Here is a 111,513-nt window from a genome sequence, read left to right as displayed (position 1 = left end):
GACAGCTATCTGGCCGGCCTGCACCTACGCGGAGCCGTGTTATGGATCCGAAGCCTCCGCCCAGTCTAAAGATCCGAACTTCGTACAGGCTCTAGGACGGTGGCGCTCGCCGCGTCGTCGAGATGCACCCACGAGCTGTAGCCACCGCCGTCGCCGATGACTGGGTATTGCCGCTTGCGTACGAGCTCGACCTGGTCGTCGGTGGCCCCCGGTCCGTAGAAGGCGCCATAGCGCAGCACAGCGCCACCGGCCTTGACGACCACCTCCTCCAGGTGGCTGATCGCCTGCGCGCCCTTGCCGGTGCTGGTGGGATCCAGCGGGTGCTCTTCGGTCTTGATCCAGCCGCCCTCGCGGATGCCGTTCCAGGAGGCGTAGCTCTGCGCGATGAAATGGGGCACGCCGGTCGTCCGGGCGGCGGCCAGCAGGTGGTCGGTCCCTTCGGTACGCAGCCGGTTGGTGGTGGCGAACCAGCGATCGAAGTGCTTGATGTCGGGCTTGCCGGAGATCGCGGTCATCTGGTGCACGATCACTTCTGGCCGGGCTCGGGCCACCGCATCGCCGACCGACCTCCGGTCCAGCCCGTCCATCACGATCGCCTCGGCACCCAGCCGCTCCAGCAGCTCGCGTCTGCCCGCGCGCGTCGTCGTCGCCGTCACCTCGTGACCCCGAGCCACCAGCTGCGGCACCAGCCGCTGTCCCAACACGCCGGCACCACCGGCCACGAACACTCGCACAGCCATCACCTTCCCGTTGTCGGTGTCTGTCTCCGCTCCCGGGACGAGACAGCTCGTCGTTCTGTGACACGGCCGGCCGCGTGCCTGCCGATGTCACAGAACGGCGGGCTGTCTCGTCCCGTTAGGACAGGCCAAGCCCTCCGAACACGAGGAGACGCGCATGAGACGCCGACTGTGCGTCATCGGGGGCCGCCCCGGCCGTCAGGCATGACCGCACTGCCTTCGTACCTGACAGAAAGACACCTGGCCGCGGTCGAGGAGCTGACCGGGCAGGACCTGCGCGACCAGCTGGAGACCAACCTGTTCGGCGCGTTGCGGGTGATCCAGGCCGCGCTGCCCTACCTGCGCGAGCAGGGCTCAGGGCACATCATCCAGATCTCCTCCACCGCCGGCGTCGCCGCCTTCTCCCTCGGCGGCGGATACCGCGCATCGAAATGGGCGCTGGAAGATCTGAGCGAGACCCTAGCCCAGGAGGTCGCCGGCTTCGGCATCAAGGTGACCGTGATCGAGCCGGTGGTTACGCCACCGGCGCGAGTGCTGGGGCGGTCCGGGCCCCGCCCAACCCGCTCTACGACGCCGCCCGCCGGGCTCACGCCGCGTACGCCCAGGCGCGGGACGTCGGAGATCCGGTGGCCGCAGGTCAGGCCATGCTGGAGCTCGCCGACACCGCCGACCCGCCACTGCGCGTGTTCTTCGGCGCGGAGAGCCTCCCCATGCTTCAGCAGGCCTACGCCGACCGGCTCAAGACCTGGACCGGCTGGCACGACCTCTCGATCAAGGCGCAGCGGCTCCGGACGGTATGACCTCTCGGCGAGCAGCAGGGCGCTGAAGTCCCGACCCGAGGAAGCGGAGCCCCGCCCGGTGATGGTGCCGCCTTCCTGGCCGGGCGTGGGGTGTGACTGCGCGCCCGTCCTACCGCGATCGCACCCCGTCCCGACGAGCACCTGCGCGCACCGATCCGCCTGGGCCTGCCGCCATCGGGCGCACAGACGAGGCGAGCTGCCGGGCCCGTGTGGCGGTTATGCGTGGCTCTTCTCTGCGGTCGTGTACGGCGGCGCGGTGGCCAGGCGGTGCCTGCGCTTGGGCAAGCCGTACGTGGGGTGCGAGGTGGCCCACAGCGCCGTCCTGTGAATGGCCGCCTGGACCCGCGAGGGCTGCCGACCGCCCTGGTACTTCGGCTTCGCCTGCCCTTGGTCGTCGACTGTCTGCAGGATCGCGTTCCGCCGTCCGAGGCTGATGTGGTTGTACGTGTGAACCAGCTTGGTGTGCGCGATCCTACGGCCGGTCAGGCGTCCCACGATGGCCTCGATGGCCTGCCGGCCGGTGTAGCCGGCCGACGCGCAGGACATCGGCAGTGGCCGGCCGTTGTCGCCGATGGCGTGGACGCTGTCGCCGATGGCGTAGACGTCCGGGTGCGAGACTGACCGCATGGTGCGGTCGACGACGATCTGTCCCTTCCCGGTGACCTGCAACCCGCCGGCGGCGGCGATGGGGCTGAGCGCGAACCCGGCCGTCCACACGGTCGCGTCGGAGGGCAGGGTGGTGCCGTCAGCGAACCGCACCCGCGTCGCCTCGACCGCTTCCACGCTGGTGTGTTCCACGACGGTGACGCCCAGCCGGTCGCAGGCCCGGCGCAGGTAGCGGCGGGCTCCGGCGGAGAGCCGGGCGCCCAGCTCGTGACGGGCGACGAGCGTCACCGACAGGCCGGGCCGGGCCTCGGTGATCTCGGTGGCGGACTCGATGCCGGTCAGCCCGTCGCCGACGACCACCACGTTCCCGCCTCCTCCTCGCCTGTCCAGGCTGTCCAGGCGCTCGCGCAGGCGTAGCGCCGAGGGGCGGGCGGCGACGTCGAAGGCGTGCTCGGCCGCGCCGGGAACGCTGCCGTCGTCGCCGCGGCTGCCGAGTGCGTAGACGAGCGTGTCGTAGCCGAGCTCCCCGCCACCGCCGGCGACGCTGTCGGCGTCGGCCATGGTGACGATCCGGCGCTCGGGATCGATGGCGGTGACGCGGGCCAGGCGCAGCTCGATCCCCGTTCCCGCGAAGACGCCGGCGAGCGTCGGGGCCTCGATGTCCCCGCCGGCCGCGAGCTGGTGCAGCCGCATGCGCTGGACGAAGTCCGGCACGGCGTTGACCACAGTGATCTTGACGTCCTTGCGGGACAGCCGGCGGGCCAGGTTCCCGGCCACGTAGGCCCCGGCGTAGCCGGCGCCGAGGACGACGATGCGATGCCTCATGTGTTGCTCCTGTCGGTTGGCTCTCGCTGGTGAGCGTGGACTCGGCCTGCGTCAGCGGTCTTCTCGATCGAGGGTGCCGTGCGCCTCGGCCGAGAGGTCCTGCCAGTCGGCCCAGGTCTTGAGCCGGTCGGCGTAGACCTGCTGGAGCATGGGGTAGAAGCCCTGCCCGAAGAGCACCCGCAGGGGCGGGTTGTCGGAGTCGACGAGCTTGAGCAGCGCCTGGGCCGCGGCGGCCGGATCGCCTGCCGGCTGCTTGCCCGCGTACGCGGCGATGCGCTGCCGGAGACCGTCGTAGATCGGGTCGGGCTCGGACAGGTGGCCGTTGGCGAGCGGGTCGGGGTTCTCGCCGGAGCGGGTGGCGAAGCCGCCGGGCTCGATCACGGTCACCTTGATGCCGAAGCCGGCGACCTCCTGGGCGAGGGATTCGTTCAGGGCTTCCAGCGCCCACTTGGAGGCGCTGTAGGCGCCGCTGAGCGGCATCGCCATGAGCCCGGCCGCCGAGGACAGCTGGATGATGTGCCCTGAGCCCTGCTCGCGCAGGTAGGGCAGCGCGGCCTGGATCACCCACAACGCGCCGAACAGGTTGGTCTCCAGCTGGTCGCGCAGGTCCTGCCCGGTCAGCTCCTCGACCGCGCCGACCTGGGCGTAGCCGGCGTTGTTCACGATGACGTCCAGGCGGCCGAAGTGCTCCTTGGCCCGGGTGACGCTCGCGCGGACGGCGGCCGTGTCGGTCACGTCCAGCTTCAGCGGAAGCACCAGGTCGCCGTAGGCGGTGACCAGGTCGTCGAGGCTTTCGGCGGTCCGGGCGGTCGCGGCCACCTTGTCGCCGCGCGACAGGGCGGCCTTGACGAACTCGCGGCCCAGACCGCGGGACGAACCGGTGACGAACCAAACCTTGCTCATGATGTCTTTCCTCTTTCGGCTGGCGGTAGAGCGCTGATCCCCACGTGCTGGGGCGCGCGGCATCCTGACGACCATGTGGCGTCGGTGCCACGAACTTTGTGACAGTGCGGTGCTGTGTCGTACGCCACAACGAACCACAGAGGACGGGGTGTCACACGGCGGTGCGGGCCGGCGTCTTGTGTACGGAACAGGAGGTGCGGGTGACAGGCAGGACCAGTCATGTACGGGCGCAGGGACGCGAGCGGTTCTCTTCCGCACGGACGGCCGGACCGACGGCGTCATGGCGGGTCCGGGCCAGGACGCCCGCGTCACTGACCTCTGCTGCGTCCGCAACTCGCGAAAGCCGGCCCGCATCGCCGCGCAGGCGCCGCACACGCTGAGGTGACTCTTCAGCGGTCGCGACTTGCTCGACACCCCTGTACGGCGCGGGCATTCCAGGCTGAGTCCTCCCTCGCCACAGGCATCACGCAAACGTTGTATATAGGAGTAGACATGGCCTTTCGGGCCGCACCGGCAGCCGACATACCATCGTCACCCTGGGCGGCGGTGGCCAGGACAGTCGTCCTGCTCACGGCGGGCATCGCCGTGCTGCTCACCGCCTTCGCCTGGCCGTCGGTGCGCTCGTCGGTGCACGACGTGCCGATCGCCGTCGCCGGGCCGGCTGCCTTGACCAAGCGGACCAGCGCCGCCCTCGACCAGCGCCTGCCGGGCGGCTTCGAGATCACCGAGGTCGCCGACACCGCGGCCGCCGAACGGTTGATCCGCGACCGGCAGGTGTACGGGGCGATCGACCTCAGCTCCGGTTCCCCGCAGGTCATCATCGCCTCCGCCGCCAGCGCGGCGGTCGCGCAGACCCTGCAGGGCATCGCGACCGCGCTCGGTCAGGCGAAGGACGCCGGCCCCGCGGCCGCCGTCCGCGATCTCGTCGCCCTGCCGGCCGACGACCCGCGCGGCGCCGGCCTGGCTGCCGGAGCGCTGCCCCTGGCCATGGGCGGCCTGCTCGCCGGGCTGCTGCTGACCACGCTCGTCCGCGGCACCGGTCGCCGGGTCGCCGGAGCGCTCGCCTTCGCGGTCACCGGCGGCCTCGCGGTGGCGGCGATCCTTCAGTTCTGGCTCGGCTCGCTCAGCGGCCACTACTGGGCCAGCAGCGGCGCGATCGCCCTGACCGTCGCGGCCACCTCCCTGAGCATCCTCGGCCTGGCGTCCCTGCTCGGGAACGCCGGCTTCGGCCTCGGCGCCGCCACCGTGATGCTCATCGGCAATCCCCTGTCAGGCGCCGCGACCGCACCCGAGATGTTGCCCGGCTGGTCCGGCGCGCTCGGCCAACTGCTGCCGCCGGGGGCGGGGGGCCAGTTGCTGCGCTCCACCGCGTTCTTCGACGGCCGCGGCGCTGCCCACTCCCTCATCGTCCTGGTCGCCTGGCTCGTGCTCGGGCTCACGCTCTGCCTGGCCGGCGGCCTGCGCGCCCGCCGTGCCGCCACACGCGCGGCGGGCGCGCCCTCCGCTCCAGCGCCTCCGGGTTCCGGGAACGGCGGTCATTCCGGAAAGGGCGGTCCCAGCGAACCCAAGACACCGCTCACCCTGCGGTGAACACCAGTGACAAGCAGAGCCCGACTCCGCGGCGGCCCAGGAAGGAACTGCGATTCGATGAGACCACACCTGAAAGGGCTCTCCTGGGAGCGGGACGGCGAGCGGCCTCGTCTGGTCTACGATCCGCGTGACCAGTTCCTGCTCAGCGATCCCGACGGCTCGGTGGAGAAGCTGCTGACGCTGCTCGCCGAGGGCGGCCGGACGATCGGGGAGCTCGCCACGTCCTGTCGGCCGACGTGGCCGAGGTACAGGCCGCCGTGACCGCCCTCGACGCCCACGGCCTGCTGGAGGATGGCGACCGCCTCGACGGTCTCACCGCGCACGAGGCCGAACGCCACTGCAGCAACCTGGCCTTCTTCGAATCGTTCGTCTCATTGGATCGCAGCCGGGTGGACCTGTAGGGGCGGCTTCGCGAGTCGCACGTGCTGGTGCTCGGCACCGGCGGTCTGAACTCCACTGTCATCCAGCATCTTGCCGGTCTGGGCGTGGGCAGACTTCTCCTGCCGCCGGTGCTGGCGCTGCGGGAGCGGCGGCTCCGACGCAGTGGCCGGCTCCTTTAGCCGTGTCCCGGTGAACGACGATCATTTTCACCAGTGCACTGGCACTGGCTGGCCGGCGCTCTCGCCCCAGTACGGCTGTCCTTGGACCGCTGGAGCACGCCCGTCGATATCGAGACGGCCGCGGCCGCGCTGATCAAGGCTGCCGTCTGACCACGGTCTCGCTCTGGCATCGCTCGAGCTCGGCTGGAACGTCGGCCTCATCTTGGCACCGCATCATCACCGACGCCATGCCCGGGCCATCATCGGCGCGACCGTCTGCTGACCGCCGGCAGGACGGACCCCGGTAGAGGTGGCCACCGTGGTGATGAGGCGCAACCTCAGTGCCAGGCCAGGCGTTGCTCCAGCAGCGCGTGCTGGGCCGGGTTGGCGGTCAGCTCCAGCGCCCGCTCATCGGCCCGCCGCGCCTGTTCACGGCGCCCCAGATCACGCAGCAACTCGGCGCGGGTGGCGTGGAAGAGGGGGTAGCGCTCGAGCACGTCGCCAAGATCTTTCAGCTCGTCCAAGGCCGCCTCAGGGCCTTGGACGTGCCGCAGGGCGATCGCCCGGTGCAACCGCGTGACCGGTGAGGGCGCCAGGTGCAGCAGCATGTCGTACAGCACCAGGATCTGCGCCCAGTCGGTGGCGGCGAAGGTCTCGGCCTCGGCGTGGCAGGCCACGATCGCCGCCTGCAACTGGTAGGACCCCGGCCGCCGGTGGGCGCGGGCCGCGCGCGTGAGGAGGGCGGTGGCCTGCTCGATGGCCTGCCGGTCCCATAGGCCTCGGTCCTGATCGGCCAGCAGCACCAAGCGGCCCTGGGGGTCGAAGCGGGCCGCGCCCCGCGCCCGGTGCAGCCGGATCAACGCCAGCAGCCCGGCCACCTCCGGCTCCTTCGGCAGCAGGTTCGCCAAGAGCGCGGCCAGCCACTCGGCGTCATCGACCAGGTCACGTGCCTGGGCCCGCTCGGCCGTGCTGGACAGGTAGCCCTCGTTGAACAGCAGGTAGATGACCGCCAGCACCTCGTTGACGCGCCACGGCAACTCCTCCTGCGGCGGGATGCGGTACGGGATCCCGGCTTCGCCGATCTTCCGTTTGGCGCGGGTGATGCGCTGCGCCACCGTGGACTCGGGCACCAGGAACGCGGCGGCGATCTGTGCGGCCGACAGCCCGCACACCACGCGCAACGTAAGCGCGATCTGCGCGGCACGCGACAGCGCCGGGTGGCAGCAGGTGAAGATCAGCCGCAGCCGGTCATCGGAGGTGGCGGGTGCCGGCCAGGTGAGCTGGGCGAGCTTGGCCCGGTAGTTCGACTCCCGGCGCAGCACGTCCAGGCCGCGCCGCCGGGCCACGGTGAACAACCAGGCGTCTGGGCGCTCGGGGATCCCCTCGACCGGCCAGCGGCGCAGCGCGACCTCCACCGTGTCCTGTACCAGGTCCTCGGCGGCGGCGAAGTCGCCCAGCAGCGACACCAAGGACGCGGCCAGCCGGCCCGCGTGCTCGCGCACCACGCGGGCCAGCACCTCCCGGCTCACCTGCTCGGGCACCGGCTCGCTCATGAGACGGGGCGAATCTCCACGATCGGGCAAGCCGGCCAGGAGCGAGCGATCTTCAGCGCCTCGTCCAAGTCGGCCACCTCGACCTCGGCGAACCCGCTGACCACCTCCTTGCCCTCGACGAACGGCCCATCCGTGACAACGGGCTCGCCCTGATCCAGGCGCACCGTGGTGGCGGTGTGCACCGGCGCCAGATGCGTATGGTGGGTGATCTTGTCGGCGTGGTCGGCGAACCACTGTCCGACGGCCGCGTAGGCGGCCTGCTGCTCCAGCTCGCCCATCGCCTCCAGTCGCTTGGCGAATTGCTCGGTCTCGACGAACATCAGCACGTACTTCACCTTCTGGCCTCCTCGCTATGGTCAGTTTGCCGGGAGCGTCGCATACAGATCCACGCCGTTGCCGTCCGGGTCGGCCACCGTGGCGTAACGCATACCCCAGAACGCGTCGAACGGCTCGGCTATCCCTCGGTAGCCGGCCTCGATGAGCTCGGCGTACTTGGCGTCCACCCCGGCCGGGCCGTCGAACTCGAAGCACAGCAGCGTGCGCGGCCCGCCGGTCGGCGCGCTCCAGCCGGGCAGGAACGGGGTGCGGAACGCCTCCGTGTCCAGCATGATGTGCAGCCCGCCGGGCAGGTCGCAGCCGGCGTGCTCGGGCGTGTTCGGGTCGAGCTTGAACTCCAGCCCGAGGTGGGCGTAGAAGGCGATCGTCGCGTCCATGTCGGAAACCACGATGTCGATCGTGTTGAGCGCCGGATTCATGACCTACTCCATCTTCTCGGCCTGTCCGGAGGGCGCGCGCCGCGCTTCCGCACCGGTCCGTCACCAACAAGACGATTGGCGCAGACCGCGATACGACACCCCACCCCGTCACGATCTCCAGTCGGTCGCCCGCCAACGGCGGTGATCTCACACATCCGACCGCCCGGGTCGTTCCATCCTTCGGCCGGCCGCCCGCGTCATGCGCTGGGGCGTGATCATGACTGCCGTGAGACTGGCACAATGCACCACGTCATCGGTCATGTTGATCATCTGACTGGCCGCTGCTGAAAGCCGAGGGCGCCCATGCCGCGCCGTGCGCGGCATGGGGCCCTGGCATCCCTGGAGGCTTCCTGGACGATCCCGAGGACGTTCCCGCCGCGGTGGTCGACTACGTCGCCGAACAGCTCGGCCTGCAAGCAGCCGACCTGAAGGGGTATGGCGAGAAGGAGGCCCACTGGGATCATCAGGAGCAGATCCGCACCGGCTACGGCTACACCGCCTTCGAGGGCGAGGAGTGGTTCGCGCTGGCCTGCTGGCTCTACAAGCGGGCCTGGGCCACAGGCGAGCGCCCGATCGTGCTGTTCGACCTGGCCATCCGGCGCCTCCGACGAAGCCCAGGCGAACCCCGTCAGGCAGAGCCTGCTCGATGACGCCCTTCAGTCACTCGGTGCTCGGGAAGCGCGGCCCGCTGTAGGCGGGCCTTGCGGTGTTCACTCAGGTTGGTCACGCCGAGCCGGGCCCGCATTTCGGCGGTCAGCCGGCGTCTTTTGAGTGCTCTGTCGTGGACGGACTCCCGCCGGATTCCGAGGATTCTGGCGAGTTCGCCGAAGGAGTAGCCGCCTGGGTTGTCCTGGTTGATGGCGGTGGCGATGTTCATGGCGTTCCGCAGGTGTTGCCGCAAGAGTTCGATGTGTACCGGACCGACCGGGTCGTCCGAGAGCCGTCGAGTGAGCGCGTCGATCATCCGGTGCAGCATCGCGACGTACTCTTCGGTCTCCACGACGCGACGATGGTGCTTGCCGGGGGGTGTGCGGGGAGCCGCTGACGTCTGCTCCGCCGATCCTGTGGGTGGTGTCGGTGGGCGGTGATGGGTGTGAGGTCGCATGTGGCGGGCGGCGGGCCGGTGTGCTTGCGGGTGGACGGGCGGAGCCGTGGGGTGTCGGCGCATGGGTGAAGTCGTCACGGTGTGGACCTCCAGGCAGGACGGTGTCGGGCGAGAAAGGAGGGGAGCGAACAGGAGTGACACGGCCGCTGGGGGAGACCGAGGGGAGACCGGAAGGAACGGACAGGCCCGGTTCCATGCGGGAATCCGGGCACCATCCGTTCTGAAGCGAATCTCCTTTCAGAGTTCTGACCTGCCGAAATGCTGGTTCTCGCCGTCATGGCACGGATACTGCTTGAACTGCACGTCGTTGGCCGTGGACGAGCTCGGCAGGTCCGCGCACTTGCCCGAGTGCCTGGCCACCAGCCGCAGGTAGCCGCCGCCTGCGTCCTGCAAGGTCCACTGCTGGTTGGCGCCCGTGCCGCAGCCGTACTGCTGCAGGGCGGCGCCGTCGGCGGTGCTGACGCCGTTCACGTCGAGGCACCTGGACGAGTTGCGGGCGATGATCTGCACGTGGCCGCCGCTGATCGACTGGATGCGCCACTGCTGGTTGGTGCCGCCGTTGCAGTCGTACTGGATGACGGCCGCCAGGTTCGCGGTGGAGCCGTTGCGCACGTCCACGCACTTGCCCGAGTGCCGCACCGTCAGCCGGTCGTAGCCGGAGCCGGTCGCGGTGATCGTGCCGGCGGCGGCGTCGATGGTGAGCCGCCGCGCGTACGTCAGGCTCATCGTGGTGCTGCTGGGGAACTGGACGGGCAGCCACACGTAGCGCGAGTCGTTGACCGGGCCGCCCCACGCGCCGGCCCACCGGTCGCCCAGGTACAGGTACGAGGTGCCGGACGTGCCCTGCACCGGCAGCACGAACGCCGGCTGCGAGCCGTACGTGAGCGCGTCCCCGGCGTTCTGCCAGGCGCTCCACGTGCCGGTGATGCTGGTGGCGGTGGCGTACTTGGCCTGGTTGGGCTGCCAGCCGGTCGCGCCCGAGGTGAGCAGGAAGTAGACGCCGCCCCGCTTGAACATGGCGGGCGCCTCCCGGTGGTCGCCGTCCCACATGCGCACCAGCGCGGCCACGTCGGTGAAGTCGGCGGTCAGCCGGTAGACGTGCAGGTCGTAGTTCTCGTCGGCGGCCGAGATCATGTAGCCGGTGCCGTCGGTGTCCACGAACGCGGTGATGTCGCGTGACATGTGCCCGAGCGGCCGGAAGCTGCGCAGATAGGTGTAGGCGCCGTCCACGGTGTTCGACACGGCCACGGCCGCGCGGGCCTCGCCGTAGTCGCGGCCGTTCTCCTTGTGCATCCACATGACGAACTGGCCGGTGGCCGGGTTGTAGATCACCTTGGGCCGCTCGATGTTGGCGACCTGCAGCTCGGCGGCGCTCGACTGGGTCAGCACGTGGTTGCGGAACTCCCACGTGCGCAGGTCCGCCGAGCGGTAGGCGGAGACGTAGCGGAAGGTGCCGTCGGCGTTGCGGTTCTCCCCGAACCAGTAGTAGTACGAGCCGACCTTCACCACGCCGCCGCCATGGGCGTGCAGCAGGTTGCCCGAGGTGTCGGTGAACTGGGCCCCGACCGGCACCGTCACCGGCGCCGCCCGGGCGGGCAGCGCCGGTAACAGGGTCAGCAGGAGTGCGGCGAGCAGGGTCAGGACGCGGGACATGAGGGTGCTCCTCTCAGCCTTTGATGCCGGTGAGCAGGACGCCCCTGACGATCCATCGCTGTGCGATGAGGAAGAGGGCGACCAGGGGCAGGATGGCCACGAGCGCGCCGGCGAACAGCGCCGGCATGTTGACCGCCTGCTGGTTGAGGTTGGTCGACAATGCCACCTGCACCGTCCAGAACTCCGGGTCCTGGCCGATGACCAGCGGCCACAGGAACGCGTTCCAGTGCTCGATGAAGGACAGGATGCCGAGCGAGGCGAACAGCGCGCCCGAGTTCGGCAGCGCCAGGCGCCCGTACAGGCCGAGGTAGCCCAGGCCGTCCACCCGGCCCGCGTCCTCCAGCTCGCGCGGGAAGCGCAGGTAGAAGCCGCGGAACAGCAGCACCGCGAACGCGCTGAACAGGCCGGGCACGATCAGCCCCCACATCGTGTTCACCCCGCCCAGCGAGCCGACCACCACGAACGTCGGGATGAACGTGGCCGCGCCCGGCACCATCATCGTGGCGATGACGAAGAAGAAGGTGGGCTTGGAGGCGGCCACGGGGATGCGGGCCAGCGCGTACCCGGCCATGGAGGCCAGCAGCGTGGACAGCGGCGCGGAGATCGCCGAGATCAGCGTCGAGTTCCACAACGCGTGCGCCAGCGGCACCGCCTCGTTGCCGAACGCGTCCGCGAACCCCTGGAAGCTGATCGTCTCCGGCCACCAGTGCCAGTCCAGCGAGCCCAGCTCCCGCTTGCTCATCAGCGCGTTGCGGACGAGCAGGTAGAACGGCAGCAGGAACGGCACCGCGAAGACGATCACCGCCGCGTACGAGCCGAGATGCCGCTTCCTCATCAGCCCTCCTCCTCGGCGGTCCTGCCGAACCCGGCCAGGCGGCCCTGCAGCAGCGTGAACACCACGATCAGCACGGTGACCACGAACGCCCCCGCCGACCCGGCGCCGTAGTTCTGCTCGCCGAGCGCCGTCTGGAACAGGTAGATCAGCGGCGTGCGGCCGTCCGCGCCGCCCAGCCCCGACAGGTTGGAGGCCAGGATGTTGTAGAACTCGTCGAACGCCTGGAACGCGTTGATGATCAGCAGCAGCACCACGGCCACCGAGGTGTTGCGCAGCATCGGCCAGGTGATGTGCCGGAACAGCCGGCCCTCCGACTCCGCCCCGTCCACCCGGGCCGCCTCGTAGAGTTGGGCGGGGATCTGCTGGATGCCGGCCAGGAAGAGGATCATGTAGAAGCCGGTCTGCAGCCACAGCCGCACCGTGACCAGCACGATCCAGTACAGCGGCGGGTCCACGGTCGCCACCCAGCCGATCGAGTCCTCGTAGCCCAGGAGGTAGGCCAGGCTGTTGGCCACGCCCGACGGGGTGCCGCTGAACAGCGACATCTTCCACACCAGCGCGCCCACCACGTACGAGACGGCCGCCGGGATGAAGAACGTGGTGCGGAAGAACGCCCGGCCGCCGCGCAGCCGGTTCACCAGCACCGCCAGGCCCAGCGACAGCGCGAACGTCACCGGCACGATGAACAGCGTGAACAGCAGGATCGTGACCAGCGACCGGGTGAAAGCGGGGTCACCCAGCAGGCGCCGGTAGTTCTCCAGGCCGTTCCAGTCGCCCAGGGCGATCGTGCCACGGGCGTCGTTGAAGCTGAGCAGGAAGCCCCAGCCGATGGCCACGTACTTGAACAGGAACAGCCCGGCCACCATCGGCAGCGTGAGCAGCAGGAACGCGCGCCAGGCCGGCCACCGCGCGGCCCGCCGCCCCGCGGCGCGGTGGGGACGCCCGGTCGCGGGGCGGGGCGGAGCTGCCGTCGTCACAGCACCGGCACCTTGTCGAGGATGTCCTGCGACCGCTTGGCCGCCTCGGCGAGCGTCTTCTCCGCGTCGGCGCCCTTCTTGACGATCGCGGTGACCGCGTCGGTGTACGGCTGGCGAACCTCGGCCGTCCACAGCGCCGGCTGCTTGATGCCGTGGGCGGCCACGGCGTCCATGACGGTCTTGGCCGGGCCGGTGTTCAGCTTGTCGGCCTTGGCCGCGGTGCTGTTGCGGGGCGGGATGTGGAAGCCGTAGGCCAGGCTCCAGTCCGTCTGCGCGGCGGTGTTCTCCACCCACAGCCAGCGCACGTACTTCTTGGCCGCCTCCAGGTTGCGGCTCTTGCCGTTGACGACCTGCACCCAGCCGCCCATGTTGACCACGGCCTGCCCGCCGGGGCCGAACGGGGGCAGCGCGAAGGCGTCGAAGTCGTCGCCCAGCGCCTCGGTCAGGCCCGGCACGGCCCACAGGCCGACCCACTGCATGGCCGCCGCACCGTTGATCAGCGCGCCCGGGTCCCACCAGTCGGTGGAGTAGCCCTGCAGGGTCGCCTTGGCGTCGTACAGCTCCTTGACCGCGGTCAGCGCCTCGACCACCTTCGGGTCGTCGTAGGTGATGTCGCGGTCGTCGATCAGCAGGTTGCCGTTCGACCACGGCACCATCTGGCCCAGCGGGCCGACGCCGTCGTTGCCCACGAACAGGCCCTTCTGCTTGCCCTGCGTGAGCTTCTTCGCCGCCGCCGCGAACTCCGCGAAGCTGGTGGGAACGCTGACACCGGCCTTGGCGAACAGCGACTTGCGGTAGAACACCAGCATCGGGTCCACGATCATGGGCACCGCGTACACCTGGCCTCCCCACGTGTACGGCTGCAGCACCTTGGGGTTGAAGTCGGCCTTCTCCGCCCCCAGCACGTCGTCCAGCGCGGTGACCTGGCCGGCCTTGACCATGTTCGGGCTGACGTCGTTGACCTCGTACACGTCGGGGCCGTCGGGGGTGAGCACGGCGGCCGTCCACTTGGTGGCGTAGTCGCCGGGGATCCAGGAGACCTTGACCGCGATGTCGGGGTTGGCCTTGGTGAAGTCGGCGGCGTACTTCATGGCCGCCTGCTGCGTGCCCTCCTCGCCGTACTCGTGGTACCAGTGCGTCAAGGTGATCTTCGCCGCGCCTCCGGACGGCGCGGCACTGCCCTTGGCCAGCGGGTCTCCGGTGGAGCACGCGGAGACGGCGGCGCCGGCGACGAAGAGCACGGAACCTTTCAGAAGTCCGCGCCGGGTGAGTGGTCTGTCCATCGGGGCCACCTCTCGTGGGGGGAAAGAGTCGGGGCCGATGCCAGGTAACCGGTTACTTCAGACGTCGTGAGCCGGACGCTAGACGCGGATCTCCGGTGGCGTCAATGCGCTGTTAACTTTTCGTTACAAACCCGCTGGGGCTGGGCTTGACGGGTCGGATGGGATCTCTTAGCGTCCTGGGCATTGCTCAAGTAACCGATTACCTGGTTCGAGCGCTCACCTGGGAGATCGCATGACCACACCCCGCCGCGTCACCATCAGGGACGTGGCCAGGAAGGCCGGAGTCTCGGTCGCCACCGTCTCGCGCGTGCTGGGCGGCGACTACCCGGTCCTCGCGGCCACCCGCAACAAGGTCATGCGTGCCGTACGAGAGCTCGACTACGTCCCCAACGCCCACGCCAGAGCCCTGTCCGCGGCCCGGCCCGGCGCCATCGCGATCGTCGTCAACACCATCGCGGTGCCGTACTACGCGCTCATCGCCCAGGGCGTGGAGGACCAGGCCGCCCAGGAGGGCAGGCTGTCGCTCATCTGCACCACCGGCGGCGACAACGGCCGCGAGCTGTCCATCGTGCAGCTCCTGCGCGAGCAGCGCGCCGAGGCCGTCATCCTGGTCGGCAGCGTGATCGTGGACGAGGAGTACCGCAAGCGTATGACCGAGTACGCTCACGCCCTGGCAGCCGCCGGCTCCCGCCTCGTCCTGTGCGGCCGGCCGCCGCTGGGGGAGGGGGCGCCCGCCCTCGTCGTCGGCTTCGACAACACCGGCGGCGCGCACGCCGTCACCGCCCACCTGCTGTCGGCCGGTCACCGCAGGATCCTTTACCTCGGCGTGCGGCCCGGCCACACCACCTCCGACACCCGCGTGGCCGGATACCGCAGCGCCCTGGCCGAGCACGGCGTGGCCCTGGACCCGGGGCTGCAGATCGAGGCCGAGTTCGACCGCGACGCCGGCTACGCCGCGATGAACCGCCGCCTGGCCGAGGGGCCGCCCGACTTCACCGCCATCTTCGCGGGCAACGACCTCGTCGCCGCGGGAGCGATCCAATCGCTGCACGAGCACGGGCTGCGCGTGCCCGACGACATGTCGATCGTCGGCTACGACGACGTGCCGCCCGCCCAGGACCTGCACCTGACCACCGTGCACCTGCCGCACGACGAGCTCGGCAGGGCCGCGGTGCGCCTCGCGCTCGGCCGGCTGACCACCAGCCCGATGACGCTCGGCACCCACATCGTGGTCCGCGACTCGGTCAGGCCCCTCGGCCCCCGATGAATCCCGTCGTGGCGTTCGCGATGCAGCCGCCGCTGCTGCCCGAGCTGTTCCCGCTCGACCTGCGGCGCCGCCTGTCACTGGTCGGCCGGGTGCGCGAGCGGGTGATCGACGCCTTCGACGGGCCGCTCGACGCCGAGATCCTGATCACCGGGTGGGGGTGCCCGCGCATCGACGCCGACGTTCTGGCCGCCGCGCCCCGCCTGCGGGCCGTCGTCCACGCCGCCGGCAGTGTCAAGGGGCACCTGACGGCGGCGGTGTTCGACCGCGGCATCGCGGTGTCGTCGGCGGCGCAGGCCAACGCCGTGCCGGTGGCCGAGTTCACCCTCGCGATGCTGGTGCTGGCGGCCAAGCAGGCGTTCGCCAGGGCGCGGGCGTACTCGGCGGGGGCCTGGTCGGGTGACGCGCTGCCCGGCGTGGCCACCCCGGGCGAGCGCGGCGGGCTGGGCGGGGCGACCGTCGGGGTGATCGGGGCCTCGCGGGTGGGCCGGCTCGTCATCGGCGGGCTGCGCTTGCACGGGGCGCGGGTCCTGCTCAGCGACCCCTACGCCGCCGCGGAGGAGGCGGCGCGGCTGGGAGCGCGGGCCGTTTCGCTGGACGAGTTGTGCCGCTCGGCCGAGCTGGTCACCGTGCACGCGCCCGAGCTGCCGGAGACGCGGGGGCTGCTGGACGGGCGGCGGCTGGCGCTGCTGCGTGACGGGGCCGTGGTGGTCAACACCGCGCGCGGGGCGCTGATCGACACCGACGCCCTCGTACGGCACTGCTCGGGCGGGCGGATCTCCGCCGTGCTCGACGTGACCGATCCCGAGCCGCTGCCGCCGGGGCATCCGCTGCTCGGGCTGCCCAACGTGCTGGTGACGCCGCACATCAGCGGGGCCAGGGGGCGGGAGTTGCGGCGGCTGGGGGAGTTCGCGGTGGGGGAGGTGGAGCGGCTGGCCCGGGGGCGCCCGCTGCGCGGCGCCGTCCGCGTGGCCGACCTCAACCGCATCGCCTGAACCCTGGAGCCCCGCATGCCCATGATCCCGGCCCCCGGCCCGTCCGCGGGTGGCGTGATCACCGAGCGGCTGGTGCGCGAGATTCGCGAGGAGGCGGAGCGGGCCCGCGCCACCCCCGCTCCCGAGCTGACCCTCGCCCTGTGGCGGCGCTTCGCCGACACCGGCGACCGGCTGGCCTATGAGCGCGCCTACTTCGATCGACGCCGTCGCCTGGCCGCCCTCGCCCTCGACGCCCATCTCGACACTCACCTCGACGCCCACCTGAACGCCCGCCTGGACGCCTGCTCTGACGCCCGCCCCGACGCCCGCCTGGACGCCCGCCCCGATCCGGCCCTGGACGGCCTGCTGTGGTCGGTGTGCGACGAGCGCACCTGGGTCCTGCCCGCCCACGAGCCGCACGACCGCCCGCTCGACACGTTCGTGGACCTGTTCGCCGCCGAGACCGCCCACACCGTGGCCGAGATCGTGGCCCTGCTGGCCGATCGCCTCGATCCCCGGGTCCGGGAGCGCGTGCGGGCGGAGGTGGACCGCAGGGTCCTGTACCCGCTGCGGCCAGGCGGGCCCCCGATGTGGTGGGAGTCGGCCCGGCACAACTGGGCGGCCGTCTGCGCGGGCGCCGCAGGGCTGGCCGCGCTCGCGCTGGACTCCTCCGGCCTGCCCGCGCTCGCGCTGGACTCCTCCGGCCTGCCCGCGCGCATCGTGGGCGCGCCCTCTCAGCCCGCATCCGCCCTTGACGCACTCCGCCCGCCCGCACACGCCAGGGACTCGCCCAGACTGACCGCGCGCGCCCTCGACGCGCCCCGCCTGCCCGCACTCCTGCCCCGCCTCAGGCGCGCGCTCGCGGCGTTCCTGTCGGGCGCGGGCGCGGACGGCGCCTGCCTGGAGGGCCCGGACTACTGGTCCTACGGCTTCGGCTACTTCGTCTACTTCGCCGAGGCGCTGCGCGAGCACACCGGCGAGGACCTCCTGGACGACCCGCACGTACGCGAGATGGCCGCCTACCCGGCCAGGATCGACCTCGGCGACGGCGCCAGACCGGCCTTCGCCGACTCGCACGGCCGCGGCGCCTACCCGTCCGGCCTCCTGTCCCGCCTGGCCGCCCGCCTCGGCGTCCCCGTGCCGGAGCCGGCGGTCCCGTCGTTCCACGACGACCCCTGCTACCGCTGGGCCCACCTGACCCGCACCCTGTGGTGGTCACAGGAAGCGTCCAGCACCGCGGCGGAGCCCTGCTCGTACCTGCCGGACGCCGCGATCGTCGTGGCCAGGGCGGCGGGCACGGCGTTCGCCGCCAAGGGCGGGCACAACGACGAGCCCCACAACCACCTCGACCTCGGCCACTTCGTGCTGCACGCGCACGGCCGGACGGTCCTGGACGACCTGGGCGCGCCGGAGTACACCCGTGACTACTTCCGCGAGGGCCGCTACCAGGTGCCCCAGGCCTCGGCAGAATGGCACTCGGTCCCGCTGATCGACGGCGCCGCCCAGCTCCCCGGCCGCGACCGCCGCGCCGAGGTGCTGGCGTACGCGGCGGCCGGTGGTTCCGTGACGTTCGCGCTGGACCTCACCGCCGCGTACGCCACCCCGCACCGCTTCACCCGCACCTTCCACTGGCGCCCCGGCACGCTGGAGGTCGTGGACGACTTCGACCTCGCCACCCCGGACGCGCTGGTGGAGGAGCTGTTCGTCTCGCGGGTCCGCCCGGTGGCGGGCCCCGGCGTGATCACGTGGGGCCCGGTCGCGCTGCGGGTACCGCCCGGCTGGCGGGCGGTGTCCGAGGAACGGCAGGTCCGCGGGCACGACGGCGCCGCGGAGACCGTCCACCGGGTACGGCTGGCGGCACGCGTCCCGCCGGGTGCGCACCGCTTCCTGTTCACGGTGAGGACTTGACCGCCCGCTCCGCGGAAGCCCCGGCGTGCCCGGCCTCCTGGCGGCGGCGGCCCGGCAGCGTCATGGTGACCGCCGCGGCCACCAGCGCGGCGGCGCAGCCGATGAGCATGCCCGTGCGGAAGCCGCCTTCGGACGGCAGCGGGTGCCCGCCGAAGTCGATGGTGAGCTGCGACAGGACGACGCCGATCACGGCGGCGGACACGGTGGTGCCGATGGAGCGCATCAGCGTGTTGAAGCTGTTGGCCGCGCCGGTCTCGGACAGCGGCACGGCGCTCATGATGAGGGCGGGCATCGAGCCGTAGGCGAAGCCGACGCCGATGCTGATGACGCAGGTGATGATCAGCATGCCCCAGGCGGAGCCCAGCAGAGGCATGGACAGGCCGTACCCGAGCGCCATCACGAGGCTGCCGACGATCAGCGTGACCTTGGGGCCGCGGGCGGCCGACAGGCGGGCCCCGACCGGCGAGATGATCATCATCATCAGGCCGGAGGGAGCCATCCACAGGCCCGCGGCCAGCATCGACTGGCCAAGGCCGTAGCCGGTGGCGGCCGGGAGCTGGAGGATCTGGATGACGATCAGCGACTGGGCGTACATCGAGAAGCCGACGACGATCGAGGCCACATTCGTCAGCAGCACCTGGGGCCGGGCGGTGACGCGCAGGTCCACCAGCGGGTCGCGGACCCGCAGCTCCCACCAGCCCCACGCGAGCAGCAGGACCACGGCGGCGCCGAGCAGCCCGAGCGTGATGCCGCCCGACCAGCCCCAGTCGGCCCCCTTGGAGACGCCGAGCAGCAGGCACACCAGGCCCGCGCCGAGGCCGAGCGCGCCGAGCAGGTCGATGCGCCCCCGCGCCCTGGCGGGCGTGACCGGCACCAGCAGCCAGATCAGCACCGCCACGACCAGGCCCAGCGCGGCCGAGCCCCAGAACAGCACCCGCCAGCTCGCGTACTCGGCGACCGCGGCGGACAGCGGCAGGCCGAGCGCGCCGCCGATCCCCATGGATGAGCTCATCAGCGCGATCGCGGGGCCCAGCCGGTGCGGCGGCAGCACGTCGCGCAGGGCGCTGATGCCCAGCGGGATCATGCCCATGCCCATGCCCTGCAGCCCCCGCCCGATGACCATCGGCGCCAGGGACCCGGCGAACGCGCAGACGACGCAGCCCACGACCAGCGGCACCGAGCAGACGAGCATCATGCGGCGCTTGCCGTACAGGTCGCCCAGCCGGCCCATCACCGGCGTCGTGACGGCTCCGGCCAGCAGCGTGACCGTGATCACCCAGGAGGCGTTGGAGGCCGTGGTGCCCAGCAGGGCCGGCAGCACGCCGATCAGGGGCACGACCAGGGTCTGGGACAGCGCGGCCACGATGCCCGCCACGGCCATGACGGTGACGATGCCGTTGGAGCGGGTGCCGGAACCACTCTCTTCCACGCGGATCCCCTCGAAACTCTCGACGTCGGAAGCGATGTGCACTCTACACATAGCGTGTTACATGCACATTTTGCGGGTTCGTGGCAGGTAGGCTGAGCCCGCATCGGATGGATAGAAGGACCTGCATGGACAAGCCCACGCACCTGATCGAGTACGAGACGATGCTGCTCGGCCAGCACCGCCACCTCGACCGCAGCGCGTACATCCTGCTCAGCCGCATCCGGATGGAGGGCATGATGTCCATCGGGCAGCTCAGCGAGGCGTTCGGCCTCGACGTGTCCACCCTCAACCGGCACACGTCCGCGCTGCTGCGCCGGGGCCTGGCCGAGCGCATCCCCGACCCGCAGGGCGGCATCGCCCGCAAGTTCCGCCTCACCGAGGAGGGCGAGCGTTACCTCGACTCCGAGCGCGCCAGGAACATCAACGGCCTGGAGAAGGTGCTGGCCGGCTGGACCGCCGACGAGGTCGCGGCGTTCGCCGCCTACCTCAGGCGTTTCAACACCGACATCGAACGCCTCCGCGGCCGCCCCTGGCCCCACCCGGAGCGCAAGGCCCAGCAGGGCAGCGGGGCGGGCGTGTAGGAGACGGGGCTCCGGGTAGCCGTGGACGGGTGAGTCACGAAGAGGAATTCGGCTTCGCCTTCGAGGAACGTTACCGCCCGCTGCTGGCCGTTCTCGGCGTCCGCCCGTCCACCTGCCGGCTGACGCTCACCGACGAGCTGCTGCGGGTGCGGTTCGGGCCGTGGCAGGTGCTGTCGCCGCGGCGCAACGTCACGGGCGCGGAGCCGTCCGGCCCGTTCTCGCCGCTGAAGGCGATCGGGGTGCACGTGTCGCTGTCCGACGGCGGGCTGACGTTCGGCAGCAGCACGACGCAGGGGGTCTGCATCTGCTTCCGCCGCTCGGTGTCCGGCAGCGAGCCCCTCGGCGTGCTCCGCCACCCCGCCCTGACGGTCACGGTCGAGGACCCCGCCCGCCTGATCGGCCTGCTCACCTCGGAGAGCCGGCCCGCCTATCCATGACGCCGCCAGCCCCTCCGGCCAGGTCTGATATGCGAACGGATATCGGCCGCGCGCCGATACCGCTATTAGACACGCCCTGATCACATCTGCTTGGCTCCTGATCTCCGACGGATCACCGAGCGAAGGACGATGTGACATGCGACACCTGCGCGCCGCCACCGTGCTGCCCGCGACCGCCCTGGCGATCTCCCTCCTGGGAGGCGGCACCCTGACGACGGGCACGGCCTCGGCCTCTGCCGGGGTGCCGGTGGTGGCCGTCTCCAGCGGGGCCCGGGTCAAGAAGGAGCTGCGGGCGCTGGAGGCCGCCTTCAAGGGGCGCATCGGGGCGTACGCCATCGACACCGCCACCGGCAAGACCCTGTCGTACCGGGCGGGGGAGCGCTTCCCCATGCTGTCCACGTTCAAGGCGCCCCTGTGCGCGGCCGTCCTGCACCAGGCGCGCACCCGGCAGCCCGGGCTGATGAGCAGGCACATCAGGTGGACGGCCGCCGACATGAAGCCCAACTCGCCGGTCACCGAGAAGCACGTCAAGGACGGCCTGACCGTCTCGGAGCTGTGCGTGGCGGCCGTCACCCAGAGCGACGGGACCGCGTCCAACCTGCTGATGAAGCTGATCGGCGGGCCCGCGGGGATGACGGCCTTCTTCCGCACGCTGAAGGACCCGCTCTCCCGCATGGACCGCTGGCACCCCGAGCTCAACGACTGGACGCCCAAGGACAAGCGCGACACCACCACGCCGGCGGCCATGGCCGGCAACCTGCGCGCGCTCGCGACCGGCACGGCGCTGCACGCCAAGGACCGGGAGCAGCTCGTCGCCTGGCTGCTCGCCGGCAAGGTCGGCGCGGAGCGCATCCCGGCCGGCCTGCCCAAGACCTGGACGGTCGCCCACAAGACCGGCACCAACTCCGACGGCTTCGGCGGCGGGAACGACATCGCCGTCATCTGGCCGGAGAAGGGCGGCGCCCCGATCATCATGGCCGTCTACACCAACCGGACCCCTGGCCTGCCCACCGACAACCAGACCATCGCCAGGACCGCGACCGTCCTGGCCAAGGGCCTCGGCAGGCTCTGACCACCGCTCCCTGCCCGGGGCCACCGGTTGGAGCGAGCCCGGCCCTCGGCATCGCCGCGTCAGGACGCCGGCACAGGCCGGGCATCCCACCAGTCGAGCACCCGCGTCCCGAACAGGGTCAGCCACTTGGACGGCTCGCCCGCCGGCACGTCCACCTCGAACCACACCTCACCGGGCAGCGTGCGGCCCTGCAGCCAGGTGCCGTCCGGCTGCCGGGCGGCACGGACGCGCTCGATGGCCGCGGCCATGCGCGGGTCGGGCGGCACGCCGTCGAACAGCGCCGCCCGGCGGAAGTAGTCGGCCGCGTTGAGCACGCTGTAGAACCAGCGGAACGGGTAGGCGAAGCGGTCCACCCACGGCGCGACCGGCTCGCCCGTGGACAGGCGGCGGAAGAGCCCGCGCCGCAGCAGGTACTCCTCGCCGCCGCGCCGGGCGGCTCGCGTCGCCTCCGTGCCTCCGGTGGCGACGTCGTAGGAGAGCAGGCCCTTGAGCGAGTTGAGCGTCGAGTGGAACGACGACCGCGTCGAGCCCTCGATCCACTCGCAGTTCCAGCCGCCGTCGGGCAGCCGGTGCTCGACGAGCCAATCGACGACGCCGGTGACGCCGGCGCCGAGCCACAGGCCGTTCTCCACCGTCCAGGCGTTGATGCAGCAGTCGACCTCGCCGCCCCAGTACGGCAGGTCGTCGTACTCCCAGCGGCAGTTCTTGTCGAGCAGTTCGGCCGTGCCGCGCAGGGCGGCGGCGTCGAGGCCCCACTCGCGCAGCGAGTTGAGCGTCCACGTCGTCGCCGTCCAGGGCTGCCTGTTGTCCTGCGCGCCGTCGATGGTCGCGAAGTCGAAGCCGGCGGGGAAGAACGCGCCGCCGGCCCACTGGCCGTCCGGGTCCTGCAGCGCGAGCAGGCGCGCGCCGAATCCCTCGGTCGCGATCCTCGCCCGCGTCGCCTCCCAGACCTCGGGCGGCTCGTGCAGCAGGTCCCGCTCGACCTGCCAGCGCAGCGCCGGATCGGAGTCACGCAACCACGGGATCAGGGCCTCGGTCATCATGCCGCGCAGTCTGGCACGGGACGCGGCCTTCCGGCAGGCCCTGCCCGCGCCGCCGGCTCACGACCGTCGCGCGGGCTCCTCCGGGGTGAGGAGCCTGGTCATGATGCGGTCGAGGGCGGCCAGGTCGCCGGGATCCAGGGCGAGCAGGGAGCGCGGCGGGCGGGCCAGGATGCGCTCGGCCTCCTCGGCGACGGCGGTCCCCGCCGGGGTGAGGGCGACGATCTTGCTGCGGCGGTCGCCGGGGGAGACGCTGCGGGTGACGTAACCGCGCTGCTCCAGGTCGTCCACCATCAGCGTGGTGTACGGCTTGTCGGTCGACAGCTCGGCGGTCAGCTCCCGCATCGTCATCGGCCCGGCCAGCAGGCGGCGCAGCGCCTTGACCCGGAAGAAGCTCATGCCGAGCGTCTCCGCGACCTCCTTGCGACGGTCCTCCTGGCGCAGGACGAGGTCGTACATGGCGGCCCAGACGCGGGCCACCGCCTCCTGGTCAGGGATGTCGCTCATGAGGTGTCGGCCGTTCTGTCGGGAGCGTGGGCGAGCCGTTCGGCGGTACGGGCGGCGCTGCGGCGGGCCCAGCCGGTCGTGGTCAGGATACCGAGCAGCATGATCGCCAGGCCGCAGCCGGTGATGATCCACCAGCCGATGTGGCTGGCCGCCGGGAACCCGGTGGCGAACGGGCCCGCGACCGCCGAGGTGACCAGCGCGCCGATGACCGCGACGCCCAGCGACTGGCCGATCTGGCGGCTGGTGGAGGCCACGGCCGCGGCCACCCCGGCCTGGGCGCGCGGCATGCCGGAGACGGCGGTGTTGGTGATCGGCGCGTTCACCATGCCGAAGCCCAGCCCGAACAGCACGTACGCGGCCATGAGGTGCCAGATCGGGGTGTCCGCGGAGAGTCCCGTCATGATCAGGCCGCTGGCCGTCATCGTGACCCCGGCCACGAGCAGCGGCACGCGGGGCCCGGCGTTGCCGACGATCCGGCCCGACAGGGGAGCGCAGATCACGGTCAGCCCGGCCATGGGCAGCGTGTAGAGCCCGGCGTGCAGGGCGGACAGGCCGAGCACGTCCTGAAGGTAGAGGGTGTTGACGAACAGGAAGCCGCCCAGCGCGGCGAAGGCGCACACGGCGATGACGGTGGCCCCGGTGAACGGCGCGCTGCGGAAGAAGCGCAGGTCGATCAGGGGCTCGGCACGCCGCAGCTCGTACGGCACCAGGCAGGCCAGCGCCAGCGCCGCGACCGCGAAGCAGCCCAGCGTCCGCGGTGACCCCCAGCCGGCCGCCGGCGCCTCGATGATGGCGTACGTCAGGGTGGCCAGCAGCACGATGACCAGCACCTGCCCGACCGGGTCCACCCGGCGCGGGCGCGGCGCGCGCGACTCCGGCACGAACAACGCGCACAGCACGAACGCGGCCACCCCCACCGGGATGTTGATCCAGAAGATCGCCTGCCAGCCGACCGACCCGACCAGCGCCCCGCCGACCAGCGGGCCGAGCGCCATGCTGACGCCGACCACGCCGCCCCACACGCCGATGGCCCGCGCCCGCTCGCGCGGCTCGGTGAAGGTGTTCGTGATGATCGACATGGCGACGGGGTTGAGCATGGAGCCGCCGACGGCCTGCAGCGCCCGCGCCGCGATCAGCCAGGGGAGGGTGGGGGCCAGCGAGCACATGACCGAGCCGAGCGTGAACAGCGTCAGGCCTGTCTGGAACGTGCGGCGGCGGCCGACCCGGTCGCCGGTGGAGCCGGCCAGCATGAGCAGGCTGGCCAGCACCACCGTGTAGGCGTCGATGACCCACTGCAGGCCGGAGACGGAGGCGTTCAGGTCGCGGCGGATGGCGGGCAGCGCGATGTTCACGATCGTGTTGTCCAGGCCGACGATGAACAGGCTCATGCAGCAGATGGCCAGGACGAGCATGCGCCGGCGGGGGCTGAGCGCGGGGGTGGCCGCGGCCGGTTCGGTCGCCCGGCTGGTTATAGGCATATAACGATTATATTCGCATAACTAATGATCTGTCCGACGGCATCCGGATCGGCAGGGCACCGGCGCCTGGTTAGGGTGGGGAACTGTGACAACCTTCGACGAGGCGGCGGCGCTCGGGCGTGCCGAGAGCGGGCTCGCGGTCATCGCCACGCTGCGCGCCGACGCGACGATCCAGACCTCCGTGGTGAATGTCGCCTTCATGCCGCATCCGCTGACAGGAGCGCAGGTCGCGGCGTTCGTGACGTACGGCAAGGTGAAGCTGGCCAACCTGCGGCAGCGCCCCCAGATCACCGTGACCGTACGGTCCGGATGGCAGTGGGCCGCCCTCGAGGGCGCCGCCGAGCTCGTCGGGCCGGACGACCCGCACCCGGCGATGGACGCCGAGCGGCTGCGGGTCATCCTTCGGGAGATCTTCACCGCCGCGGGCGGCACGCACGATGATTGGGACGCCTACGACCGGGTGATGCGCGAACAGCGCCGTACCGCGGTGTTCGTCACACCGGCACGGATTTACAGCAACGGTTAGCCCGGGCCCGGCGATCATGCCCGCGCTCGGGCGTCCCTCGGCGAGCCTCGCAGGGACTCCGGCGGGTTGGCGGCGATTCGGGGGCTACGTCTGGTCATCGTTCTCGATCATGTAGCCCACAGCGGGGTGGGGCCGTCGTCGTGGTGGCGTGCCGCCGCACTCCGGGCGGTACTCGAAGTGCCACCACTCGTTGTCGTACATGCGGTACAGGTGGTAGCGGGCGCCGTGTTCCTCCAGCCAGCGCGCGCCTTCGTGCGGGCGCACGTCCAGCGCGATGCCCTTGACGTGACAGGATTCCGCCGGCGGCAGGACGAGCATGCGGGCCGAGGCCGCGGAGCCGGAGCGGCGCACCTCCTCGTCGAACATCCGTTGCTGGACATGGGGATCGCGGTATCCCGAGGTGAGGCCGATGAGCTGGCCGTGACGCCAGAGCGCCTCGGTGCGCGCCGCGGTGAACGCCGCCATGGCTCCGTCGGTGAGACCGGTCAGATCCTCGGCGGGGAACCGCATCCGTAACGCCCAGCCGCAGGCCAGTTCAAGGGCGCGGCCGGGACGGCGGGCGAACGCCACAGGCAGCAGGAGCACGGCCAGCACCAGCGTGACCACGGCGAACAGCCGGTCCCGGGGCCGGGGTGGGATGGTGCGTGGTTCGTTCATGCCGAATACGATTGGCGCCGAATGTGCGCGCGTTGTCCGCCGCATGTCATGGTTTCTCGACGGCGGCCACCGTCGGCAAGACCGTGACACAACCATGACATGGCGCGGACGAGACGGGGACACGGCAGGCCGACAGTGGTCGGGGTGGAGACGGCGGGCAAGTTACGGAGCGGGCTGTGAAACGCGGCGTGTCGCGGGTGTTGCTGATCGAGGACGACCCGGCTGTGCGGGAGGGCCTGGAGCTGGCCCTGACCCGGCACGGGCACGGGGTGCGCGCGGTGGAGTCCGGCGAGCAGGGGCTGGACCGCATGCGTGCGGACCTTCCCGACGTCGTCGTGCTCGACCTGATGTTGCCCGGCATGGACGGGTTCGAGGTCTGCCGCCGCATCCGCGCCGCCGGTGAGACACCGATCATCATGCTGACCGCGCGCGGCGACGACATGGACGTGGTGGCCGGGCTGGAGGCGGGCGCCGACGACTACGTGGTCAAGCCGGTGCAGCCCAGGGTGCTCGAGGCACGCATCCGCGCGGTGCTCAGGCGGATCGGCCGGGACCAGGCGGAGCTGGAGCGGCACGGGGACCTGACCATCGACCGGGCCGGGCTGGTGGTCGCCAAGAGCGGCGTGCCGGTCAGCCTCGCCCCGACCGAGCTGCGCCTGCTGCTGGAGCTCTCCGGCACGCCGGGCCGGGTGCACAGCCGCCAGCAGCTGCTGGAGTCGGTGTGGGAGCACGGCTACTTCGGCGACTCGCGTCTCGTGGACGCGTGCGTGCAGCGGTTGCGCGCGAAGATCGAGGACGACTCGGCGGCGCCCGTCTACGTGCAGACGGTGCGTGGGTTCGGGTACCGGTTCGGGCCGGTGTGAGCCGCCGGTGACACCTCGGCCGAGCCTGGGGCTGCGTGCCCGGCTGTTGTTCGCGTTCGCACTGCTGTGTGTCGTCACCGCGGCGGCGGTCGCAGGCGGGATGTACGTCCAGGCCCGCAACGAGATCCTGCAGCGGACCCAGGACGCCGCGGTCCAGGCGATGAGAAGCCGCCTGGAGACGGTCTTCCCGTTGCGGAGTCCGGAGCCGGGCCCGGCCGAGCTCGGCGAGATCGCCGGCACGGTGACCGACCGGAACGTCTCCGCCATCGCCCTCTACTACGGGGAGCGCTCGCCGGACGGCTTCGATCCCGGGGCGATCTCACAGGGGCTGCGGCGGGTGGTGGCCGGCGGCGAGATCGCGTGGCAACGCATCACGTGGCAGGGCGTCCCCATCCTGATCATCGGCGCGCCGTTGCTGATCGTGGAGCCGGACCGGACGACGCGGCTGTCCGGCATCGAGGTCTACACCGCGCGCAGCCTGGATCCCGAGCAGCGCAGCATCGATCAGCTGGCCGCATGGGCCTGGCTCATCGGCCTGGCGGCCCTGGGGTTCGCGGTCGTCCTCGCGTCGCTGGCCACCCGTGGCGTGCTGCGCCCCGTGCGCGAGCTCGGCCGGGCGGCACGCCTGCTGGGTGAGGGTGAGATGCGGACCAGGATCGCGGTCCACGGCTCCGACGAGCTGGCCGATGTGGCACGCACGTTCAACGACACCGCCGCGAATCTGGAACGGCACGTCAAGCAGCTGCGCGCGATGGAGGCCGACGCCCGCCGGTTCGTCGCCGACGTCTCCCACGAGCTGCGCACCCCGCTGGCCGCGCTCGCCGCGGTCGCGGACGTCCTCGACGAGGAGGCGGCCGGGCTGCCCGAGCCCGCCGGCAGGGCCGCCAGGCTGGTCAGCCAGGAGACGCTCAACCTCACCGGGCTGGTGAACGACCTCATCGAGATCAGCAGGTTCGACTCCGGCGTGGCGGCCCTCGCGCTGAACGAGATCGACGTGGCCGAGCTGGTGCGCGCCACCCTGCGCGCCCGGGGCTGGTCGGAGTCGGTGCAGGCTGAGCTGCCGGCGGCGGTGACGGCCCGGCTGGATCCGCGCCGGGTGGACGTCATCCTCGCGAACCTGGTCGGCAACGCCCTGCGGCACGGCGAGCCACCGGTGTCGGTCCGGGTGTCCGCCGACCCGCAGTGGATCGCTCTCGAAGTCCGCGACCACGGGCCGGGGCTGGACGAAGCGGTGCTGCCGCACGTGTTCGACCGCTTCTACAAGGCCAGCGCCGCCAGGGCCAGGTCCGAGGGCAGCGGCCTCGGCCTCGCCATCGCGCGGGAGAACGCGCTCCTGCACCGAGGCGACCTCACCGTCACCAACGCCCCGGACGGCGGCGCCGTCTTCACGCTGCGCCTGCCACGCTGGGCACCCGATCCGGACGGGGGCGCCGCGTGAGGGCCTGGCTCGCCCGCCGCGTGCTCGCCGCGGGCCTCGTCCCGCTCGTCGCCGTGGCCGGCTGCGGCGTGCGACCCAGCGACGTCATACCCGCCGGCGACCCGCCGAGCGGAGCCGTCGCACCCACCTGGGCGACCCGCCTCTACCTGGTGCAGAACGGCCGGCTCAGCCAGGTGCAGCGGCCCGGCCCCCCGCTGTCCCCGGCGGACACGCTCACGCTGCTGGCAGCCGGGCCCTCCTCGAGGGAACGCAAACGCGGACTCACCACCGAGGTCCCGCCCGAAGCCGGCCCGTTCTCGGTGACCGTCGAGCCGGCCGGTCACGTGAGGGTGACGCTGTCCACTCCGGTGAGCGCGCTGTCCGCACTGGCCATCGACCAGATCGTGTGCACGGCCGCCGCCACGGCGCCGCAGGGCCCCGAGCAGGTCATCGTCGTCGGCGGCGGGCAGAGCGCCGGCCCCAGGGACTGCCCGCGGGGCGCCCCTGGCGACCCGGATCGCCGCGGTCCCGGTGACATCGGGTGAGGCACGCGGCCCGGCGGCGCTCGCGAAGGTCATGCGCCGCCCGGTCCCGGCGGCTCCACCGCCGGTGCGATCTGCAGCGGTTCATCGGTCCCGGCGGCGAGCTCGCGCCCCTGGCCCAGCGTGTACTCCAGCTGCCTGGCCAGCTGCGGGAGGGTCGCCGGAGGCAGGTACGCCTCGGCGCCGGCGTCGAGCAGCCGGCGGACCGGTCCGTGGTACTGCACTCCGAGCTCGTGGTCCTCGATATCGGTGACGATGACACGCGCCTTCGGGAACATCGATCGCAGCATCCCGATCAGCTGCGGGCTGCCCGGAGGCACCAGCAGCACATCGGCCGTCGCCGGAGCCGCGTGCATGTCGAGCACCACGTAGTCCGCTCCGAGCTGGGTGGACAGCGCCAGCCGGGCCGCGGGCGACAGCTCCATCGCGGTGGCCACGACCGTCATGCTCTCGTAGTCCGTCGGCGCCTGCCCGGGCGTCCCGGCCGGCGTGCCGAGGTCGACGACGGCCCCTTGGAGCACGTCGACGGTGCTGGAGATCGTCGCGATCGGCCCGCCGTCACGCGTGACGACCAGGGTCTCGCCGGGCTCGAGGGCGTCGATGAGCGCCACGAGGTCTTCGGGAAGGCGGGCCACGTCGATTCGCTGCGCAGGGCGTGCGGCGCGCTTGCGGATGATCACATGTGTCCTTCCTGATGCCGTGATCCTGTTGGACGTCGCCACCCGATCAATGGTTCGCGGCTGTGGCGACCACCGTCTCTCCACTGGCGTCGTCGTCGTTCACATGCGGCGGGGAAATCTGGCTGCGGCAGGCACCTTTACATGCGTGACGAACTCGCTGTCATCAAGGACATCACTTGAGTCACGTCTTCCTGATTTTCCATGGAGCCGCCTCAATTCTTTGATCAGGCGCGCGAATTTTGGTCGCTTGACGCCTCTGAATGCCCTCGCTAGGTTTGAGGCGTTCGTTCTCAATCGGGGGGCTGGGGTTTTTCTTCATCGACCGTGCGCCGGCGCTTTTCGGGCGTACTTTTATTCGGCCGCTTGGTTGCGATCTGCGCATTTCCTCGGGAAGGGATCCAAGTGGTCAAGAAATCTCGGCGTGTCATTTTCGCGGTCCTCGCGTCCACGGCGCTCGTCAGCACGGGCCTGACGGGCAGTGCCGGCGCGGACGAAAAGAATCTCGTCCCTTCGAGCTCTGCCGCTGGTCCGTACGTCGACGCGGAGGCTCAGCTTGCCGAGGTACGGGCGGCCCAACTGCATTCGGAAGGCAGATGGGCGGGCTCGGCCGATCCAGGCAAGAAGGGCTTACAACGGGAAACGAGAGAAGATCTCTACCCGAAGTTCACCGACAAAGAGCTGGCCGACCGGGTGGCGGAGGACCAGAAAAGGCGCGCGAACGCGCCTGCTCCGGATCCCGACGCCGGTGAGGTCATGGCGACCGAACTCGTCGCCGAGGGTCTGCGGGTCGACATCTACACGCCCCCGCCCGGGATGAGCCCCGAGCACCTGGCCGACATCCTGCGCAAGCAGGGCAAGAAGGGTGTCGAGGTGGTCAGGCACGGCAAGGCCGCCGCGATGCCCATGGCGCCGGGCGACTGCGCCTACGGCAGTGCCCGGACGTTCACGTGCCCGGTCGCGTTCTGGACCAACAACGGGTTCGAGGATCCGCTGGTCCGGTTCAACGACCACACACCAGCGCAGTGGCCGGTGACGAACGCCGTGTACAAGTGGCACCAGACGCCCAACATCGACAGCGCCTACCGGTTCAACAGCTGCCCGTTCCAGGCCGGAGCGCGTTGTGTCGATGTCGTCAGCGCGAACTACGGCCCGGTGTGGACGGGGCGCTGGAGCGGCTTCTTCCCGACGGCCACCCAGAGCGGCCCGTATCGCGAGAACGGGCAGGTCATCCAGCTCAACGACTACTACACCCCGGCCGGCTGGACCCGGAACAACACCGTCACCCACGAAATGGGCCACGCGCTGGGCCTGGGGCACAACGTGTACAGCAATGACGTGATGTACTTCCAGGCGAACATGCGTGAGGACATCGGCGGTGAGAACCCCGCACTTCTCGCGTCGATCTACTCCGTCTATCGGTAGCCGATCATTGGCAGGGTGGCATCGGCTCCGAAGGTGACGGTGTGAATTCCGCCGATCCGCCCTGCCAGGTGAACCGTGCGAGATCGTCGTTCACCAATTCCATCGTCCCGGCGGTTTCTTCCTTGCCGCCGGGATGCGGCTGTTCCGTGGGCGCCACGGCCTTCCACCAGCGTCCACCGAAATGTGCGGACCGGATCCCGCAATGGGTGTACAGGACGAACGGATACTTCGTGCCGACTGCCGGTGACTCCACGGACCCGCCGCCGGTGGCGGGCGTATTCGTGGCGATCGGTGAAGGATCTCGGCCGGACGGCGACGCGGTCGTACCGCATCCGGCGACGGCGCCTGCAACAAGTACTGCACCGACAATGTGTCGCATATTCCACACACTAGAGCATTTGCTTCCGAGCGTAGAGTAATCGGCCGGATATGCCATTTTGATCTTTCGCCGAAAAGTCATGTCCCCAGGGCGGGCCCGGGCAACTCACGCTGGAGGGTGAGGCGGCTGCTCGGCGAAGGGGCGAGCCGGACGGCATCGAGTCGCGCAGGGGGCAGAAGAAAGTAGACGACCGGTCGTACACTGCTGATATGGGACGAACCAGCGATGCGGGAGAGAGGATCCTCGCCGCCGCGCGCTCGCTCATCGAGATGCGCGGCTACTCCGCCCTCGGCGTGGCGGAGATCTGCAAGGCGGCCGGTGTGCCCAAGGGCAGCTTCTACTACTTCTACGAATCCAAGGAAGCCCTCGTGCTGGCGGTCATCGACGAGCACTGGGCGAACCAGGAGCGGTCCTGGAGGCAGATCCTGTCCGGCGAGGCGGAGCCGCTGCAGCGGCTGCGCCGGCTGTTCGAGGCGACCATGGCCACCCAGAGCGCCGGGCAGCAGAGCTGCGGCACCATCTCGGGCTGCCTGTTCGGCAACCTCACGCTGGAGATGAGCAACCAGACCGAAGTCATCCGCGGACGGCTGCAGGAGATCTTCGACGCCCAGGTCGACCTCATCGAGACGGTCATCGCCGAGGCGCTCGCCCGGGGAGAGGTCACCGTGGCCGACACCCGCGAGGCCGCGCGGTCGGTGGTGGCGCAGTTGGAGGGGCATGTCCTGTTCGCCAAGCTCTACAACGACACGGAGCGGCTCGGCCCCCTCTGGAGCAACTGCCTGGCCCTCCTCGGCGCCCGCACGCCCGCTGGGGTGACCGCCGGCCGCTGAAACCCAGGGCTCACACGCGTCCCGCCTGTCGGCGGACCTGACGTCTTGCCTGTCGGCGGACCTGACGCTCCCGCCGGGCCGCGGGTCTGGCCTTCTCGCCTGCGCCAGTAGCATGACCAGCGTGGAGCTGCGCCAGCTGCGATACTTCGTCGCGGTCGCCGAGGAGCTGAACTTCGGCCGGGCCGCCGAGCGCCTGCTGATCGCCGGCCCCTCCCTGTCCCAGCAGATCAAGGCGCTGGAGCGCGACCTCGGCGTGCGGCTGTTCGACCGCGACCGCCGCTCGGTGTCCCTCACCCCGGCCGGGGCCGCCCTGCTGCCCCATACCCGGGCACTGCTGGAACGCGCCGACGACCTCCGGCACCGTGCCCGCCGCCTGTCCGGGTCGGAACCGGTCCGGCTCGGCTACGTCAACTGGTTGCCGCCCGACCTGGCCGCCCGCACCGCAGCGGTGGCCCAGGTCCACGTGGACGCCTGGGTGGCGCCCTCCCACACGCAGGCCGCCCGGGTCGCCGAGGGCGGCCTGGACCTGGCGGTGTGCTGGGTGCGCGGCGACGACCTGGCGCGGCGCGGCCTGCGTGCCCAGCTCATCGGCGCCGACCGCCTGTACGCGGTCGTCACCGGCCAGGACACCGGCCCGGTTTCCGCCCGGGACACCGTCGTCCTCCTCGACGCCGACGCCACCTCCTGGTCGTCCTGGAACGTCTACGCCGAGGAACTGGCGCACGAGACGGGCGCCCGCGCGGTGCGCATCTCCGACGGCGGCATCACCGGCCCGGCGTTCTTCGACCACGTGCGCCGCAGCCGCCGTCCGATCGTCAACTCGCCCAAGGGGCAGCTCGCCTCGCTGCCGCCGGACCTCGTCCAGCGCCCGGTCGTCGCGCCGGAGGTCTACTGGACGTGGTCCCTGGTGTGGCGGCGCGGGGAGGACCGCGATTCGGTCCTCGCGGTCGTCGAGGCCCTGCGCGAGGACCGCGACTTCGGCATTCACGGGCCGGACGCCTGGCTGCCCCCGAGCGATCCGCACCGGCGCTGACGCGAACTCCGAGAACGGAGCGCAACCGTGCTGACCTGGTGTGGGAGTCTGGGCCTACCAGGTGGGAGGGACCCGGTCCCAGCTCAGGCCCCCTGAGTCTTTGACATCCCCCTACCCGTGTCCTAGCTTCTCTGACAAATAGACGACCGGTTGTCTAGTGCCGATCGTCCAGATTGGAGAAGATCGTCATGAGTATTCAGCAGCAGCAGAAGGTCGCCCTTGTCACGGGTGCCTCGCAAGGCATCGGCGCCGGTGTCGTCGAGGCCTACCGCAGGCTGGGCCACGCCGTCGTCGCCGTCTCGCGCACCATCGCGCCCTCGGACGATCCCGGCGTCCTCACCGTCCAGGGCGACGTGGCCGACCGCGCCACCGCCGAACGTGCGGTCGCCGCGGCCGTCGAGCGGTTCGGCCGGCTCGACACCCTGGTCAACAACGCGGGCATCTTCATCGCCAAGCCGTTCACCGACTACAGCCTCGATGACTACGCCGCCGCCAGGGGCGTCAACCTCGACGGCTTCTTCCACGTCACCCAGCTCGCCATCGAGCACATGCTGGGCCAGGGCGGGGGCCACGTCGTCACCATCACCACCAGCCTGGTCGACAACGCCGACTCCCGGGTGCCGTCCGTGCTGGCCTCGCTGACCAAGGGCGGCCTGCAGGCCGCCACCAAGTCGCTGGCCATCGAGTACGCCACCCGCGGCATCCGCGTCAACGCCGTGTCACCAGGCACGATCAAGACGCCCATGCACCCCGAGGAGAACTACGAGGCCCTCGCGGCGCTGCACCCCGTACGCCGCATGGGCGAGCTGAGCGACGTCGTGGACGCGGTCGTCTTCCTGGAGAACGCCCCCTTCGTCACCGGCGAGATCCTGCACGTCGACGGCGGCATGAGCGCCGGCCACTGACCGCACGACCGAAAGGAGACGCCCCATGACCACGGACAAGGACCGGGAGGCGATCCTCCGGGACGTCCTCGACCGGTGGAAGGCCGGCGTGGACGCCCACGAGCCGGAGGAGATCGCGGCCCTGTTCACCGAGGACGCGATTTTCCAGGGGCTGCGCCCCTACGGCGTCGGGCGGCCGGCCATAGCCGCCTATTACGACTCCCAGCCGCCCGGGCTGACGGCCGCGTACCGCGTGCTGGAGACCAGGGCTCCCGCTGACGACGTCGTTCTCGGCTACCTGGCCGTCGACTTCTCGTTCACGGACCGGCCTGCCATCCACGTCACCCTCGGCGTCCTGCTGAAGCGGACCGAGGAGGGCTGGCTCATCAGCCACTACCAGGTCTCCACCGCCGGCGGCTGAGGAACGGCCCCGGCACGCGCGGGCAGGACCGCGGACGGCGATGCGGGCTGCGGAGACACGCGCCGACGTTCCACGCCGAACCCCGCCTGACCAGCGAGACTTACCGGGTGCGCCGGTGCGGTCCGGCAGCCGGCAGCGCGAGCGCATCGCGCCGCCACTTTCATCACACAGCGCAGGAGGCGCACATTATGGACATGAAACTCGAAGTCGTCGTGGTGCCGGTCTCGGACGTCGACCGGGCCAAGGACTTCTACACCGGGCTGGGCTGGCGACTGGACGCCGACCTCGCCACCGGTGAGGACTTCCGGGTGGTACAGGTGACCCCGCCCGGCTCGCCGGCCTCGGTCATCTTCGGCACCTCGGTCACGTCCCAGGCGCCCGGCTCGGCGCAGGGCCTGCACCTGATCGTCACCGACATCGAGGCCGCCCGCGAGGAACTGGAGCGGCGCGGCGCGGAGCCGAGCGAGGTGTTCCACGACGCCGGCGGGGTCTTCCACCACGCCGGCACCGACGCCAGGGTGGCCGGGCCGCATCCGCAGCGGGGCAGCTACGGCTCGTTCCTGTCGTTCAGCGACCCCGACGGCAACGGCTGGGTGCTGCAGGAGGTCACCACCCGGCTGCCGGGACGGGTGGACCCGTCGCTGACCTCGTTCGCCTCGAAGGCGGACCTGGCGGACGCGCTGCGCCGCGCCGCCGCCGCGCACGGCGAGCACGAGGCTCGCCTGGGCGCCGAGGACCCCGACTGGCCCGACTGGTACGCCGGCTACCTGGTCCGTGAGCAGGCCGGAAGCGAGTTGCCGGAATGAGCACCGTGACCTCCGGCACCACCACCTCCGGCACCACCACCTCCGGCACCTACCGGGCGTTCACGGTCACCGGCCGGCAGCAGTTCACGCAAGTCGAGCGCGAGCGGCGCGAGCCGTCACCCGGGGAGGTGCGGATCCGGGCCGAGGCGTGCGGCATCTGTCACACCGACGTGCTGGCCGTCGAGGGGATGCGGGCCGACCCGGAGACGCCGATCGTCCCCGGCCACGAGATCATCGGCGTGATCGAGGCCGTCGGCGCCGGCGTCGCGCCGGCCTGGCAGGTCGGCGAGCGCGTCGGCGTCGGCTTCCTCGGCGGGCAGGACCACGCGTGCGAGGCGTGCCGGCGCGGCGACTTCGTCAACTGCACCGGCCAGCCGCGCACCGGCACCGACGTCGACGGCGGTTACGCCGAGGTGGCCTACGCCAGGGCGACCGGCCTGGTGCGGATCCCGCCCGGCGTGGACCCGCTGGCCGCGGCGCCGCTGCTGTGCGCGGGCCTGACCGTGTACAACGCGCTGGTGTCGGCGCAGGTGCCGCCCGGCGCGCTGGTCGCGGTGCAGGGCCTGGGCGGGCTGGGGCATCTGGGCGTGCAGTACGCCCGGGCGCTGGGCCACCGGGTGGTGGCGATCGCCCGCGGCACCGCCAAGGCCGAGCTGGCCGCCGAACTCGGCGCGCACCACTACATCGACAGCACCCAGGCCGATCCCGGCGCCGCCCTGCGGGAGCTGGGCGGCGCCGCGGTCATCGTGGCCACCGCCGCCTCCGGCGCGTCGATGTCGCCGTTGGTGTCCGGGCTGGGCCGGCGCGGGGAGCTGGTCGTCGTCGGGGCGGCGCCCGATCCGGTCCAGGTTAACACCGCCGACCTGATCTTCGGCGGCCACGTGGTGCGCGGCAGCCTGACCGGCACGGCGATCGAGAACGAGGACAACCTGCGGTTCGCGCTCGGCCACGACATCCGCTCCCGCAACGAGGTGTTCCCGCTGAGCGAGGCGCCGGATGCCTATCAGCGCATGCTCTCCGGCGACGCCCGCTTCCGCGTCGTCCTCGACCCGACGGGCTGAGACGGCTCCCCGGGGCAGCGGGGGCATGCGCGACCCGACGAGCGGTGCCACCTCGTGCGGGCCTGCTGTTCACGTCGTTGCCCTCGTCCAGGTTCACGCCGTGACAGCGCAGCCGATGCCACCCCGGTCCTGAGGGCAACCCGTAACGTCCGCGCCCGGGTCCTCGCCGGACACGACCACCGGGAAGCCGACCGGACCGCTGCACAGGCCCGTGATCAGGAGAGCCTTGTGTGGCTGGGCACGATGGTCGACCCAGGGCGCCTGGGACACGATTGTGTCGGTCGGTGCTGCGAGCATGAGGCAATGATCGCGACCCCTGGCGGCAATGCCTGGTTCTCCTACGAGCGCTTCCCCGAGCTGGCGGAGGCCTACTGCTTCACCTACGTCCGCGGCCTGACACCCGAGCAACTGGTGTTCCGGCTCGGCGGCCGGCCCGAGGATTTCACGCCCATGACGTTTGAGGAGCTGATCGCGACTCGCCACAGGAGCAGCTACGACACCGCGTTTCTCGGCGCCACGACCATAGGCGACTGGGTGTTCATCGTCGAGCCCAACGGCGGGCTCGGCGCCGATGAAGCAATCATCACGTCGTTGTCGGCGGGAACCCGCCTCGTCTCCCACTTCCGCGACGTCGAAGGCGTCGAGTACTTCTACTGGAGCGAAGACGGAAAGATCCGGTTCTGCTTCGTCGCTGATGAAGGTTACTCGGAGGAGGTGCCGGACGAGGTCGTGGAGACCATGCGGCGGATCGACGCCGACTACAGACACCTCTACCCCAGTGACGGGCCGGCCTTCCTCCTGGCCGAGCATCTCACTGGCATCACGCTGACCCCGGAGCTGCTGGAGGGGTCGACTTACCTGTGTGGCGTCATCCCCGAACCGAGGTGAGCAGGATCCACCGTCTGTGACCCCCTCGGGCCCAGTCGCAGCCGGTGGATCACGCCGCTGCAGGCCTGGCGGTTCCCAAGCCGCGGCATGGGCCTGCTTTTGAACGCGTTCAGCAGGTCGCGCTAGGCTTGTTCCACTGACCTTGGGAGAAGCCGGATGAAGATCGTGATACCCGGGGGAACCGGACAGGTAGGCACCATCCTCAGCCGCGCGCTGACCGCCGCGGGCCATGATGTGGTGATCCTGACCAGGCGGCCGATGGGCGATCGCGACGTCCGCTGGGATGCCGAGACACTTGGCCCATGGGCGAAGGAACTCGACGGCAGCGACGTAGTGATCAACCTGGCCGGACGCAGCGTCAACTGTCGCTACACGCCTGGCAATCTGCGGGCCATGATGGATTCGCGGGTGCATTCCACCCGGGTCGTGGGTGAGGCGGTCGCGGCCGCAGTACGGCCTCCCCGGGTCTGGTTGCAGATGAGCACCGCCACGATCTACTCCCACCGCTTCGACGCCCCCAACGACGAGGTGACCGGCGTGCTCGGCGGAAACGAACCGGGCGTGCCAAGCTACTGGGCCTACAGCGTTGAGATCGCGAACGCTTGGGAGCGGGCGCAGGAGCAAGCCGTAACCCCGCACACGCGCAAGGTCAGCATGCGTGCTGCCATGGTGATGAGCCCGGACCGCGGCGGCGTCTTCGACGTCTTGCTCCGGCTCGCGCGCCTCGGCCTTGGCGGCCCGGTCGCCGGCGGCGCGCAGTACGTGTCCTGGATCCACGACCGCGACTTCGTCCGCGCCGTCGAATTCCTGGCCGACCGGGACGACGTCGCCGGGCCGGTGAACCTCGCCGCTCCCGGTCCTTTACCGCAGCGCACGTTCATGCGCGTGCTGCGCGCCGCGTGGGGGGTTCCGGTGGGCCTGCCCGCAACGAAGTGGATGGCCGAGCTCGGTGCGTTCGCACTGCGCTCGGACACCGAACTCCTGTTGAAAAGCCGCCGCGTCGTACCCGGCCGCCTGCTCGAAGCGGGCTTCGCCTTCGACTACCCGCAGTGGCCGGAGGCCGCCGACGACCTCGTGCGACGCCTGCGCGGCGGGCCTGGCTCCGCCATGTGAGCCTTCGGCTTCCCCAGCGACTTCTCCTGGCTGCCGGCCGCCCCCCCATGCGGCCATCGACCAGACCTGGCCGCCCGGCGAGGTGTCCACCGAAAACGCGCTGACCGGCTGACCGGCCGGAAACGGCGCCGAACAATGGGGGGCGTGTCATCGAAGTTGGCAGTACCCGATCGCAGATCGCTCGCCTGTGCCGTCAGCGCCTGCGGCCCGGCGGTGTCCGGATGGTCGTTCAGCCGAGCTGCCGGGTGATCGTCGGGTCGGTGATCGCCGTATCGTCGGCCAGGAGGAACGCCTTCGAAAGGATCACGGACAGGGTTCCCCCGTCGTCCTCGAACGGCAGGAACACCGATCCGGCCGCGCCGCGCCCGCTCGCCGGGACGATGCACAGATACGCGTCGTTGGGCTCCATCAAGACGTTGGTCGACCCCAGATGGATCTTGTACGTCTTCAGATCCCCCCGGACGAGAAGGAATCTGTCGGTCAGCTCCACCCGGGAGGCGATCTTCAGCTTCGGCAGCAGCCGCGCCAGTACCTCGCGCCGGGTCTTGGCCGTCTCCGTCAGCTCGCCGAAGCCGTGGGAGTGCCAATAGCCTTCGTGGCCGATCAGCGCCTGGTCCTCGCGGGCGACCGAGGCCACGCCCACGGCGAGGTCGGCCTCGCGGAGGAGCTCCGACAGCACCAGCGGCGGCAGATCGGCCATCGACGCCGGTTGCCCGTCGCGGTGGAAGGTGATGCTCTCGGTGGCGCACAGCATGGTGGCCCCGTGGGCGGGGACGATGTGCATGGCCCAGCGGGCCTGCCAGCCCGCCAGGTCGCGCACCACTTCGCCCTGGTCGCCGCCGTTCACGTGGTCCCAGTTGCCGATGGACCGGCCGGTCCAGCCGCGCTGGCCCAGCAGGGTCCTGGCCTGGCCATAGTGCAGAACGTGACCGGCGAAACGGTTGGAGAAGGTGCCGGTCCGCTCCTCGGCGGGGGTCAGCAGGTAGAGCTCGCGGAAGACCTGCTTGAACGGCTGGCGGACACCCCTCTCCAGAAGGTGGTCGCGCCACGCCGCCACCTCGTCGGCGCTCGCGTGAATCGGGTGCCACAGGCCTGCCACGGCGTCGGGGGCAGGGCGGTGGCCGGCCAGTTCCCAGCCGTCGGCGGTCTTGACCGGCAGGGCCGCCGGGCCGCCGGCGAGCTGCCAGACCAGGGCGCGGGCGTAGGGGCCGGTGACGGCATGGTCGAGGAAGTACTCGGTCACCTCGCGCCAGTGCCACGTCCGTTCCTGGACGATCGCCTGTTCCAAGCGGGACCGCACGGCCGCCTGCGCCAGCTTGAGCTCCTTCAGGACGGCCCGCAGATCGGACAGCTCTCCGCGCAGCTCCTTCGGCAGCGACTTGACGGTCTTGCCGGCGGCGTTCACGTAGCGCAGGGCGGGCACGCCGGCGCACAACCTGACCCGGTAGCCGCCGATCTTCTCCTCGCGGACGCCTTCGGCGTCCAGTCCGAAGGTGGGGACCGTCCGGTCGAGCAGCTGCTCGCGGGTCAGCCCGTTCTCGGCGGCCACCGCGTCGAGGGCGAGGCTCAGATTCCGCTGTACGGACCTCGCGCGCACCTTCGCCTGGATCCTGGACAGCGGGACGATCACGTCGAGTCCACCCCTGCGGGCCAGGACGCCGACGGCGGCGTTGGTGACGGGCTCGCAGCGGCACGTGGAGCCCATCCCGTTGCTGCCGGTGCCGCAGGTCATCGCGACGTCGGTGACGAGCGAGGTCACCCAGCGCTCGTCGATGACCTGGCAGGTCCACAGGATGCCGCGCACCACGACGATGGTGTCCTCCTTGAGGAAGACCTGGTCCCGCCACTCCTTGTCGTCATAGCGGACGACCCACTCTCCGCCCCGGTAGGCCACCAGCCGCGTGAGCAGCTCACGGACCAGGGCGGCCGCGCCGGGGGTGAGCATTCGTGCGGCGTTCCTGAGCCACCGGTCACTGGGTCTGGTCGAGCGGGCCGTGTTCCAGTGGCGGAACAGCGGCAGCACCTCGACCAGGCGCGGGCCGTACTCCTCGGCCAGCATGCGGGCGAAGTGGTCGGTGTCCCCGATCTCGGTCCGTACCGCCCCGGCCGGGCCGTTCTCAGCGGGTTCGGTGAGCAGTTCGCGCACCTGCTCGGCCAGGAGCGCCCGCGCGTCCTTCAGCCCCTGGCCCGACGTCAGCCAGCGCAGCAGGTCCCGGCGTTGCTGGTAGCCGAACCGGCGGGCCGCCGCGAGCGGGATCCGGAACAGCTCCTCGTAGCGGGTGTGCCCCTGCCGCACCCAGTACCCCGCCCGCTCCATGAGGTGATGCGCTTCCCTGTAGGTGAAGTCGATGTCACGCCCGGCCACCGACCGGACCACGCGCAGCACCCGCTCGTCGTAGTCGTGGCCGCCTTCCGGCCCCAGCCAGAGTTTCATCTGCGCGTACGTGCCGTAGACCCGCCAGTCGACGCCGGGGCCGGGGTCGAGCCCCTGGTCGGTGAGCTCGTCGAACCGCTGGTAGACGGCCTTCATGGCCGGGCCCAGGTGGTCCCATTGGCTCGCTGACGTCATCACACGGCTCCACTCATGATCGGAAACGCTGGGTGATCATGGATATCAGCCGGAACCGACAGATTCCCATCGATCATGATCCTGCGATCAGGACGGGCACGGCAGAGTTACCGGACCAGGTGCCGCAGGGCTGGACGGCCTTGACGATCATGGTGAGTCGGCGGCTGAACCTCCTGGTCGCAACGTCGTCGATGCCGCCGTCCGCAAGCAGGTCAGTCCTTCGCCTCGCGGACGTCCTTGCCCTGCTCGGCGAACGCCTTGAAGTCCCGCATGTGCTGCAGCGACTGCTTACGAAAGGCGCCGGGCATCAACAGCCCCACCAGCCGCATCAGCAAGCCGCTGAACCGGTATTCGCTCTCGCTCACCCAGAGCGTCGTCTCCGGACCGGCTTCGGTCAGCCGTTCGCGCGCGACGCTCCACATGCCCCCGGCGACGATCTCGCGTTCGAAGTGAACGACGCTCCCTTTCGGGATCTTGTGCAGGTCTGCCGGTTCCCGGCGCGTGATGGTCTCGGTGCCCTCCACCTTCTGCTTCCCCGTCTGCATCACGACTCGCGACTTGGTGCCGACGTGCCCGTGCACCCCACTCAGCGGCTCGTGCAGCACCAGGCCCCGCAGCCACTTCTGCAGGTGGGCCGGGTCGGCGAGCAGCTGGGCCACCCTCTCCCGCGGCAGGGCGATCTCGATCGAGACGGTGTACCTCATGGCGGAGCACTCCAGGTTCCTGCGTGAACGGGCCTACGCTAACAGCCTCGCCTCCGCTCCCGTGACCCCGCAGCCGTCCGCTCCAGGAGATGCAAGCCGAACCCTGCGGCGCCGGCCTCCAACGCCGACGTCCGAAGAACCGTTGTCACTCGGCCTCGCTCAAGATCCACAGCAGAGATCGTCACTGTAGCGATCAGGTGTCAGGTCAGGTGAGGAACCGGCGAAACGTCGATTCGACTGAGAGTGCGTCAGTTCAGACGAGACGCACGGCACACGCTGCTCCTGCCAACCCCCAAAGCGCGCTTCCATGGCCGCTTCCAGTTGCCGTGACGGCTTGTCGTCCTCAGGGCCGTCAGACAACAACTGTCTGGACACAGTGAAGTTGACAGTGGAGCCTGCTCCCAACCTGGGCGCTGTCACTTCGATAGGTGTCGGAATAGCGGTGCCCGCGTCATCGAAGTCGGCAGTACCCGGTCGAAGATCGCGTCCCCTTGAGGGAGGGCCATGACTCCGCGCGGAGGCTTCAGGGAGTCGGACGCCGTGCGCTTGAAGCCGGGAGAGACTCAGCTCTCGGAGCTCGCGTTCTTGGTCCGTCCTGCGGAAGAGTCCGTGTCGTACATCGCAAAGACTAACTGGCGATCTTGCGAAGGGTGGCGCCAGGGTGTAGCTGTTGCGCCGATCGCCAGGTTGCACACCCGCTGGCCTGGTGGAGTCGTCGCCGGTTTTCGTCAGCGGGCGTTACGCCGGCGCAGGAGGTGCCCGGTGATGTGGTCACGGGCCGCGGTGACAGCGCGAACTGCGTGATCGTCGATGCCTTGTGGCGGGCGGGTGCCCTTGAAGAGCAGCGTGGCGTAGCCGTGTGTGGTGGACAGGTGCACGTAGACGAAGTCGGCGATGTCGGCCCAGGAGGTGTCGGCGGGCAGCACGTCCGCGGCCAGGCGCATGAGGGCGGTCGTGAGGTGGCGGCTCTGCTCCTGGACGGTCGGACGGTGGGGCTCGGCGAAGTCATAGGAGTAGACGAGGTCGAGGCCGGCGCGGTGCTCCAGGACGAAGCGGGTGTAGGCGCCCGCGGTGGCAGCGAGCCGGTCCACGGGATCGGGCCCCGCTCGCTCGGCCGCCTCGACGAGAACGTCGGTGATGTCGCTGATGATGGCGGCCGCGCAGGCGGCGAGCAGTGCCTCCCGGTCGGGGAAGTGACGGTACGGCGCGGCCGATGACACGCCGACGCGGGCGGCGACCTTCGCCACGGAGAATCCGGTGACGCCCGATTCGGCCAGGAGCGCGAGACCCTCGCGGATCAGCTCGGGACGCAGGTCGCCGTGGTGGTAGCCGCGTTTCGGCGGCGTGGGTCTGCTCACGGCGAACGATTCTCCTCCCTTTCGAATGTTAGAGTACTCTTACTTAATGTTAGAGCACTCTTACATCTGCGGAAATGAGAACGCATCATGGAGCAACGGACCCTCGGACGGCAGGGGCTGGCGGCGTCGGCGCTGGGATACGGCGCGATGGGCATCTCCCTGGCCTATGGGCCGTCGGATGAGAACGGGGGGATCGCGACGATCCGCCGGGCCCACGAGCTGGGCGTGACGTTCTTCGACACGGCCGAGCTGTACGGGCAGGGCGAGAACGAGCGGATCGTCGGCGCCGCGCTCGCCCCGATACGCGACGAGGTCGTCATCGCGACCAAGTTCGGCTTCGACTTCACCGGCACCAGAGAGGGCGGTGTCGACAGCCGTCCCGAGCACATCCGCGAGGTCGTCGACAACAGCCTGCGTTACCTCGGCGTCGACGTCATCGACGTGCTCTACCAGCACCGCGTCGACCCCAACGTGCCGATCGAGGACGTGGCCGGGACCGTCAAGGAGTTCATCGACGCCGGCAAGGTCCGCTACTTCGGGCTGAGCGAGGCGGGGGCCAACACCATCCGTCGCGCGCACGCCGTACAGCCCGTCTCGGTCCTGCAAACCGAATACTCCCTGTTCGAGCGGGACGTCGAGATCCTCTTCCCCGTCCTGCGCGAGCTCGGGATCGGGTTCGTCGCCTACTCGCCGCTCGGCCGGGGTTTCCTCACCGGGCAGGCCAAGCCCGGCGCCGAGTACGACCCCACCGACATGCGCACCTGGGACGCCCGCTTCCAGCCCGGCAACTACGAGAAGAATCTGGAGGCCACCCAGCGGCTCGCCGACCTGGCCGCGACCAAGGACGCCACCGTTGCCCAGCTCGCCCTGGCCTGGCTCCTGGCCCAGGGAGACGACATCGTCCCCATCCCCGGCACCCGCAGCATCCAGCGGCTGGAGGAGAACGTGGCCGCCGCCGACCTCACCCTCGACGACACCGACCTGAAGCGCATCGCCGAGATCCTCCCGACCGGCGGCTTCGGTGCCCGCTACCCCGAGGGCATGCTCCCCACGTGGGACTGACCCCGCTGACCGGCCACGACCTTCCCTGAAGCAGCCGGGCAGGCCGCTGCCGTCCGCAGCCGCGCCCGCGCCACCCGGCAACGGCGATGCCCGACAAGGACACCAGGTAGAACGGGCACCACGTCCAGGCTGGTCACGTGAGTGTTCTGGTCGTCACAGGGACGGACGCGACGGCCGGCAAGACCATGGTGACGGCGGCCGTGGCCCCTTCGGCGCTCGGCACGGGTTCGAGCGTGGCGGTGGTGAAGCCGGCGCGGACCGGGCCGCCGCCGGGAGTAGCCGGTGATCTGGATGAGGTGATCCGGCTGCCGGGCCGCCGCTCCTTCCATCTCGTCCGTGCGGCGGCGGCCAGCGGCATCAATCGGGCCACCAGCTCCGACTCTCCTTCCGCCGCGGCCACCTCCGAAGCCACCGCCAGCAGTCCCGCAGCCACCAACGCCGTCCGCGGAGCCATCCCGAAGCGGCCCACCGGCCCCGCCCGATTCCACCGATGTCCACCAACCTCTGCGGCCAGTGCGCCCTGACCATGCAGAGGCGCATCCAGCAGAGGGAGAACCTCCGGCACCCCGAGCCGGACCAGCATCGCCGTCGCTTTCAAGGCCGCGAACCACTGACCGGCGCTCACCTCCTGGCCTGTGATCAGCGCAGGCCGGCGGCGCATCGCCACCTCAAGCAGGAGTCGTTGCTGATCGGCGAGTTTGTTCCTCACCGAGCTCGTGCTGATCTGCAGGATCGGCTGATCGCATACGGCCCCGCTGAGGAGCGCGCCGCATCGCAACGGAACCGGCATCCGTGAGCGAGACAGACGCGCAGGCCGCCCGGCGGGACCTTGTCGCACGGAGACGTGGCTTCTCGGGCAGAGGTCCACCAGCAGCGTCCGATGCTCGGGGCAGACCGCGGCCCAGCCCAGCTTCCACTAGACCAGCCACACTCCGGCTGATGCCGCCAGGCACTTCGGGCATACCCGGCTGCCGAAGAACTGCGCCCACTCACGATTCTCAGCCCGGCGGACTGACTCCTGATCGCCCACGCGCACGCCTGGCAGGTCCAGGACCGAACCGTCGAACACCTCCAGGTGCATCCCCTGCACGGCCCCTCGGAGCTCACGCCTGTGGCGGCCTCGATCGCCCTGCACGTCTCCGGCATCGTGACGACACCGTACGCCAGCGAACGGACGTCACTCGACGTGCGTACATCCAGCACCAGCGCCTCGACCATCGCCCACGGCGGACAACCGTTCAGCAGGGCCATCCGATCAACCCATGACGCGAACGACCCGCTGGACGTCGGCGCCACCACCAACGCCAGCCGCCCGAGGCCCGACCATCACCATCCCCGAGCCGAGCCTCCTCCTGCCGTACACGCGCCTGCTGACAGTCCCGATGTCTCGCTGCCAAGTGCTCTGACACCTTGCTTGCCGTACTGACATCTGCAATCGCCCCAGACAAACAGCCCGCCGGAAGGCTCGCTCTTGACGAGACAAATGAACACTTTTTTAATTCCCTCAAGGAGGGATCCCGCCCTCCTCAAAGTGCTTGCTCACCGCCCTCACCCATCACCCCCACGGAGAACCCCCAGCACAGACGGGAACGACGGCAATGAAGGTACGGATCGACTCCGAGCGTTGCCAAGGGCACGGCCGCTGTTACGACCTGGCCCCTGACCTGTTCGGCGAGGACGACGAAGGTTACGGCACGGTGCTCGGCAGCGGCGAGGTGGCCGCCGGTCAGGAGCCGGAGGCGCGCCTGGCGGCGGCCAACTGCCCCGAGCGGGCGATCGAGGCCGAGAACGGAGCCGCCCGATGAGCGTGGACGACCGCTTCGGCCCCGAGCTCGACGAGGCGCGCAAGAACCGCCCGCTCCCCACGGCCAGCGAGATCGTCACCGACCCGGTCTCCGACTGGGCCGGCGACTTCTCCCACGTCGATCCGGTCTGGGCCGCCGATCCGTACCCGATCCAGGACGAGCTGCGCAGGAGCTGCCCGATCGCGCACACCGAGCGGTTCGGCGGGGTGTGGCTGCCGACGCGGTACGAGGACGTGGCGGCCGTGGCGTACGACACCGAGCGGTTCTCCTCCCGCGGGATCATCGTGAGCAACGTCCGGCCGCCACGCGAGCTGGCGCCGATGGGCAGCGTGCCGCCGATCTCGTCCGATCCGCCGTTCCACCACGACGCGCGCAAGCTGCTGCTGCCCGCGTTCACCAAGAGCGCGGTGCGCAAGCAGGAGGAGGCGACGCGGGCGTACTGCCACGAGCTGATCGACGCGTTCGAGGGCCGGGACCTGGTGGACGGCGCGCACGAGTACGCCCAGCACATCCCGGTGCGGGTGATCGCCAACCTGCTCGGCCTGCCGCCGGAGGACGGGCCGCTGTTCCGGCAGTTCATCGAGAACTCGCTCGAGAGCGTGAACAAGCCGCCCGAGGAGCGCGCCGACGGGTTCGCCGCGCTGGCGGACTACCTGCTCGCCCAGATCCGCGACCACGTCGACCACCCGCGCGACGACCTGATCACGTACCTGGTCGACGCCGAGCTCTACGGGCACAAGCTCAGCCCCGACCACGTGCTCGGCACGATCATCCTGCTGCTCATCGCGGGCATCGACACCACGTGGAGCGCGATCGGCGCGTCGTTGTGGCATCTGGCCGGGACACCGCGCGACCGGGAGCGGCTGGTGGCCGAGCCGGGTCTGCTGCCGGCCGCGATGGAGGAGCTGCTGCGGGCGTACGCGCCGGTCACGATGGCGCGCCTGGTCAGGCAGGACATGCACTGGAACGGCGTGGACATGAAGGCCGAGGACTGGGTGCTGCTGTCCTTCCCGGCGGCGAACCGGGATCCGGCGCAGTTCGAGCGGGCCGATGAGGTGGTCATCGACCGGGAGGTCAACCGGCACGCCGCGTTCGGGCTGGGCATCCACCGCTGCGTGGGCTCGCATCTGGCGCGCATGGAGCTGCGGGTGGCGCTGGAGGTGTGGCTGGAACGCGTTCCGGTCTTCTCCCTGGCGGACCCGGCGGCGGTGACGTGGGCGGCCAGCCAGGTGCGCGGGCCGCGCACGCTGCCCTTGCGCATCGGCTGACCGCGCTGCTCCTGCGCATCAGCCGACCGCGCTGCTCCTGCGCATCGGCTGACATCCGCGTGGTCTCTGCGCGTGGCCGGCTGCATGTCCCCTGTCGGTGGCCGGCCACCGACCCCCCTGTACGGCGGCCGGCCTGGGGCGTGGGCTCGCAACTGGACGCCGCCACGGCCTGCCTTCTAGAATTAAAATCTAGAATAAAGCTCCTCCAAGCCGAGGGTGGGTCATGCCACAGCGGATCTATGTCGATGGTGAGTGGGTGCCGGCGAGCGGCGGCGCCGCGATACAGGTGGTGAACCCCGCCACCGAGGAGGCCTTCGACGAGGTGCCGCGCAGCGGCCCCAAGGACGTGGCGCGCGCCGTCGAGGCGGCCGCCGCCGCGCTGCCCGCCTGGTCGGCCAGGCCCGTCACCGAGCGCGCCGGGCTCTGCGCCGCCGTGGCGGCCGCCCTCGGGGAGCGGGCCGACGAGCTGACCGAGACGATCGTCAACGAGCTCGGCATGCCGATCAAGCTGACCCGGGCCATCCAGGTCGGCTCGCCGATCCGGACGTTCCTGTCGATGCCCGAGGTCGCGGCGGCCGTCGCATTCGAGGAGCCGATGGGCTCCTCCGTCGTCCACCGGGACCCGATCGGAGTCGTCGGCGCGATCACCCCGTGGAACTACCCGCTGCACCAGATCGCGGCGAAGGTCGCCCCTGCGCTGACCGCCGGCTGCACGGTGGTGCTCAAGCCCAGCGAGGTGACGCCGCTCGACGCGTTCGTGCTGGCGGAGGTGATGCACGAGGTCGGGATCCCGGCCGGGGTGTTCAACGTGGTGTCGGGCACGGGGCCGGAGGCGGGGGAGGCGCTGGCCGCGCACCCGCTGGTGGACATGGTGTCGTTCACCGGCTCCACCCGCGCCGGGCGGCGGGTGGCCGAGCTGGCCGCCGCCGGGGTCAAGCGCACCGCGCTGGAGCTGGGCGGCAAGTCCGCGAACGTGCTGCTCGACGACCTCGGCGACGCCGCGTTCGAGGACGCCGTACGCAAGGGCGTGGCGGCCTGCTACCTCAACTCCGGCCAGACCTGCTCGGCCCTGACCAGGCTGCTGGTGCCGCGCGAGCGCCTCCAGGACGCCGAACGCATCGCGGCCGCGGAGGCGGTCACGTACACGCCGGGCGACCCGCGCGACCCGGCCACCCGGCTCGGCCCGCTGGTCTCGGCCGTGCAGCGGGAGCGCGTACGCGAGCACCTGCGCTCGGCGGCCGAGGACGGCGCGACGATCCTCACCGGCGGCCCCGACGCGCCCGGCGGGCTGGAACGCGGCTACTACGTGCGGCCCACCGTGATCACCGGCGTGGCGCCCGAGTCGCGGATCGCCCAGGAGGAGATCTTCGGCCCTGTCCTGGTCATCCTCCCCTACGACGGGGAGGACGAGGCGGTCCGCATCGCCAACGGCACCCCGTACGGGCTGGCGGCCGGCGTCCGCGCCGCGGACCAGGACCGCGCCCTCAGGGTGGCCAGGCGGCTGCGCGCCGGGCAGGTCCGGATCAACGACGGCGCCCACAACGGCCTGGCCCCGTTCGGCGGGTACAAGCAGTCCGGATACGGCCGCGAGTACGGCCGCTTCGGCCTGGAGGAGTTCCTCACCACCACGTCCGTCCAGCTCTGAGCCGGGGGAGAGCACACATGCGAGGCGTCATCCTGCGTGAGACGGGCAAGCCCGTCGAGGTCACCGGCGAGCTGAGCGTGCGGCCGCCGGGGCCGGGAGAGGTACGGGTGCGGCTGCGCGCCGCCGGCGTCTGCCACTCCGACCTGTCGATGTGCGAGGGCCGCCTGCCCGCCCGGCTGCCGCTGGTGCCCGGGCACGAGGGGGCCGGTGAGGTGGTCGAGCTCGGTCCCGGCGTGAGCGGCCCGCCGGTCGGCACGCACGTGATCCTGTCCTGGATCCCGCCCTGCGGGAGCTGCCTGCTGTGCCTGGGCGGCCAGCCGAACCTGTGCGTCAGCGTCCGCCCGCCGTCGTCCACCGTGACGTTCGAGGGCGAGCCCGCGCACGCCGGGCTCGGCGTGGGCTGCTTCGCCGAGGAGACCGTGGTCGACGCGCGCGCTGTCGTCCCGATCCCGGACGACGTGCCGTTCGACGTGGCCGCCGTGGTCGGCTGCGCGGTGCTGACGGGTGTGGGCGCCGTGGTCAACACGGCGCGGGTGCGTCCCGGTTCGTCGGTCCTGGTGATCGGCTGCGGCGGCGTCGGGATCAACGTGATCCAGGGCGCCAGGCTGGCCGCCGCCGCCCCCGTCCTGGCCGTGGACCGGGTGCCGGAGAAGCTGGAGGCGGCCAGGGCGTTCGGCGCCACCCACGTGGCCACGCCCGACGAGCTGGGCGAGGCGGTCAAGGAGCTGACCGACGGGCTCGGCTTCGACTACGCCTTCGAGGTCGTGGGCCGCTCGGCCACGATCAGGCAGGCGTGGCAGGCCACCCGGCGCGGCGGCACCACCGTCGTGGTGGGCGCCGGCAGCCGCGACGACCTGGTCTCCTTCACCGCGGCCGAGCTGTTCGCCACGGAGCGGCGGCTGGTCGGCTGCCTGTACGGCTCAGGCGACGTCCGCACCGACTTCGGCCGGCTGCTGCGGCTGTGGCGGGCCGGGCGGCTCGACCTGGAGGGCCTGATCAGCCGGCGCATCACCCTGGACGGCGTGGGCGAGGCCTTCGCGGCCATGGGGTCGGGCGACGTGATCAGGTCCCTGATCATGTTCTGACCGGGGTCATGAGCTCGTGCCCGCGCCACGAGGCTCCAGGTCCGGGGCGCGGGAGGCGGCGACGGTGGCGCGGCCCGACGGCAGGCGGGTCGAGATGGCCATCACCACGATCGTAGCCAGGCCGGCGGCGATCAGCAGCGCCTCCACGCTGACCACGTCGGCCAGCGGGCCGAAGACGACCATGCCGACCGGCGTGGCCAGCGCCATCACGATGCTGACGTAGCTGAAGACGCGCCCGTGCATGGTGGGCTCGACGCTCTCCTGGATCAGCGTCATGAACGGGGTCGAGAACGGCGGCACCAGCAGCCCGAGCACGAACATGAAGCCGTAGAACACCCACAGGTTCGTGCTCAGCCCGAGCCCCACGGTCACGGCCCCGAAGCCGTAGACGGCGATCAGGATCAGCCCCACCCGGCCGCGGCGCGCCAGCACCGTGGACATCAGCACCCCGCCGAGCAGCATGCCGAGGCTGAAGGCGACCTCCAGCACCGCCAGCATCCACTCCTCGCTGCCGAAGCTGCGCGCGACCATCAGCGGCGTGACGAACGAGGGCGCCACGGTGAGCAGGAAGATGATCGTGTACACGATGAGCAGCCAGCGCACGACCGGTTGCGTGCGGATGTAGCGCATCCCTTCGACCAGGTCCTGCCGGTAGGAGGTGCCCGGCCCGGCGGCGCGTTCCAGCGTCGGCACCGCGACCAGGGCGAGCAGGCCGATCCCGGCGACCGCCGTGACCACGTCCAGGAAGAAGACCGGGACGATGCCGAACGCCGTGAAGATGGCGCCGGCGGCGGCGGGGGCGAGCAGCGCCATTGCCGAGCTGATGGTCTGGAAGATCCCGTTGACGCGCATGAGGTGCTCGGCCGGCACGATCTGCGGGATCATCGCCTGCACGGCCGGTGTCTGCACCCCGGCGCCGACCGATCGGACCGCCACCGCCAGCAGGACGATCCACAGGTCGGTCACGCCGTTGGCCATCAGCATCGCCAGCGCCAGCGTCGCGGCCGCGATGCCCGCGTCGGCGATCATCACCAGCACCCTGCGGTTCATCCGGTCGGCCAGCACACCGCCGAAGAGCGACACCAGGCCCTGCGGCAGGAACGCGGCCACGGCGTAGAGGGCCACCGCCAGCCCCGACCGGGTCTCCAGTGTCACCCACCACATCACCGCGTACTGCACGACCATCGAGCCGAACAGGGACACGGTCTGGCCGGTCAGGAACAGGGCGACGTTGCGCCGCCAGGGAACGGCGGTGGTCTTCTCAGTATCCGTCATGCCCTAGATCGTGCCTGCTTCTCGCCGCCGCCGCAGTCCGTTATCCGGTCGCCCGCAGCATGGGCACCAGGAACCGCCTGGCCACCGCGGCCAGTTGCGCGTCGTCGTCGAGGTCGACGACCTCGCTGGGGATCGCCAGGAACGAGGCGGACACGCGCACCATCAGCTCGGCCACCAGGTCGGTGTCCAGATCGCCCGGTACGTGGCCGGCGCGTTGCTCGCGGCGGAGCTGGCCCGCGACGAACCGGCGCACGGTGGCGAGCGTCTGGCCGCCGTCGTTGATCATGGAGGGCACGAGCAGGTCCGGCTCGGCGGCGATCAGGCCGCCGATCAGCGGGTTGGACCGGATCGCGCGCAGCGAGCTCACGAAGCCCAGGACCACCCGGTCGGCGGCGGTGCCCGCCTGCTCGATGTCGACGAGGAACTGATCGAAATACCGGCGGAACTCCCGGCGCACCACGTGCTCGACCAGCACGTCCTTGGTGGCGAAGCGCCGGTAGACGGTGATCCGCGAAACCTTCGCCCGCTTGGCCACGTCCTCCATGGTCGAGCGCCGGATGCCCATGCGGCAGAACTGCTCGTACGCCGCGCCGAGAATGCGCGAGCGGACCTCGTCCGTGTCGTCGACGCGTTCGACGGCGTCAAGATACGCGCGCTCCAGCAGCGACTGCGAGTTCGGCGGTGCCATGAGTGCGGACAGCGCAGCTTCCACGATCACCTCCTGTGAATGTCATTGTGCCTCAATCGCCTAACGGCCGTTGTCGCGTCTTGTGATGGCCGTCACGTTGTGCTGTCATGATACGCAGAAGCGCAAGGCGTTTCATCGTATCAGCGCACGTTCCCGGCCTCGGCGAAGGAGGAGCGAAGCATGGGCGAACTCAGCAGGCGCAACATGTTGAAGGCGGGAGGTGCGCTGGGCGCGCTCGGCGCGCTGAGCATCGCGACCCCCGCACACGCGTGGACGTGGTCACCCCAGGGCTCGGTCGCGGGCACCGGGGCCGGCCTCGACCCGCGCTGGGTGTGGGACGAGGAAGCCGATCCGCTGGTGGCCTCGCTGCTCGACCGGGGCGACGTGCCCCGCGTCAACGAGCTGCTGCGCACCTGGACCAAGAACGGCCAGCCGTTACCCGACGGGCTGCCGGCGGACCTGCGGGACTTCATGGAGCGGGCCCGGCAGCTCCCGACGTGGGCCGACCAGGGCAAGCTGGCGCTCGCGGTCGAGTTCAACAAGAAGCGCGGGCTCTACCTCGGCGTCCTGTACGGGCTGGCCAGCGGCATGATGAGCACGGTCATCCCCAAGGAGGCCCGCGCCGTCTACTACTCCCAGGGCGGCGCGGACATGAAGGACCGCATCTCCAAGACCGCCAAGCTCGGCTACGACATCGGCTCGCCCAACGCCTACCGGCCCGACGGCGAGATGATCGTGACCTGCGTCAAGACCCGGCTGGTGCACGCGGCGGTGCGGCACCTGCTGCCGCAGTCGCCGTACTGGTCGGAGGTCGCCGAGGAGGAGATCCCGATCAGCCAGCGGGACATGATGGTCACCTGGCACAGCCTGCCCACGACCGTCATGCAGAAGATGGTCGCCTGGAAGGTGCCCATCCCGAGCGCCGAGTCCGCGGCGTTCCTGCACTCCTGGCAGGTGGGCGCGCACATGCTCGGCATCAAGGACGAGTACATCCCCGCGTCGTGGGCGGAGGCCAACAGCCAGGCCGAGCAGGTCCTGACCCCGGTCCTGGCCCCCACGCCCGAGGGCGTCAAGCTGGCCGACATCCTGCTCAACCTCGGCTCCTCCGTCGACGCGGGCATCCTCAGCAAGCCGATACTCGGCTCCTTCACCCGCTTCATGCTCGGCGACGAGATCGCCGGCTGGCTGAAGATCCCCAGGGAGCCGGTCTGGGACCCGCTGCTCAGGCTCTCCTGGAAGCCCTTCATCGCGGTCCGCGAGGGGCTGCTTCCCCTTCCGCTGGCACCGGAGGCGTACTGGCTCTTCGACGAGTTCCTGCGCAAGGCGGCCCTGCTCTTCCTGTCGGAGGCACGGCCGATCAGCATCGAGATCCCGGAGAGCAATCGCCCGTCCTGAGCGGGGCGCCCGACAGACAGAACAGACAGAAAGGAACGGTCGTTCATGGCGGAGCTGAGCAGGCGCAGGATGCTGGTCTCGGGGGGCGCCCTCGGGGCGCTGGGAGCGCTGGCGATGGCGTCCCCCGCGTATGCGTGGACGTGGTCACCCCAGGGCTCGATCGCGGGCGCCGGCGCCGGCGCCGACCCGCGGTGGGTCTGGGACGAGGAGGCCGACGCGCTCCTCGCCTCGCTGCTCGATCGCGGCGCCATCCCCGAGGTCAACCGCCTGTTGTGGAACTGGACCCGCAACGACCAGCCGTTACCCGACGGCCTGCCCGCGGACCTGCGGGACTTCATGGAGCGAGCCCGCAGGCTGCCGTCCTGGGCCGAGCAGGCCAAGCTGGAGCTGGCCGCCCAGTTCAACAAGTCCAGGGGGCTGTACCTCAACCTGTGCAACGGCGTGGGCGGCGGCATGCTGGCCACCGCCATCCCCAACGAGGCCCGCGCGGTCTACTACTCCAAGGGCGGCGCGGACATGGAGGACCGTGTCGCCAAGACCAGCATCTTCGGGTTCGCCGTCGGGGCCCTGAACGCCTACCGGCCCGACGGCACCTGCGTCGTCGAGTGCGTCAAGACCCGGCTGGTGCACGCCGCCGTACGGCACCTGCTGCAGCAGTCGCCCCACTGGGGCGGCGACATCCCGATCAGCCAGGAGGACATGCTCGTCACCTGGCACACGCTGCCGACCTTCGCCATGCGCAAGCTGCTCGAATGGCAGGTCCCGATCAAGGCCGCCGAATCGGCGGCGTACCTGCACGTCTGGCAGGTGACCGCGCACCTGCTCGGCATCAAGGAGGAGTACATCCCCGCCACCTGGGACGCGGCCAACGCCCAGTCGGACCAGATCCTGCCCCGCAACATGGGACCGACGCCCGAGGGCGTGGAGCTGACCGACATCCTGCTGAGCCAGCTCGCCGAGCAGACCAGCCCGCTGAGCGTCAGCCGTCCCCTCTGCAACGCCCTGGCCCGCTACCTGGTCGGCGACCAGGTGGCCGACTGGGACGGCATCCGCCGCGAGCCGGTGTGGGACCCGCTCATCAGGGCCGTCTGGCCCAAGCTGGTCAGGTTCCGCGAAGGGCTCATCCCGCTGCCGCTGGTGCCCGAGACCGCCTGGGTCATCGACGAGGCCGTGCGGCGGTACATCCTGTTCTTCCTCACCAAGGGCAAGGAGACCAAGATCGAGATCCCGACGGCCAACCGTCCGGGCTCATGACCGGATCCAACGGCGGCGCGCCGGAAGAGGCGATCGGGCGGCGGCGGTTCCTCGGCTACGTGGTGGCGGCGCCGACCCTGGTGGCCGCCGCCGAACTCGTCCCGGCGGCGCCGCCCGGCGCCGCCGCCCAGGCGCCGGCGCCGGCGGAGCTGACGGAACTGCTCGACCTCAACGACGTCATGACGGCGGCGGCGCTGCCGACCTCCGCCCTGATCTCGGTCGAGGTGCACCCCGACGGCACGGTGTCGTTCGCGCTGCCGCGGGCCGAGGTGGGACAGGGCATCACCACCTCGACGGCCATGCTGATCGCCGAGGAGCTGGCCGTGCCGCTGGAGCGGGTCCGCGTCACGCTGGCCGACGCCCGGCCGGAGCTGCTGTTCAACCAGCTCACCGGCGGGTCGAACACCACCGTTTCGACGTACGTCCCGATCAGGGTGGCCGCCGCCATCGCCCGTGCCCGGCTGCTGTCGGCCGCGGCGGCCGAGCTCGGCACGCCGGTCGGCGGCCTGACGCTGAAGGCCGGGGTGATCAGCGATCGCTCCGGCAGCGGCATCGACATCGGGGCGCTCGCCGGGAAGGCCGCGAGCACCCGCACCCAGCAGGTGTCGGTGCGGCTCGCGCCGCGCGAGAGCTTCACCGTCATCGGCCGTCCGCACAACCGCCTCGACGCGCGGGACGCGGTGACCGGGCGCAAGAAGTTCACGATGGACCTCGACATCCCGGAGGCCAGCCCGACGATGGTGTGCCGCCCGCCGACCATCAACGGCAAGGTCGGCTCGGTGGCCAACCTCGCCGAGGTACGGGCCATGCCGGGCGTCACCGACGCCGTGGTGATCTCCACCGGGGTGGCGGTGCGCGCGCGGACCTTCGGCCAGTGCATCGACGCCGTACGTGCCCTGCGGGTCTCCTGGAGACCCGGCACCGCGGCGGGCAAGTCCGACGAGAGCGTGTTGCGGGAGCTGCACGCCGCCGAGCTGCCGCTCGGGCTCAGGCCGCCGACCCCGGTCGTCGAAGGCGCGTTCACGTTCTACTTCCGCAGCAACAGCGCCCTGGAGCCCAACTGCGCGATCGCCGACGTGCGGGCCGGCAGCGCCGAGATCTGGTCGGCGCTGAAGTCGCCGATCGTCGCCCAGCAGGCCATCGCCGCCAAGCTCGGCCTGCCGGTCGGCAAGGTCACCGTGCACGTCACCGAGGGCGGCGGCTCGTTCGGGCGCAAGCTGTTCTTCGACGCCGCGCTGGAGGCCGCCGAGGTGTCCCAGAAGATCGGCAAGCCCGTCAAGCTCATGTGGCACCGCGCCGACGACTCCCGCCAGGGCCGCGTCCACCCCATGGCCATCTCGCGGGTCCGCGTCTCCTACCTCGGTGACCGCGTGCTCAGCTACAAGCAGCGGCACACCAGCGTCTCCACCGACCTCGGCCACGGGCTCGGCGAGATCTTCACCGCGCTGGCGGCGCGGCTCCCGGTGGGCGACATCGGCTTCTCGCAGACGTTCTTCCACCTCAGCCAGGCCATGTCCTACGACTTCGGCCTCAGCAGCCGGCTGCTCGCCGAGACGGACAAGAGCTTCAACACCGGCAGCATGCGCAACGTCTACTCGCCCGACGTGACCTGCGCCCGCGAGCTCATCGTCGACCAGCTCGCCGCGCGGATGGGCCGGGACGCCTACCGGTTCCGGCACGACTTCCTGGGCGACGACCGGTCCCGGGCGGTGCTGGCGAAGGTGGCCGAGGCCGGCGGCTGGGGCCGGCCGATGCCGCCCGGCACCGCGCAGGGCATCGCGTTCCACGCCGAGTACAAGTCGGTCAGCGCCTGCCTGGTGGAGATCGACTGCCGGCCCGAGACCGTCGACCGCCCCATCCGCGACGGCGTGGGTGGGCCGCGCGTGACCAAGGCCGTCTTCGCGGTGGACGCCGGCCTGGCCGTCAACCCGCGCGGCCTGGAGGCGCAGATGATGGGCGGCATCATGGACGGCATCGCGCTGGCCCTGACCTCCAGCCTGCACCTGCGCGACGGGTACTTCCTCGAGGCGAGCTGGGACAACTACTTCTACACCCGGCAGTGGAACACCCCGCCGGAGCTGCGGATCATCGTCATGCCCAGCACCTCCGACCAGCCAGGGGGCGCCGGGGAGCTGGGCGTCGCCGCGTCGATGGCGGCGGTCGCCTGCGCGTACGGCCGGGCGACCGGGACGATGCCCACCAGCTTCCCGATCAACCACGGCACGCTCTCCTTCACCCCCAAACCCACCGTCCCGCCCATCCCGCCGTCCCCGGCCGACGGCCTGAACCGAGGAGGGCCGAGTGCCTGAGCACACCTTCCGCGTCAACGGCGAGCAGGTCACCGTGAACGTCACCGACGACGTGCGCCTGCTGTGGGTGCTGCGCGACCTCCTCGGCATCACCGGCCCGAAGTACGGCTGCGGCATCAACGTCTGCAAGGCGTGCACCAGCCACCTCAACGGCAAGGCGGTCAACCCCTGCGCGATCCCCGTCGGGGAGCTGCGGCCCACCGACGAGGTCACCACCATCGAAGGGCTCGCCACAGGCGAGGACCTGCACCCCATGCAGCAGGCCTGGCTCGACCACGACGTCGCCCAGTGCGGCTACTGCCAGCCCGGCCAGATCATGGCCGCCGTGGCGCTGGTCGAGCGGGTCGCCGCCGAAGGCCGCGCGATCACCGACGACGACCTCGACGGCATCCGCAACATCTGCCGCTGCGGCACCTACTTCCGCATCCGCGAAGCCATCAGGGCCGGCGCGCGGAACATGTGAAAGGCGGTGCCCCCCGGCTCCGGGGGGCACCGCCTCAGAGCCCGTAGGACTTGCCGATGATGTCGCGCTGGATCTCGCTGGTGCCGCCGTACACGGTGGACACCACCGTGGAGCGCAGCAGGCGCTCCATGCCGTACTCGGTGGCGTAGCCGTAGCCGCCCATCATCTGCATGCCGTCCAGCGCCAGGGCCTTGGCCAGCTCCGTGGCCTTCAGCTTGGCCATCGACGCCTCGCGCGGCAACATCCGCTCCGGCTCGGCCTCGATCCGCCGCGCCACGTCGTGCACCAGCAGCCGGGTGCACTCCAGTTCGGTGGCGTGGTCGGCGAGCCGGTGCCGCAGCGCCTGGAAGCTGCCGACCGGGCGGCCGAACTGCCGGCGCTCGCGTACGTAGGCCACCGTGTCGTCGAACACCCGGCGCGCGGTGCCCAGCATCAGCCCGGCCAGGATCATCCGCTCCAGGTTCAGGCCCGCCATGAGCTGCCGCCAGGCCTGGCCGACCTGGCCGACCACCGCGTCGCCCGGCAGGAAGCAGTCGGTGAGGTAGAGGTCGTTGACCTCCCGGCCGCCCATCGTCTCGATGCCGCGCACCACGAGCCCGCCGGCCCCGGCCGGCACCGAGAACATGGTGAGCCCGTCGTGCCGGTCGCCGGACGTGGACGTGCGCGCGACGAGCAGGATGTGCTCGGCGAGGTGCGCGTTGGAGCACCACGTCTTCTGGCCGTTGATCACCCAGCCGCCGTCCCGGGGCTCGGCCCTGCACGCCAGCGCGGCCACGTCGGAGCCGGCGTCGGGCTCCGACATCGACACCGCCAGCACCTTGCCGCGCAGGAAGTCGCCGAGCACGCGGCGTTTCTGCTCCTCGCTGCCGAACTTCTCGTAGGAGGCGGCGGTGATGGCGGACGTGGCGAACCCGCCGATCGGCACCTGCCAGTAGGCGGTCGTCTCCAGGAACAGCAGCAGGTCGACCATGCTCTGGCCGGCGCCGCCGTACTGCTCGGGCACGGCCACGCCCAGCCAGCCGAGCCCGGCCATCTTCCCGTACAGCTCGGCGTTGTGCGGCTCCGCGCCGCCGTCGGTCAGCTTCAGCCACTGCTCGCGGGTGCCCGCCTCGCGCCGGCAGAAGTCCTCGATCGCGGCCACGAAGTCACGCCGCTCATCGGTCAGGGTCAGGGTCAAGGTCAAGGTCACGAACCTTCCGCGTAGAGTTCCTCGATCACCTCGGCGTAGCGCCGCTCGATCACGCGCCGCCGCAGCTTCAGCGAAGGGGTGAGCTCCCCGCCCGCCGGGCTCCACGCGTGGTCGAGGACGCGGAACGCCTTCACCTGCTCGGGCCGTGACAACGCCGCGTTCGCCCGCTCGACGGCGGCCGTCACCTCCTCCAGCACGCGCGGCTCCGCCGCCAGCTCCTTCAGCTCCACGGCGGCCAGGCCCTGGGCGGCGGCCCAGGCGGGCGCGGCCTCCTCGTCCAACATCAGCAACGCCGTCAGGTACGGCCGGCGATCGCCCACCACGACCGCGTAGCCGATCAGCGGGTGCGCCCGCAGCAGCGACTCGACCGCGCTCGGCGCGATGTTCTTGCCGCTCGAGGTGATGATCATCTCCTTCTTGCGGTCGACGATCCGCAGCAGCCCGTCCTCGTCGAACCGGCCGATGTCGCCGGTCGCCAGCCAGCCGTCCGCGTCCACCACCGGCTCGATCCGCCCGTCCTGCCGGAGGTAACCGGGGAACACCAGCGGCCCGCGCACCAGGACCTCGCCGTCCTCGGCCAGCCGGACCTCCATCCCCGGCATGGGCAGGCCGACCGTGCCGGCCCGGTAGCGGTCAGGGAACGTGCTGGTGGCCGCGCCCGTGGTCTCGCTGAGCCCCCACACCTCCATGATCGTCATGCCGAGGCTGCCGAAGAACTCCAGCACCTCGGCGGGGACGGGTGCGGCGCCGCTGCCCAGCCGGGCCGCCTCGGCCAGCCCGATCCGCTCCCGCAGCGGGCGCAGCACCGCCCGGTCGGCGCGCTCCAGCGCCCCGGCGAGCTCGCCGGGCAGGGGAGCGCCGGTGGCGCGGATCCGGTACGCCTCGGCGGCCAGCTCCCTCGCCCGGCCGACCGCGTCGCGGGCGTCGCCGTCCAGACCGGACAGCGCCTGCTGTAACCCGGCCGCGAACTTCTCCCACACGCGCGGCACGCCGAAGAACGCCTGCGGCCGCACCCCGGTCAGCGTGGCGAGCAGCCGGGTGGAGTCGGCGCAGATCGTCACGTGCCCCGCGGTGTAGAGCGGCAGGTAGATGCCGAGCACCCGCTCGGCGATGTGGGCGAGCGGCAGGTACGCGACCGTCCTGGGATGCGGGGGCGCCGGCTGGACCAGCTCCTGGAGCGCGCACTGGTAGAGCACGTTGCGATGGGACAGCACCACCCCCTTCGGGTCGCCGGTCGTGCCGGAGGTGTAGATCATCGCCACCGGGTCGTCCTGGCCGGCCGCCACGCCGGCGGGCTCGCCGGGCCCGGCCGCCAGCAGATCGGCGTAGCTCGTGCGGGCGCCGCCCGCCTCCTCCACCACCACGACGCCCTTCAACGCGGGCATCCCGGCCAGCGCGAGCTCCCAGCGCGCCAGCTCGGCCGGGCCCTCCAGCACGACCACGCCGGCCCCGCTGTGCACGGCGACCTGCCGGATCTGCTCCGGGCTCAGCGTCGCGTACGTCGTGCACGGGATCGCGCCCAGCTCGACCGCGGCCAGGTCGACGACCCAGTGCTCCGGGCGGCTCGACATGCCGATGAGCATGCGCTCGCCGCGCCGCAGCCCCAGCGCCCGCAGCCCGTTTGCCGCGGCCTGCACCCGCTCGTACAGCTCCCGCCAGGTCCAGGTGATCCCGTCGGCTCCGGTCAGCGCGGGCAGCCCGCCGTGCTCGTCGGCGTTGCGCCGCAGCAGCTCCGGCACCGTGTGCGCCCCGACCGCCGCGCGCACGTCCTCCTCCGTCACCATCGAACGCTCCCTTCGCCTGGGCACTGAGCGCACCCATCAGAACCCGAACATCGTTCTACTGTCAATGCATCCGAATCACTACTTACTTATTTTCTTATTTATCCAGCTAGAAGCATTGTCACGATCTGATAGAGGACGATTCCCCGGTCACCGCACGGCTCGCTACACTCGGACGGTGCCGACCACCCAGCGCCGCAGACCCAGGGACCGCAAGGAGACGATCGCGCTCGTCGCCGCGGAGCTGTTCTGCGCCCGCGGCTACCACAACGTCGGCATCGAGGACATCGCCCAGGAGATCGGCGTCACCGGCCCGGCGATCTACCGGCACTTCCCGAACAAACAGGCCGTGCTCGCCGCGGCCGTCAAGGAGCTGGGCCTGCGCTTCGCGGAGTGCGTGCGCTCCGGCGCGCACGAGGCCGCCCCCGCCGACCGGCTGCACGCCGCCCTGCTGGCGCTGGTCCGCTACACCCTGGACAGGCGCGCCGTGGCGCGGCTCTACCAGTGGGAAGGCCGCCATCTCGAGGCCGCGGAGCGGGCGGCGCTGGCGGCACCGTTCGACGGCGCCGTGCGCACGCTGCGCGAGCTGCTGCTGCAGGCCCGCCCCGGGCTCGCCGGACAGGATGCCGCGCTGCTGATCTCCGCGACGCTGAGCGTGATCGCGAGCCCCGCCACGCACCGCGCGAGCCTGTCCAGGGCCAAGGCCGAGCGTACGCTCCTCGACGGCGTCGCCGTCCTCATCGACGCGGACCTGCCCGCGCCGCCGCCCCAGGCGTCGCCGCGGGGTCACCAGCCGGACCGGTTCGCCCTGCTGCCCCGCCGCGAGCGGCTGCTCGCCGAGGCGATCCGGCTGTTCCGCGAACGCGGCTACCACCAGGTGAGCATCTCCGACATCGGCCAGGCCGCCGGGATCAACGCCTCCAGTGTCTACACGCACTTCGCGAGCAAGGCCGAGCTGCTGGCCGCCGCGTACTACCGGGCCACCAGCCGCCTGGAGCACACGACGGCCGCCGCGCTCGCCGATGCGGGCACGCCGGCCCAGGCCCTGGGCCGGCTGATCGACGCCTACGTCGGGACCACCTTCGCCCAGGCCGACCTGGCCGCCGTCTATCTCTCGGAGAGCGAGAACCTGCCCCCGGCCGACCTGCGGCGGCTACGCGCCGCCCAGCGGCGGCACGTCGACACCTGGACCGGGCTGGTCGCCCAGGTCCGCCCCGGGGAAGGGCCGTCCGGGATCCGCTTCAGAACGCACGCGGCGCTGAACATCGTGAGCGACCTCGCCCGCTCCGCCGGCCCGTCGGCGACCGAGGCGCGCACCGCCGCGCTGCTCCGGCCGCTGCTGGGCCTGCCGGTGCCGGATCAGTCGTGAAGGGATCCGCCGCCGTCGATCGACCACGTCTGGCCGTTGACCCACCCGGCGTCGTCCGGCAGCGGGAACGCCGCCGCGACCGCGGTGCCGCCGGCGGCGGTGATCCGCTAGGCGGTGGCCTCGGCGCCGGCGGCCACGACGATCCGCTTGCCGTTCAGTCCGCGCATCAGTGATCCGTTCTCGTGGTGGAGGGGGCCAGCCAGAGGCCGGTCAGGGCGTCGATGAGGCCGGTCGCGGCGGCGTCCCAAGTGGTGCTCGCGGTCGGCTCGCCCTCGTTCAGGGCGCGCTCCCGCTCGGCCAGCGCGTGTACCAGCAGCAGCCGGGACATGCCGGCGCGCTCCTGGCGTACCTGTTCGGGCAGGCCGGGCAGCAGGCGGAGCATGCCGTCGAGGGTGGCGCGCATGGAGGGGGTGGCGGCGGACTCGTCGATGACGATCTGCCGCAGGGCGGGCACGGTGTTGATCTGCGCCATGCACTGGGCCCGACGGCTCGCCACGCCGAGCGCGTCGAGGTGGTCGGTGGCGGGCCGGACCAGGCAGGACACCCAGTCGCGCAGGTCGCCGGAGGCGCCGATCTCCTCCAGCAGCCGCAGCCGCCGCTCCTCCAGCTCCACGGTGTAGCGGCGGACGAGCGCCCGCACCAGGCCCGCCTTGGTGCCGAAGTGGTAGCCGACGGCGAAGTGGTTGCCCTGCCCGGCCGCCTCGCTGATCTGCCGGTTGGACACCTCGCCGACGCCGTGCGCGGCGAACAGGCGCTCGGCGGCGTCGAGGATGGCCTCGCGGGTCTCGTGGGCCCGCTCGGCCCTGGTGGCCGGGCTCACCACCGGACCGGGACCCGCTCCAGCCCGCCCACGATGAGGCCCTCGCGGCGCCGCAGCTCGACGGTGGGGACGGCCAGCTCCAGCGCAGGCAGCTTGTCGAGCAGCACCTTCAGCACGGTCTGCAGCTCGGTGCGGGCCAGCGCCTGGCCGATGCAGGAGTGCGGGCCCGCGCCGAAGGCCAGGTGCGGGTTCGGCGAGCGGTCCAGGCGCATCTCGCCGGCCGCCTCGAACTGCCGCTCGTCGCGGTTGGCCGAGGCCATGCTGCAGATCACGGTGGTGCCGCCCGGCAGCTTCTCGCCCGCGACCTCGACCTCCTCGCTGAGGTAGCGGGGCATGCCGAAGCCGGGGTTGGCGTCGAAGCGCAGCGCCTCCTCCGCCGCCGTGCGGATCAGCGCGCGGTCGGCCAGCAGCGCCTCCCACCGCGTGCGGTCGGCAAGCAGCATCGCCACCATCTTGCCGATCATGTTGGCGGTGGTCTCGTGCCCGGCCACCAGCAGGCCCTTGGCGGTGCCCAGCATGAGCTGCTCGGTCAGCCGCCCGTCCAGGCCCTCCACCATCGCCAGCAGCTCGCTGATCAGGTCGTCGCCCGGCTCGGCCCGCTTGGCCGCCACCAGCGCGACGAGGTAACCGTCGAACTCGGCCTGGGCGGTGTCGATCTCCTCCTGGCCGTACCTCGTCATGCTGAGCATGGTGTCCGACCAGTGCGCGAACTTCTCGCGGTCGGAGTCGGGCACCCCGAGCAGGTCGCAGATGGCCCACACCGGCAGCGGGAAGCCCACGTTGCCCACCAGGTCGGCCGGCGCCCCCTCGGCCGCCATCCGCTCGACCAGCTCCACCGCCATGGCCTCGATCCTGGGCTGCATCGCCATGACCCGCTTGGCGGTGAACGCCTTGCCCACCAGCTGCCGCCAGGCCCGGTGCTCCTCGCCGCTCATGCTGCTGCCGCCGCTGCCGAACACGCCGCCGGACTCGTTGGCGGTCACCCGGGCGGCGTCCGGCGCGTCGAGCTGGCGGGTGAAGCGCGGGTCGGACAGGACCTGCTTGACGTCGTCGTAGCGGGTCAGCAACAGCGCCTGGTCACCGCTGGCCAGCCGGATCGGGGCGATCGGGCAGCCGCCGCGAAGCTCGGCCCACTCCTGCGGCGGCTCCAGCGCGGTGGGGTTGGCGAACGGGTAGTGCGGAACCTGCTCGACGGTCACGTGGTCTCCAGAGAAGTAGGTTGCGCACATCTAAGCCAACCCGCTTAATTAAGTCAATCGACTTGATCAGAAGCGCGGGCCGAGGGCGCGCTCAGCGGCCACGCCGCGCCGGCGCTCCGGCCGTTGCTTCCAGCGCGCCGGCGAGCCCGCTGATCGCCGTGACGAGGTCGTCGCCGAGCCGGCGCCAGGCCGTGGCGGCGACGCCGGCGTCCGGCTGCTCCCGCGCCAGCTCCATCTCCAGCTCGGCCGACATGTGCACGATGAGCTGGCGCGTCATGTCCTTCCCGCGGGCGGTGAAGCGGCCCGCGGCGGCGGCGGCGTCGTGCAGGCGGCGCAGCGACGGCGTGTCCAGGTGCGCCCGCACGGCGTACTCGCGCAGCGCCGGCTCCACCGTGACCTGGGCGAGGAACCGCCCGTACCAGGAGGGCACGCCGAGCTCGATGTGGTGCTCGATGCGCGGCAGCACGATGCAGCCGATCCGCTCCCGCAGCGGCAGGCGTTCCGGATCGCCGAGCCGGGCCGTCATCGCCAGCCGGTGCCGCTCGATCGCCTCGGCGTGCTCGGCCAGGATCGCCTTGATGAGGTCGTCCCGGCCGGAGAAGTGGTACTGCACCGCGGACTTGTTGCGCTGCCCCGCGGCCTCGCCGATCTGCCGCAGGGACACCGCGGCGAGCCCCCGGGTGGCGTACAGCCGCTCCGCCGTGTCCATGATCAGGCTTCTGGCCACGAGCGAGCGCGCCGCCGCCACCCGGGGCGCGGTCACCAGGTGACCCAGACGTTCTCCAGGCCGCCGGACAGCAGCCCCTTGCGCAGGCGCAGGCCGTCCACGCCGTCGCGCAGGGCGAGGGTGGGCAGGCGGCGGGTGAGCGTGCCGAGTACGACCTGCAGCTCCAGGCGGGCCAGCGGCTGGCCCAGGCAGTAGTGCGCGCCCGCGCCGAACGACAGGTGCTGGGCGGCGTTGGGCCGGCGCGGGTCGAACCGCTCGGGCTCGTCGAACCTGCTCGGGTCCCGGTTGGCGGCGGGGCGGCACGGGATGACGGTGGACCCGGCCGGCACCCGCGCGCCGCCGAGATCGGCGTCCTCGGCCGCGACCCGGGGGAAGCCGATCACGCTGAGCGTGGTGTCCAGGCGCAGGACCTCCTCCACGGTGCCCTGGACGAGCGCCGGGTCGTCGATCACCGCCTGGTAGCGCTCGCGCTCCGACAGCAGCATCGCCGCCATGATGGCGATCATGTTGGAGGTGGTCTCGTGGCCGGCCAGCAGCAGCGCCCGCACGGTCGCGATGAGCTCCTGGTGGCTGAGCCGGCCGTCCTCGCTGTCGGAGATCTGGGTCAGCTCGCTCAGCAGGTCGTCGCCCGGGTCGGCGCGCCTGGCGGCCACCAGGTCGGAGACGTAGGAGTCGAACTCGCGGTAGGCCTGCTCCACCTCCTCCTGGCCGTAGCGGGTCAGCGTGAGCATGACCTGCGACCAGTGGGCGAACCTGTCCTGGTCCCCGCTGGGCGCGCCGACCAGGGCGCAGATGACGCGGACCGGCAGCGGCAGGGCGAGCCGGGCAGACAGGTCGGCCGGGGAGCCCGATGCGAGCAGGTTGTCGACGAGTTCGTCGGTCATCGCCTGCACGCGGGGCCGCCAGGCCTCCATCTTCTTGATGGTGAAGGAGCGGCCGAGCAGCCGCCGCCACCGCAGGTGACCCTCGCCCTCCCGCATGTCGGTGCCCGACGCGGCGCGGTTGAAGATGCCGCCGTCCTGGGTGGTCGCGACCCGGGCGGCGCCGGGGCCGCCGCGGTGGAAGCGCGGGTCGGTGAGCGCGGTGCGCACGTCGTCGTAGCGGGTGAGCAGCCGGGCGGTGTCGCCGCTGGGCAGCCGCACGGGCGCGACCGGGCAGCGGTCGCGCAGGTCGGCCCACTCGCGGGGCGGCTCCAGCGTGGTGTCACGGTCGAAGGGATAGTCCGGCAAGGTCATCGCGGCCCCCAGGTCATTGACAACTCGCCCCAACTTTAAGGCGGTCGCCTTAGTAAGGCCAGGGTCTCGGCCGGATTTCGCCGTGCGGGCTTGGTCGCGGCGAGGGGCAGGGTCTCAGCCTGATCTCGCGCTGCAGGCGTTGGGTCAGGGTCTCGGGCCGAGGTGGGCTCGGGCCGCGGCGAAGGCCAGGGTGCGGGCGAAGCACTCCTCGACGGCCGCCTCGTCCGCGCCGACCCACAGGTGGTCCGCCTGCTCGACGAGATGCAGCTCGGCGGGCACGCCGGCCTGCCGCAGGGCGGTGGCGAGCCGTACGGACTGGTCGCAGGGGATGATCGTGTCGCCGGCACCGTGCAGGAGCAGGAACGGCGGGGCCTGCGGGGTGACGTGCGCGACGGGACTGGCGTCGCGGGCCCGTGCCGGGTCGGCGGCCGGGGCGGCGCCGAGCATGCGGGCCTCGAAGGTGCCGGGGTCGGTGGCGGTGGTGTCCAGTTCGGCGGGCGCGTACCAGGTGACGCAGCCCACCACCCCGGCGGGACGGGTGAGCGCGGTCAGCGCGGCCACGTGGCCGCCGGCGGACTCGCCCCACAACACCGTGCGGCCGGGGTCGAGGCCCAGCTCGCCCGCCCGCGTGCGCAGCCACGCCAGGGCGGCAGCCACGTCGTCGCGCTGCGCCGGATGGCGGGCCTCGCCGCTGAGCCGGTAGCCGGGGCAGGCGACCGCGAACCCGGCCGCGGCCAGCCGGGCGAACGGCCCCGGCCGCCACGCCCGGAAGCGCGGCCCCGGATCGTCGCGCAGACCGGTACGCCACGCGCCGCCGTGCACGAAGACCACGACCGGCAGCGGCTCCGCGGCCTCCTCGGGCAGCCAGAGATCGAGCTCCAGCGGCCGCCCTCCGTCGGGCACGCCGTAGACGGCGCCGCGCAGCAGCCGCACCCCGGGCGCCGGGAAGGCGGGGTGGGGGAGGGGCAGCACGGCGGGGTCGGGCGGCGCGAGCAGCTCCACGGGAAAGCTCATCGGGCACCGCCTTCTCCGAGCAGGGCGCGGGCGTTGGCCGTGGTCAGGGACGGCCACGTCTCGCCCTCGACGGGGGAGGGGGCGGCGGCGAAGGCGCGGGCGTGCTCGGCGGCGGCCTCGGCGGGCGTCCAGCAGTAGTCGCTGCCGTAGAGCACCCGCGCGGGGTCGGCCAGGCTCAGCAGCGCGGGGAGCTGGCGCGGGAGGGCCGGCCCCGCGGTGTCGTAGTAGAGCCGCCGCAACTGCGCGACCGCGTCCGGAGCCTGCCGGTCGCCCGGCGCGAACAGCCGCATGAACCCGTTGATCCGGTCGGCGAGCACCGGGAGCGCGCCCCCGCAGTGCGGCACGATCACCCGCAGCCCCGGATGGCGCTCCAGCGTGCCCGCGAACAGCAGGTCGGTGACCGACCGGGCGGTGTCGAAGACGAACTCGATCATGGGCCGGGGCCGCCCCAGCGCCGACCGCTCCCAGCAAACCGGCGAGGTGGGATGCACGAACACCACGGCCCCGCGGCGGCCCAGCTCGGCGAAGACCGGTTCGAACCGGGCGTCACCGAGGTAGGCGCCGTGGGCGTTGCTCTCCAGCACGACGCCGTCGGCGTGCAGCACGTCGAAGGCGTACGCGAGCTCCTCCAGCGCCCCCTCGACGTCCGGCAGCGGCAGCGAGGCGAACAGCCCGAAGCGCCCGGGATGCTCCCGGACCACCCGCGCCCCGTCCTCGTTCACCTCCCGGGCCAGCCGGCGGGCCGCGGCGTCGTCGCCGAAGTGCACGCCGGGCGAGGACACCGACAGGACGGCCAGCTCGATGCCCGAGCGGTCCATGAGCTCCAGGTGGCCGGCCGCCGACCAGGAGGGCCAGGCGGGCACGCCGTCGGGCAGGTCGTGGCCGGCCCCTCTGGCCTGGCTGACGTAGGAATCGGTGGCGAAGTGGGCGTGGACGTCGATCAGTCCGGACATGTCAGGTCTTCTCCAGAGGTACGCGCGCGGCGGGCGCGGGCGGCGGTGACGGCGCGTTCGCCGATGAGGATGCCGGCCAGGCCGGCCAGCCCGACGAGGGGCGGGGCGGGCGAGGCGACGCCGAGCGCCCAGTAGACGGCGCCCATCAGCAGCCCGGCCGCGAACGCGACGGCCGCCCGCCCGGCGAACCCCTTCACCGGGCCTGCCTTCACAGGGCCCCCAGGGCGGCCTGGCCGAGCAGCATGCCCAGCAGGCCGATCAGGGCGAGCGGCGGCGGGGCGGGCGACCTCACCCGGAGCGCCGCGTACAGGGCTCCGACCAGGACGCCGGCGAGCAGGGCCCTGAGCAGTGGCACGGTCACGCGCGCCACTCGTGATCGGGCAGGAAGCGCACGTCGTAGCGCTGCGGCACGGTGCCGAACCTCTCGGGCGCCGGCACGTACGGCGCGGCGGGCAGGCCGAGCTCGTCGGTGGGCGTGCCGAGTGACTCGAAGAAGCGCTCGAACGTGCCGCCAGGCCCCGCCGCCACGCCGACGATCTGGCTGTGGTGGCGCTCGATGCGGTAGGCGTGCGGGCAGTTCTTGGGCACGAACCCGAAGTCGCCCGAGGTCAGCAGCTTCTCCTGCTGCCGCCCTTCCAGGTCCTCGACGAACAGCCGCACCGCGCCCTGGGTGACGAAGAACACCTCGTACGTGTCCGCGTGCAGGTGCGCCGGGATGATCTTGCCCTGGGGGCCCTCGCAGGTGAAGAAGTTGAAGGTGTTCTCGGTCTGCTCGCCGCCCGCGTAGACCGTGATCAGGTCGCCGAACAGATGGGCCCGGTCGCCCATGCCCTTCTCGACGAAGTACGGCCTGCCGGGGTCCGGCGGGATGGCGGAGCGGGTGCGGTAGGCGGTGGCGTATTCCATGGTCATGCGGGGAAACCTCCAGGTGAGGCGGTATTGTCAGGCTACCTGACAGTAGGAGGGGTGGGAGACTTTGGCAAGACGCCGTACCGACGAGGACTTGGACCGCACACAGACATGACCCAGCCCGCCCGCAACCTGCCGCAGCACCTGGCCGAGGCCAAGCGCTGGTTCGACGAAGGGCTCCTGGCCAGCATGGAGGCCGCGGGCGAGCGCCCGCTGACCATCGCGCAGGCCTGGGTGTTCGCCACGCTCGACGACGCGGGCACCACGGTGTCCGAGCTGGCCCGGCGCATGGGGGTCACCCGGCAGAGCGCCCACCAGGCCGTGCACGGCCTCATCGACGCGGGCCTCATGGAGCAGGTGCCCGACCCGTCCTCCGCGCGCGCCCGGCTGATCCGCACCACCGCCGAGGGGCGGCGGGCGCACGAACTGGCCCAGCGCTGCATCGCCGGCATGGAGGACGTCCTGGCGCGCCGCCTCGGCGAAACGGCGGCCACGGCCCTGCGCGCGGCACTCGAAACGCCCTGGGGAGATCCGCCGCTCGTGACCGCTCCGCCCGGCGGGCACATGCCGGAAACGATCAATTGAACGGGACGAGGAACTTTTTCCCGATAGTTAGGATTCAGCGGAAGGACGAAAGAGAAACCCCTGGGGCGGGAGCGCACTTGTGATCGAAAAGGCGGAGGTGGTGGCTGAAGGGGCCGCCGCGTCGGGAGACGCGATCGGCCGGGTCCTCGGCACTCAGGCCGCCTCGCCTCTGTCGTTCTGGATCGGCCTCGAGCCCGGCCGCGTCGTCCAGCTCGACGACGTGGTGGTGACCAGGCGCGACACGCCCGGCTTCGGGCCGGTGCTGGTCGCGGGGGTGGTCTCGGCGGTCGAGGCCAGGCACGAGGGGGCCGCGTTCGCCTCCGACGTGTTCCTCATCGCCGACGGCGCGCTGCCCGCCGCCGTCGTCGAATGCGCCGAGGTGCGCGTCACCAGGGTCGAGCCGGAGGTGTTCGTCCCGCCGCTGCCCGGCGCGCTCGCCTACCGCGCGCAGGCCGGCGACCGCGACCAGGCGCTCTACTTCGACGTCATGGACCGGCGCATTCCCATGGGGCTGGGCCGCGACGGCCGGCCGATGTACGTGAATTTCGATTTTCTCGACGGCACCCGCGGCGCGCACGTGTCGATCTCCGGCGTTTCCGGAGTGGCGACGAAGACGTCGTTCGCCACATTCCTGTTGTATTCCATTTTCAACTCGGGAGTGCTGGGCGCGGAGGCCGCCAACACCAAAGCGCTGATCTTTTCCGTCAAAGGCGAGGACCTGCTCTTCCTCGACCACGCCAACACTCGCCTCGACGCCGCCGCCCGCGCCCAGTACGACCGTCTCGGCCTGCCCGCCGCCCCCTTCGGCAGCGTCCACGTCTTCGCCCCGCCCCGCCCCGGCGACCCCAACGGCGTGCCCAACGTCCAGGCCAGGACCCGGGCGGTCAGCGCCTACTACTGGACGCTGGCGGAGTTCTGCGCCGAGGAGCTGTTGCGGTTCGCCTTCACCGACGCCGACGACGAGCGGGCCCAGTACTCGCTGCTCGTCGGCCAGGTCGCGGCCCGCCTCCAGTCCTGGGCCGAGCCGGCCGGCGACGGGGGCGCGGTCCGCGTGCGCCGCCCCGACGGCGAGGCGGGCCCGGTCTGCCGCACGTTCGCCGACCTGGTCGACTTCGTCGCCGGGCAGCTCTCCGACGAGGGCGCCCGCGCCGCGTGGACGGGCGCGCCCACCCCGCTCGGCACCGTGAACGCGTTCCTGCGGCGGCTGCGCAGCGCCGTGCGGCCGCTGTCGCCGATCGTCCGCGGCGACCTGCCCGGCGGCAGGCCGCACTCGATCGGCACCTCCGACGCCCAGGTGTCCATCGTGGACCTGCACAACCTGCCCGAGCGGGCCCAGCGCTTCGTCGTCGGCGTGACGCTGCGCGGCGAGTTCTCCCGCAAGGAGAGCGCCGGCACGGCCAGGCCGCTGCTGTTCGTGGTGCTGGACGAGCTGAACAAGTACGCGCCCCGCGAGGGCGAGTCGCCCATCAAGGAGATCCTGCTCGACGTGGCCGAGCGCGGCCGATCCCTGGGCGTGATCCTCATCGGCGCCCAGCAGACGGCCTCCGAGGTCGAGCGCCGCATTGTGGCCAACTGCGCGGTCCGCGTCGCCGGCCGCCTCGACCCGGCCGAGGCCACCCGCCCCGAGTACGGCTGGCTCCCCGCCACCACCAGGGAACGTGCCACGATCGCCCGGCCGGGCACGATGTTCGTGACCCAGCCGGAGATCCCCGTGCCGCTCGCGGTCACCTTCCCGTTCCCCGCCTGGGCCACCCGCCCGGCCGAGGCGGCGCAACCGCCCGCCATCGCCTCACGAGGCGCCGACCCCTTCGCCGGCCTGCCCGGCGCCGACGACGACATCCCTCCCTTTTAAGGACGCTTCGCCGTGAAGATCCTGCACACCGCCGACTGGCACGTCGGCAAGGTACTGAAGGGCCGCTCCCGCACCGACGAGCACCGCGCGGTGCTGCGCGAGCTCGTCACGCTGGCCCGCGAGGAGGACGTGGACGCCGTCATCGTGGCGGGAGACCTCTTCGACACCTCCGCCCCCACCCCCGAGGCGCAGGCGCTGGTGCTGAACGCGGTGCTCGCGCTGCGCGAGGGCGGCCGCGACGTCGTGGTGCTGGCAGGCAACCACGACAACCCGCAGCTCCTGGAGGTGTACCGGCCGATACTCGGCAAGCTCGGCATCCACGTCGTCGGCACGTTCCGCCGCCCCGACCAGGGCGGCACGCTCTCCTTCACGGCCCGCTCGGGAGAGCCGGTGCGGCTGGCCGCGCTGCCGTTCCTGTCGCACCGGTACGTCGTACGCGCCGCCGACGTGCTCGCCGGCACCCCCGCCGAGCACAACCGCGACTACGCCGCCCGCGTCGCCGAGCTCGTCCAGGCACTCACCGCCGGCTTCGAGGCCGGCACCGTCAACCTCGTCACCACCCACGGCACGCTCCCCAGCGGCCGGTTCGGCGGCGGCGAGCGCCGCGCCCAGTCGATCTTCTCCTACTACTTCGAGCCCACCGCGTTCCCCGCCACCACCCAGTACGCCGCGCTCGGCCACCTGCACCGCCGCCAGCAGATCCCCGGCCCCTGCCCCATCTGGTACAGCGGCTCGCCCCTCGCCGTCGACTTCGGCGAGGAGGACAACACGCCGGGCGCGCTGCTCGTCACCGTCGAGCCCGGCCGCCCGGCCGTGGTGCGCGAGGCGGCGATCTCCGCCGCCCGCGCCCTGGCCACCAGGACGGGCACGCTGGAGGAACTGGAGGCCATGGCCGCCGACCTCACCGAGACGTGGCTGCGGGTGATCGTGGCGGACAAGCCCCGGCCAGGGCTGGCCGAGACCGTGCGCGAGATCCTGCCCACGGCGCTGGAGGTGACCGTGCACGAGCGCTTCCAGCCCGTACGCGACCCCCGCCGCACCCCGGCGCCCGGGGCCGCGCGGGGCCCGCGCGAGCTGTTCCGCGACTACCTGTCCGGCGCCGGACGCGACAACGACCAGGTCGCCGCCCTGTTCGACCGGCTCCACGAGGAGGTGACCGGCTGATGCGCCCGCTGAGACTGCACCTGGACGACTTCGGCAGCTTCCGCGAGCCCGTCACGGTCGACTTCTCCGACGTCGACTACTTCGTCCTCGTCGGACCGACCGGCGCGGGCAAGAGCACGCTGATCGACGCCATCTGCTTCGCCCTGTACGGCACCGTGCCGCGCTGGGGCAAGGAGAACGTCATCGCCCACGCCCTGGCCCCGTCCGCCGTCGCCGCCAAGGTGGCGCTGGTCTTCGAGACCGGCGGCCGCAGGTACGCCGTGGTCCGCGCGCTCAAGCGGGACGCCAAGGGCAAGGTGCACACCGCCGAGGCCCGGCTGGAGGAGCTCGTGCCGTCCGTCCCGGCGACGGCCGGGCTGGACGAGCTGATGAGCGCCGTCGCCCGGCCGGTCGCGGAGGGCGCCGCCGTCACCGCCGAGGTCCAGCGGATCACCGGCCTGGAGTACAAGTTCTTCACCCAGTGCGTGGTGCTGCCGCAGGGCAGGTTCGCCGAGTTCCTGCACGCCCAGCCGCGCGAACGGCAGGACCTGCTGGTGCAGCTGCTCGACGCCGACGTCTACGAGCGGGTCAGGCAGCGGGCCGTCCAGGAGGAGAGCGGCGCCGCGCAGGCCGCCACGTTCGCCCGCGAGCGGCTGGCCCGCCTCACCGACGCCGACGAGCCCGCCGAACGGGCGGCCGAGGCCCGGCTGGCCTCGCTGCGCGCTCTCGACGAGCAGGTCAGGGGCGACCTGGACGCCCTCAGGAGCTCGGCCGAGGAGATCCGCCGCCTGGCGGAGGAGCGGGAGGCCGTCCGGCTGCGGGTCACCGCGCTGAGCCGCCTCGCCATGCCGCCGGAGGTGCCCACCCTGGCGGAGAACGTCCGCGCGGCTGCGGGGGAGGTGCGCGATCACGCCGGCGACGTCGAGGCCGCCGAGGCGGAGGAGCAGCGGGCCGAGGACGAGCTGGCCGACCTGGACGATCCCGAGGTGCTGATGGACCTGCTCAGAGCGGTCGAAGAGCACGAACGGGCCGTCGCCGAGCTGCGGGCCGTCGAGGAGCGGGCCGCCCGCACGCGGGCCGAACTCGAACCGCTCGCCGCCCGCGCCCGCACCCTCGACGCCGCGCTCGCCGACGCCGAGGAGGCCAGGGACCGGCTGCGCGACGCCCACGCCGGGGCGGAGCTGGCCCGCCGCCTGGTCGTCGGCCAGGAGTGCCCCGCGTGCCTGCGGCCCGTCGAACGGTTGCCGCACCACCCGGCGGCGGCGGACCTGCGGGCGGCCGAGCGGCACGTCAAGGCGTGCCGCAAGGAGGCGGAGCAGGCGCGCGCCCGCCGCACGGAGGCGGAGGCGGAGACCCGCCACCTCGAACGCACGGCCCGTGAGCTGGCCGACCGCGCCACCCGCACGGCCCGCGAGCTGGCTGACCATGCCACCCATACGGCCCGTGAGCCGGCTGACCGCGCCATCCGCACGGCCCGCGAGCTGGCCGACCATGCCACCCGCACGACTGCCGATCCGGCCGCCCCGGCGGGAGCGGCGTTCGCGGAGCCCGGCCTGCATGGACAGGCCGATCAGCTCGCCGGCGTCGATCGCGACGACCTGGAGGGGCGGCTCGCGGCCGTGCGGGCGGCGGAGCGGCGTGCCGCCAAACTCAGGCAGGCCGCGCGGGACGCCCGGGCGCGGCTCGCCACGGCCAAGCGGCGCGCCGAGGAGCTGACCGGCAGGACCGACCGGCTCTGGCGCGACCTGGAGGCCGCCCGCGACACCGTGGTGCCGCTCGGCGCGCCGCCCCTGGACCGCGACGACCTCCACCACGCGTGGACAGCACTGCTCGCCTGGCGCGCCGGCGCCGCCGACCGGGAACGCGCGGCGCTGGAGGAGCGGGACGAACGCGTCGCCGAGGCCGAACGCCGGGCGCGCACGCTCTGGTCCGCCGTGGTCGCCCGCCTCGCCGAACACGGCGTGGAGGCCTCCGGAACCGCCGCGGAGCCGTCCGCTCCAGGTAAGGCGGGTCCAGGTAAGGCGGCTCCGGGTAGCGCGGCTGCAGGGCAGGTGACTGCAGGGGAGGCGGCCGGGCGGCTCGGGGAGCTCGTGGCGGCGGCGATCGCCCAGGCGCGGGCGCACCTGGCCAGGGTCAGGGAGAACCGCGCCACCGCCAGGGAGCTCGCCGAGCGGGCCACGGCCGAGGAGGAGCGGGCCCGGGTGGCCAAGGAGCTGGCCCAGTGCCTGCGCGCGGACGCGTTCGAGCGCTGGCTCTGCACCGAGGCGCTCGACCTGCTCGTCACCGCCGCCTCCGACACCCTGCGCGAGCTGTCCGACGGCCAGTACGAGCTGGCACTCGGCGCCAGGAACGAGATCGAGGTCATCGACCACGCCGAGGCGGGCATGCGGCGCAACGCCCGCACCCTGTCGGGCGGCGAGACGTTCCAGGCGGCGCTCGCCCTGGCCCTGGCCCTGTCCGACCAGGTGGCGGGGCTGTCGGCGACGGCGGCGCGCAGCCTCGACTCGCTCTTCCTGGACGAGGGCTTCGGCAGCCTCGACCCGGCCACCCTGGACACGGTCGCCGCCACCCTCGAACGCCTGGCCGGCGGGCGCGAGCGCATGGTGGGCGTGGTCACCCACGTGCCCGCGCTGGCCGACCGCATCCCGGTGCGCTTCGAGGTCCGCCGTGACGCCAAAGGATCACACCTGCACAGGGCGACCGCATGACAAGCGCCTTCACCGTGGACCCGTGGGATCCCGGCTACACAGCCGCGCTCCACGCCGAGGCGCTGGCCGAGCTGGACGCCACGAGCGCGCAGCTCGACCTGGACGTCGAGCGGCCCGCCGCCGCGTGGCGCCCGATCATGCCCGACCCCGGCACCCCGCCGCCCGAAGTCCTGCTGATCGCCGACGGGGTCCGCCGGATCGACGCCCGCGTGTGGATGTCCGCGCCCGGCGACCGCGGCCCGACGCCGGGGATCGCCGCGTCCTGCGCCGCCGGGATCGTCCGCTGCGTCCCCGGCATCCCCGCCGAGCCGGTCGCCGTGGAGGTGAGCCGGTCCCTGTTCAGCGCGTCGCCGGACGCGACCGACATCGTGACCACCGCCGGCGGCTACCGCGCCCGCCGCGCGCCGCGCTCCGGCATGGACGACCTGGTCCTGGCGCTCCAGAGCCATCTCGCCCAGCTGGAGGTGGACCTGGCGATCCGGCACAGGGCAGAGGCGGACGAGGACGACCTGCTGCTGGTGGACGGCCCGCTGCGGGGGCGTATGCACCTGCCGCGCACCGTCGGCTACATCAAGACGCACCACACGGCCTACCTGCCGGCGCCGCAGGCCGCCACCGTGTCGCAGCTGCGGCCCGGCGAGCGCACCCCGGTCTTCCTCATGGGCACGAGCTGGCGCCGCCACGCCTGGTACGTGCGGCTGCCCGCGCCCTCCGGCATGCCCTGGGCAGGCGTCGTACGCTGCGAGGCGAGCGCCGACCTGCACCTGGACGCCCTGGTACGGCTGGCCGACTCGGTCACCCAGGCCCTGCCGCCCCTGGCGGGCGTCGGCTACAAGGACCCCCGGGCCCCGCAGAACCTCGTCCCCATCGGCGGCCTGGAGCGGCTGCTGCGCCACCGGCTGGGCGACGCCCGCGTGCTCTACCGGGCCCTGCGCGCCGCCGCCGCCCGGCAGGAACGGACGGCGCCGCGCCCGCCGGTGCCCGTGAGGTGACTCACCCGCCGAAGCCGTGCCGGGGGTCGGCCGCCTGGATGGCCGCCTCCACCGACGGCTCGACGTGGAAGGACTCGAGCAGACCGCTGAGCGACAGGATCCGCTCCACCCGGGCGGGCACGTTCGACAGGACCAGCGGGGAGCGCTGCGCGCGGCTCTGGTTCAGCAGCAGCACCAGCACGCCCACCCCCATGGAGTCGCAGAACGTCAGGCCGCCCAGGTCCAGCACCAGACCCACGGAGGGAGCGACCTGCCAGGCGTCCGCGACCTGCCGGTGCAGCAGGTCGGCGCAACGGTAGTCGAGGTCGCCGCTGGCATGGGCCACGATCAGGTTTCCGTGCAGGCCGATCGAGACGGTGAACCGCCGGGCGGGATCGCTCTGTCCGGTCATGGGTCTCCATCGTCGGCTCGATGAGAACGGGGAGCAACCCTCCCTCGTCGCTACGTACCTGGCGAAGAGGACAAAATGGGCGAATGACTGCCGATGATCAACCACCGGCCGGCCCGTTCGAGGAGCGGCTGTGGGCCGCGCACCGGGACGGGCGGCAGGCGTTGTGCCTGAGCCTGCTGCGTGAGGCCGACCTCGCGCTGCCGATCACCGCCGCCGCGGCGGCGGGCACGGAGCCGCCCGCCTGGGCGACGATCGCCGACGCCGAACGGACCTGGCTGATGGCCTTCACCTCCGTCGAGGCGATGACGCTGGTCTCCGGCGGGGCGGCGACGCACTGCCGGATCGCCTCGCTGCCCGAGCTGGCCGCCGGCTGGCCCGACCTGAGCTGGGGGCTGGCCGTCAACCCGGGGATGCGGGTGTCGTTCCTGCTGGATCCCGGTACGGTCGCCCGCCTGGCCGTGCCCACCATGGTCCAGGACCTCCGGCTCGCCCCCGGCTCCGGGGTGCCGGTGGTGCAGAAGCTGCTGCCGGCCGGTGAGATCCCGCAGCTGCTGTCCACGGGCGAGCCGAGGGTGTCCGGCTACTGCCACCACGCGCTCGACGTCTCGCACATCGCCACGCCTGCGCTGCTCGCCGGCGTCCTGGGGTGCCCCGACCTGCTGACCGAGAGCGGGTCGCTGAACATCCTGCGCTGGCGTCCCGTCGGGCTGGAGCTCTACCACACGCCGTACGGGGGAACCGACGAGCAGGGCAGGGACGCCGTGGCGGGCTGGGTGGTCGAGGAGCCGCCGTTCGTCGGCATGGGGCTGGTGCCCAGCGTCGACCACGTCGTCCGCGAGTACAAGGTGTACGGGGTCGGCCTGCCCCACGGCGCTGAGATCTGGGAGCTCACCCACGAGGGCACCGAGCACCGCCGGGCCATCTACCACGGCGACCTGCGGCGCTGGCTGCTGATCGGGAGGCGCTAGTGACGTCCTGGCACTTCTACCGCGCCCGCTGGCGCGGCGCCGACTACCCGGCCAGCCCGGAGCCGCACGCCCTGGAGCTGTGGGTACGCCTGCGCAGCGGCGAGCCGCTGGACGGCTTCGAGGAGGTCGAGCCGGGCTGTCACGTGCGTACCGTCCCGGTGACCGAGTGCGACTGGCTGCACTTCGTGACCGTCGTGTGCCGCTGGCGCGGCGAGTGGTTCCACGTACATGACGAACGGGACGGGCTGCTGCTGCTCGAATACCTCGGCGGATCCGCGATCAGCGCCCGCGAGCTGGGGCTGGAGCGGGTGGAGCGCGGCGTGTGGCGGGCATGGGCACCCCGGCCGGAGGTGATGGAGCTGCGCGAGGAGATCGTGCCGATCACCGCCGAAAATCATCACTTTTAGGCTAAGACCTTGATACCTGGTGTTCATGTGACGGAAACTGACCAGTAAGGCAGGTGTGGCGTAACAACGGACGAATGTCGCGAGGGGGTTATGGGGTCACCGGAGCGGCCCGATGTGGCGGCGATGCGGGCGTACGCGGACGAGCTGCGCGAGATGTTCAACCGGCTGCAGGACGAGGGGCTGGAGCTGCACGCCAAGGCGAAGGCCGTCCAGGCCACCGAGACCTCCCGCGACGGCCTGGTCTCGGTCACCGTCGGCGCGCGCGGCGAGCTGATCCGTCTCGACCTCGACCCGCGCATCTACCGGCGCCCCGACGCGCGCGCCCTGGCCGACACCATCGCCGACACCGCACGCAAGGCCGCCGAGGCGGCCCAGCAGCGCGTCATCGAGATCTTCGAGCGGGTGATCCCCGCCGACCAGTTCAAGGCACACCTCGACGGCGACGTCGAGACCGTCATGGCCTGGCTCGCCAACGACATGGGAGGTGGCCGGTGAACGAGCGCTGGGACGGCGCGTTCATCGCCAGATCGGTCGTGGACCGCGGCATGACCGCCTGGTCAACGAACGCCGAGGAGGTCAGCCGGACGCTGCCCAAGCTGGTCGGTGAGGTCGAGAAGTGCCTGGCCGCGATGCCCTGGGGCGTCGGCGCGGAAGGCGACGCCTTCCACCAGGCGCACCTGCGCGACGGCGGGCCCACCGAGATGATCAACCAGTGCAAGCGGCTGGCCGAGGAGATCGTGGACGCCGGCGACCGGCTGCGCCACGCCATCGACAACACCCGGCAGACCGACGCCGACATCGACCACGACCTCACGCGCATGACGCGCGAAGTCTGAGCAGAGCCCCATGGCGTACTCGGGGGACAGCCACGTCCAGACCAGCGGTGCGGTGCCGGCCGAGCAGGAAGTCGTCAGCATCGACTCCGACGTCCAGCCGGTCTGGGAGACCGAGGCGCTGCCCGACTGGGTCGTCTACTGGCTGATCCCCATGCTGGCGGCCGGCCAGAGGTGGCCGGGCGCCAGCGAGAGCGGCCTGTCCGCGCTGGCGCACGCGTACGCGGGTCTGTCCGACGGCAGCACGAAGTCCGTCGAGCCCGCCGGCTCGGCCACCCGCACCATCGTGACCGGCTGGAGCGCCCCCGCCACCGCCGACTTCGTCACCCGCGCCCGCCGGCTGTACGGCGCCGAGGGCGGCATCACCGGCGTGAGCAGGAACGCCCGCGCCTACGCGCAGCAGGTCAACGGCTTCGCCGTGGAGACCCAGTACTCCAAGCTCTCCATCAACGTGGCGTTCTGGGTGACCGTCATCGCCATCGCCATCGCCCTCATCGTCGCCTTCTTCAGCGCCGGCGCCTCCACCGCGCTCATCGGCCCGTACGCGGCCGCGGCCCGGACCGCGATCAGCCGCATCCTGGTCAGGCTCGCCACGATCGCCGGCCGCGAGATCGGCGCGGCCCGGCTGGCCAGGGTGGCCGCGCTGAGCGGCGCCACCGGGCGCGGCGCGCTCGTCCGGCTGCTGGCCTCGCCGATCGGAAAGGAGCTCATCGAGGAGATCGGCGAGGAGTTCACCATCGCCTACAAGGCCCAGCAGCAGCAGATCGAGATGGGCACCCGCAAGGAGCTGGACTGGAAGATGCTGGCGGCCACGGCCCTCGGGGCCGGCGGCGGCGCGGTCACCGGCACCGTGGTGGCCGGGCCGGTCTCCCGGGTCAACCGGGTCGTGCCCGGCTTCACCGGCCGCGCGCTCACGACCGGCCTGACCAACGTGATCGCCTCGCCGGCCGGCAGCCTGCTGGGCAACGGGCTGGTGTACGGGCAGTGGCAGAACCCGTTCACCGCCGAGTCCATGACGGGGGCCTTCCTCGGAGGTGTGGGGCGTACCGGGAGCATCAGCCCGTTCAACCCCGACGTGGCCACGGCGCTGGCCCATCCGCTGACCACGCTCGCCTCGGCCTACGACGCCGCCGCCCGTGCCGACGAGGCCCGCGCCGCCGGCCCGTCCGCCGGCCCGTCCGCCGGCCCGTCCACCGGCCCGTCCACCGGCCCCTCCACCGGCCCCTCCACCGGCCCCTCCACCGGCCCTGTCCCGACGGGCGGCGGGCCCTCGGGCCCGGACAGCAACCAGCCCGGCGCCCAGCGCAACCCCGACCTGGTCACCGTCCCGTCGCCGGGGCCGTCCACCACCCCGGCAGCCGGCAACCAGAGTCCCGGCGCCGGTCAGCCGGACGCGGACGTCTCCACCCGCCGGCGCTCCACCTCCCCGGACCAGCCCGCCGTCACGCCTGCCCCTGACGAGACCCCGGACCGGCAGCCCGGCACGGACACCCGCCCCGACACCGCCCCGCGCGCGGACACGGACACCACACCGGAACGCCGCCCGGCCACGACCGACACCCAGGCCCGGCAGGAGGAAGGGCCGGATCCGGACGCCACGCTCTCCGACACGGATGCCGCTCCGGCGCAGAACGACGGCCAGAACGAGGGCCAGAACGACGGCCAGGACGAGCAGGACCCGGCCGCCGTGCACCCGCCGGCGGATCCTGCGGCGCAGCAGTCGCCCGGCAACCCCGACGAGAGCTCCGCGGCGCAGGACGACACGGCCCAGGACGACACGGCGCGCGACGACACAGCGCGCGACGACGAGAGCGCCACGCGGGAAGGGGCGCACCCCGACGACCACACCGCGCCCGGCCCGAGCGACGACCACGCCCCCGCCGACCAGCCCTCGCAGATCGCCAACGCCCCGTCCGGGAGGTCGGACGCCGACCCGGACGGGAGCATGCCGGCGATCCCGGCGACGGTCCCGGCACCGCTCAGGGCGCGGTCGGCGTTGCTGGACGCGCTCGACAGCACCTTCCCCGGCGCGCTGATCGGCCCCACCGGAGAGGTGATCGTCCCGCATGGTAACGGCCACCGCGTCCTGTCGAGCGCCACCATGGCCCGCCTGCGCAGCGTGCTCGACATCCGTGCCGCCGTGATCGACAACTATGCGGACCTGGTGGTGGATGCGTCCGCCCTGGTGCTGATCGCCGTGTCGGACGACAGGCTGTCGTCCGACGCCCCCGCCGGCATCGCACCTCCGGCGGCGCACACCAGCCAGCCCGGCACCGTCACCTCCCCGCCGATCCCCGGCACCCGGTACGTCACCGACAGCGGCCGTCCCACCGACGTCACCCTGGACGAGCTCAAGCAGGCCACGGCCGAACTGCTCGCCACCTACTTCCAGCACGCCGCCGAGACGGTCCTGGAGCTGTTCTGGTCCGGCGACATCCTGGTGGTCCGCACCGCGAACGGCACCCACCACTTCCGCCCCGTCGTCGGCCCTCGCGACCAGGAGATGATGGGGCAGACCACGCTCAGGGCGGCCACCATCGCCGACCCGGCCGCCCCCGCCGGCCCGGGCACGGTCGAGCTGCACGAGGTGAGCTTCCCCTCCCGCATCGCCACCGACCAGATCTCCAGGGTCTGGCTGCACGAGATCACCGACACGCTGCAGCGCCTGGCGGCCGAGCAGAGCAGCGGCCGGCAGGGCGTGCTGCGCCGGACACGGGCAGCCGGCGACGGCCGGCAGACCACCGACGAGTGCGTGCCCGGCCGGCGCAACGAGCTGGAACTCCTCACGGACAAGTGGGAGCGCGCCTCGACCCTTCAGGAGAAGTACCTGCTGGCGGGTGACATCCAGGGCGTGCTGGACGACCTGCGCCGGCGCAAGGTCACACCCCCGCTCCCGCCCTGGGCGACCGGCCCCCGGGCCGTGCGGACGAGCCTCGAAGTGGGCAGGCCCGGCCCTGACCTGAGCGCCGAGGCCGCGCAGGAGATCGCCAGGCGGTTCGCGGACGCCGAACAGGCCCTGACCCGGCTGAGGGACGACAAGAAGGCGAGCGCGAAGGAGGCCGGCAAGGCGGCCCGCGAAGCCGCGAAGGAGGCCAAGGAGGCCAAGGGTCAGAAGGACAGCGGCGCGGCGCTGCGCGCCGACACGGCCGAGGCGGACGCCCAGAGCCACAGGAACAGGCAGGGCCGGCACATCAGGATCGCCGCCGCGTACGAGGCCGCGCTGAACGAGGCGACCAAGGCCAGGGAGGCGTACGAGCGGTACGCGCGGGTGCGCGCGGCGGCGCCGCACGCCCCCGCGCCGACGCAGCCCGGCCAGATGAGCATGGAGGCCACCGCCGCGGCCAACCTGAGTGAGGCCGGGCGGACGCACGACCGGTACCTGGAGGCGCTGGCCAAGGCGCTGCCCGACCCGTTCTCCATGCCGGAGGCGATGCCCACCGGCAGGCTGGCGCATCTGAACGTGCTCACCGACAGGGTCAACGACGCCCTCAAGGAGAAGGGGGCCCCCAGGCGGTACACCCCGGACGAACTGGAGAACTACATCCGCGCCGACTTCCACAAGGTCGTGTCGGGTGACGGCCTGGTGCTGAGCACCGGCTGGGGCAGGAACGCCGCCGAGGTGCGGATCAGGCTCACCCTGTCCGACCTGGTGGAGGTGATCGATCCGGCGGTCGTGGCGTCCCAGGCGACGGTGGGCATGTTCTACCAGACCGGCCAGACGTACAGCGCCACGAAGTCGGGCGGCACCGGCACCACGGTGGACCTGAGCAGCGCGCCGCTCACGCCGTTGCTGCAGGTGGGCAGCACGCCCAGGCTCCTGGCCGAGATGTTCGCCGTCGGGGTCGGCGCGAGCCACGGGCGCAGCTGGTCGGCCTCCAGCGGCAGCAGCATGTTCGAGCAGGGCGGTTCGGTCGCCGACAACCGCAGCGAGTCGATGCTGTTCGACGCCAAGGCCACGTGGTCCGTGGAGGTACGCACCAGGAAGAGCAACGGGTGGAGCGCCCCCGTCCTGGTCAGCTCCGGGGATCCCGGCGACACCACCACCCAGCGGATCTGGGTGTGGCACTCCTACGTCGATCAGGAGTCGCGCAGGACGACGACGCTCGACGACGTCAAGCAGACCTTGAAGATGACGAACCCCGAGGCCACGCGGAAGAGGCCGGTGTCGAACCAGGAGGTCATCTCCATGACCGGCCTGGAGGCGGCCTTCGACGAGCTCGCCCGCAAGCTCGGCGGCGAGTTCGCCAGGATCGGCACCAACGCGCGCCGGGATCTGCGCAAGTTCGTCACCCAGGAGGTGCAGGCGCGCTTCGGCAAGACGCGCACCGGCCTGTCGGCGATCCTCGCCGTGAAGGGCGAGCCCGACGTCCGCATCACGGCCACGAGCCGGCTCGTTCCTGGGGAGACCAGGATGGTGGGCGCTGCCACCGCGGAAGTCCTGGAAGAGGGCGTGCTCACCGAGACCGCCACCTCATCGACCTCGGTCGAGTACGGCGGATCGCTGGGCGGCAAGGCCTCCGTCGGGATCAACCACGACGTGCTGCAGGGCATGGACGTCCTCGGCCCCCTCGGCGACTACCATCCCGACGTGGTCAGGCCCGAGTTCGAGGGGCGCAGGCCGGTGTCGCGGTCGTCGTCGTCCTCGGCCGGCCAGGTGGCCGTGCACCCGGCGGTGGACAAGCGGACCGGGCTCTCGCAGGCCTACCACAAGGAGGCCGAGATCACCTTCACGGTGGAGCGGCCGGGCAAGAAGCCGGTGGAGCTGGGGCCGTTCACGACGGAGCTGCTGGTTCGCCTGCAGGTGCTGGACGCCCTCCACGCCGGCGACCCCGTGCCCGTGGACGCGTTCGTCCTGGAGAACGGCAAGCCGAAGCTGGACGCCGAAGGCAACATCGTCCTGCGTGACTCCCCTCGGCACGGGCGGCTCCCCGGCCGCAAGAGCGAGCTGCCGGAGTGGCTCGGCGACGGCCCCCGGCAGATGCGCGGCGCCGGCCCGACCGACGTCCGGGAGGTCGCCGGGGTGGCCGACCTCAAGGAGGAGGTGCTGGAGGAGCTCGCCAAGCTCGGGCTCGTGGCCAAGATCGTCAACGGGGTGCCGCAGTACGACTCCAACGCGCTCGTCCGCGCCGGCCAGTTCCTGAACGAGGAACAGGTCGCGGCTCACCTGGTGGAGAGCGCCATCCGCAGCGGGTTCGACCAGCTGGCGCAGAGCGGCGTCCTGATCCCCCTCCAGCGGCACGGCCGCAACGCCACCCCCGACGTGTACGGGCTGTACATCGTGGTGCGGCAAGATTTCAGCGGCCGGGGCGTCCCCAAGGGGCTGGTCAACAAGGTGCGCACGCACCTCGAGATCGCCAGCGACTCGTCGGGGCGGGGCGTCAACCAGTCCAAGAAGCTCGGCGCCGGCGCCTCGGCGGTCAAGACGGACGGGCCACCCGAGCATCAGGACGGGATCACGCACAAGGCGGGCCTGAACGGCGGCGCCGACTGGTCGTACTCGGCCGGGACCAGCACCTCCAGCATGGTCAACAGCGTCGACATGGAGGAGGACGGCCAGAACAAGCAGACCGCGAACCTCGAGACCACGGCGAGGCTCGAGGTTCACCTGGTGCACAACGGCGAGATCAAGGAGCTGGTCGACGCCCGCACCGTCAAACCCCTGCTGATGGTGCCCGGCGACATGCTGCCCCGTGACGGAGGGCCGGACTTCACCGGCTCGATGGGCAGGCCGACGAAGAAGCTGATGAAGCGCGCGACGCTGGAGCACTTCGACGCCGGCCCCGCGCTCGGCGACATCAAGCAGATCTGGAAGCTCCTGCCGCGCGGCCTGCGGGACAAGGTGGCGCCGCTGGCCCAGCTCTGGCCCCTGCTGAGCCGGCACTTCCTCGCCTCCCACCTGTTCGCGGGCCGTCCCGTCCGCAGGGACCTCGTGCTCGACCCCGACGGCATCGCGCCCGCGCGCGCGTCGCTGGAGGTGCGGGGTGAGCTCGGCGAGGCGCGCCTGGTCGACGTCGTGGACTCGGTGACCGGCCGCATCATGCTCGCCCTGCGCAGCGTGGGCATCTCCTGGGGCGGCTCGAACAACCTCGCACTCGGCCTGATGAACAGTCTCGCCGACTCCGACGACGGCGGCACGACCAGCGACTCCGGCACCCTCAAGCTGCCCTCGCGCTCCCGGGTCAGGGCGATCACGACTGCGCTCGTGGCCATCTTCGGCACCGAGTTCCTGGGGATCTCGGTCGCCAGGAAGTACCGGTTCCAGGTGCCCGTGGACGTCGAGGTGAAGCTGCGCACCAGCCGCGCCGTTCCGACCGGCCATCACGCCGGCGGGTGGAAGAGCCGCATGCTCCACAGCCAGGGCAACGGGCTGTTCACGGTCCCCGAGCACGACGCGCTGCGGATGTACGCCGACGGCGAGCTCTCCCTGCCCCTGCCCGTGCTGGCCGACGCGGTCGAGCGGTTCCTCAACGGCAGCATGAAACCCCACCGGACTCTCGCGGTGCCGCTCGTCATGCGGTACGTCAAGGCCCGCGGCGACGCGCTGTCCCGCGGCGAGAACATCGGGATCGGCGCGGGACACACCCCCGCCAAGCTGCTGGAAGCGCTCAAGAAGGTCGCGGACCTGGGCGACACGTTCGCCCCCGCCGTCGCGGCCGCGGCGGCCGATCCGCTCACGGCGCGGAGCGGGCTCGAGAACGCGCTGAGCGAGGCGAAGGACGTCAACGACCGCCTCAAGGACGTCGTGGTGGCCCCGCAGTACGAGAACGGCATGGGCGTGAGCCTGCCGCAGGCGTTCGACGTGACCGACGGCCAGGGCAACCCCGTCAACATCATGGACGTGGTGCTGAGCGCGGTCGACGCCGCGGTCCCGGGCGCCGTGAGAGGCACACCGAACCTGCGCGGGCAGATCGCGAACGACCTCGACAACGACCAGGCGGAGGTCCACCTCGACGACATCTGGTCGCGACGCGGGCTCGAGCGGGAGTACACCGTGCACGTGGGCCGCGAGAGCAGGGCGGCCAAGGCGGTCACCGTCCGGGTGCGGATGGAGCCCGCCCCCGGCACGGACCCGCGCAAGGCGGTGCTGGTGGACCAGTCCGACGAGGACGGGATCATCCTGCAGCGCTACCGCGCCAAGGAGCTGTCGCACACGGAGGCGTACTCCGTCTCGCACTCCGCGGGCCTCGACTACGGCGACTCCGACAGCGACGGCGACAACACGGGCGGGCTGTCCACCAGCCGCGGCCGCTCCTACTCCAGCAGCAACAGCGAGAACCGGATGAGGCTGCAGCGGCTGGCCAGGTTCAAGGGCCTGACGACGGTCGAGCAGGACATGAGACTCGTCGTCGAGGTCGTCACCGGCCCCGCCCACGTGCGGCCGCTGCCGCTGGAGAGGCGGCTGCCCCGGGCGACCGGCCTGGTCAGGGCGCAGTTCTCCAAGCTCGTCTCCGCGCTCGGCAAGGCCAAGCTGGCGACGATCCGGCTGTGGCGCAGGCGCCCGGCGGTGAGCCTGGAGTACGACGTCAAGCTGCAGCGCGGCATCCCGAGCGACATGGTGCGCAGGGCCGACCAGGACCCGGGCCCGGTTCCCGGCGTGATCGACCCGCGCCGGGTGGAGCTGGAGCCCGGCCACTTCCCCGAGGCCCTGTCCGAGGACATGGACAGGGACGCGCTGTTCGACGTGGTCGACGCCCAGCTGACGAGGATGACGGGCCACGCCGCCACCAAGGAACGGGCCGGGGAGCTGTCGGCCTGGCTGTCGCACTCCGGACTGATCACCGGCCTGGAGCGGGCGGCGGGCCGCGACGGCGACGTCGTGCCGCAGACCGCCGAGCCGAAGTTCCGCAACCAGGGCGTGGACGTCACGCTCCAGGCGCGCATGTCGGACCTCACGGTCGTGGCGGGGCCGTTCGACGGCGAGAAGGGCGAGGTGGACCGGCGGGCCGACGCGCAGAACGTGTCCGTCGGCCGCGGTCACGTCCTGCCCCTGGGCGCGTCCGGCGGCACCAGCTTCAAGGCGCTCGGAGTCGGTTTCTCCAAGCGGTACGGGGCGCAGTCGGCGCAGAGCGCCGCCGCCCATCAGGGAGCGCGCCGCGAGCGCAGCATGTTCGAGACCGGCAAGCTCTACACCGTGCGCGTCAGGGTGGACTACGACCTGACCTTCGAACGCGTGCAGCGGCACCGCCGCGGCGACGTCCTGCCCAGGAAGGACGTCGTGCACCTGCCGGGCAAGGCCGGCGGCACCGCCATGATCACGATCTTCGGCGAGGAGCTCGCCGAGCTGCACGCCAGGATGGAGGCCGGCGTGCGTGTCGCGCCGCCCATGGATGACCTGCCCAGGTTCACCTTCCGCCCGAAGCGCGGGCGCAGCGGCCTGATCCAGGTTCTGCAGGACGCCCGCGTCGCGGCCCGCGAGCGGGGCAAGGTGGCCAGGGTCCACGTGTACGAGGAGGGACCGGACGGCAGGACGGTCAAGCGCCGTTACCTGGCCACCCCCGACGGCCTCGTGCTCGGCGACACCGACGGCGGCAGCCGCGCCGAGGCCGTCGACGGCGGCTTCGCCGAGGCGTTCTCCACGCTCCCGCCCCACCTCCTGGACGCGGCCGACCGCAACGACCTGAACCTGCGCGAGATCTTCACGGACTTCCTCGTCCCGGGGACGTTCACCCAGAAGGTCGCGGCCGAGCTCGAGAGCAGGGGCGCGCTCCCGCCGGACCCGGAGCCGGTCTGGCAGGTCTCCGACGACGAGTCGCCGGCCCAGCCGCAGGGCGGCAGCACCTCCCAGGCGACGGTTCCGCAGTCGGTGACCGATCCGGAGCTCCCCGGCAGCCCGCTCGACGCTACGGCGCGTCCGGAGGGCGTTCCCGACGTGACACCCGCCGAGGTCGTCGGGCAGGACGTCTCGCCCTCCGCCTTCGGCGGCGCGGTGGCGAACATCCGCGCGAACGGCGACGACCGGCTCGCCGTCCAGGTGCCGTGGGGGCCCGACATCCACACGGTCGTCCGGGTGGGCAACCCCGGTGAACGGCTCCTCGCGCGTACCGAGCTGCACGCGGGCACCGAGGAGGACCCGCACGTGTTGTGGATGGCCCCGCGCGTGCATCCGCTCATGGTGTCGGCGGTGCTGGTCCACGAGATCTCCCACATGGTGCAGGTGCGGGCCGCGCTGCTGGCCGGCACGCCGCAGGGGATGGTCAGGGGGGCGCTGTCGCCGCTGCACGAGGGGACCGACCACTGCCTCCTGCCGCGGCTGGCCGAGCACGGCGAGCTGTCGGGCAAATGGCGCAGGACCACCGACCCGTCGGCCAAGGACCTGATCGCGCAGGCCATCCAGGTGCTCGCCGCCGACATCGCGCGCCGCGGCGCCACCCCGCCGCCCGCCCCCTGGCACCCGTCCCCACCGCCCGGGGCCCGACCGGGAACGGCGGGCGCGACGGACATCGCCGGCCTGCCGGACGCGGAGACGCTCGCCAGGCTGCGCGGCCTCATCGACGGGGAGCCGTCCGCGCAGGGCTCGATCGCGGCGGCGCTCGGCGGCATCACGGCGGGCGCCCCGGACGCCAACGCCGTCCGGGCCGAGGCCGAGAGGGCCGGGCTCGCTCCCGGGCAGCCGGGTGCGGCGGCCAGGATCGTGGCGCTCGCCAGGGCCGGCGAGCTGGCCCCCGAGCACGTCACCGCGCTGCGCGGCAGCCCGGCGCTGCCCGAGACGGCAGCCGCCGACGCCGTCGCCAGGGCCGTCGCCCGCATGGGCGCCCGGGCCCGCACGTACGGTCCCGGCCTGCTCGACATCGAGATCCCCGGCCGCCCGCCCATCCCGGTCGAGATCCGCGCGGCGAGCCAGGCGGGCCGCCCGGACGAGGGGCTGCTGACGTACCAGGTGGACGAGAGCCGCACGATCGGCGCGAACGAGCGGGCCGCCGCCTCCACCGCCGCGGCCGCCCTGGCGGCGACGCTGGGCCTGGATCCCGCCGGGCACGCGGCCGTCGCCGGGCTGTACGAGACCGTCCGCCAGGTCCGCGCCGCCACGCCCGCGCAGTTGCCCGCCCGCCTGGGCGTCCTGCACGACGTGGCGTCCGCGGTCCCCCGGCGGCTCGTCCCCGCGGCGCTGGCCGCCGACCTGGCCGCGCTGCTGGCCGGCCCGCGGCCGGGAGCCAGGCACGCGAGGTGGAACCGGGCCAGGAGCCTGGCCAACGGCACCGGCTGGCACCCGCTGGAGAGGGAGTGCGAGTGCCCGCCGGAGCTGCCCTGCCGGTGCGGCCGGCGTGAGGAGGCGGGCACCGGTCGCGCGGTGCGGGCATGATGGAGACCTCCGAGGGAGAGGACGGTTATGACCTTCGCGGTAGCCAGGACGAGGGATGAGGCACATCTCTACCTCGACCTGCACCCTTGCGCGTGCGGCTCGGTGGAGACCACCTGGGAGAGCGGCCTGGTGAGCGCCGGGGGCGGCCTCGCCAACCGCTACTCCGGCGCCTGCGAGAGCTGCGGGCAGCAGCGCGAGTACGTGTTCGGGCTGCCGGAACGGCCGGTCATGCCCGCGGGCTACCCCACGTTCGGCGGCACGGAGCCGTCAGAGCTGCTCGACGCGGGGGAGTGGCTGTGGGTGGCCGACCTGACGGCGGGCAACGTGCCGGCGGACGACCGGGCCGAGGCGCATCGCTCGCTGTCCGTGGCGACGGCGGCGGTCGAGGAGGTCGTGAAGTTCATCCCGCCGGGCGCCGACGAGGTTCCCGGCGACGCGTTCTGGTCACAGCGGGGCCGTGAGGTCCGGGCGGCCGAGCCCGGCCGGTTCCAGCTCGACCGGCTGCTCGTCGTCCGCGACACCTACCGGGACCTGGCGGCCCGGCATGCCTGAGCGGGGCCGCGCACGCTCCCTCGTCGAGGCGCACGTCTACCTCGACGTGGTCGCCTCCGGCGGCTCGGCGCGGTCGTCGGTGGCCGAGACGCCCGACGGCTGGCTGGTGCGGGCCGGCGGCGTGGAGGTGCTGGTCCCGTACGAGGCGGAGCAGGAGGCCAGGCGGTCGCGCGCGACGTTCGGCACGGGCGTCTCCGAGCTGCTGGACCCCGGCCAGTGGGTGCTGGTCGGCGCCACGTACGCGAGCAGGGCCCTGGAGGGCGGCCTGTTCCACACCGCCGACCCCTCGGCGGACCCCGCGCGCTTTCACACCGTGGTCGCCGACTGGACCTACGCCGCCGACGCGGTGGGCGAGGCGCTGAAGTTCCTGCCCGACGGGGCCGGGGAGCTGCCGCCCGAGGCGTTCTGGACGCATCTGGGCAGGTCTGCCCGCGACGCCGAGCCGGGCCGCTTCACCAGGGCGAAGCTGGAGAGCGACCTGGCCTTCTATCGCCAGAGCCTGGCCGACTTCCGCCACCTGCACACCGAGGACGCCTGAGGGCCTCGACCGGGGACGTCTGAGGGCCTCGACCACCGGGGGGTGGCGGCCGAGCCCTCAGGCGGTTGGCGGGGCCGCGTCAGAAGCGGCGGCACTGGCCTTCCTTGTCGCCGCGCACCGAGTTCTTGCCGCCGGTCACCTTCGAGCGGTTGCCCTCGCACTCGAGGTTGCCGTCCACGCTGTTGCGGTGCACCTGCAGGCCCTTGCGGTTGTCCTTGAGCTGAATGTTGCCGTCGACCCGGTTGCCGTTGACGCGCAGGTAGCGCCGGTTGTCCTCCAGCTGGATGTCGCCGTCGACGCGCGAGGAGGTCACGGTGACGGTGCCGCTGTCCTTCACCTGGATGTTGCCGCCAACCTTCGAGCCGGCGGTGACGGAGACCGCGCGGGCCCCCTCCGCCTGGATGTCGCCGTCAACCCGGGCGCCGCGCGCCACCAGGGTGCCCCCGCCGCCGACCTTGACGTTGCCGTCCACCCGGGTGCCAAGGAGGGTGCAGGTGGCGCCCTTGGGCACGCGCACGTCGTCGACACTCGCGGACCGGATCGTGCCCTTGCAGGTGCGCGAGTCGGCGGCGGCGGGGGTGGCCATGGCCAGGCCGCCGAACACGGTGCCGAGGAGGGCGCCGGCGACGACCAGCTTGATCGGCTTCATCTTCATGCCTTTCGTCAGTCAACCGGGGCGGGTCGTCCGCCCGGCATGAAGAAGCATCTCGACCGGCGGTGGCCGCCACGTGAGATGGACATTAGGGATTTCTCATCTACATCGGTACACAACGATCACCGTCGATGGCTCGGCCTCGGGCGCGGGGGTCAGCGGCGGCGCGGCGTGTACGGGGCCAGCGCGGCGACGTCGATGTCCGCGTCCGGCCAGCGGCGGCGCAGCGCGTCGGCCAGGTGGCGGCACCATCCGGCCGGCCGGGGCAGCGCCCGGTGGGCGTCGGCGGTGCTCGCCGCGGCCTCCAGGGTCGCCACGAGCTGGGCCCGGCTGTCGTCACCGGCCGGGCGGGAGTCCAGCACGGGCAGCCGGTGCAGGCGGGCCAGCGCGTACGCCACGCACGCCGCCGCCAGCCCCAGCCCGTAACGCCGATCGTCCTCGGCCTCCGGCACCCCGGCAGCCAGCGCCCGCCGGTAGACCTCCCCCAGGTCCTCCAGCGCCGCGCCGCCGTCCACCGCGTCCCCCGCGTCCCCCGCGTCCCCCGAACGGCCGCCCGCCGCCTCCGCTCCGGCCGGGGAGTCCTCCGAACGGCCGCCCGCCGCCTCCGCTCCGGCCGGGGAGGCCGTCACCCACATCCACGCCGGCCCCGGCACGTGCAGGCACGCCGCGTCATGCAGCGCGTGCCGGAACCCGGCGAACTCGAAGTCGATCAGTCGCGCGCCGGCCGCCCCGCCCTCGTGCACCAGGACGTTGTTGGCCTCCGGATCGCCGTTGCTGAGCACCAGGAACGCCCCGGGTTCGGCCAGCTCCTCCAGCGCCGCCCCCAGCTCCCGCTCGACCCCGCCCCCGGCGGGCACCCCCAGCGCCTCGGCCTCGGGCACCCCCGACGCCCGCAGCCGGCCGACGTGCCCGAGCACGTCGGCGGCGGGCTCGACGGGCCCGAGCGCGCCGCGCCGCCGGTAGTACAGGCCCGCGCGCCCCGCCGTGACCGCGCCCAGCTCGCCCCGGGCACGGGCGAACGCGGCCAGCCGCGCCGCGTGCGCCGGGGCTCCGTCGCGGCGCAGCAGCCCGTCGAGCGCGGTCCGCGGCGCGAGGTCCTCCAGCACCACCCGTCCCGCGGCCAGGTCCTCGGCCAGCACCCGGGGCGCCAGCCGCACCCCCAGGTCCTCCGCCAGGAACCGGAGCGCGGCCACCTCCGTGCGCAGCCGCCACTCCTCGCTGTGCGTACGGGCGGCGTGCGGCCCCGACCACTTGACGATCACCGTCTCGTCCTGGTCGGTGCGGGCGCGGGCCACCCTCCACGGCTCCAGCCGGGTCCACTCCACCAGGTTGATCACCGCCACAGCCTACGCGGCCTGCGCCCGGCGGCCGGTGTCCCCGCAGGAGCCCGAGGAGGGTCATACTGGAACGGCGAAACCAGGGCGAGTGATTTTCCAATATTCCGAGTATTCCTACCAATCGTATGGGAAAATGACGGCATGAGCCTGGACGAGATGCGCGCGTCGAGCGCGCGTGCCGATTCCCCGCTGACCGCCGCCATCCTGGCCGGCCGGTGGATCCGAACGGCCGCCCTCGACGACGGGCACGGACGGCGATGGCAGGCCAACCCCGACACGCGTGGCGCGTCGGCGGTCACAGCAGAGCCCTGGTCCCTGTACTCGGGCGCGGCCGGCGTCGTGCTGTTCTTCCTGGAGCTGGCCGCCGCCACCGGGCACGAGGCGTACCTTGAGGACGCCAGGGCCGGGGCCAGGCGGCTGGCCGCCACCTGGCGAGAGCAGGACGACCTGTCCCTCTACCACGGGCTGACCGGCGTGATGCTCGCCCTCATGGAGGCGGGCTGGACGCTCGGCGAGGCGGAGTTCGAGGCCGAGGCCGTGGCCATCGCCGACCTGATCGTGCAACGCGGCCGGGCCGGCGGCGACGGGGTGACCTGGTCCCGCGACCCCGCGCAGCGCGGCGAGGGCGGGATCATCCTGGGGCTGCTGCGCGCCGCCGCCCACCTCGGCGTGCCGGCGTACGAGGAGGCCGCGGTCGAGGCCGGCCGGCGCATCGCTCGCCTGCCCGTGCCGGGCCACCGCTTCGGCGACTGCGCCGACCTGCCGGTGGACGCCGTCACCCCCGGCTTCCTGGCCGGCACGGCCGGCACCGCGTTCCTGCTCGCCCGCCTGTACGGCGTGACCGGCGACAAGCAGTTCCTGAGCGCCGCGCGCAGCGGCGCGGCCTTCGTCCGCGAGATCAGCGTCGTGACCGGCGCCTGCGCGGTCGTCCCGCACCACGTGCCGCACGCCCGCGGCCTGCACTACCTCGGGTTCTGCTCGGGGTCGGCGGGTGTGGCCCGGATGTTCTACGAGCTGTACCGGGTGGCGGGCGACCCCGGCGACCTGGAGTGGGTGGAGCGGCTGGCCCGCGGCATCGTGCGCAGCGGCGTGCCGCAGCGCCGTACCGAGGGCTACTGGAACGTCGCCTGCCAGTGCTGCGGCGCGGCCGGCGTGATCGAGCTGTTCGTCGGGTTGTGGGCGGTGACCGGCGACCGGTCCCACCTGGAGTACGCCCGCACGCTCGCCGCCGACCTCATCGGCCGGGCCAGCGACCTCGACGGCCGGGGCTACCGCTGGTACCAGGCCTACCGGCGGCTGCGGCCGGGCGAGGTGACGGCCGACACCGGCTACATGGTGGGCGCGGCCGGCATCGGCGCCGCCCTGCTCCACCTCGACGCCGCCGGCCAGCCCAAGGAGCCGCGCCGGGTCATCCTCCTGCCCGACAACCCGTTCCCGGCCATCCCCCTGCCGGCCTCCGCGGTCAGCGGGGGTTGAGCAGCTCGGTGATCCGCAGGAACCCGTCCCCGCCGTGCCCCAGCCCGATGGCGCGGCGGGCCAGCCCCTCGGCCGCCCGCATCACGCTCGCGTCGATGCCGTGCTCCTCGGAGGCGTGCACGATGTGCGCCATGGACGACGCCGCCGAGGTGATCGGGTTGCCCTCGCCTGAGTACGTGCCCTCGTCCACCTCCCGCGCGCCCTCCTCGAAGATCGGCGGCAGGATCGCGGCGATGCCCTGGGCGAACGGCGCCAGTTCCTGCGCCGTGACACCCTCCGCCCGCGCCACCGCCAGCGCGTGGGCATAGCCGGCCATCGCCGTCCAGAAGATGTCGAGCAGCGCGATGTCGTACGAGGCCGCCCGGCCGATGTCGGCGCCCAGATGGGTGTGGGAGCCGCCGAGCGCCTCCAGCACGGCCTGGTGCTCGCGGTAGAGCTCCTCGGGGCCGCTGTGCAGGAACACCGCGTGGGGTGTCCCGATGGTGGGGGTCGGCGTCATGATCGCGCCGTCCAGGTAGCCGATGTCGTGCTCGGCCGCCCAGGCGGCGGCGTCCCTGGCCCGGCCGGGGGTGTCGGCGGTCAGGTTCGCCAGCGTGCGGCCCTTGAGCGCCGCGGTCACCGCCTCGCGCCGCACGATGGCGTCGCCGGCGTCGTAGTTCACCACGCAGAGCACGGTCAGCCCGCTCGCGGCCACCGCCTCCTCGGGCGACGGGGCGCTCGCCGCGCCCCGCGCGACCAGCTCCGCGTCCCTGCCCGGCGTCCGGTTCCACACCGTGACGCGCAGGCCCGCGTCCAGGAACGCCCCGGCCAGCGCCCGGCCCATCGGACCCAGGCCGAGCACGGTCACGGCAGACTGTTCACCATATGAGGACATGCCTTTTGACTCCTCGGAAAGGATGGGATGACGAATGACGCGCAGCCGCGCCCAGGATCCGAACGTCTGCGGGGTGACCGCGGCCATCGCCGTGATCGACGGCAAGTGGAAGACCGCCCTGCTGTGGATCCTGGAATCCGGGCCGCACCGCCCCGCCGAGCTGCTCCGGCGGCTGCCGGGGCTCAGCGAGAAGGTGCTGACCCAGATGATGCGGGAGCTGGAAGGTGACGGGATCGTGCACCGGAAGGTGTACGACGTGCGGCCGCTGAGGACGGAGTACTCCCTGACCCCGTTCGGCCGCGACCTCTCAGAGGCGCTGGCGCCCCTGTCGGAGTGGGGACACCGCCGACTGGAACGGCTGGCCGCCGCTTCCTGACATACCCCTCACCTCCGCCTTCCTCTCGCCCGGCTGCGTCCTGGCGGCCTTCCCGGCCGCCAGGACAAGCTTGGCCGTGCCACCTCCGCGGCGGCAAGTACCCACAAAAAAGTGGGTATGTGGCACGCCTCTACGCGTACGCCTTCACCTCCAGCAGCCCGACCGACGCCGCCCCGCTCTCCAGGACGACCCTGAGCCTGCTCGTGCTCACCGCGCCGAACGTGACCCGGTTGTAGGCGTTCAACGCCGTCGGATACGTGCCCGGGATGTCGGCGTAGGCGCTGCCGTTCCAGTACTGCAGCCGCCACGACGCCGGCGCCCGCACCCCGCCGTTGTCGTCGAAGAAGTACACCTCGGCCGAGCGCAGCGTCTGCGCGGACGGCCAGGTCAGCTCCGCCCACTGCGTGCCCGTCTGCGGCCAGGTGCCCCAGCGGCGGTTGACCGTGTCGTTGGAGGAGGGCGGGTCGATGCCGTCGTTGAGCGCCGCGACGTTCTCCCAGGGCGAGGTGTAGGAGGCGGACGGGGCGGCGCTCGCGGCCAGGTTCGCGGCGGGGGCGCCGCCGACGGTGAGGGTGAAGGTCCTGGTGACCGGGGTGCTCAGGCGGTCGTAGTCCCTGAGCTGGACGGTGAACGTGGCGGTGCCCGCCGCCGTGGGGGTGCCGGTGATGGCGCCCGTGAAGCGGTCGAGGCTGAGCCCGGCGGGCAGCGAGCCGCCGGTCACCTGCCAGTCGTAGAAGGGCACGCCGCCCCTGGCGGCCAGCGTGTGCTGGTAGGCGGTGCCGGGCGTGGCCTGGGGAAGCGAGGTGGTGGTGATGGCGGGCGCCAGGAACGGGGTGAGGTTGCGGTTGAGCTTCCATCCGGCGTTCTCGGCGACGAGCAGGGCCAGCTTGGTGAGCATCCAGCGGCGGGTGGGGAACAGGTGGGTCCAGCCGCCGCTCTGGCCGCTGAGGCGGTCCCAGTTCGGCTGGTCGCCGGGGATGTGGTAGCTGCTGTCGAGGGGGACCGCGCGGCCCTGGTAGGCGACCACGTCGGGGTCGTTGCCGCCGCCCGCCACGTAGGCGCGCATGCCGGCCCAGTCGCTGTGGAAGGCCACGGCGTGGCCGTACTCGTGCATGACCAGGCCGTGCACGTCGAGCACCGAGCCCTGGATCTCGGTCCTGTACCAGTCCTCGTCGGCCAGGGACGTGAACAGCTGCTTGTTCGCCTCGTCGTACTCGAGGATCATCGCGGTGGACCGGTGCAGCGGGCCCGGCACCTGCTGGCCGCCGCGGGTGCTGTAGCGGCCGTTGTTGGCGGGGTAGCCGGTCGAGTACGGGGTCTGGATGCCGCGGAAGAAGACGTACATGCCGTTGTAGGCGGCGTTGTTGGTGACGTTGACGGTGTTCTGCCAGTCGTTGCCCGGCAGGTGGTTGGGCTCCGCGCCGGCCGCCACGGTGTCGAACGGCTGCAGGTCGAAGAAGCGGAACCAGTCCTTGACGGCCTCCTCGGCGGCCGTGCGCACGCCGGCGTCGGAGAAGTAGCCGGTGATGTTGTCGTAGCGGTAGTCGAAGGCGATCGGGATGGTCGGCTGCAGCGCCGTCTTCTCGTCCTGCTGCACGTGGATGGGCAGGGAGTGCTGGTACGTCGCGCCGCCCGCGTCCCTGATCGACAGCCGCAGCGTGTGCTGCTCGTCGGCGCCGGGGCCGCGCTTGGAGTGGATGGCCAGGCGGAAGGCCTTCTGCTCCGAGGCGTTCGCGAACGTCAGGGTCTTGGTCGCGCCGGTGGCGGTGAGCTGGCTGGGCAGGTCCATCATCAGCCGGGACGTGCCCTCGGCCTTCAGGTCGATGGTGAGGGGGAAGCGCATGTCGGCCGGAGGCCTGACGGTGAGCTCGACGTACGGGTTGGCCAGGTAACCCTGCCAGTCGACCAGCTTGACGCCGTAGGAGTTGACGGTCCTGCCGAACATGTCGATGAGCTGGGCGGGCCCGGCGGCGTGCGCGGGGGCGGCCGGGACGGTGAGCAATGACGCGAGGAGGGCGGCCAGTGCGGCCAGTCGTCTCATGGCGGAAACCTTTCGCTAGGGGTGCGGGGGCGCCCGCCGGATGGCGGGATGGCGAAAGATCTAAAAGGTTTTCGGAAGCAAAACCCAGCCTCAGCCGTCTGTCAAGAGCCCTATGCCGCGCTTGCAGCAATGCAACGTTCCGATAACGAAGAAAAGGTTTTCGGTAGCCGCAGGTTGCGATCAAGCACGTCTTGGGGGAGCAAGGAGGGGCAACCGTTTTCCGGGCATTCACGCACCTGTCCACCTCTTGACGAGTGCTGTATCACATCTTACATTGCGGGCCAGGAAAACCTATTCCCGGCAACAGGGAGCGCGATGTCTGACCTCACGGGCCGCGTCCGTGGCCCGCTGGCTCCTTCCACCGCGGTCCAACGGCCGCTGAGCATCGACGACGTCGAGATCCACGGAGGCCCCCTCGGGCGCTGGCAGCAGATCAACCGCGAGGCGAGCATCCCGCTCGGCCTCGAGCAGATGGAGAAGTCCGGCGCGGCGCCGAACCTGAGGCTGGCGGCAGGGGAGGGTGACGGAACCTTCCAGGGCTACCGGTTCCAGGACTCCGACCTTTACAAGCAGCTGGAAGCGGTCGCCTGGGAGCACTGCCGGCACCCGGACGAGACCTACCGGTCCTTCGTCGCGGAGTCGGCCGCGCTGCTGTCCCGCGCGCAGCGCCCCGACGGGTACCTGAACTCGCACTACCAGGTGGTCAAGCCGGACCAGATCTTCGCCGAGCTGGAGTACAGCCACGAGATGTACTGCGCCGGCCACCTCGTCCAGGCCGCCGTGGCCGCGGCCCGCGCCGGGCTCGGCGAGGACCTCCTCGGCGTCGCCCGCCGCTTCGCCGACCTGCTCGTGCGACGGTTCCTGGTGGACGGCGACGACGGCATCGACGGGCACGCCGAGGTGGAGACGGCCCTGGTCGAGCTGTACCGGCTCACCGGGGAACGGCCCTACCTGGAGCTGGCCCGCAAGCTGATCGACAACCGGGGCAAGGGCCTGATCAAGAGCACCGGCATGGGCCCGCTCTACGCGCAGGACCACCTGCCCGTCCGCGAGGCCGCCACCCCCGTCGGGCACGCCGTGCGCCAGCTCTACCTGGAGGCGGGCGTCGTGGACGTCGCCGTAGAGACCGGCGACGCCGGCCTGCTCGCCTCCTCCGTACGCCGCTGGGAGGACCTGGTCGCCACCAAGACCTCCATCACCGGCGGGCACGGCTCGCGCCACGACGGCGAGGCGTTCGGCGAGCGGTACGAGCTGCCGCCCGACCGCGCCTACAACGAGAGCTGCGCGGCCATCGCGAGCATCCACTGGAACTGGCGGCTGCTGCTGGCCACCGGGCACGCCCGCTACGCCGACCTGATCGAGCGCACCCTCTACAACGCCTTCGCCGCCTCCACCAGCGGCGACGGCACCCGCTTCTTCTACGTCAACCCGCTGCAGCGCCGCGCCGACCTGTTCGAGGACGCCTACCTGGGCAGGCGCCGGGAGTGGTTCGCCTGCGCGTGCTGCCCGCCGAACATCATGCGGCTGGTCTCCTCGCTCGGCCACTACGTCGCCACCACCGGCGACGAGGGCGTGTCGGTGCACCAGTACGTGCCGGGGGTGATCCGCGCGGGCGGCGCCGTCCTCGACGTCGAGACCGGCTACCCGTGGGACGGCCGCGTGCGCTTCACCGTACGGTCCGCGCCGGGCGGCGAGTGGACGCTCAGGCTCCGCGTGCCCGCCTGGAGCAGCACCACCACGCTCACGTCCGACGCGGGCGGTCCCCGCGAGCTCGTGCCCGGCGCCGACGGTTATGCCGCGATCCGCCGCGAGTGGCAGGCGGGCGACGCCGTCACCCTCGACCTGGACCTCACGCCCCGGATCGTCCGCCCGCACCGCAGGATCGACGCGCTGCGCGGATGCGCGGCGATCGAGCGCGGCCCCATCGTCTACTGCTTCGAGCAGATCGACCAGGACACCGACCTCGACGACCTCGCCCTCACCCCCGGCGCCGCCCTCCGCACCGTCGAGCGGGACCTGCCCGGCATCGGCAGGACCGTGCTCGTCGAGGCCGACGCCGTCCGCCTGCCGCCCGCGCCAGCGCACGGGCTGCCCTACACGACCGGCACGGACGCGGCCCCCGCCGCCCGCGCGACCGCCACCGCCGTCCCCTACTACCAGTGGGACAACCGCGACGGCGGCGTCATGCGGGTCTGGATGCCCCTCGCCTGAATTTCGCCCGAGTAAGGAACACCCCCCATGAGAAGACGAGACCTGTTCAGGATGGGCGGCCTGGCCGCGCTGGGCGCGGCCGGGACGGCCTGCGGTTCGGGCAGCGGCTCCGGCGGTGGGACGGGCGCCGCCGGCTCCGCCGCGTTGCAGTTCATGTACTGGGGCTCCACGTTCGAGAAGGCCGCCATCGAGAAGATGCTCAAGGCCTTCGAGCAGAAGAACCCCGACATCAAGGTGAAACCGGTCTTCACCCCCGACGAGTACGACGTCAAGCTCAACAGCCTGGTGGCCGGCGGCCGCACGCCCGACCTGGGCTACGTGCCGATGTCGATGTCGTTCCGCCTGGCCGAGCAGGGCAACCTGGTCAACCTCCACCCGTACCTGCAGAAGTACCCGCAGCTCGCCGGCTACCTCCCGGACGCCTACCTCTGGTACGGCAAGGACAAGCTGCACGGCGTCTCCACCGCCAACGAGATCGAGCTGCTGTGGTACAGCAAGTCGGCCATCGCCGCCGCCGGCATCGCCCCGCCGCCGGCCGAGGCCGCCTCCGCCTGGACGTGGGACCAGCTGGTGGAGAACGCGTACAAGCTCACCGTGGACCAGAACGGCAAGCATCCCGACGAGTCCGGCTTCGACCCCGGGCAGGTCCGCCAGTTCGGCGTCTCGATCAGCATCACCTACGCCGCCGCCTGGTACGGCTTCCTGCGCAGCAACGGCGCCGACTTCGCCGACGAGGCGGGCAGGAGGTGCCTGCTGGACACCCCCGAGTCCATCCAGATGTTCCAGAACCTGCAGGACCTCATCTACAAGCACCGCGTCGCCCCCGGCCCCGGCCAGCTCGCCGCGACCGGCGACGACGTGCCCGGCACCAACATCCTGCTCAAGACCAAGCGGGTGGCGATGGTGGTGGACGGCCACTGGGCGCTGCTCGACATGAACGAGAGCAAGGTCGACTACGGCATCGGCGTGCTGCCGAAGTACGGTGAGCCGTTCACCACCTCCCAGGTCGCGGGCGCCTCGTCGGTGTTCGCCGGGACCAAGCACGTGGAGGAGGCGGTGGAGCTGTTCGCCTTCCACATCGACCCGCGCTACGTGGACCTGTACAAGCAGGGGCTGTGGATGCCGCAGGAGAAGAAGTACTACGAGGACCAGGCGGCCATCGACTCCTGGATCAAGAACGACGCCCACCCGCCCGAGTTCCGCACGGCGGTCGTGGACTACGGCCGCGACCACGGCGTGCCCGATCTGCGCAACCGGGTCAAGAACCTGTCCGCGATCTCCAGCGACGTGCTGACCCCCGCCCTGCAGGAGCTGGAATCCGGCAAGCGGCCCGCCGCCGAGATCCTCAAGGCGGTCACCCCCAAGATCACCGGCATGCTGCAGGGGTGGCAGCACACGCAGGAGCCGTGAGGTGGCGGGCCTGTCGGGCCAGCGCCGCATGGAGCGGCGCTGGGGCGTGCTCATGGCGCTCCCGGCCATCCTCGGATTCGTGATCTTCACGGCGGGGCCGATGGTGGCCTCGTTCGTGTTCAGCCTGACGGACTGGCAGGTGGGCGGCACTCCCGCGTACGTCGGGCTCGGCAACTACGCCGAACTGGCCCGCGACGAGCTGTTCTGGACGTCGCTCAGCGCCACCACGTACTACACGCTCGGAGCGGTCCCGCTGGTGCTGATCGTGTCGTTCGCGGTGGCCATGCTGCTCAACCAGAAGGTCCGCGGCCTGCCGGTCTGGCGCACCATCTTCTACCTGCCGACGCTCGTGCCGGCCATCGCGAACGTGGTGCTCTGGATCTGGATCTTCAACCCGGACTTCGGGCTGCTCAACTCGCTGCTGCGCCAGGCCGGGCTGCCGACCGGGCAGTGGATCTACGACGAGTCGATGGCCATCCCGTCGCTGATCGTGATGAGCACCTGGGGCTTCGGCAACACCATGGTGATCTTCCTGGCGGGGTTGCAGGGCGTGCCGCGGCACCTGTACGAGGCGGTCTCGATCGACGGCGGCGGCGCATGGCGGCGCTTCTGGCACGTGACGCTGCCCATGATGACGCCGACCATCTTCTACAACCTGGTGGTGGGCGTGGTCGGCACGTTCCAGGTGTTCAACCAGGCGTACGTGATGACCGAGGGCGGGCCCAACAACGCCACGCTCTTCTACGTCTACTACCTGTTCCGGATGGCGTTCAGGGAGAGCGAGATGGGGTACGCCAGCGCGCTCGCCTGGGTCCTGTTCATGATCATCGTGGTGGTCACGTTCCTGCTGTTCAGGAACGCGCGCCGCTGGGTCTACTACGAGATGGCAGGTGCGCGATGACCGCCGTCCAGGCGCCGCCGCGCACGGCACGCGTGGCCCCGGCCGCGGGCCCGCGCAGGCCCCGCAGGTACGGAAAGGCCCTGGTCTACCTGGCGCTGGTCGCCGGGGCGGTGCCGACGCTGCTGCCGTTCGTGTGGCTGGTGCGCAGCGCGCTGATGCAGGACGCGCAGATGTTCGTCGCGCCGCCGGAGTGGATCCCCTCGCCGTTCCAGTGGTCGAACTTCACCGAGGCGCTCACCGCCCAGCCGTTCTGGCTGTACTTCGTCAACACCGTGATCATCGCGGTGATCAGCGTGCTGGGCACCGTGCTGACCTGCTCGGTGGCCGCCTTCAGCTTCTCCCGCCTGCGCTGGCGCGGCCGGAACCTCACCTTCGCCGTGCTGCTCAGCGCCGTCATGCTGCCGTACGCGGTGACGCTGATCCCGACCTTCGTCATGTGGCAGGAGCTGGGCGCGCTGGACACCTTCATCCCGCTCACCGTGCCGAGCTGGTTCGCCGGGGCGGGCGGCGGCGTGTTCAACGTGTTCCTGCTGCGGCAGTTCTTCCTGACGATCCCGTTCGAGCTGGACGAGGCCGCCTACATCGACGGCGCGTCCCCGTGGCGGGTGTTCTGGACGATCGTCATGCCGCTGTCGAAGCCCGCGATCGTGGTGGTCACGATCTTCACGTTCATCGGCACCTGGAACGACTTCCTCGGGCCGCTGCTCTACCTCAACGACGAGGAGAAGTACACGCTCTCCCTCGGCCTGGCCTCCTTCCAGAGCATCTACCTCACCCAGTGGGGTTACCTGATGGCCGCCTCCGCGGCCGTCATAGCCCCGATCATCGCCCTGTTCTTCTTCCTGCAGCGCTACTTCATCGAAGGAGTCACCCTCACCGGCATCAAGAACTGACAGGCGGACGGCGCCGTCAGGCCTTCGGCGTCGAGGCGTCGTCGCCGGCGCGATACGTCGTCAGAGCGCGCAGCAGCCGGGTCTCCTCCCGGCTCAGCGCGGACACCAGCAGGGCGAGACCGGCGCCGATGCCGTCGATGCGCCGGCCTCGCGCCTGCCAGTAGGCGCGGCCGTAGTCGTCGTCGCCCAGGGCGGCGCGGGTGGTGCTCACCGACGTCTCGTACCGGACGTCGGTGTCGGACACGAGAGCGGACATGTCGCTCGTCCCGCGGGCCAGCCGGCGCAGCTGGCTCTTGCTGTAGGCGGATCCGTCGAAGTCCACGAGTCGGCAGCGTAGCGAATCACCGGGGCTCGAAGGTCATTCCGTGTCATGAAATGAGAGAAGATGAGGCATTGGAGGCCATTGAGACTGATGTTGCTAGTGTGGGGACGGCGATGGCATCGAACGAGCAGTGGCGGTTGCTGGAGCAGCTCGTCCAGGAGGTCAACCAGCAGACCGAGCAGCTCAAACAGATGCAGGAGCGGATGCGGGAGCTGTCGGCGACGGCCAGTTCCCGTGACGGCATGGTGACCGTCACCGTCGGCCCCCGCGGTGAGGTGCGCACGATCGAGCTCGACCCTCGGGTCTACCGGAAGTTGTCTCCGTCGGAGTTGTCCGACTCGATCGTGGAACAGATCGGGCACGCGACCCGGCAGGTCTCCGGCGAGATGAAGGAGCTGATGGCACCCTTCGTGCCGGACCTGCCCTTCGACGACCTGTTCGGGGAGGAGACCGGCTTCGACTCCTTCCTCCCGCAACCGGGAACCCCGTAGATGGGACTCGATCTCAGCCTGGTGCCCGAGGTGGTCAGGCCGATGGCGCAGCCGCTGACGGGCGGCGCGTTGCCCGAGGCCGACGTCGGCGGGATCATCGCCGAGGCGCGGACGCTGGAGGAGCTGGCCGACGTCCTGGCCGAGATCAAGGCGGACGACGCCGGCGCCGTCATGCGGCTGCTGCGCGACGGGCTCTGGCAGGGGGCGGCCAAGGAGTCGTTCGAGCAGGTCTTCGCCGCCCTCAGCGGGCGGCAGGACCCGAACGGCTCGCCCGAGGCGCTGCTCGACCTGCTGGAGCAGGCGCTGCGGGACGAGGCGCGGTCCTTGCGCGAGCACGGCGTGCGGATGCAGCACACCGAGTGGATGATCTACGCGTCGCTGGCGCTCCTCGGCGCGATGATCGTCAGGCTGCTGGTGTGGATCTACGTGAACGGTCCCGCCGTTCTCCGGCTGATCCAGCACCACTCGCTGCTGACCAAGGTGAACATCCAGACACTGAAGCGGCTCGTGCTCCTGAACATGCTGCGGTTCGGCGGCATCATGGGCGGCCTGGACCTCGGCGTGCAGGCCGCCCAGCAGCTCTGGGGCGATCGCGAGGTGGGCGACTTCGACCTCCAGTCGCTCGCCCTGTCGGCGGGCAGCGGCGCGCTGACCGGCGCACTGTTCGCCGGCGCGAACGCGGGCCTGTCGCGGCTGCTGAGCCGGAAGATGGTGTACGTCGCCTCCAAGGCGGAGCTGGCCGTGCGCGACAGGCTCGTGGCGCTCGGGCAGAGCATGTACGGCCAGGCGCTGCTGGGCGGGGTGACGGGCACCGCGGGCGCGGTCCCCGGGCTCGCGCTCAGCGGGCAGCTCGACGCCGAGCACCTCGGGTACACGTTCATCTCGGGTGTCGCGGGCGGCCTCGACGTGCCGGCTTCGGCGCGGGTGAGCTACCTCCCGATGCTGGCCGTCGCCGATCTCGGCCCCCACCCACCCGGCTCCGGCCCTCCCTCCGGCTCCGGAACTTCCCCCGACTCGGGCCCTCCTTCCGGCCCGGGTTCTGCCGCCGGCTCCGGGTCTCCCTCAGGCCGGGACGCCGCCCTGCCGGGTCCTGGTCTTCCCCCGGCCGGTCCGCATCAGCCGGCCGCGGGCCACGGCGACACCAGTGGCTCACCGGGGCCCCGGCCGGATGCCGCGACCCTCGCGCAGCATGCATCGCCCGAGAGCCGCGGCGGCGTCGGCGCCGTGATCGACCGGCCACCGCCCTCCGAACCCGGCGGCGGCACGCCTGCGCCGCATCGCGGCGACACGATCGTGGGCGAGGTCGTCCAGCGCCGTGACACGCTGCTGCCCGCCACCCCGGCCGAGCGCCCTGCCTCCGGCGGCGCCCTGCTCGCTGAGCGGACGCCGCCGCACAACGCCGCCCCTGCCGAGCGAAGCCCGGTGAGCGGAGCTCCGGCGGTCCGGAGCGATGCCGTGACCCCGGGCGACCTTCCCCGCGGCTCGGCGCTCCCGGCCACCGTTCCGGCCGTCAACGCGGTCTCGCACGTCACGGAGACGGCCGACCAGGACCCGGCCGAGCGAAACCTCACCGACTCGGACACTGCCGAGCGAAACGCCGCCGAACGGAATTCGTCCGAGCAGGACAGAGCCGCGCAGGACAGGGCCGAGGGGGACGGGGCCGCGCAGGACAGAATCGCGCCGGACGGGGCCGCGCAGGACAGCGCTGGAAGGGACCGGGCGGGGAGGGACGGGGGCGAGCACAGCACCGGCAGGGACGCCGCGGATGCGGCGGCTTCCCGCTCGGCGCCACTCCCGCAGCGGGATCACGGCGCCACGCCCGGGGCGGACGAGCAGACGTCCGCGGCCTCCCGGACGTCCCCGGACCGGACAGAGCCGCCCGTGATCCCCGGCACGGCCCCGGCCGCCGCCCGTCCGGCGCATCAGGACCGCCCCGCCGACGCGGGCCTCCCTGCTTCCGTGCCGCACGTCGGAGCGCCGCCTCCCGTCCACGGCCGGTCCGCGGCGCCGGGGGAACACCCGCGCCCGCAGGACGGACGCCCGTCCACGGAAGCGGCACGCCCGCCCGCAGCGGCACACTCGCCCGCGGAGACGGCACATCTGCCCGCAGCGGCGCATCCGCGTGGGGAGACGGCGCACCCGCCGGCAGCGGCGCATCCGCGTGGGGAGACGGCGCACCCGCCGGCTCCCGACCGGCGGAGTGTCCTGGAGGTCCTGAGCGCGCCGGCCGCCCACTCCAGGGCCCTGCCCGCCGCCCCCGGCCCGATCGGGTCGGCGCCGGAACGGGTGGCGAGCCTGCTCAGCCAGGACGGCGCGTACGACCCGATCAGCGTCCCCGCCTGGGTCGCCTCCGACAGGGCGGCCGTGGAGCGGCTGTCGGACACGATGCACTCCTCGACGCGGGACCTCCTCGGCGCCGCCCGCAAGGACGGCCTGCTGCGGGCGGTCGGCGACCCCGGCCAGCTCCTGGTCCACTACGAGTACCAGGCCCTGGGCAGGACCATCCGCTCCTGGCAGGCGGTCGAGCGGAGCGACCTGCCGTCCTTCGCGCGGGGCCCCGGTGACATCGTCGGCCCCCGCCGGATCCTGCGCCAGTTGCCGTTCGACTCGCCCGAGGCGGTGGGCACCGCGCGGCGCCTGGCCGTCCAGGAACTGATCAAGAGGTGGGGCTTCGGCGCGGGCGAGATGCTGCCGCCGCGGCTGGCCATGAACATGGCCGCGCTCGACGAGTTCGGGCTGACGGGCGTCCTGGACCTGCAGACGTACGGCGATCCCAACCGCGCCAGGACCGCCGCCAGGGACTACGCCCGCGACGGCGAGGTGCTGCGCGACTTCCTGCGGCAGCAGTACGCGCAGACCCAGCGCGAGCTGAGCCGCCACGGCATCGAGGAGCTGGCGCTCTACCGTGGCGTGGCGTTCGAGCAGGGGCGCACCATGCCGGCCCTGGCCGCCGCCGCGACCGGCGACGTGGTGGCGGTTCCGCCGGCGCTGCCGCTGCAGTCCTGGAGTGCCATGCCGGGGGTCGCCAAGCGGTACACCGGCCTGGGGGACGGGGCGGTCATGGCGGGCGTCTTCCCGGCCTCCCGCGTGCTGGCCACCCCGTGGACGGGGATGGGCCAGCTGCCCCTGCACGAGTTCGTCCTGCTCGCCGCGCCCGGCGAGGTCACCGTGCTGCGGCCGCCGCACATCGGCGAGACCGGTCCCGGCCCGTCGTACGCCGACCTTCCCCGCGGCTGGCGGATCAAGCAGTCGGGTGACGACTGGACGGAGTGCGACCAGGGGCACCGGCACTGGGGCACCCAGGGCGGGGCGGGCCTGCTGCCCTTCCACCGCGGGCCCGGCGGCGAGGTGCACGTCCTCGTGCAACTGCGCTCCCTGGAGACGCACCACGGAGGGCTGTGGGGGCCGGTCGCCGGTGCCCGCCAGGCCGGCGAGCAGCCCGTCGAGACGGCGTTCCGCGAAGCGGGCGAGGAGATGAGGCTGGACCTGAGCGAGGTGGAGGTGCGCGCGGTCCACCACGACGATCATGGCGGCTGGGCGTTCGACACCGTCATCGGCGAGGTGCCCTCCCGGGCCGACGTGTGGCCCGCGTCTCCGGAGTCCATCGACATCGCGTGGGTGCCGCTGCGGGAGGTGGCGAGCCTTGATCTGCACCCGGACTTCGCCGCGGCCTGGCCCGAGATCCGCGCCCGGCTCGAGCACGTCGTGGCGGACCCGGCGCACTCCGGCACCGTGCCACCCGCCACGCCGCAGATCACGCCGCCCGTCACGCCGCCCGTCACGCAGGCTGTCCCGCCGCCCGTGCCCGAGACCGCCGTTGCGGGTGCGGCGGCGGGTGAGGTCCGCCACGCGCGCACGCCCGCGGTGCCCGGCCCCCCGGACACCGCGCTCAGCGACGGGTACTCCCCGATAGCCGATCCACGGCCGCGCAACTTCGCCGAGGCCGCGGCGATCGTCCACCGCTGGACGCCCGGCGACGGAGGCCGCCACGAGGACGGCGCGTCGAATCGCATCGAACGGCTGCTCAACGGCCAGCAGGAGGACGGCGGCCCACCGCACGAGGGGCTCCTGGAGCGGGGCAGGCGCCTGATGCGGGAGCTGCCCGTCGAGCAGCAGAGCGACGCGGCGGCCGCGGCCCTGGCCTCGATGAGCACGAGCCTGGGCGCGGAGAACCCGAGAAGGGCCATCGGCGACCTGGCGATGCAGCTCTTCAGCGCGCGCCTGGACGTCGACGCCCTGGTCGATCTCTACCAGGACGCCCAGCGGCAGGGCATGACGCCCGAGGCCGCACGCGACCGCGCCGAGCTGGCCGACGTCCTCGGCAGGGCCATGGCGGCTGATCGTCACCGCTGGCTCGGCCACCAGCATCGATCCCTGCTGCCCTCCTCGACCGTCGCGCAGGCGCGCGTGGCCGGGCTCATGGTGGAGATGATGGGGCCCCTGGTCACTCCGGGCACCGTCAGCGCGTTCACCCGGCCGCTGCTCCAAGCCGCCGGTGTCCACAACGTCCAGCAGGTGCTGCCGCTCGTGCAGGCGGCGCACGCCAACGGTCACCTGCTGCCGGGGACGACGGGGGACAGGGCCTTCCACGACGCCATGCGAGGGTTCCGGCAGGCGGACCCGGAGCTGTGGAACGGCCTGCTGGTGGCCGGGAAGTACGCGCTGGGCGAGGTGAGCGCCTCCAGCGCCCGGGTGCTGGGGGCGCTGAACGACATCGTCACGCATCCGGAGACGGGCATGGGGCGGCGGGTCGTCCTGCCGCTGGAGCGCCTGGCCCGCGACGTGGGCCAGGCAGGCTCGCTGGAGCAGCTCATCCGCCTGGCCGGGGACGCGCGGGCGCACGGCGCGGACCCGGCGCGGGCCGCCGGCGCCCGCGAGCTCGCCGATCTGCTCATCGCCCATCGGGCGCGAGACCCGTACCTGTGGGACGGGTTGCGGCTCGCGGACGAGTACGGCGTCACGCGGGCGACCGACGCCGAGGCACGCGCCCTGGCCCGGCTCGCCGAGATCACCCGTCCAGGGCCGTCGTCCCGGATGTGGGTGTTCGACCCGCTGCGCCGCCTGGCCGACGAGGCGGGCCTCGGCCCGTCCGCGGAGAGGCTGGCCCAGCGGGCGGCCGAGGCCGGGCAGCACGGCTTCGACCTCTTCGGCCCCGTCGACCGGCGGCAGGTGCTCGACGCGCTGCGGCTTCCCCCGCCTGAGAGCGGAACACCGGACCTGCCCGGGAGCAGAGCGCCCGATGGGCCCGATGTGTCCGGGAGCAGAGTGCCCGATCCGCGCGGGAGCGCTCCGGGCCCGCACGATCTGTCCCCGTCGGCCGTGCGGGAGGCCCGCGAGGCCGCGAGCCGCGACCACGCTCGGGCGCGGCACGAGTACCGCCACAGCCTCTCCCGCCTGAGCCGCTCCCTGCAGTCGCTCACCGGCGCGGACCCGCGCAGCGTGCTGGAGCGGCAACTGGTCGCCTCGCTGGAGTCCCGCGTGCAGGCGTGGCGGCGCTGGCCGGACGTCCCCGAGGTGTCGTTCACGCGCGACTTCGACGCCTTCAGAAGGGCCTACGACCAGGCGGTGGAGCGCGCGCTCAGGGGCGAGGCGGTGATCCCGTACCTGTACGACAACGCCACCGCCTCCCTGGGCGCCCGTGACGGCGGACGCGGGTTCGGCCTCGAGATCGAGTTCGACATGCCGAAGGGCGCCATGACCGACAGGGCGATGGACATCCCCCGCGCCCTGCACGAGGCCGGCCTGACCGCCGACGCCACCGTGCACGCCTACCACTCCTCCAAGGACGCGGGCTACCGTTCGGGCGCGCACGGCGGGCGCGGCCTGTGGAGGCTGGAGAACGACAGCACGGTGATGGGCGAGCTGGTCTCGCCCATCCTGTACGACGAGCCGGAGACGTGGGAGAACATCCGCCTGGCCTGCGAGATCATCCGCGCCCACGGCGGCACGGCCAGCGTCAGGACGGGCGGGCACATCCACGTGAGCACGCACGACTACGACCACCTCGTGGGCAACTACACCAGCGTGCTGAACTACGTGGCCCAGCACACCGACACGCTCTACAGGCTCGGGCACAACCCGGAGAGGGAGGGCCACCGCGGGCAGGAATGGTGCCGCCCCAGCTCGCCGCACGCCGCGGGCTACCGGTCGATCGCGCAGGTGCAGGGTCTCCACGGGCGCAAGACGGCGGTGAACACGTTCGGCGTGACGGGCAGGCGGACCGACCACGTCGAGCTCCGGATGTGGGACGGATCGCTCGATCCGGCCGTGATCCAGTCGCAGGTGAAGGTCTCGCTCGCGGTGGTCGAGGCCGCGTTCCGCAACGCGATCCTGGACGCGCCGCCCAACGGGGGCCGGCATGACCCCCTGGGCGCCCACGCGGGCCTGCGCCACCTCGGCTCCCGGGCGGACACCACCGAGGAGGGCAGCCTCTCCTTCCGGATGCTGATGGACGAGATATTCTGGCGGGCCGCCGACAAGGAGCAGCTCACCGCCTTGTACGCGGTGACCCGCTGGGCCGTCCCGGACGAGGGGGAGCCATGATGAGCGCACCGGCGGACGGGACGCCGGGCACATGACCGTGATCATCCGCAATGTCTCCGCGGCGGAGCCGCCGCCCGCCCCGCCGGTCAACGCGGAAGGCCGACCGTACCGCTACGAGATGATCTACTCGGGCGGCGCGTTCCGGGGCTACGCCGACGAGCCGGCCGAGCTCGTCGGCATGCTCGTCCCCGGCTACCCGGAGCTCGGCACCGACGGTGAACGGGCGGCGGCTCGGGTCGCCCTCGCCCTGGACGTACAGGTCAGGCTGCAAGCGGAGCTCGCGGCCGGGCGGCTCGGCGCGTGCGGGGAGGCGGAGCGCGTCGTCCTGCTCGGGGGCCGGCACGAGCCGCCGGCCCCCGCCCGCTGGACGGCCCCCGTTCCGCTCGTCCTGGTCGCGTCGTTCTACCGGCCTGCCGGAGCGCTGCCGAGACCGTCGGGCCCCGCCGAACTCCAGGTCTGGCTCGACCCGGCCGACGACTGGGCGCTGCTGACCAGCCTGCACACGGCCGGCGTGATCACGGTGGGAGCCCGCGACACGCCCTGACCCGCCCCGGCGGCCACGGAACCACCGACCTCGGCAGGGACGGCCGAGGCCCCACCGTCAACCGGCGCTCCGCCGGCGTGAGGAGATCTTCCGCGCGGTGACGCCCGATATCCAGGTGCGGCGGGCCCGCGGTCCGGGGGAGGATGGCCGCGCCTGGCTGTCGGAGCCCCCGGACGAGGAGCGTGCCATGAACGCCATCGGAGCCGCGGACCCGGAGGTCCGGGTGGGCACGGGAAGGCTGCGCGGGCGGGTCGAGGACGGTGTGGCCGTCTTCCGCGGCGTGCCGTTCGCGCGCCCGCCGGTAGGCGCGCTGCGGCTGGCCGCGCCCATGCCGGCCGAGCCGTGGGAGGGGGTGCGCGAGGCCGGCGCGTTCGGTCCGCCGCCGCCGCAGTCCAGGTTGCTGGGTGCGGCCGGCGCGGACGACGCGGACGGGGACTGGCTGACCCTCAACGTGTGGTCCCCCGGCCTGGGCGCCGCCCGGCTGCCGGTGATGGTGTGGATCCACGGCGGCGGCTACATGTACGGGTGGTCCGGCGACCCGCTCTTCGACGGCCGCGTGCTCGCCCGGGACGGCGTCGTCGTGGTCACCTTCAACTACCGGGTCGCGGCCGAGGGCTTCGGGCACTTCCAGGGGGCGCCGGCCAACCGCGGGCTGCTGGACCAGGTGGCCGCCCTGCGCTGGGTGCGCGGCAACATCGCGGCGTTCGGCGGGGACCCGGACCGGGTCACCGTCTTCGGCGAGTCCGCCGGCGCCGGGAGCATCGCGGCGCTGATGGTGATGCCCTCAGCGTCGGGCCTGTTCCGCAGGGCGATCGCGCAGAGCGTGCCGGGCCTGTTCTTCTCCGCGGAACTGGCCGCCGACCTCGGCGCCGCCGTGGCCGGTGAGCTGGGCCTGCCCCCGGTCGCGGGCGAACTCGCGCACCTGCCGCCCGAGCGGCTGATCGACGCCGGGGACGCGGTGTCGGACAAGATGGGCGGCTGCCCGCAGTGGGGCCGGGCCGCGTACGTCCAGACGCTGCTCGGGCCGGTCGTGGACGGCGAGGTGCTGCCCGCGGCGCCATGGTCGTCGCCGGCGGGCTGGGCGGCGCGCGACGTGGAGCTGATCGCGGGGCACAACCGTGACGAGTACCGGCTGTTCATGGCCATCAGGGGCGATCTCGGCGAGATCACCGCCGAGCGGGCGGACACCGCGCTGCGGGAGCTCGCCCCGGACCCGCGCGCCTACCGGGCCGCCTACCCGGAGGCCGGGCAGGAGCGGCTGTACGAGCTGGTGCACTCCGACTGGCTGTTCCGGATGCCGTCGCTGCGGCTGGCCGAGGCCCACCACAGGCGCGGCCGGGCGTACGTGTACGAGCTGACCTGGCCTGCCCCCGGCATGGGCGGCGAGATCCTCGGCGCCTGTCACGGGCTCGGCCTGCCGCTGACGTTCGGCAACCTGACCGCCGGAGCGGCGGGGCTGCTGCTCGGGCAGGAGCCGCCGCCGGCGGCGGCCGAGCTGTCGGCCCGGGTCCGCGCGGCCTGGGTCGCCTTCGCCGCGACGGGGGATCCGGGCTGGCCGGCGTACGAGCCGCAGACCGGGCACACGTGGGTCATCGACACCGAGCCGGGCGTGGGGGCGTATCCGGAGGAGACCTCCCGCCGGTTGTGGGCCGGGCACGCCTTCGACCCTCTCCCGCTGCTGGCGCGGCCGTAGCGGGCGGCGCCTGGTGGGCTACAAGACCTGG

Annotated in this window: 97 protein-coding genes and 1 pseudogene; 57 read left to right on the top strand and 41 right to left on the bottom strand. The window is 72.1% G+C overall.

The genetic code is table 11. The annotated features are described in order from the left end of the window. Positions 1-65: 65 nt before the first annotated feature. The gene (locus AB0I79_RS39690) at positions 66-728 is read right to left on the bottom strand and encodes an NAD(P)-dependent oxidoreductase (RefSeq protein WP_357884817.1); all 663 of its coding nucleotides are present in this window, start codon (positions 726-728) and stop codon (positions 66-68) included. A 96-nt stretch (positions 729-824) separates the two neighbouring features. Between AB0I79_RS39690 and AB0I79_RS39685 the strand changes: the two are divergent. Continuing rightward, positions 825-1,196, top strand: a pseudogene (locus tag AB0I79_RS39685) (SDR family NAD(P)-dependent oxidoreductase); the annotation flags it as partial. Between the two features lie 167 nt (positions 1,197-1,363). After that, positions 1,364-1,537 (top strand): hypothetical protein, encoded by a 174-nt coding sequence (locus AB0I79_RS39680; RefSeq protein WP_357884828.1) that lies wholly within the window; start codon positions 1,364-1,366, stop codon positions 1,535-1,537. A 216-nt stretch (positions 1,538-1,753) separates the two neighbouring features. Here AB0I79_RS39680 and AB0I79_RS39675 read toward each other — a convergent pair whose 3' ends face one another. Beyond that, entirely contained in the window at positions 1,754-2,968 is a 1,215-nt protein-coding gene (locus AB0I79_RS39675) for an FAD-dependent oxidoreductase (RefSeq protein ID WP_357884815.1), read from the bottom strand. Between the two features lie 51 nt (positions 2,969-3,019). Further along, positions 3,020-3,871 (bottom strand): SDR family NAD(P)-dependent oxidoreductase, encoded by an 852-nt coding sequence (locus AB0I79_RS39670; protein WP_357884813.1) that lies wholly within the window; start codon positions 3,869-3,871, stop codon positions 3,020-3,022. Between the two features lie 546 nt (positions 3,872-4,417). Between AB0I79_RS39670 and AB0I79_RS39665 the strand changes: the two genes are divergently transcribed. From AB0I79_RS39665 to AB0I79_RS39655, 3 genes are read left to right on the top strand one after another with little or no spacing between them, the layout of a single operon-like run. Beyond that, positions 4,418-5,461, top strand: coding sequence for an ABC transporter permease (locus AB0I79_RS39665; RefSeq protein ID WP_357884811.1), 1,044 nt, complete (start codon positions 4,418-4,420; stop codon positions 5,459-5,461). Between the two features lie 57 nt (positions 5,462-5,518). Then, positions 5,519-5,722, top strand: a complete 204-nt coding sequence (locus AB0I79_RS39660; RefSeq protein ID WP_357884809.1) for a hypothetical protein — start codon at positions 5,519-5,521, stop codon at positions 5,720-5,722. Further along, positions 5,719-5,862: a hypothetical protein gene (locus tag AB0I79_RS39655; RefSeq protein ID WP_357884807.1), complete on the top strand. Its 144-nt coding sequence runs from the start codon at positions 5,719-5,721 to the stop codon at positions 5,860-5,862. Before AB0I79_RS39660 ends, AB0I79_RS39655 begins: the two co-directional genes overlap by 4 nt. Positions 5,863-6,338: 476 nt before the next feature. Here the strand turns inward: AB0I79_RS39655 and AB0I79_RS39650 are convergent, their stop codons facing one another. From AB0I79_RS39650 to AB0I79_RS39640, 3 genes are read right to left on the bottom strand one after another with little or no spacing between them, the layout of a single operon-like run. Continuing rightward, positions 6,339-7,553: a DUF6596 domain-containing protein gene (locus tag AB0I79_RS39650; protein WP_357884805.1), complete on the bottom strand. Its 1,215-nt coding sequence runs from the start codon at positions 7,551-7,553 to the stop codon at positions 6,339-6,341. Next, positions 7,550-7,888 carry a YciI family protein gene (locus AB0I79_RS39645; protein WP_357884803.1) on the bottom strand — a complete coding sequence of 113 codons (339 nt, stop codon included), beginning with the start codon at positions 7,886-7,888 and terminating at the stop codon, positions 7,550-7,552. The genes AB0I79_RS39650 and AB0I79_RS39645 overlap by 4 nt, the downstream gene beginning before the upstream one ends. Before the next feature lie 21 nt (positions 7,889-7,909). Beyond that, entirely contained in the window at positions 7,910-8,308 is a 399-nt protein-coding gene (locus AB0I79_RS39640; RefSeq protein ID WP_357884801.1) for a VOC family protein, read from the bottom strand. Positions 8,309-8,589: 281 nt separating this feature from the next. Here AB0I79_RS39640 and AB0I79_RS39635 point away from each other — a divergent pair, with 281 nt between their 5' ends. Further along, entirely contained in the window at positions 8,590-8,958 is a 369-nt protein-coding gene (locus tag AB0I79_RS39635; protein ID WP_357884825.1) for a DUF4158 domain-containing protein, read from the top strand. Here AB0I79_RS39635 and AB0I79_RS39630 read toward each other — a convergent pair. The 5 genes from AB0I79_RS39630 to AB0I79_RS39610 form a co-directional block, all read right to left on the bottom strand. After that, the gene (locus tag AB0I79_RS39630; protein ID WP_357884798.1) at positions 8,937-9,308 is read right to left on the bottom strand and encodes a hypothetical protein; all 372 of its coding nucleotides are present in this window, start codon (positions 9,306-9,308) and stop codon (positions 8,937-8,939) included. The genes AB0I79_RS39635 and AB0I79_RS39630 overlap by 22 nt on opposite strands. Positions 9,309-9,650: 342 nt before the next feature. Continuing rightward, entirely contained in the window at positions 9,651-11,066 is a 1,416-nt protein-coding gene (locus AB0I79_RS39625; protein WP_357884796.1) for an RICIN domain-containing protein, read from the bottom strand. 13 nt (positions 11,067-11,079) lie between these two features. Further along, positions 11,080-11,901, bottom strand: a complete 822-nt coding sequence (locus AB0I79_RS39620) for a carbohydrate ABC transporter permease (RefSeq protein WP_357884794.1) — start codon at positions 11,899-11,901, stop codon at positions 11,080-11,082. Then, positions 11,901-12,878, bottom strand: a complete 978-nt coding sequence (locus tag AB0I79_RS39615; protein WP_357884792.1) for a sugar ABC transporter permease — start codon at positions 12,876-12,878, stop codon at positions 11,901-11,903. The genes AB0I79_RS39620 and AB0I79_RS39615 overlap by 1 nt, the downstream gene beginning before the upstream one ends. Continuing rightward, the gene (locus AB0I79_RS39610) at positions 12,875-14,119 is read right to left on the bottom strand and encodes an extracellular solute-binding protein (RefSeq protein ID WP_357884790.1); all 1,245 of its coding nucleotides are present in this window, start codon (positions 14,117-14,119) and stop codon (positions 12,875-12,877) included. Before AB0I79_RS39610 ends, AB0I79_RS39615 begins: the two co-directional genes overlap by 4 nt. Before the next feature lie 274 nt (positions 14,120-14,393). Here AB0I79_RS39610 and AB0I79_RS39605 point away from each other — a divergent pair, with 274 nt between their 5' ends. From AB0I79_RS39605 to AB0I79_RS39595, 3 genes are read left to right on the top strand one after another with little or no spacing between them, the layout of a single operon-like run. Further along, positions 14,394-15,428, top strand: a complete 1,035-nt coding sequence (locus AB0I79_RS39605) for a LacI family DNA-binding transcriptional regulator (RefSeq protein ID WP_357884788.1) — start codon at positions 14,394-14,396, stop codon at positions 15,426-15,428. Positions 15,429-15,436: 8 nt separating this feature from the next. After that, on the top strand, positions 15,437-16,420 hold the full coding sequence (locus tag AB0I79_RS39600) for a hydroxyacid dehydrogenase (RefSeq protein ID WP_357884786.1): 984 nt from the start codon (positions 15,437-15,439) through the stop codon (positions 16,418-16,420). A 15-nt stretch (positions 16,421-16,435) separates the two neighbouring features. Continuing rightward, complete coding sequence (locus AB0I79_RS39595) at positions 16,436-18,307, top strand: heparinase II/III family protein (RefSeq protein WP_357884784.1); 1,872 nt, start codon at positions 16,436-16,438, stop codon at positions 18,305-18,307. On the opposite strand, the gene AB0I79_RS39590 is transcribed toward AB0I79_RS39595, so the two are convergent. Then, positions 18,291-19,736, bottom strand: a complete 1,446-nt coding sequence (locus AB0I79_RS39590; RefSeq protein ID WP_357884782.1) for an MFS transporter — start codon at positions 19,734-19,736, stop codon at positions 18,291-18,293. The two genes, AB0I79_RS39595 and AB0I79_RS39590, sit on opposite strands and share 17 nt — an antisense overlap. Positions 19,737-19,861: 125 nt before the next feature. On the opposite strand from AB0I79_RS39590, the gene AB0I79_RS39585 reads away from it, so the two are divergent. The 3 genes from AB0I79_RS39585 (at position 19,862) to bla (ending at position 21,826) form a co-directional block, all read left to right on the top strand. Continuing rightward, positions 19,862-20,317 carry a MarR family transcriptional regulator gene (locus tag AB0I79_RS39585; protein ID WP_357884780.1) on the top strand — a complete coding sequence of 152 codons (456 nt, stop codon included), beginning with the start codon at positions 19,862-19,864 and terminating at the stop codon, positions 20,315-20,317. A gap of 29 nt (positions 20,318-20,346) precedes the next feature. Continuing rightward, a complete protein-coding gene (locus tag AB0I79_RS39580; protein ID WP_357884778.1) occupies positions 20,347-20,754 on the top strand; it encodes a hypothetical protein in 408 nt (135 codons plus the stop codon). Positions 20,755-20,890: 136 nt separating this feature from the next. Next, on the top strand, positions 20,891-21,826 hold the full coding sequence (gene bla / locus AB0I79_RS39575) for a class A beta-lactamase (RefSeq protein ID WP_357884776.1): 936 nt from the start codon (positions 20,891-20,893) through the stop codon (positions 21,824-21,826). Positions 21,827-21,885: 59 nt separating this feature from the next. Here bla and AB0I79_RS39570 read toward each other — a convergent pair whose 3' ends face one another. The 3 genes from AB0I79_RS39570 to AB0I79_RS39560 are packed head-to-tail and all read right to left on the bottom strand — an operon-like array spanning position 21,886 to position 24,851. Next, positions 21,886-22,869 carry a squalene cyclase gene (locus AB0I79_RS39570; RefSeq protein ID WP_357884774.1) on the bottom strand — a complete coding sequence of 328 codons (984 nt, stop codon included), beginning with the start codon at positions 22,867-22,869 and terminating at the stop codon, positions 21,886-21,888. A 57-nt stretch (positions 22,870-22,926) separates the two neighbouring features. Beyond that, positions 22,927-23,373 carry a MarR family transcriptional regulator gene (locus AB0I79_RS39565; RefSeq protein ID WP_357884772.1) on the bottom strand — a complete coding sequence of 149 codons (447 nt, stop codon included), beginning with the start codon at positions 23,371-23,373 and terminating at the stop codon, positions 22,927-22,929. Then, positions 23,370-24,851 (bottom strand): MFS transporter, encoded by a 1,482-nt coding sequence (locus tag AB0I79_RS39560; protein ID WP_357884770.1) that lies wholly within the window; start codon positions 24,849-24,851, stop codon positions 23,370-23,372. Before AB0I79_RS39560 ends, AB0I79_RS39565 begins: the two co-directional genes overlap by 4 nt. An 85-nt stretch (positions 24,852-24,936) precedes the next feature. Here AB0I79_RS39560 and AB0I79_RS39555 point away from each other — a divergent pair, with 85 nt between their 5' ends. Continuing rightward, positions 24,937-25,377, top strand: a complete 441-nt coding sequence (locus AB0I79_RS39555; RefSeq protein WP_357884768.1) for a TIGR03618 family F420-dependent PPOX class oxidoreductase — start codon at positions 24,937-24,939, stop codon at positions 25,375-25,377. Positions 25,378-25,461: 84 nt separating this feature from the next. On the opposite strand, the gene vanY-N is transcribed toward AB0I79_RS39555, so the two are convergent. Beyond that, on the bottom strand, positions 25,462-26,034 hold the full coding sequence (vanY-N, locus tag AB0I79_RS39550) for a D,D-peptidase/D,D-carboxypeptidase VanY-N (protein WP_357884766.1): 573 nt from the start codon (positions 26,032-26,034) through the stop codon (positions 25,462-25,464). A gap of 188 nt (positions 26,035-26,222) precedes the next feature. Between vanY-N and AB0I79_RS39545 the strand changes: the two genes are divergently transcribed. Genes AB0I79_RS39545 through AB0I79_RS39535 form a run of 3 tightly spaced genes read left to right on the top strand, consistent with a single transcriptional unit; the run spans position 26,223 to position 28,859 of the window. Beyond that, positions 26,223-26,897, top strand: coding sequence for a response regulator transcription factor (locus tag AB0I79_RS39545; protein ID WP_357884823.1), 675 nt, complete (start codon positions 26,223-26,225; stop codon positions 26,895-26,897). Between the two features lie 7 nt (positions 26,898-26,904). Further along, positions 26,905-28,335: a HAMP domain-containing sensor histidine kinase gene (locus AB0I79_RS39540; protein WP_357884764.1), complete on the top strand. Its 1,431-nt coding sequence runs from the start codon at positions 26,905-26,907 to the stop codon at positions 28,333-28,335. Then, complete coding sequence (locus AB0I79_RS39535) at positions 28,332-28,859, top strand: GerMN domain-containing protein (RefSeq protein ID WP_357884762.1); 528 nt, start codon at positions 28,332-28,334, stop codon at positions 28,857-28,859. Before AB0I79_RS39540 ends, AB0I79_RS39535 begins: the two co-directional genes overlap by 4 nt. A 29-nt stretch (positions 28,860-28,888) precedes the next feature. Here the strand turns inward: AB0I79_RS39535 and AB0I79_RS39530 are convergent, their stop codons facing one another. Next, positions 28,889-29,536 carry a hypothetical protein gene (locus AB0I79_RS39530; protein ID WP_357884760.1) on the bottom strand — a complete coding sequence of 216 codons (648 nt, stop codon included), beginning with the start codon at positions 29,534-29,536 and terminating at the stop codon, positions 28,889-28,891. A gap of 402 nt (positions 29,537-29,938) precedes the next feature. On the opposite strand from AB0I79_RS39530, the gene AB0I79_RS39525 reads away from it, so the two are divergent. After that, a complete protein-coding gene (locus tag AB0I79_RS39525; protein WP_357884758.1) occupies positions 29,939-30,958 on the top strand; it encodes a hypothetical protein in 1,020 nt (339 codons plus the stop codon). Positions 30,959-30,962: 4 nt separating this feature from the next. On the opposite strand, the gene AB0I79_RS39520 is transcribed toward AB0I79_RS39525, so the two are convergent. Continuing rightward, positions 30,963-31,337: a hypothetical protein gene (locus AB0I79_RS39520; RefSeq protein WP_357884756.1), complete on the bottom strand. Its 375-nt coding sequence runs from the start codon at positions 31,335-31,337 to the stop codon at positions 30,963-30,965. A 209-nt stretch (positions 31,338-31,546) separates the two neighbouring features. On the opposite strand from AB0I79_RS39520, the gene AB0I79_RS39515 reads away from it, so the two are divergent. The 8 genes from AB0I79_RS39515 (at position 31,547) to AB0I79_RS39480 (ending at position 38,373) form a co-directional block, all read left to right on the top strand. Further along, positions 31,547-32,167: a TetR/AcrR family transcriptional regulator gene (locus tag AB0I79_RS39515; protein ID WP_357884754.1), complete on the top strand. Its 621-nt coding sequence runs from the start codon at positions 31,547-31,549 to the stop codon at positions 32,165-32,167. A 121-nt stretch (positions 32,168-32,288) separates the two neighbouring features. Beyond that, positions 32,289-33,200: a LysR family transcriptional regulator gene (locus AB0I79_RS39510; protein ID WP_357884752.1), complete on the top strand. Its 912-nt coding sequence runs from the start codon at positions 32,289-32,291 to the stop codon at positions 33,198-33,200. A gap of 188 nt (positions 33,201-33,388) precedes the next feature. Continuing rightward, entirely contained in the window at positions 33,389-34,105 is a 717-nt protein-coding gene (locus AB0I79_RS39505; RefSeq protein ID WP_357884750.1) for an SDR family NAD(P)-dependent oxidoreductase, read from the top strand. Between the two features lie 25 nt (positions 34,106-34,130). Then, positions 34,131-34,505 carry an SgcJ/EcaC family oxidoreductase gene (locus AB0I79_RS39500; protein WP_357884748.1) on the top strand — a complete coding sequence of 125 codons (375 nt, stop codon included), beginning with the start codon at positions 34,131-34,133 and terminating at the stop codon, positions 34,503-34,505. Positions 34,506-34,699: 194 nt separating this feature from the next. Continuing rightward, entirely contained in the window at positions 34,700-35,311 is a 612-nt protein-coding gene (locus AB0I79_RS39495; RefSeq protein WP_357884746.1) for a VOC family protein, read from the top strand. Beyond that, a complete protein-coding gene (locus tag AB0I79_RS39490) occupies positions 35,308-36,372 on the top strand; it encodes an alcohol dehydrogenase catalytic domain-containing protein (protein ID WP_357884744.1) in 1,065 nt (354 codons plus the stop codon). The genes AB0I79_RS39495 and AB0I79_RS39490 overlap by 4 nt, the downstream gene beginning before the upstream one ends. A 303-nt stretch (positions 36,373-36,675) precedes the next feature. Next, positions 36,676-37,260, top strand: a complete 585-nt coding sequence (locus tag AB0I79_RS39485) for a DUF6461 domain-containing protein (protein WP_357884742.1) — start codon at positions 36,676-36,678, stop codon at positions 37,258-37,260. Positions 37,261-37,416: 156 nt separating this feature from the next. Then, positions 37,417-38,373: a TIGR01777 family oxidoreductase gene (locus tag AB0I79_RS39480; protein WP_357884740.1), complete on the top strand. Its 957-nt coding sequence runs from the start codon at positions 37,417-37,419 to the stop codon at positions 38,371-38,373. A gap of 229 nt (positions 38,374-38,602) precedes the next feature. Here the strand turns inward: AB0I79_RS39480 and AB0I79_RS39475 are convergent, their stop codons facing one another. The 3 genes from AB0I79_RS39475 to AB0I79_RS39465 all read right to left on the bottom strand — a co-directional run bounded on the left by AB0I79_RS39475 (position 38,603) and on the right by AB0I79_RS39465 (position 43,004). After that, positions 38,603-40,942 carry a DUF4132 domain-containing protein gene (locus tag AB0I79_RS39475; protein ID WP_357884738.1) on the bottom strand — a complete coding sequence of 780 codons (2,340 nt, stop codon included), beginning with the start codon at positions 40,940-40,942 and terminating at the stop codon, positions 38,603-38,605. Positions 40,943-41,154: 212 nt separating this feature from the next. Then, positions 41,155-41,646: an SRPBCC family protein gene (locus AB0I79_RS39470; protein WP_357884736.1), complete on the bottom strand. Its 492-nt coding sequence runs from the start codon at positions 41,644-41,646 to the stop codon at positions 41,155-41,157. Positions 41,647-42,374: 728 nt separating this feature from the next. Further along, complete coding sequence (locus AB0I79_RS39465) at positions 42,375-43,004, bottom strand: TetR/AcrR family transcriptional regulator (protein WP_357884734.1); 630 nt, start codon at positions 43,002-43,004, stop codon at positions 42,375-42,377. Between the two features lie 87 nt (positions 43,005-43,091). Between AB0I79_RS39465 and AB0I79_RS39460 the strand changes: the two genes are divergently transcribed. Continuing rightward, positions 43,092-44,066, top strand: a complete 975-nt coding sequence (locus AB0I79_RS39460) for an aldo/keto reductase (protein WP_357884732.1) — start codon at positions 43,092-43,094, stop codon at positions 44,064-44,066. Between the two features lie 133 nt (positions 44,067-44,199). Here the strand turns inward: AB0I79_RS39460 and AB0I79_RS39455 are convergent, their stop codons facing one another. Continuing rightward, positions 44,200-44,775, bottom strand: coding sequence for a hypothetical protein (locus tag AB0I79_RS39455; protein ID WP_357884730.1), 576 nt, complete (start codon positions 44,773-44,775; stop codon positions 44,200-44,202). Positions 44,776-45,664: 889 nt separating this feature from the next. Between AB0I79_RS39455 and AB0I79_RS39450 the strand changes: the two genes are divergently transcribed. The 4 genes from AB0I79_RS39450 (at position 45,665) to AB0I79_RS39435 (ending at position 49,869) form a co-directional block, all read left to right on the top strand. Next, positions 45,665-45,871: a ferredoxin gene (locus tag AB0I79_RS39450; protein WP_357884728.1), complete on the top strand. Its 207-nt coding sequence runs from the start codon at positions 45,665-45,667 to the stop codon at positions 45,869-45,871. Continuing rightward, the gene (locus tag AB0I79_RS39445) at positions 45,868-47,139 is read left to right on the top strand and encodes a cytochrome P450 (protein WP_357884726.1); all 1,272 of its coding nucleotides are present in this window, start codon (positions 45,868-45,870) and stop codon (positions 47,137-47,139) included. Before AB0I79_RS39450 ends, AB0I79_RS39445 begins: the two co-directional genes overlap by 4 nt. 223 nt (positions 47,140-47,362) lie before the next feature. Beyond that, positions 47,363-48,784 carry an aldehyde dehydrogenase family protein gene (locus AB0I79_RS39440; protein ID WP_357884724.1) on the top strand — a complete coding sequence of 474 codons (1,422 nt, stop codon included), beginning with the start codon at positions 47,363-47,365 and terminating at the stop codon, positions 48,782-48,784. A gap of 17 nt (positions 48,785-48,801) precedes the next feature. Then, positions 48,802-49,869, top strand: a complete 1,068-nt coding sequence (locus AB0I79_RS39435; protein ID WP_357884722.1) for a Zn-dependent alcohol dehydrogenase — start codon at positions 48,802-48,804, stop codon at positions 49,867-49,869. Between the two features lie 6 nt (positions 49,870-49,875). Here the strand turns inward: AB0I79_RS39435 and AB0I79_RS39430 are convergent, their stop codons facing one another. Both AB0I79_RS39430 and AB0I79_RS39425 read right to left on the bottom strand, forming a co-directional pair. Continuing rightward, positions 49,876-51,144 (bottom strand): MFS transporter, encoded by a 1,269-nt coding sequence (locus AB0I79_RS39430; RefSeq protein ID WP_357884720.1) that lies wholly within the window; start codon positions 51,142-51,144, stop codon positions 49,876-49,878. 40 nt (positions 51,145-51,184) lie between these two features. Next, on the bottom strand, positions 51,185-51,832 hold the full coding sequence (locus AB0I79_RS39425) for a TetR/AcrR family transcriptional regulator (protein ID WP_357884821.1): 648 nt from the start codon (positions 51,830-51,832) through the stop codon (positions 51,185-51,187). 180 nt (positions 51,833-52,012) lie between these two features. On the opposite strand from AB0I79_RS39425, the gene AB0I79_RS39420 reads away from it, so the two are divergent. Genes AB0I79_RS39420 through AB0I79_RS39405 form a run of 4 tightly spaced genes read left to right on the top strand, consistent with a single transcriptional unit; the run spans position 52,013 to position 57,253 of the window. Then, positions 52,013-53,227, top strand: coding sequence for an oxygenase MpaB family protein (locus AB0I79_RS39420; RefSeq protein WP_357884718.1), 1,215 nt, complete (start codon positions 52,013-52,015; stop codon positions 53,225-53,227). A gap of 45 nt (positions 53,228-53,272) precedes the next feature. Further along, the gene (locus AB0I79_RS39415; RefSeq protein ID WP_357884716.1) at positions 53,273-54,481 is read left to right on the top strand and encodes an oxygenase MpaB family protein; all 1,209 of its coding nucleotides are present in this window, start codon (positions 53,273-53,275) and stop codon (positions 54,479-54,481) included. Continuing rightward, positions 54,478-56,790: a molybdopterin cofactor-binding domain-containing protein gene (locus AB0I79_RS39410; RefSeq protein WP_357884714.1), complete on the top strand. Its 2,313-nt coding sequence runs from the start codon at positions 54,478-54,480 to the stop codon at positions 56,788-56,790. Before AB0I79_RS39415 ends, AB0I79_RS39410 begins: the two co-directional genes overlap by 4 nt. Then, positions 56,783-57,253 carry a (2Fe-2S)-binding protein gene (locus AB0I79_RS39405; RefSeq protein WP_357884712.1) on the top strand — a complete coding sequence of 157 codons (471 nt, stop codon included), beginning with the start codon at positions 56,783-56,785 and terminating at the stop codon, positions 57,251-57,253. The genes AB0I79_RS39410 and AB0I79_RS39405 overlap by 8 nt, the downstream gene beginning before the upstream one ends. 34 nt (positions 57,254-57,287) lie before the next feature. Here AB0I79_RS39405 and AB0I79_RS39400 read toward each other — a convergent pair whose 3' ends face one another. Both AB0I79_RS39400 and AB0I79_RS39395 read right to left on the bottom strand, forming a co-directional pair. Next, positions 57,288-58,436 (bottom strand): acyl-CoA dehydrogenase family protein, encoded by a 1,149-nt coding sequence (locus AB0I79_RS39400; RefSeq protein ID WP_357884710.1) that lies wholly within the window; start codon positions 58,434-58,436, stop codon positions 57,288-57,290. 2 nt (positions 58,437-58,438) lie between these two features. Then, positions 58,439-60,226 carry an AMP-dependent synthetase/ligase gene (locus tag AB0I79_RS39395; RefSeq protein ID WP_357884708.1) on the bottom strand — a complete coding sequence of 596 codons (1,788 nt, stop codon included), beginning with the start codon at positions 60,224-60,226 and terminating at the stop codon, positions 58,439-58,441. A 175-nt stretch (positions 60,227-60,401) separates the two neighbouring features. Here AB0I79_RS39395 and AB0I79_RS39390 point away from each other — a divergent pair, with 175 nt between their 5' ends. Next, positions 60,402-61,592, top strand: a complete 1,191-nt coding sequence (locus AB0I79_RS39390; RefSeq protein WP_357884706.1) for a TetR/AcrR family transcriptional regulator — start codon at positions 60,402-60,404, stop codon at positions 61,590-61,592. 166 nt (positions 61,593-61,758) lie between these two features. On the opposite strand, the gene AB0I79_RS39385 is transcribed toward AB0I79_RS39390, so the two are convergent. The 9 genes from AB0I79_RS39385 to AB0I79_RS39345 all read right to left on the bottom strand — a co-directional run bounded on the left by AB0I79_RS39385 (position 61,759) and on the right by AB0I79_RS39345 (position 68,452). Further along, on the bottom strand, positions 61,759-62,412 hold the full coding sequence (locus AB0I79_RS39385) for a TetR family transcriptional regulator (protein ID WP_357884704.1): 654 nt from the start codon (positions 62,410-62,412) through the stop codon (positions 61,759-61,761). After that, positions 62,409-63,641, bottom strand: a complete 1,233-nt coding sequence (locus tag AB0I79_RS39380) for a cytochrome P450 (protein WP_357884702.1) — start codon at positions 63,639-63,641, stop codon at positions 62,409-62,411. The genes AB0I79_RS39385 and AB0I79_RS39380 overlap by 4 nt, the downstream gene beginning before the upstream one ends. 61 nt (positions 63,642-63,702) lie before the next feature. Further along, positions 63,703-64,374, bottom strand: coding sequence for a TetR family transcriptional regulator (locus tag AB0I79_RS39375; RefSeq protein WP_357884700.1), 672 nt, complete (start codon positions 64,372-64,374; stop codon positions 63,703-63,705). After that, positions 64,371-65,573, bottom strand: a complete 1,203-nt coding sequence (locus AB0I79_RS39370) for a cytochrome P450 (RefSeq protein WP_357884698.1) — start codon at positions 65,571-65,573, stop codon at positions 64,371-64,373. Before AB0I79_RS39370 ends, AB0I79_RS39375 begins: the two co-directional genes overlap by 4 nt. Positions 65,574-65,717: 144 nt before the next feature. Beyond that, entirely contained in the window at positions 65,718-66,587 is an 870-nt protein-coding gene (locus AB0I79_RS39365) for an alpha/beta hydrolase (RefSeq protein WP_357884696.1), read from the bottom strand. Further along, positions 66,584-67,540 carry an amidohydrolase family protein gene (locus AB0I79_RS39360; RefSeq protein WP_357884694.1) on the bottom strand — a complete coding sequence of 319 codons (957 nt, stop codon included), beginning with the start codon at positions 67,538-67,540 and terminating at the stop codon, positions 66,584-66,586. The genes AB0I79_RS39365 and AB0I79_RS39360 overlap by 4 nt, the downstream gene beginning before the upstream one ends. Then, positions 67,528-67,737: a DUF1427 family protein gene (locus AB0I79_RS39355; RefSeq protein WP_357884692.1), complete on the bottom strand. Its 210-nt coding sequence runs from the start codon at positions 67,735-67,737 to the stop codon at positions 67,528-67,530. The genes AB0I79_RS39360 and AB0I79_RS39355 overlap by 13 nt, the downstream gene beginning before the upstream one ends. A gap of 11 nt (positions 67,738-67,748) precedes the next feature. After that, positions 67,749-67,901 carry a DUF1427 family protein gene (locus tag AB0I79_RS39350; protein ID WP_357884690.1) on the bottom strand — a complete coding sequence of 51 codons (153 nt, stop codon included), beginning with the start codon at positions 67,899-67,901 and terminating at the stop codon, positions 67,749-67,751. Then, complete coding sequence (locus AB0I79_RS39345; RefSeq protein WP_357884688.1) at positions 67,898-68,452, bottom strand: quercetin 2,3-dioxygenase; 555 nt, start codon at positions 68,450-68,452, stop codon at positions 67,898-67,900. The genes AB0I79_RS39350 and AB0I79_RS39345 overlap by 4 nt, the downstream gene beginning before the upstream one ends. A gap of 108 nt (positions 68,453-68,560) precedes the next feature. On the opposite strand from AB0I79_RS39345, the gene AB0I79_RS39340 reads away from it, so the two are divergent. The 5 genes from AB0I79_RS39340 (at position 68,561) to AB0I79_RS39320 (ending at position 75,729) form a co-directional block, all read left to right on the top strand. Further along, positions 68,561-69,034 carry a MarR family winged helix-turn-helix transcriptional regulator gene (locus AB0I79_RS39340; protein ID WP_357884686.1) on the top strand — a complete coding sequence of 158 codons (474 nt, stop codon included), beginning with the start codon at positions 68,561-68,563 and terminating at the stop codon, positions 69,032-69,034. 79 nt (positions 69,035-69,113) lie between these two features. Further along, positions 69,114-70,886 (top strand): ATP-binding protein, encoded by a 1,773-nt coding sequence (locus tag AB0I79_RS39335; RefSeq protein WP_357884684.1) that lies wholly within the window; start codon positions 69,114-69,116, stop codon positions 70,884-70,886. A gap of 12 nt (positions 70,887-70,898) precedes the next feature. Beyond that, complete coding sequence (gene sbcD, locus AB0I79_RS39330) at positions 70,899-72,050, top strand: exonuclease subunit SbcD (protein WP_357884682.1); 1,152 nt, start codon at positions 70,899-70,901, stop codon at positions 72,048-72,050. Next, positions 72,050-74,737 carry an SMC family ATPase gene (locus AB0I79_RS39325; RefSeq protein WP_357884680.1) on the top strand — a complete coding sequence of 896 codons (2,688 nt, stop codon included), beginning with the start codon at positions 72,050-72,052 and terminating at the stop codon, positions 74,735-74,737. Before sbcD ends, AB0I79_RS39325 begins: the two co-directional genes overlap by 1 nt. Further along, positions 74,734-75,729 (top strand): hypothetical protein, encoded by a 996-nt coding sequence (locus AB0I79_RS39320; RefSeq protein ID WP_357884678.1) that lies wholly within the window; start codon positions 74,734-74,736, stop codon positions 75,727-75,729. The genes AB0I79_RS39325 and AB0I79_RS39320 overlap by 4 nt, the downstream gene beginning before the upstream one ends. A 1-nt stretch (position 75,730) precedes the next feature. Here AB0I79_RS39320 and AB0I79_RS39315 read toward each other — a convergent pair whose 3' ends face one another. Next, positions 75,731-76,120, bottom strand: a complete 390-nt coding sequence (locus AB0I79_RS39315; RefSeq protein ID WP_357884676.1) for an STAS domain-containing protein — start codon at positions 76,118-76,120, stop codon at positions 75,731-75,733. Positions 76,121-76,203: 83 nt separating this feature from the next. On the opposite strand from AB0I79_RS39315, the gene AB0I79_RS39310 reads away from it, so the two are divergent. The 7 genes from AB0I79_RS39310 to AB0I79_RS39280 all read left to right on the top strand — a co-directional run bounded on the left by AB0I79_RS39310 (position 76,204) and on the right by AB0I79_RS39280 (position 89,718). Next, positions 76,204-77,088, top strand: coding sequence for an SseB family protein (locus tag AB0I79_RS39310; RefSeq protein WP_357884674.1), 885 nt, complete (start codon positions 76,204-76,206; stop codon positions 77,086-77,088). Next, complete coding sequence (locus AB0I79_RS39305) at positions 77,088-77,495, top strand: hypothetical protein (protein WP_357884672.1); 408 nt, start codon at positions 77,088-77,090, stop codon at positions 77,493-77,495. Before AB0I79_RS39310 ends, AB0I79_RS39305 begins: the two co-directional genes overlap by 1 nt. Before the next feature lie 123 nt (positions 77,496-77,618). Beyond that, positions 77,619-77,990 (top strand): YbaB/EbfC family nucleoid-associated protein, encoded by a 372-nt coding sequence (locus AB0I79_RS39300; RefSeq protein ID WP_357884670.1) that lies wholly within the window; start codon positions 77,619-77,621, stop codon positions 77,988-77,990. Continuing rightward, positions 77,987-78,331, top strand: a complete 345-nt coding sequence (locus AB0I79_RS39295) for a hypothetical protein (protein WP_357884668.1) — start codon at positions 77,987-77,989, stop codon at positions 78,329-78,331. Before AB0I79_RS39300 ends, AB0I79_RS39295 begins: the two co-directional genes overlap by 4 nt. 10 nt (positions 78,332-78,341) lie before the next feature. Next, positions 78,342-88,628 carry a hypothetical protein gene (locus AB0I79_RS39290; protein ID WP_357884666.1) on the top strand — a complete coding sequence of 3,429 codons (10,287 nt, stop codon included), beginning with the start codon at positions 78,342-78,344 and terminating at the stop codon, positions 88,626-88,628. Between the two features lie 27 nt (positions 88,629-88,655). Beyond that, positions 88,656-89,180, top strand: coding sequence for a hypothetical protein (locus AB0I79_RS39285; protein ID WP_357884664.1), 525 nt, complete (start codon positions 88,656-88,658; stop codon positions 89,178-89,180). Then, positions 89,173-89,718 (top strand): hypothetical protein, encoded by a 546-nt coding sequence (locus AB0I79_RS39280; RefSeq protein WP_357884662.1) that lies wholly within the window; start codon positions 89,173-89,175, stop codon positions 89,716-89,718. The genes AB0I79_RS39285 and AB0I79_RS39280 overlap by 8 nt, the downstream gene beginning before the upstream one ends. A 79-nt stretch (positions 89,719-89,797) precedes the next feature. Here AB0I79_RS39280 and AB0I79_RS39275 read toward each other — a convergent pair whose 3' ends face one another. Together AB0I79_RS39275 and AB0I79_RS39270 are read right to left on the bottom strand one after the other, a co-directional pair. Next, the gene (locus AB0I79_RS39275) at positions 89,798-90,367 is read right to left on the bottom strand and encodes a polymer-forming cytoskeletal protein (protein ID WP_357884660.1); all 570 of its coding nucleotides are present in this window, start codon (positions 90,365-90,367) and stop codon (positions 89,798-89,800) included. A gap of 158 nt (positions 90,368-90,525) precedes the next feature. Beyond that, on the bottom strand, positions 90,526-91,707 hold the full coding sequence (locus AB0I79_RS39270; RefSeq protein ID WP_357884658.1) for a hypothetical protein: 1,182 nt from the start codon (positions 91,705-91,707) through the stop codon (positions 90,526-90,528). A 141-nt stretch (positions 91,708-91,848) separates the two neighbouring features. Here AB0I79_RS39270 and AB0I79_RS39265 point away from each other — a divergent pair, with 141 nt between their 5' ends. Next, positions 91,849-93,183, top strand: a complete 1,335-nt coding sequence (locus tag AB0I79_RS39265) for a lanthionine synthetase LanC family protein (protein ID WP_357884656.1) — start codon at positions 91,849-91,851, stop codon at positions 93,181-93,183. Here the strand turns inward: AB0I79_RS39265 and AB0I79_RS39260 are convergent. Continuing rightward, on the bottom strand, positions 93,170-94,030 hold the full coding sequence (locus AB0I79_RS39260; RefSeq protein WP_357884654.1) for an NAD(P)-binding domain-containing protein: 861 nt from the start codon (positions 94,028-94,030) through the stop codon (positions 93,170-93,172). The two genes, AB0I79_RS39265 and AB0I79_RS39260, sit on opposite strands and share 14 nt — an antisense overlap. 61 nt (positions 94,031-94,091) lie before the next feature. On the opposite strand from AB0I79_RS39260, the gene AB0I79_RS39255 reads away from it, so the two are divergent. Then, on the top strand, positions 94,092-94,433 hold the full coding sequence (locus AB0I79_RS39255; protein WP_357884652.1) for a helix-turn-helix domain-containing protein: 342 nt from the start codon (positions 94,092-94,094) through the stop codon (positions 94,431-94,433). A gap of 130 nt (positions 94,434-94,563) precedes the next feature. Here AB0I79_RS39255 and AB0I79_RS39250 read toward each other — a convergent pair whose 3' ends face one another. Continuing rightward, positions 94,564-96,474 carry an Ig domain-containing protein gene (locus AB0I79_RS39250; protein WP_357884650.1) on the bottom strand — a complete coding sequence of 637 codons (1,911 nt, stop codon included), beginning with the start codon at positions 96,472-96,474 and terminating at the stop codon, positions 94,564-94,566. A 315-nt stretch (positions 96,475-96,789) separates the two neighbouring features. On the opposite strand from AB0I79_RS39250, the gene AB0I79_RS39245 reads away from it, so the two are divergent. The 4 genes from AB0I79_RS39245 to AB0I79_RS39230 are packed head-to-tail and all read left to right on the top strand — an operon-like array spanning position 96,790 to position 101,889. Beyond that, entirely contained in the window at positions 96,790-98,685 is a 1,896-nt protein-coding gene (locus AB0I79_RS39245) for a beta-L-arabinofuranosidase domain-containing protein (protein ID WP_357884648.1), read from the top strand. Between the two features lie 27 nt (positions 98,686-98,712). Further along, the gene (locus AB0I79_RS39240) at positions 98,713-100,095 is read left to right on the top strand and encodes an extracellular solute-binding protein (protein WP_357884646.1); all 1,383 of its coding nucleotides are present in this window, start codon (positions 98,713-98,715) and stop codon (positions 100,093-100,095) included. 1 nt (position 100,096) lies between these two features. Then, complete coding sequence (locus AB0I79_RS39235) at positions 100,097-100,996, top strand: sugar ABC transporter permease (RefSeq protein ID WP_357884644.1); 900 nt, start codon at positions 100,097-100,099, stop codon at positions 100,994-100,996. Then, a complete protein-coding gene (locus AB0I79_RS39230; RefSeq protein WP_357884642.1) occupies positions 100,993-101,889 on the top strand; it encodes a carbohydrate ABC transporter permease in 897 nt (298 codons plus the stop codon). Before AB0I79_RS39235 ends, AB0I79_RS39230 begins: the two co-directional genes overlap by 4 nt. Positions 101,890-101,905: 16 nt before the next feature. Here AB0I79_RS39230 and AB0I79_RS39225 read toward each other — a convergent pair whose 3' ends face one another. Then, positions 101,906-102,211 carry a hypothetical protein gene (locus tag AB0I79_RS39225; protein WP_357884640.1) on the bottom strand — a complete coding sequence of 102 codons (306 nt, stop codon included), beginning with the start codon at positions 102,209-102,211 and terminating at the stop codon, positions 101,906-101,908. Positions 102,212-102,324: 113 nt separating this feature from the next. Here AB0I79_RS39225 and AB0I79_RS39220 point away from each other — a divergent pair, with 113 nt between their 5' ends. From AB0I79_RS39220 to AB0I79_RS39205, 4 genes are all read left to right on the top strand, one after another. Next, positions 102,325-102,702, top strand: coding sequence for a YbaB/EbfC family nucleoid-associated protein (locus tag AB0I79_RS39220; RefSeq protein ID WP_357884638.1), 378 nt, complete (start codon positions 102,325-102,327; stop codon positions 102,700-102,702). Continuing rightward, positions 102,703-109,245, top strand: coding sequence for an NUDIX domain-containing protein (locus tag AB0I79_RS39215; RefSeq protein ID WP_357884636.1), 6,543 nt, complete (start codon positions 102,703-102,705; stop codon positions 109,243-109,245). It abuts the gene before it with no gap. 31 nt (positions 109,246-109,276) lie between these two features. Next, positions 109,277-109,789, top strand: a complete 513-nt coding sequence (locus AB0I79_RS39210) for a hypothetical protein (protein WP_357884634.1) — start codon at positions 109,277-109,279, stop codon at positions 109,787-109,789. Positions 109,790-109,976: 187 nt separating this feature from the next. Next, a complete protein-coding gene (locus tag AB0I79_RS39205; protein WP_357884632.1) occupies positions 109,977-111,482 on the top strand; it encodes a carboxylesterase family protein in 1,506 nt (501 codons plus the stop codon). Positions 111,483-111,513: the final 31 nt, after the last annotated feature.

The organism is Nonomuraea sp. NPDC050202 (assembly GCF_040656115.1).
Lineage (GTDB): Bacteria > Actinomycetota > Actinomycetes > Streptosporangiales > Streptosporangiaceae > Nonomuraea.
The sequence above is the reverse complement of the archived record's forward strand: the minus strand, read 5'-3'. Positions and strand labels throughout refer to the sequence as shown.

Excerpts from the sequence above, each read along its gene's own strand:
- AB0I79_RS39675 (WP_357884815.1), bottom strand. The coding sequence starts at position 2,968 with ATGAGGCATCGCATCGTCGTCCTCGGCGCCGGCTACGCCGGGGCCTAC.
- AB0I79_RS39670 (WP_357884813.1), bottom strand. The coding sequence starts at position 3,871 with ATGAGCAAGGTTTGGTTCGTCACCGGTTCGTCCCGCGGTCTGGGCCGC.
- AB0I79_RS39660 (WP_357884809.1), top strand. The coding sequence starts at position 5,519 with ATGAGACCACACCTGAAAGGGCTCTCCTGGGAGCGGGACGGCGAGCGG.
- AB0I79_RS39650 (WP_357884805.1), bottom strand. The coding sequence starts at position 7,553 with ATGAGCGAGCCGGTGCCCGAGCAGGTGAGCCGGGAGGTGCTGGCCCGC.
- AB0I79_RS39640 (WP_357884801.1), bottom strand. The coding sequence starts at position 8,308 with ATGAATCCGGCGCTCAACACGATCGACATCGTGGTTTCCGACATGGAC.
- AB0I79_RS39625 (WP_357884796.1), bottom strand. The coding sequence starts at position 11,066 with ATGTCCCGCGTCCTGACCCTGCTCGCCGCACTCCTGCTGACCCTGTTA.
- AB0I79_RS39620 (WP_357884794.1), bottom strand. The coding sequence starts at position 11,901 with ATGAGGAAGCGGCATCTCGGCTCGTACGCGGCGGTGATCGTCTTCGCG.
- AB0I79_RS39605 (WP_357884788.1), top strand. The coding sequence starts at position 14,394 with ATGACCACACCCCGCCGCGTCACCATCAGGGACGTGGCCAGGAAGGCC.
- AB0I79_RS39595 (WP_357884784.1), top strand. The coding sequence starts at position 16,436 with ATGCCCATGATCCCGGCCCCCGGCCCGTCCGCGGGTGGCGTGATCACC.
- AB0I79_RS39585 (WP_357884780.1), top strand. The coding sequence starts at position 19,862 with ATGGACAAGCCCACGCACCTGATCGAGTACGAGACGATGCTGCTCGGC.
- bla (WP_357884776.1), top strand. The coding sequence starts at position 20,891 with ATGCGACACCTGCGCGCCGCCACCGTGCTGCCCGCGACCGCCCTGGCG.
- AB0I79_RS39570 (WP_357884774.1), bottom strand. The coding sequence starts at position 22,869 with ATGATGACCGAGGCCCTGATCCCGTGGTTGCGTGACTCCGATCCGGCG.
- AB0I79_RS39565 (WP_357884772.1), bottom strand. The coding sequence starts at position 23,373 with ATGAGCGACATCCCTGACCAGGAGGCGGTGGCCCGCGTCTGGGCCGCC.
- AB0I79_RS39560 (WP_357884770.1), bottom strand. The coding sequence starts at position 24,851 with ATGCCTATAACCAGCCGGGCGACCGAACCGGCCGCGGCCACCCCCGCG.
- vanY-N (WP_357884766.1), bottom strand. The coding sequence starts at position 26,034 with ATGAACGAACCACGCACCATCCCACCCCGGCCCCGGGACCGGCTGTTC.
- AB0I79_RS39520 (WP_357884756.1), bottom strand. The coding sequence starts at position 31,337 with ATGCGACACATTGTCGGTGCAGTACTTGTTGCAGGCGCCGTCGCCGGA.
- AB0I79_RS39515 (WP_357884754.1), top strand. The coding sequence starts at position 31,547 with ATGGGACGAACCAGCGATGCGGGAGAGAGGATCCTCGCCGCCGCGCGC.
- AB0I79_RS39505 (WP_357884750.1), top strand. The coding sequence starts at position 33,389 with ATGAGTATTCAGCAGCAGCAGAAGGTCGCCCTTGTCACGGGTGCCTCG.
- AB0I79_RS39500 (WP_357884748.1), top strand. The coding sequence starts at position 34,131 with ATGACCACGGACAAGGACCGGGAGGCGATCCTCCGGGACGTCCTCGAC.
- AB0I79_RS39495 (WP_357884746.1), top strand. The coding sequence starts at position 34,700 with ATGAAACTCGAAGTCGTCGTGGTGCCGGTCTCGGACGTCGACCGGGCC.
- AB0I79_RS39490 (WP_357884744.1), top strand. The coding sequence starts at position 35,308 with ATGAGCACCGTGACCTCCGGCACCACCACCTCCGGCACCACCACCTCC.
- AB0I79_RS39485 (WP_357884742.1), top strand. The coding sequence starts at position 36,676 with ATGATCGCGACCCCTGGCGGCAATGCCTGGTTCTCCTACGAGCGCTTC.
- AB0I79_RS39480 (WP_357884740.1), top strand. The coding sequence starts at position 37,417 with ATGAAGATCGTGATACCCGGGGGAACCGGACAGGTAGGCACCATCCTC.
- AB0I79_RS39475 (WP_357884738.1), bottom strand. The coding sequence starts at position 40,942 with ATGACGTCAGCGAGCCAATGGGACCACCTGGGCCCGGCCATGAAGGCC.
- AB0I79_RS39470 (WP_357884736.1), bottom strand. The coding sequence starts at position 41,646 with ATGAGGTACACCGTCTCGATCGAGATCGCCCTGCCGCGGGAGAGGGTG.
- AB0I79_RS39460 (WP_357884732.1), top strand. The coding sequence starts at position 43,092 with ATGGAGCAACGGACCCTCGGACGGCAGGGGCTGGCGGCGTCGGCGCTG.
- AB0I79_RS39450 (WP_357884728.1), top strand. The coding sequence starts at position 45,665 with ATGAAGGTACGGATCGACTCCGAGCGTTGCCAAGGGCACGGCCGCTGT.
- AB0I79_RS39445 (WP_357884726.1), top strand. The coding sequence starts at position 45,868 with ATGAGCGTGGACGACCGCTTCGGCCCCGAGCTCGACGAGGCGCGCAAG.
- AB0I79_RS39440 (WP_357884724.1), top strand. The coding sequence starts at position 47,363 with ATGCCACAGCGGATCTATGTCGATGGTGAGTGGGTGCCGGCGAGCGGC.
- AB0I79_RS39435 (WP_357884722.1), top strand. The coding sequence starts at position 48,802 with ATGCGAGGCGTCATCCTGCGTGAGACGGGCAAGCCCGTCGAGGTCACC.
- AB0I79_RS39430 (WP_357884720.1), bottom strand. The coding sequence starts at position 51,144 with ATGACGGATACTGAGAAGACCACCGCCGTTCCCTGGCGGCGCAACGTC.
- AB0I79_RS39425 (WP_357884821.1), bottom strand. The coding sequence starts at position 51,832 with ATGGCACCGCCGAACTCGCAGTCGCTGCTGGAGCGCGCGTATCTTGAC.
- AB0I79_RS39420 (WP_357884718.1), top strand. The coding sequence starts at position 52,013 with ATGGGCGAACTCAGCAGGCGCAACATGTTGAAGGCGGGAGGTGCGCTG.
- AB0I79_RS39415 (WP_357884716.1), top strand. The coding sequence starts at position 53,273 with ATGGCGGAGCTGAGCAGGCGCAGGATGCTGGTCTCGGGGGGCGCCCTC.
- AB0I79_RS39410 (WP_357884714.1), top strand. The coding sequence starts at position 54,478 with ATGACCGGATCCAACGGCGGCGCGCCGGAAGAGGCGATCGGGCGGCGG.
- AB0I79_RS39395 (WP_357884708.1), bottom strand. The coding sequence starts at position 60,226 with ATGGTGACGGAGGAGGACGTGCGCGCGGCGGTCGGGGCGCACACGGTG.
- AB0I79_RS39380 (WP_357884702.1), bottom strand. The coding sequence starts at position 63,641 with ATGTGCGCAACCTACTTCTCTGGAGACCACGTGACCGTCGAGCAGGTT.
- AB0I79_RS39370 (WP_357884698.1), bottom strand. The coding sequence starts at position 65,573 with ATGACCTTGCCGGACTATCCCTTCGACCGTGACACCACGCTGGAGCCG.
- AB0I79_RS39365 (WP_357884696.1), bottom strand. The coding sequence starts at position 66,587 with ATGAGCTTTCCCGTGGAGCTGCTCGCGCCGCCCGACCCCGCCGTGCTG.
- AB0I79_RS39360 (WP_357884694.1), bottom strand. The coding sequence starts at position 67,540 with ATGTCCGGACTGATCGACGTCCACGCCCACTTCGCCACCGATTCCTAC.
- AB0I79_RS39345 (WP_357884688.1), bottom strand. The coding sequence starts at position 68,452 with ATGACCATGGAATACGCCACCGCCTACCGCACCCGCTCCGCCATCCCG.
- AB0I79_RS39340 (WP_357884686.1), top strand. The coding sequence starts at position 68,561 with ATGACCCAGCCCGCCCGCAACCTGCCGCAGCACCTGGCCGAGGCCAAG.
- AB0I79_RS39325 (WP_357884680.1), top strand. The coding sequence starts at position 72,050 with ATGCGCCCGCTGAGACTGCACCTGGACGACTTCGGCAGCTTCCGCGAG.
- AB0I79_RS39320 (WP_357884678.1), top strand. The coding sequence starts at position 74,734 with ATGACAAGCGCCTTCACCGTGGACCCGTGGGATCCCGGCTACACAGCC.
- AB0I79_RS39315 (WP_357884676.1), bottom strand. The coding sequence starts at position 76,120 with ATGACCGGACAGAGCGATCCCGCCCGGCGGTTCACCGTCTCGATCGGC.
- AB0I79_RS39310 (WP_357884674.1), top strand. The coding sequence starts at position 76,204 with ATGACTGCCGATGATCAACCACCGGCCGGCCCGTTCGAGGAGCGGCTG.
- AB0I79_RS39300 (WP_357884670.1), top strand. The coding sequence starts at position 77,619 with ATGCGGGCGTACGCGGACGAGCTGCGCGAGATGTTCAACCGGCTGCAG.
- AB0I79_RS39290 (WP_357884666.1), top strand. The coding sequence starts at position 78,342 with ATGGCGTACTCGGGGGACAGCCACGTCCAGACCAGCGGTGCGGTGCCG.
- AB0I79_RS39285 (WP_357884664.1), top strand. The coding sequence starts at position 88,656 with ATGACCTTCGCGGTAGCCAGGACGAGGGATGAGGCACATCTCTACCTC.
- AB0I79_RS39280 (WP_357884662.1), top strand. The coding sequence starts at position 89,173 with ATGCCTGAGCGGGGCCGCGCACGCTCCCTCGTCGAGGCGCACGTCTAC.
- AB0I79_RS39275 (WP_357884660.1), bottom strand. The coding sequence starts at position 90,367 with ATGAAGCCGATCAAGCTGGTCGTCGCCGGCGCCCTCCTCGGCACCGTG.
- AB0I79_RS39265 (WP_357884656.1), top strand. The coding sequence starts at position 91,849 with ATGAGCCTGGACGAGATGCGCGCGTCGAGCGCGCGTGCCGATTCCCCG.
- AB0I79_RS39255 (WP_357884652.1), top strand. The coding sequence starts at position 94,092 with ATGACGCGCAGCCGCGCCCAGGATCCGAACGTCTGCGGGGTGACCGCG.
- AB0I79_RS39250 (WP_357884650.1), bottom strand. The coding sequence starts at position 96,474 with ATGAGACGACTGGCCGCACTGGCCGCCCTCCTCGCGTCATTGCTCACC.
- AB0I79_RS39245 (WP_357884648.1), top strand. The coding sequence starts at position 96,790 with ATGTCTGACCTCACGGGCCGCGTCCGTGGCCCGCTGGCTCCTTCCACC.
- AB0I79_RS39240 (WP_357884646.1), top strand. The coding sequence starts at position 98,713 with ATGAGAAGACGAGACCTGTTCAGGATGGGCGGCCTGGCCGCGCTGGGC.
- AB0I79_RS39230 (WP_357884642.1), top strand. The coding sequence starts at position 100,993 with ATGACCGCCGTCCAGGCGCCGCCGCGCACGGCACGCGTGGCCCCGGCC.
- AB0I79_RS39220 (WP_357884638.1), top strand. The coding sequence starts at position 102,325 with ATGGCATCGAACGAGCAGTGGCGGTTGCTGGAGCAGCTCGTCCAGGAG.
- AB0I79_RS39215 (WP_357884636.1), top strand. The coding sequence starts at position 102,703 with ATGGGACTCGATCTCAGCCTGGTGCCCGAGGTGGTCAGGCCGATGGCG.
- AB0I79_RS39210 (WP_357884634.1), top strand. The coding sequence starts at position 109,277 with ATGACCGTGATCATCCGCAATGTCTCCGCGGCGGAGCCGCCGCCCGCC.
- AB0I79_RS39205 (WP_357884632.1), top strand. The coding sequence starts at position 109,977 with ATGAACGCCATCGGAGCCGCGGACCCGGAGGTCCGGGTGGGCACGGGA.